99 protein-coding genes and 2 pseudogenes (2 of these 101 only partly in view) are annotated in these 115,343 nt (G+C 74.2%); 47 read left to right on the top strand and 54 right to left on the bottom strand.

Features of this window, described 5'->3' with window-relative positions:
- Window positions 1–370, bottom strand: the 5' end (the start) of a protein-coding gene (locus O7633_RS31575; protein WP_074475926.1) for a glucose 1-dehydrogenase. Its footprint begins 410 nt before the window's first position; only the first 370 of its 780 coding nucleotides appear in the window; it begins with the start codon at window positions 368–370; its stop codon lies beyond the left edge, outside the window.
- A gap of 167 nt (window positions 371–537) precedes the next feature.
- Window positions 538–2,304: pseudogene (locus tag O7633_RS31570) on the bottom strand (glycoside hydrolase family 15 protein); the annotation flags it as partial.
- A gap of 133 nt (window positions 2,305–2,437) precedes the next feature.
- On the opposite strand from O7633_RS31570, the gene O7633_RS31565 reads away from it, so the two are divergent.
- Window positions 2,438–3,025 (top strand): general stress protein, encoded by a 588-nt coding sequence (locus O7633_RS31565; RefSeq protein WP_282325012.1) that lies wholly within the window; start codon window positions 2,438–2,440, stop codon window positions 3,023–3,025.
- 342 nt (window positions 3,026–3,367) lie between these two features.
- On the opposite strand, the gene O7633_RS31560 is transcribed toward O7633_RS31565, so the two are convergent.
- Both O7633_RS31560 and O7633_RS31555 read right to left on the bottom strand, forming a co-directional pair.
- Window positions 3,368–3,577 (bottom strand): DUF397 domain-containing protein, encoded by a 210-nt coding sequence (locus O7633_RS31560; RefSeq protein ID WP_282325011.1) that lies wholly within the window; start codon window positions 3,575–3,577, stop codon window positions 3,368–3,370.
- Window positions 3,568–4,338 (bottom strand): helix-turn-helix transcriptional regulator, encoded by a 771-nt coding sequence (locus O7633_RS31555; protein ID WP_278133882.1) that lies wholly within the window; start codon window positions 4,336–4,338, stop codon window positions 3,568–3,570. The genes O7633_RS31560 and O7633_RS31555 overlap by 10 nt, the downstream gene beginning before the upstream one ends.
- A gap of 121 nt (window positions 4,339–4,459) precedes the next feature.
- Between O7633_RS31555 and O7633_RS31550 the strand changes: the two genes are divergently transcribed.
- Complete coding sequence (locus O7633_RS31550) at window positions 4,460–4,852, top strand: hypothetical protein (RefSeq protein ID WP_282325010.1); 393 nt, start codon at window positions 4,460–4,462, stop codon at window positions 4,850–4,852.
- Window positions 4,852–5,100, top strand: a complete 249-nt coding sequence (locus O7633_RS31545; RefSeq protein WP_278133878.1) for a flavin reductase — start codon at window positions 4,852–4,854, stop codon at window positions 5,098–5,100. Before O7633_RS31550 ends, O7633_RS31545 begins: the two co-directional genes overlap by 1 nt.
- Window positions 5,101–5,262: 162 nt before the next feature.
- On the opposite strand, the gene O7633_RS31540 is transcribed toward O7633_RS31545, so the two are convergent.
- Complete coding sequence (locus O7633_RS31540; protein ID WP_282325009.1) at window positions 5,263–5,790, bottom strand: GNAT family protein; 528 nt, start codon at window positions 5,788–5,790, stop codon at window positions 5,263–5,265.
- 148 nt (window positions 5,791–5,938) lie between these two features.
- Between O7633_RS31540 and O7633_RS31535 the strand changes: the two genes are divergently transcribed.
- Window positions 5,939–6,418 (top strand): MarR family transcriptional regulator, encoded by a 480-nt coding sequence (locus O7633_RS31535; protein WP_178064226.1) that lies wholly within the window; start codon window positions 5,939–5,941, stop codon window positions 6,416–6,418.
- Between the two features lie 11 nt (window positions 6,419–6,429).
- Window positions 6,430–7,416, top strand: coding sequence for a pirin family protein (locus O7633_RS31530; protein WP_178064225.1), 987 nt, complete (start codon window positions 6,430–6,432; stop codon window positions 7,414–7,416).
- A gap of 73 nt (window positions 7,417–7,489) precedes the next feature.
- Here the strand turns inward: O7633_RS31530 and O7633_RS31525 are convergent, their stop codons facing one another.
- Window positions 7,490–7,618 carry a hypothetical protein gene (locus tag O7633_RS31525; RefSeq protein WP_256095649.1) on the bottom strand — a complete coding sequence of 43 codons (129 nt, stop codon included), beginning with the start codon at window positions 7,616–7,618 and terminating at the stop codon, window positions 7,490–7,492.
- Window positions 7,619–7,785: 167 nt separating this feature from the next.
- On the opposite strand from O7633_RS31525, the gene O7633_RS31520 reads away from it, so the two are divergent.
- The gene (locus tag O7633_RS31520) at window positions 7,786–9,375 is read left to right on the top strand and encodes a phospholipase D-like domain-containing protein (RefSeq protein WP_282325008.1); all 1,590 of its coding nucleotides are present in this window, start codon (window positions 7,786–7,788) and stop codon (window positions 9,373–9,375) included.
- On the opposite strand, the gene O7633_RS31515 is transcribed toward O7633_RS31520, so the two are convergent.
- Window positions 9,324–10,034, bottom strand: coding sequence for a hypothetical protein (locus tag O7633_RS31515; protein ID WP_282325007.1), 711 nt, complete (start codon window positions 10,032–10,034; stop codon window positions 9,324–9,326). The genes O7633_RS31520 and O7633_RS31515 overlap by 52 nt on opposite strands.
- A 298-nt stretch (window positions 10,035–10,332) precedes the next feature.
- On the opposite strand from O7633_RS31515, the gene O7633_RS31510 reads away from it, so the two are divergent.
- Window positions 10,333–11,157, top strand: coding sequence for a SigB/SigF/SigG family RNA polymerase sigma factor (locus O7633_RS31510; RefSeq protein ID WP_282325006.1), 825 nt, complete (start codon window positions 10,333–10,335; stop codon window positions 11,155–11,157).
- A 94-nt stretch (window positions 11,158–11,251) separates the two neighbouring features.
- Here the strand turns inward: O7633_RS31510 and O7633_RS31505 are convergent, their stop codons facing one another.
- The 3 genes from O7633_RS31505 to O7633_RS31495 are packed head-to-tail and all read right to left on the bottom strand — an operon-like array spanning window position 11,252 to window position 14,041.
- On the bottom strand, window positions 11,252–11,848 hold the full coding sequence (locus O7633_RS31505; RefSeq protein WP_282325005.1) for a GNAT family N-acetyltransferase: 597 nt from the start codon (window positions 11,846–11,848) through the stop codon (window positions 11,252–11,254).
- Window positions 11,845–13,371, bottom strand: a complete 1,527-nt coding sequence (locus tag O7633_RS31500; RefSeq protein ID WP_282325004.1) for an APC family permease — start codon at window positions 13,369–13,371, stop codon at window positions 11,845–11,847. Before O7633_RS31500 ends, O7633_RS31505 begins: the two co-directional genes overlap by 4 nt.
- Window positions 13,372–13,414: 43 nt before the next feature.
- On the bottom strand, window positions 13,415–14,041 hold the full coding sequence (locus O7633_RS31495; protein ID WP_256095641.1) for a GPP34 family phosphoprotein: 627 nt from the start codon (window positions 14,039–14,041) through the stop codon (window positions 13,415–13,417).
- 145 nt (window positions 14,042–14,186) lie between these two features.
- Here O7633_RS31495 and O7633_RS31490 point away from each other — a divergent pair, with 145 nt between their 5' ends.
- The 3 genes from O7633_RS31490 to hrpB are packed head-to-tail and all read left to right on the top strand — an operon-like array spanning window position 14,187 to window position 17,813.
- Window positions 14,187–15,029, top strand: coding sequence for a helix-turn-helix transcriptional regulator (locus O7633_RS31490; RefSeq protein WP_282325003.1), 843 nt, complete (start codon window positions 14,187–14,189; stop codon window positions 15,027–15,029).
- Between the two features lie 39 nt (window positions 15,030–15,068).
- On the top strand, window positions 15,069–15,269 hold the full coding sequence (locus tag O7633_RS31485; protein WP_074475911.1) for a DUF397 domain-containing protein: 201 nt from the start codon (window positions 15,069–15,071) through the stop codon (window positions 15,267–15,269).
- Between the two features lie 30 nt (window positions 15,270–15,299).
- The gene (gene hrpB / locus O7633_RS31480; RefSeq protein WP_282325002.1) at window positions 15,300–17,813 is read left to right on the top strand and encodes an ATP-dependent helicase HrpB; all 2,514 of its coding nucleotides are present in this window, start codon (window positions 15,300–15,302) and stop codon (window positions 17,811–17,813) included.
- Window positions 17,814–17,842: 29 nt separating this feature from the next.
- Here the strand turns inward: hrpB and O7633_RS31475 are convergent, their stop codons facing one another.
- Window positions 17,843–18,571 (bottom strand): protein phosphatase 2C domain-containing protein, encoded by a 729-nt coding sequence (locus tag O7633_RS31475; protein ID WP_074475909.1) that lies wholly within the window; start codon window positions 18,569–18,571, stop codon window positions 17,843–17,845.
- Window positions 18,572–18,778: 207 nt separating this feature from the next.
- Between O7633_RS31475 and O7633_RS31470 the strand changes: the two genes are divergently transcribed.
- Window positions 18,779–21,400 (top strand): glycoside hydrolase family 9 protein, encoded by a 2,622-nt coding sequence (locus O7633_RS31470; protein ID WP_282325001.1) that lies wholly within the window; start codon window positions 18,779–18,781, stop codon window positions 21,398–21,400.
- Between the two features lie 137 nt (window positions 21,401–21,537).
- On the opposite strand, the pseudogene O7633_RS31465 reads toward O7633_RS31470, so the two are convergent.
- From O7633_RS31465 to O7633_RS31440, 6 genes and pseudogenes are all read right to left on the bottom strand, one after another.
- Window positions 21,538–22,068, bottom strand: a pseudogene (locus O7633_RS31465) (snapalysin family zinc-dependent metalloprotease); the annotation flags it as partial.
- A gap of 144 nt (window positions 22,069–22,212) precedes the next feature.
- The gene (locus tag O7633_RS31460) at window positions 22,213–22,470 is read right to left on the bottom strand and encodes a UBP-type zinc finger domain-containing protein (RefSeq protein ID WP_278133854.1); all 258 of its coding nucleotides are present in this window, start codon (window positions 22,468–22,470) and stop codon (window positions 22,213–22,215) included.
- Window positions 22,467–24,041: a Na+/H+ antiporter gene (locus tag O7633_RS31455; protein WP_282324999.1), complete on the bottom strand. Its 1,575-nt coding sequence runs from the start codon at window positions 24,039–24,041 to the stop codon at window positions 22,467–22,469. Before O7633_RS31455 ends, O7633_RS31460 begins: the two co-directional genes overlap by 4 nt.
- A gap of 37 nt (window positions 24,042–24,078) precedes the next feature.
- A complete protein-coding gene (locus tag O7633_RS31450; protein WP_282324998.1) occupies window positions 24,079–25,041 on the bottom strand; it encodes a TIGR03885 family FMN-dependent LLM class oxidoreductase in 963 nt (320 codons plus the stop codon).
- 114 nt (window positions 25,042–25,155) lie between these two features.
- Entirely contained in the window at window positions 25,156–26,568 is a 1,413-nt protein-coding gene (locus O7633_RS31445; protein ID WP_282324997.1) for an NADP-dependent succinic semialdehyde dehydrogenase, read from the bottom strand.
- A 12-nt stretch (window positions 26,569–26,580) separates the two neighbouring features.
- Entirely contained in the window at window positions 26,581–26,844 is a 264-nt protein-coding gene (locus O7633_RS31440; RefSeq protein WP_282324996.1) for a DUF6343 family protein, read from the bottom strand.
- A gap of 206 nt (window positions 26,845–27,050) precedes the next feature.
- Here O7633_RS31440 and O7633_RS31435 point away from each other — a divergent pair, with 206 nt between their 5' ends.
- Complete coding sequence (locus O7633_RS31435) at window positions 27,051–27,899, top strand: GDSL-type esterase/lipase family protein (RefSeq protein ID WP_178064212.1); 849 nt, start codon at window positions 27,051–27,053, stop codon at window positions 27,897–27,899.
- A 78-nt stretch (window positions 27,900–27,977) separates the two neighbouring features.
- On the opposite strand, the gene O7633_RS31430 is transcribed toward O7633_RS31435, so the two are convergent.
- The 3 genes from O7633_RS31430 to O7633_RS31420 all read right to left on the bottom strand — a co-directional run bounded on the left by O7633_RS31430 (window position 27,978) and on the right by O7633_RS31420 (window position 29,877).
- The gene (locus O7633_RS31430; RefSeq protein WP_246384548.1) at window positions 27,978–28,784 is read right to left on the bottom strand and encodes an EcsC family protein; all 807 of its coding nucleotides are present in this window, start codon (window positions 28,782–28,784) and stop codon (window positions 27,978–27,980) included.
- Window positions 28,785–28,831: 47 nt separating this feature from the next.
- Complete coding sequence (locus O7633_RS31425) at window positions 28,832–28,978, bottom strand: hypothetical protein (protein ID WP_176734927.1); 147 nt, start codon at window positions 28,976–28,978, stop codon at window positions 28,832–28,834.
- A gap of 134 nt (window positions 28,979–29,112) precedes the next feature.
- A complete protein-coding gene (locus tag O7633_RS31420; protein ID WP_282324995.1) occupies window positions 29,113–29,877 on the bottom strand; it encodes a peptidase M23 in 765 nt (254 codons plus the stop codon).
- Window positions 29,878–30,567: 690 nt separating this feature from the next.
- Between O7633_RS31420 and O7633_RS31415 the strand changes: the two genes are divergently transcribed.
- The 3 genes from O7633_RS31415 to O7633_RS31405 are packed head-to-tail and all read left to right on the top strand — an operon-like array spanning window position 30,568 to window position 32,657.
- A complete protein-coding gene (locus O7633_RS31415; RefSeq protein ID WP_282324994.1) occupies window positions 30,568–31,488 on the top strand; it encodes a PAC2 family protein in 921 nt (306 codons plus the stop codon).
- A 37-nt stretch (window positions 31,489–31,525) separates the two neighbouring features.
- The gene (locus O7633_RS31410) at window positions 31,526–32,323 is read left to right on the top strand and encodes an exodeoxyribonuclease III (RefSeq protein WP_278133842.1); all 798 of its coding nucleotides are present in this window, start codon (window positions 31,526–31,528) and stop codon (window positions 32,321–32,323) included.
- Between the two features lie 13 nt (window positions 32,324–32,336).
- A complete protein-coding gene (locus O7633_RS31405; RefSeq protein WP_178064209.1) occupies window positions 32,337–32,657 on the top strand; it encodes an antibiotic biosynthesis monooxygenase in 321 nt (106 codons plus the stop codon).
- Between the two features lie 16 nt (window positions 32,658–32,673).
- Here the strand turns inward: O7633_RS31405 and O7633_RS31400 are convergent, their stop codons facing one another.
- Complete coding sequence (locus O7633_RS31400) at window positions 32,674–33,378, bottom strand: TetR family transcriptional regulator (protein WP_282324993.1); 705 nt, start codon at window positions 33,376–33,378, stop codon at window positions 32,674–32,676.
- Window positions 33,379–33,482: 104 nt separating this feature from the next.
- On the opposite strand from O7633_RS31400, the gene O7633_RS31395 reads away from it, so the two are divergent.
- Window positions 33,483–34,223 carry a DUF4386 domain-containing protein gene (locus O7633_RS31395; RefSeq protein WP_282324992.1) on the top strand — a complete coding sequence of 247 codons (741 nt, stop codon included), beginning with the start codon at window positions 33,483–33,485 and terminating at the stop codon, window positions 34,221–34,223.
- A gap of 62 nt (window positions 34,224–34,285) precedes the next feature.
- Window positions 34,286–34,990, top strand: coding sequence for a VOC family protein (locus tag O7633_RS31390; RefSeq protein WP_282324991.1), 705 nt, complete (start codon window positions 34,286–34,288; stop codon window positions 34,988–34,990).
- 61 nt (window positions 34,991–35,051) lie between these two features.
- Here O7633_RS31390 and O7633_RS31385 read toward each other — a convergent pair whose 3' ends face one another.
- Both O7633_RS31385 and O7633_RS31380 read right to left on the bottom strand, forming a co-directional pair.
- Window positions 35,052–35,732 carry a class F sortase gene (locus O7633_RS31385; protein WP_282328694.1) on the bottom strand — a complete coding sequence of 227 codons (681 nt, stop codon included), beginning with the start codon at window positions 35,730–35,732 and terminating at the stop codon, window positions 35,052–35,054.
- Between the two features lie 182 nt (window positions 35,733–35,914).
- Window positions 35,915–36,595, bottom strand: a complete 681-nt coding sequence (locus O7633_RS31380) for a hypothetical protein (protein ID WP_282324990.1) — start codon at window positions 36,593–36,595, stop codon at window positions 35,915–35,917.
- Between the two features lie 130 nt (window positions 36,596–36,725).
- Here O7633_RS31380 and trmB point away from each other — a divergent pair, with 130 nt between their 5' ends.
- The gene (gene trmB / locus O7633_RS31375; protein ID WP_282324989.1) at window positions 36,726–37,442 is read left to right on the top strand and encodes a tRNA (guanosine(46)-N7)-methyltransferase TrmB; all 717 of its coding nucleotides are present in this window, start codon (window positions 36,726–36,728) and stop codon (window positions 37,440–37,442) included.
- Between the two features lie 147 nt (window positions 37,443–37,589).
- Window positions 37,590–40,103, top strand: a complete 2,514-nt coding sequence (locus O7633_RS31370) for a DEAD/DEAH box helicase (RefSeq protein ID WP_282324988.1) — start codon at window positions 37,590–37,592, stop codon at window positions 40,101–40,103.
- A 160-nt stretch (window positions 40,104–40,263) separates the two neighbouring features.
- On the opposite strand, the gene O7633_RS31365 is transcribed toward O7633_RS31370, so the two are convergent.
- Window positions 40,264–40,827, bottom strand: a complete 564-nt coding sequence (locus O7633_RS31365) for a hypothetical protein (RefSeq protein WP_282324987.1) — start codon at window positions 40,825–40,827, stop codon at window positions 40,264–40,266.
- Between the two features lie 224 nt (window positions 40,828–41,051).
- Between O7633_RS31365 and O7633_RS31360 the strand changes: the two genes are divergently transcribed.
- Both O7633_RS31360 and O7633_RS31355 read left to right on the top strand, forming a co-directional pair.
- Window positions 41,052–41,699: a hypothetical protein gene (locus tag O7633_RS31360; protein ID WP_278133825.1), complete on the top strand. Its 648-nt coding sequence runs from the start codon at window positions 41,052–41,054 to the stop codon at window positions 41,697–41,699.
- Window positions 41,700–42,568: 869 nt separating this feature from the next.
- The gene (locus O7633_RS31355; protein WP_282324986.1) at window positions 42,569–43,138 is read left to right on the top strand and encodes a hypothetical protein; all 570 of its coding nucleotides are present in this window, start codon (window positions 42,569–42,571) and stop codon (window positions 43,136–43,138) included.
- 165 nt (window positions 43,139–43,303) lie between these two features.
- Here the strand turns inward: O7633_RS31355 and O7633_RS31350 are convergent, their stop codons facing one another.
- The 4 genes from O7633_RS31350 to O7633_RS31335 form a co-directional block, all read right to left on the bottom strand.
- Entirely contained in the window at window positions 43,304–44,251 is a 948-nt protein-coding gene (locus O7633_RS31350) for an iron-siderophore ABC transporter substrate-binding protein (RefSeq protein WP_278133820.1), read from the bottom strand.
- Between the two features lie 22 nt (window positions 44,252–44,273).
- Window positions 44,274–45,158: an ABC transporter ATP-binding protein gene (locus O7633_RS31345; RefSeq protein ID WP_278133818.1), complete on the bottom strand. Its 885-nt coding sequence runs from the start codon at window positions 45,156–45,158 to the stop codon at window positions 44,274–44,276.
- Between the two features lie 194 nt (window positions 45,159–45,352).
- Window positions 45,353–46,429, bottom strand: a complete 1,077-nt coding sequence (locus O7633_RS31340) for an iron ABC transporter permease (protein ID WP_278133816.1) — start codon at window positions 46,427–46,429, stop codon at window positions 45,353–45,355.
- Window positions 46,426–47,472: an iron ABC transporter permease gene (locus tag O7633_RS31335; protein WP_278133814.1), complete on the bottom strand. Its 1,047-nt coding sequence runs from the start codon at window positions 47,470–47,472 to the stop codon at window positions 46,426–46,428. The genes O7633_RS31340 and O7633_RS31335 overlap by 4 nt, the downstream gene beginning before the upstream one ends.
- Before the next feature lie 233 nt (window positions 47,473–47,705).
- Between O7633_RS31335 and O7633_RS31330 the strand changes: the two genes are divergently transcribed.
- Window positions 47,706–48,593, top strand: a complete 888-nt coding sequence (locus O7633_RS31330; protein WP_282324984.1) for a fructosamine kinase family protein — start codon at window positions 47,706–47,708, stop codon at window positions 48,591–48,593.
- 71 nt (window positions 48,594–48,664) lie between these two features.
- Here O7633_RS31330 and O7633_RS31325 read toward each other — a convergent pair whose 3' ends face one another.
- Both O7633_RS31325 and O7633_RS31320 read right to left on the bottom strand, forming a co-directional pair.
- Window positions 48,665–50,608, bottom strand: coding sequence for a multicopper oxidase domain-containing protein (locus O7633_RS31325; RefSeq protein WP_282324983.1), 1,944 nt, complete (start codon window positions 50,606–50,608; stop codon window positions 48,665–48,667).
- 94 nt (window positions 50,609–50,702) lie between these two features.
- A complete protein-coding gene (locus tag O7633_RS31320) occupies window positions 50,703–51,077 on the bottom strand; it encodes a cytidine deaminase (protein WP_282324982.1) in 375 nt (124 codons plus the stop codon).
- 124 nt (window positions 51,078–51,201) lie between these two features.
- On the opposite strand from O7633_RS31320, the gene hrpA reads away from it, so the two are divergent.
- A complete protein-coding gene (gene hrpA, locus O7633_RS31315; RefSeq protein ID WP_282324981.1) occupies window positions 51,202–55,263 on the top strand; it encodes an ATP-dependent RNA helicase HrpA in 4,062 nt (1,353 codons plus the stop codon).
- Between the two features lie 6 nt (window positions 55,264–55,269).
- Here the strand turns inward: hrpA and rfbB are convergent, their stop codons facing one another.
- Entirely contained in the window at window positions 55,270–56,310 is a 1,041-nt protein-coding gene (gene rfbB / locus O7633_RS31310) for a dTDP-glucose 4,6-dehydratase (protein WP_282324980.1), read from the bottom strand.
- A 168-nt stretch (window positions 56,311–56,478) separates the two neighbouring features.
- Window positions 56,479–57,414, bottom strand: a complete 936-nt coding sequence (locus O7633_RS31305; RefSeq protein ID WP_282324979.1) for a LysR family transcriptional regulator — start codon at window positions 57,412–57,414, stop codon at window positions 56,479–56,481.
- Window positions 57,415–57,485: 71 nt separating this feature from the next.
- Between O7633_RS31305 and O7633_RS31300 the strand changes: the two genes are divergently transcribed.
- The 8 genes from O7633_RS31300 (at window position 57,486) to O7633_RS31265 (ending at window position 67,571) form a co-directional block, all read left to right on the top strand.
- A complete protein-coding gene (locus O7633_RS31300; RefSeq protein WP_255378727.1) occupies window positions 57,486–58,175 on the top strand; it encodes a succinate dehydrogenase cytochrome b subunit in 690 nt (229 codons plus the stop codon).
- A 2-nt stretch (window positions 58,176–58,177) separates the two neighbouring features.
- A complete protein-coding gene (locus O7633_RS31295) occupies window positions 58,178–60,115 on the top strand; it encodes a fumarate reductase/succinate dehydrogenase flavoprotein subunit (protein WP_282324978.1) in 1,938 nt (645 codons plus the stop codon).
- Window positions 60,112–60,873 (top strand): succinate dehydrogenase/fumarate reductase iron-sulfur subunit, encoded by a 762-nt coding sequence (locus O7633_RS31290; RefSeq protein ID WP_282324977.1) that lies wholly within the window; start codon window positions 60,112–60,114, stop codon window positions 60,871–60,873. The genes O7633_RS31295 and O7633_RS31290 overlap by 4 nt, the downstream gene beginning before the upstream one ends.
- Before the next feature lie 539 nt (window positions 60,874–61,412).
- Window positions 61,413–62,597, top strand: coding sequence for a zinc-dependent alcohol dehydrogenase (locus O7633_RS31285; RefSeq protein WP_282324976.1), 1,185 nt, complete (start codon window positions 61,413–61,415; stop codon window positions 62,595–62,597).
- Window positions 62,598–62,697: 100 nt separating this feature from the next.
- The gene (locus tag O7633_RS31280; protein WP_282324975.1) at window positions 62,698–63,705 is read left to right on the top strand and encodes a serine hydrolase; all 1,008 of its coding nucleotides are present in this window, start codon (window positions 62,698–62,700) and stop codon (window positions 63,703–63,705) included.
- Between the two features lie 110 nt (window positions 63,706–63,815).
- Window positions 63,816–64,958: an MBL fold metallo-hydrolase gene (locus O7633_RS31275; protein WP_278133792.1), complete on the top strand. Its 1,143-nt coding sequence runs from the start codon at window positions 63,816–63,818 to the stop codon at window positions 64,956–64,958.
- A 155-nt stretch (window positions 64,959–65,113) separates the two neighbouring features.
- Window positions 65,114–66,334 carry a glycosyltransferase family 4 protein gene (locus O7633_RS31270; RefSeq protein ID WP_282324974.1) on the top strand — a complete coding sequence of 407 codons (1,221 nt, stop codon included), beginning with the start codon at window positions 65,114–65,116 and terminating at the stop codon, window positions 66,332–66,334.
- Window positions 66,335–66,407: 73 nt separating this feature from the next.
- On the top strand, window positions 66,408–67,571 hold the full coding sequence (locus O7633_RS31265; protein ID WP_278133788.1) for an aminotransferase class I/II-fold pyridoxal phosphate-dependent enzyme: 1,164 nt from the start codon (window positions 66,408–66,410) through the stop codon (window positions 67,569–67,571).
- 90 nt (window positions 67,572–67,661) lie between these two features.
- On the opposite strand, the gene O7633_RS31260 is transcribed toward O7633_RS31265, so the two are convergent.
- On the bottom strand, window positions 67,662–68,675 hold the full coding sequence (locus O7633_RS31260) for a polysaccharide biosynthesis protein (RefSeq protein ID WP_278133786.1): 1,014 nt from the start codon (window positions 68,673–68,675) through the stop codon (window positions 67,662–67,664).
- A gap of 340 nt (window positions 68,676–69,015) precedes the next feature.
- On the opposite strand from O7633_RS31260, the gene O7633_RS31255 reads away from it, so the two are divergent.
- The gene (locus O7633_RS31255) at window positions 69,016–70,293 is read left to right on the top strand and encodes a glycosyltransferase family 4 protein (RefSeq protein ID WP_282324973.1); all 1,278 of its coding nucleotides are present in this window, start codon (window positions 69,016–69,018) and stop codon (window positions 70,291–70,293) included.
- Window positions 70,294–70,381: 88 nt separating this feature from the next.
- Here O7633_RS31255 and dgt read toward each other — a convergent pair whose 3' ends face one another.
- On the bottom strand, window positions 70,382–71,893 hold the full coding sequence (dgt, locus tag O7633_RS31250; protein WP_282324972.1) for a dGTP triphosphohydrolase: 1,512 nt from the start codon (window positions 71,891–71,893) through the stop codon (window positions 70,382–70,384).
- A 115-nt stretch (window positions 71,894–72,008) separates the two neighbouring features.
- On the opposite strand from dgt, the gene O7633_RS31245 reads away from it, so the two are divergent.
- On the top strand, window positions 72,009–74,468 hold the full coding sequence (locus O7633_RS31245) for a Tex family protein (RefSeq protein ID WP_282324971.1): 2,460 nt from the start codon (window positions 72,009–72,011) through the stop codon (window positions 74,466–74,468).
- A 149-nt stretch (window positions 74,469–74,617) separates the two neighbouring features.
- Window positions 74,618–75,052, top strand: a complete 435-nt coding sequence (locus O7633_RS31240) for a hypothetical protein (RefSeq protein WP_282324970.1) — start codon at window positions 74,618–74,620, stop codon at window positions 75,050–75,052.
- Here O7633_RS31240 and O7633_RS31235 read toward each other — a convergent pair.
- The gene (locus O7633_RS31235; RefSeq protein WP_282324969.1) at window positions 75,015–76,022 is read right to left on the bottom strand and encodes a DUF389 domain-containing protein; all 1,008 of its coding nucleotides are present in this window, start codon (window positions 76,020–76,022) and stop codon (window positions 75,015–75,017) included. The genes O7633_RS31240 and O7633_RS31235 overlap by 38 nt on opposite strands.
- A 177-nt stretch (window positions 76,023–76,199) precedes the next feature.
- Here O7633_RS31235 and O7633_RS31230 point away from each other — a divergent pair, with 177 nt between their 5' ends.
- The 6 genes from O7633_RS31230 to O7633_RS31205 all read left to right on the top strand — a co-directional run bounded on the left by O7633_RS31230 (window position 76,200) and on the right by O7633_RS31205 (window position 82,555).
- A complete protein-coding gene (locus O7633_RS31230) occupies window positions 76,200–77,549 on the top strand; it encodes a hypothetical protein (protein ID WP_282324968.1) in 1,350 nt (449 codons plus the stop codon).
- Window positions 77,550–77,583: 34 nt separating this feature from the next.
- Window positions 77,584–78,795 (top strand): glycosyltransferase, encoded by a 1,212-nt coding sequence (locus O7633_RS31225; protein ID WP_282324967.1) that lies wholly within the window; start codon window positions 77,584–77,586, stop codon window positions 78,793–78,795.
- A gap of 166 nt (window positions 78,796–78,961) precedes the next feature.
- Entirely contained in the window at window positions 78,962–80,095 is a 1,134-nt protein-coding gene (locus tag O7633_RS31220; protein ID WP_282324966.1) for a DegT/DnrJ/EryC1/StrS family aminotransferase, read from the top strand.
- A complete protein-coding gene (locus tag O7633_RS31215) occupies window positions 80,092–80,733 on the top strand; it encodes a sugar transferase (RefSeq protein ID WP_074475862.1) in 642 nt (213 codons plus the stop codon). The genes O7633_RS31220 and O7633_RS31215 overlap by 4 nt, the downstream gene beginning before the upstream one ends.
- Window positions 80,730–81,374 (top strand): acetyltransferase, encoded by a 645-nt coding sequence (locus O7633_RS31210; protein WP_282324965.1) that lies wholly within the window; start codon window positions 80,730–80,732, stop codon window positions 81,372–81,374. Before O7633_RS31215 ends, O7633_RS31210 begins: the two co-directional genes overlap by 4 nt.
- Window positions 81,371–82,555 (top strand): glycosyltransferase, encoded by a 1,185-nt coding sequence (locus tag O7633_RS31205; protein WP_282324964.1) that lies wholly within the window; start codon window positions 81,371–81,373, stop codon window positions 82,553–82,555. The genes O7633_RS31210 and O7633_RS31205 overlap by 4 nt, the downstream gene beginning before the upstream one ends.
- 145 nt (window positions 82,556–82,700) lie before the next feature.
- Here the strand turns inward: O7633_RS31205 and O7633_RS31200 are convergent, their stop codons facing one another.
- The 4 genes from O7633_RS31200 to O7633_RS31185 all read right to left on the bottom strand — a co-directional run bounded on the left by O7633_RS31200 (window position 82,701) and on the right by O7633_RS31185 (window position 86,678).
- Window positions 82,701–83,690, bottom strand: coding sequence for an NAD-dependent epimerase/dehydratase family protein (locus O7633_RS31200; protein WP_178064183.1), 990 nt, complete (start codon window positions 83,688–83,690; stop codon window positions 82,701–82,703).
- Window positions 83,687–85,012 (bottom strand): nucleotide sugar dehydrogenase, encoded by a 1,326-nt coding sequence (locus O7633_RS31195; protein WP_246384539.1) that lies wholly within the window; start codon window positions 85,010–85,012, stop codon window positions 83,687–83,689. The genes O7633_RS31200 and O7633_RS31195 overlap by 4 nt, the downstream gene beginning before the upstream one ends.
- 62 nt (window positions 85,013–85,074) lie before the next feature.
- A complete protein-coding gene (locus O7633_RS31190) occupies window positions 85,075–85,953 on the bottom strand; it encodes an NAD(P)-dependent oxidoreductase (RefSeq protein ID WP_282324963.1) in 879 nt (292 codons plus the stop codon).
- Window positions 85,950–86,678, bottom strand: a complete 729-nt coding sequence (locus tag O7633_RS31185; protein WP_282324962.1) for a sugar phosphate nucleotidyltransferase — start codon at window positions 86,676–86,678, stop codon at window positions 85,950–85,952. Before O7633_RS31185 ends, O7633_RS31190 begins: the two co-directional genes overlap by 4 nt.
- Window positions 86,679–86,967: 289 nt before the next feature.
- On the opposite strand from O7633_RS31185, the gene O7633_RS31180 reads away from it, so the two are divergent.
- Window positions 86,968–88,500, top strand: coding sequence for a hypothetical protein (locus O7633_RS31180; RefSeq protein ID WP_282324961.1), 1,533 nt, complete (start codon window positions 86,968–86,970; stop codon window positions 88,498–88,500).
- Window positions 88,501–88,564: 64 nt separating this feature from the next.
- A complete protein-coding gene (locus O7633_RS31175) occupies window positions 88,565–89,734 on the top strand; it encodes a glycosyltransferase (protein WP_282324960.1) in 1,170 nt (389 codons plus the stop codon).
- A gap of 34 nt (window positions 89,735–89,768) precedes the next feature.
- Here O7633_RS31175 and wecB read toward each other — a convergent pair whose 3' ends face one another.
- From wecB to glgC, 8 genes are all read right to left on the bottom strand, one after another.
- Window positions 89,769–90,902, bottom strand: coding sequence for a UDP-N-acetylglucosamine 2-epimerase (non-hydrolyzing) (gene wecB, locus O7633_RS31170; protein ID WP_282328693.1), 1,134 nt, complete (start codon window positions 90,900–90,902; stop codon window positions 89,769–89,771).
- Between the two features lie 57 nt (window positions 90,903–90,959).
- Complete coding sequence (locus tag O7633_RS31165; RefSeq protein ID WP_074475852.1) at window positions 90,960–92,060, bottom strand: NAD-dependent epimerase/dehydratase family protein; 1,101 nt, start codon at window positions 92,058–92,060, stop codon at window positions 90,960–90,962.
- The gene (locus tag O7633_RS31160) at window positions 92,057–93,094 is read right to left on the bottom strand and encodes a polysaccharide biosynthesis protein (protein WP_282324959.1); all 1,038 of its coding nucleotides are present in this window, start codon (window positions 93,092–93,094) and stop codon (window positions 92,057–92,059) included. Before O7633_RS31160 ends, O7633_RS31165 begins: the two co-directional genes overlap by 4 nt.
- A 110-nt stretch (window positions 93,095–93,204) precedes the next feature.
- Entirely contained in the window at window positions 93,205–94,404 is a 1,200-nt protein-coding gene (locus O7633_RS31155; RefSeq protein ID WP_282324958.1) for a glycosyltransferase, read from the bottom strand.
- Window positions 94,401–95,885 (bottom strand): oligosaccharide flippase family protein, encoded by a 1,485-nt coding sequence (locus tag O7633_RS31150; RefSeq protein ID WP_282324957.1) that lies wholly within the window; start codon window positions 95,883–95,885, stop codon window positions 94,401–94,403. The genes O7633_RS31155 and O7633_RS31150 overlap by 4 nt, the downstream gene beginning before the upstream one ends.
- Before the next feature lie 2 nt (window positions 95,886–95,887).
- Window positions 95,888–96,820 (bottom strand): NAD-dependent epimerase/dehydratase family protein, encoded by a 933-nt coding sequence (locus O7633_RS31145; RefSeq protein WP_282324956.1) that lies wholly within the window; start codon window positions 96,818–96,820, stop codon window positions 95,888–95,890.
- A gap of 147 nt (window positions 96,821–96,967) precedes the next feature.
- Window positions 96,968–98,611: a phosphoglucomutase (alpha-D-glucose-1,6-bisphosphate-dependent) gene (gene pgm / locus O7633_RS31140; protein WP_282324955.1), complete on the bottom strand. Its 1,644-nt coding sequence runs from the start codon at window positions 98,609–98,611 to the stop codon at window positions 96,968–96,970.
- 84 nt (window positions 98,612–98,695) lie between these two features.
- Window positions 98,696–99,928, bottom strand: a complete 1,233-nt coding sequence (glgC, locus tag O7633_RS31135) for a glucose-1-phosphate adenylyltransferase (RefSeq protein WP_074475846.1) — start codon at window positions 99,926–99,928, stop codon at window positions 98,696–98,698.
- Between the two features lie 71 nt (window positions 99,929–99,999).
- Here glgC and glgA point away from each other — a divergent pair, with 71 nt between their 5' ends.
- Window positions 100,000–101,214, top strand: a complete 1,215-nt coding sequence (gene glgA, locus O7633_RS31130) for a glycogen synthase (RefSeq protein WP_282324954.1) — start codon at window positions 100,000–100,002, stop codon at window positions 101,212–101,214.
- A 90-nt stretch (window positions 101,215–101,304) separates the two neighbouring features.
- On the opposite strand, the gene O7633_RS31125 is transcribed toward glgA, so the two are convergent.
- Complete coding sequence (locus O7633_RS31125; protein ID WP_282324953.1) at window positions 101,305–102,504, bottom strand: helix-turn-helix domain-containing protein; 1,200 nt, start codon at window positions 102,502–102,504, stop codon at window positions 101,305–101,307.
- A 16-nt stretch (window positions 102,505–102,520) separates the two neighbouring features.
- Complete coding sequence (locus O7633_RS31120) at window positions 102,521–102,718, bottom strand: hypothetical protein (RefSeq protein WP_282324952.1); 198 nt, start codon at window positions 102,716–102,718, stop codon at window positions 102,521–102,523.
- A gap of 176 nt (window positions 102,719–102,894) precedes the next feature.
- Between O7633_RS31120 and O7633_RS31115 the strand changes: the two genes are divergently transcribed.
- Window positions 102,895–103,122, top strand: a complete 228-nt coding sequence (locus O7633_RS31115) for a winged helix-turn-helix domain-containing protein (RefSeq protein WP_278133742.1) — start codon at window positions 102,895–102,897, stop codon at window positions 103,120–103,122.
- Between the two features lie 104 nt (window positions 103,123–103,226).
- Here O7633_RS31115 and O7633_RS31110 read toward each other — a convergent pair whose 3' ends face one another.
- Window positions 103,227–103,760, bottom strand: a complete 534-nt coding sequence (locus O7633_RS31110; RefSeq protein WP_278133740.1) for a hypothetical protein — start codon at window positions 103,758–103,760, stop codon at window positions 103,227–103,229.
- 466 nt (window positions 103,761–104,226) lie between these two features.
- Between O7633_RS31110 and O7633_RS31105 the strand changes: the two genes are divergently transcribed.
- From O7633_RS31105 to glgB, 3 genes are read left to right on the top strand one after another with little or no spacing between them, the layout of a single operon-like run.
- Window positions 104,227–105,387, top strand: coding sequence for a sulfotransferase (locus O7633_RS31105; protein WP_282324951.1), 1,161 nt, complete (start codon window positions 104,227–104,229; stop codon window positions 105,385–105,387).
- 59 nt (window positions 105,388–105,446) lie between these two features.
- Window positions 105,447–107,483 (top strand): alpha-1,4-glucan--maltose-1-phosphate maltosyltransferase, encoded by a 2,037-nt coding sequence (locus tag O7633_RS31100; protein WP_282324950.1) that lies wholly within the window; start codon window positions 105,447–105,449, stop codon window positions 107,481–107,483.
- On the top strand, window positions 107,471–109,573 hold the full coding sequence (gene glgB, locus O7633_RS31095) for a 1,4-alpha-glucan branching protein GlgB (protein WP_282324949.1): 2,103 nt from the start codon (window positions 107,471–107,473) through the stop codon (window positions 109,571–109,573). The genes O7633_RS31100 and glgB overlap by 13 nt, the downstream gene beginning before the upstream one ends.
- A 46-nt stretch (window positions 109,574–109,619) precedes the next feature.
- Here the strand turns inward: glgB and O7633_RS31090 are convergent, their stop codons facing one another.
- The 4 genes from O7633_RS31090 to O7633_RS31075 form a co-directional block, all read right to left on the bottom strand.
- A complete protein-coding gene (locus O7633_RS31090; RefSeq protein WP_282324948.1) occupies window positions 109,620–109,919 on the bottom strand; it encodes a helix-turn-helix transcriptional regulator in 300 nt (99 codons plus the stop codon).
- Window positions 109,920–110,010: 91 nt separating this feature from the next.
- Complete coding sequence (locus O7633_RS31085) at window positions 110,011–110,322, bottom strand: hypothetical protein (RefSeq protein ID WP_282324947.1); 312 nt, start codon at window positions 110,320–110,322, stop codon at window positions 110,011–110,013.
- Window positions 110,319–110,852, bottom strand: coding sequence for a DUF6346 domain-containing protein (locus tag O7633_RS31080; protein ID WP_282324946.1), 534 nt, complete (start codon window positions 110,850–110,852; stop codon window positions 110,319–110,321). Before O7633_RS31080 ends, O7633_RS31085 begins: the two co-directional genes overlap by 4 nt.
- 62 nt (window positions 110,853–110,914) lie before the next feature.
- On the bottom strand, window positions 110,915–115,343 hold the 3' portion of the coding sequence (locus O7633_RS31075; protein WP_282324945.1) for an RHS repeat-associated core domain-containing protein. 1,907 nt of this gene lie beyond the right edge of the window; only the last 4,429 of its 6,336 coding nucleotides appear in the window; the start codon falls outside the window, past its right edge; its stop codon occupies window positions 110,915–110,917.

The raw sequence follows: 115,343 nt of genomic DNA, 5'->3' as shown, positions 1-115,343 counted from the left end.
AGAAGAACGCCCCGTACACGTTGGTCCGGATCGCCCGGTCCCACGTCTCGGTGTCCAGGTCCGCCACGGGGATGCCGGAGGCGTCGACCCCGGCGTCGTTGATCAGCACGTCGAGGCTGCCGAACTCGGCGATGGCCGCGTCGAACATCGCCTCGACGTCCTGCTCGTCGGTGATGTCGCAGCGCATCACCACCGCCCGCCGGCCGGCCCGCTCCACCCGGTCCCGGGTGTGCTCGGCCCCCTGCCGGTCGTGCAGGTAGTGCACCACCACGTCGGCGCCCTCGCGGGCGAACTCGATGGCGCTGGCCTGCCCGATCCCCGAGTCCGAGCCGGTGATCAGGGCCGTCCTCCCGTCGAGCCGTCCGGTCATCAGCGTGCTCCCTCCGGTCGTGCCGTGCCCGTCGGCACGGTCTGGCGCGGGCGGTCCGCACCCGTTGCGCGTCGCCGCTCGTCGGCGTCGGCGTCGGCGTTGGCGTCGGCGTCGGCGTCGGCGTCGGCGTCGGCGTTGGCGTCGATGTCGGCGGGTCTCCGGCCGGCCGTCGCCTCCGTCAGCTGGCCGGCGGCGTTGATCAATCCGATGTGCGAGAACGCCTGCGGGAAGTTGCCGAGCTGCTCCCCGGTGGCCTGGTCGATCTGCTCGGCGAACAGGCCCAGGTCGTTGACCCGGCCGGCGAGGGACTCGAACAGCCGCTCGGCCCGGTCCACCTCGCCGGCCATGGCCAGGCAGCCCACCAGCCAGAACGAGCAGATGACGAAGCCCGCCGGGTCGCCGTCCCAGCGGCGCAGCAGGCCGTCGTGGGACAGCCGCGCTTCGACGACGTCGATGGTGGCGCGCATCCGGGGGTCGTCGGCGGGCAGGAACCCCACCAGCGGCATGAGCAGCACCGAGGCGTCCAGGTCCGCCGATTCGAAAGCCCCGGTGTACGCGCCGACGCGCTCGTTCCAGCCCCGCCGCAGCACCGCCGCGCGGACGGCGTCCCGGGCGTCCGCCCAGCGGGCCACGTCGGCGGCGTCGCCGAGGCGGGACCCGAAGCGCACCGCCCGGTCCAGGGCGGCCCAGCACTGCACCTTCGACGACACGTAGTGCCGCTCGGCGTCGCGGGCCTCCCACATCCCGGAGTCGGGCAGGTGCCAGTCGGCGACGGCCCGGTCGGCCAGGCCGCGCAGGAGCTGGCGCACCTCCGGGTCCATCGGGTCGAGGTAGTGGCGCATCAGCCACGCCGCGTCGATGATCTCCCCGAGCACGTCGGTCTGCCGCTGCCGCCACGCGTCGTTGCCGACGAAGACGGGCCGGCTCTCGGCGTACCCGGCGAGGTGGTCGAGCCGGTGCTCGGTGAGGTCCCGCTCCCCCTCGACGCCGTACATGATGGGCACCGGCTGGTTGCCGATGCGGCCCATCGCCCGCGCCACCCAGGCGAACTGCCGGTTGGCCTCGTCGGGGCAGGCCGCCAGCCACAGCGCCCGCAGGGTCAGGCTGAAGTCCCGCACCCAGACGAAGCGGTAGTCGTAGTTGCGGTCCCCGCCCAGCGCCTCCGGCAGCGAGGTGGTCGCCGCCGCGACGATCGCGCCGCTGGGCTGGTACGTCATGCCCTGCACCACCAGCGCGCTGCGCCGCACCAGCTCCGGCCAGCGGCCCTGGTACGGGTGCAGCCCCGCCCAGGAACGCCAGCCGGCCGCCGTCTCGGCCACCGTCGCCGCCGCGTCCGGCGTCGCCGGCTCCCCGCCGTCGTACGCCGGGGCGTACCCCAGGGTGAAGCCGTAGGATTCGCCGGCCCGGACGGTGAACGTGGCGGTGGCCTCGCTCTCGCCGCAGGTCAGCGGCACGTCGCCGCGCAGCCGCAGCCGGGCCGCCCCGGCCGTCGCGTCGAGCCCCCCGGGGTGCGCGACCAGATACGCGGCGACCCGCCCGTACTCGAAGCGGGGCCGGTAGGTCAGCCGCACCGGCACCGCACCGGAGACGCCCTCCACCAGCCGGGCGAGCACCCGGGGCGAGCGCCGGCCGATGTCGTGCCCGCGCGCGCCGGGCTCCAGCGCGAGCGCGTCCGTCACCGCCACCGACCCGTCGGCGGTGGTGAAGACGGTACGCAGCACGAGCGTGTCGTCCAGGTAGGAGCGTTCGCTGGTGAACCCGGCCTCGGGGCGGATCGACCAGTGGCCCGCGTCGTCGCCGAGCAGGCGGCCGAAGACCGACGGGGCGTCGAACCGCGCCGGGCACCACCAGTTGACCGAGCCGGCCCGGTCGACCAGGGCCGCGCTGCGGCCGTCGGCCAGGAAGCCTTGTTCGCTGATCCGTCCGCTGTCCACGCCGGTGCCTACCCGGCCGGGCCGAGCAGCATTCGCCACCGGCGGCCCCGGCCTGGCCGGCGCATTCGCCACCGGCGGCGACGTTACCGCCCGCCCGCCGGGGGAAGGCGGGTGGTCGACGAAGGAGGACACCATGACCAGACCCACGACCTCGACTGCGGCCTGGCAACCCGGAATGCCGGGCGCGAACAACCTCCCGTACGGCCCGGCGGGGCGACCCGCCGCACCCAACGGCGACGGCCACGGCCCGCAGCTGGGGGCGCCCACGGTGACGATCGGGTCGTACCCGGACTATCCGTCCGCACAGCGGGTGGTGGACTACCTGGCCGACAACCGGTTCCCGGTGGAACACACCGCGATCGTGGGGACGAACCTGACCCTCGTCGAGACGGTGCTCGGCCGGCTGACCACGGGCCGCGCGGCCCTGATCGGCGCGGGCACGGGCGCCTGGTTCGGCCTGTTCATCGGGCTGCTGTTCGGCATCTTCACCGCCGGTAGCTGGATCGCGGTGGTCCTGGTCGGGCTGGTGATCGGCGCGATCTGGGGGGCCGTCTTCGGCGCGGTGGCACACGCGATGAGCGGGGGCCAGCGGGACTTCACCTCGGCGAGCGCGCTGCGCGCCGCCCAGTATGCGGTCACCGTCGACGCCGGCGTGGCCGACCAGGCCCGGCAACTGCTGGGCCGGATGCACATGACGCCGACGGGGGCGACCGCCCGTTGACCGGCGACCCGACTGCCCACCGGCGGCCCCGGGGACTCCCGGGGCCGCCCGGCGCGCCGGAGACGGGCCGACGTGCCGGAGACGGGCCGACGTGCCGGAGACGGGCCGGCGCGCCGGGGGCCAGCGGCCCCGCCCGGCGAGCCGACGCCCGCCAGGCCGGTGTCCGGGGGCAGGGCCGGCATCCGGCAGGCCGCCCCGACCATGATCGACTCCATGTCGGCGACATGGCGGTATCCGGGCGGCCGGGATACCGCCATGTCGCCGACATGACGCGCCCGCCCGGGGCGGGCAGAGGCCGGGGCGGGCAGAGGCCGGGGCGGGCAGAGGCCGGGGCGGGCCGGGTCAGCCGGCGCACCCCGCCCGCGCGACGGAACCCGCCCGCGCGACGAAGCCGCGCCACGCGGCGGGCGCGAAGGTGAGCGTCGCGCCGGCCGGGTCCTTGCTGTCCCGCACCAGCACCACGCCGGGCAGGTTGTCGGCGACCTCGACGCAGTTTCCGCCGTTGCCGCTGCTGCGGGTGCTCGTGCGCCACCGCGCGCCGGTCAGGTCCATGCTTTCGCCATCTCCCCGAGTAGGTCGGCCGATTGCCAGTGGGAGAGCGCCTCGCCGCGCACGTTCTCCCAGACGGTCAGCAGGGCCGCGACGTCCTCCGGGTCGGTGACGAGCTGCCCGTCGAGCTGGGTGTCCACATAGCCCGCCGTCCGCAGCTCCGGCCCCACCGCGAGCACGAACGGACCGTTGAGCCCAGCGTACGCGCCGACCGTCGCCGGCACGACGTGCACGCGGACGTGCGGGGCCGCGCAGGCCGCCACCAGGGCCTCCAGTTGCCCGCGCATCGTCTCCGGGCCGCCGACCGGGCGGCGCAGCGCCCCCTCGTCGATGACCGCCGTGAGGCGGGGCGGGTCGTCGCGGCGCAGGATCTCCTGGCGGGCCAGCCGGTTGGCGAGGTGCTGCTCGACGTCGCCCGGGGCGATCAGGCCCGCGCCGCCGAGCACCGCGCGGGCGTAGGCCTCCGTCTGGAGCAGGCCCGGCACCACCATCGACTCGTACGACCGCAGCGACACCGCCTCCCGCTCCAGCTCCTGCCACGGCCGGAACCACGCCATCGGGTAGCGTCGTCTCGACGTGTCCGGCCAGATGTCCCGAATGGGCTGGCCGAGCGCCTCGGCCGCCGCCAGCCGGTGCCGCGCGTGGGGTATCCGGTCCTCGTTCAGCCACCGGGCGACGGTCTTGCGGTCGACGCCCAGCCGGGCGGCGAGCGACTCGATCGAGTGCCCGCTGTCGCGCAGGGCGAGGCGCAACGCATCGTTCATGGTCTCCCCCGTGGTCGTGTGGGATGTCTGGGCACCATAGCCAGCACGGGCTGTTCCTGTCCGCTTACACACGGCAGGTTGGGGTGTCGAAGGGCGCGGATCGACGGGACCGGGAGACGCCATGACACACCACACAGGACGCGAGCCGGGCCCGGTCGCGCCAGCCCGACTCGACGCGGAGAAACCAGCCCGGCTCGACGCGGGAGAGGTCGCGTCCGCGGCACGCCCGGCCGACGTGCCGGTCGACCTGGAGCTGCACTGCGCGGGGCGGCCCGACTGGCGGTGCGCGCACGACGGCGAGCCGTTCCCCTGCCCGACCTGGCGGGGCCTGCCCCTGGACGACAGCCTGCGCGCCGTCCTGCTGGCGGCGTTCACCCTGTTCCTGCGCCCGGCGATCCGCGACCTGCGGGGCCAGCCCGACGGCCCGACCCCACCGGAGATCGTGCGGCGGTTCCTGTGGTTCCTGCCGGTCACCGACGAGGAGGCGCGCGCCGTCGCGCTGCGGTACCGCTGATGGCGCGCCCGCGCCCCCACCTACCGGTGCGCCCCGTCTGGCTGTGCGGGCGCTGCGGCGCGCCGTGGCCCTGCGGCGCGGCCCGGCTGTCGCTGCTGTCCGAATACCGGGGCGACCGCACCTCGCTGCTGGTCTACCTCGCGGTGCTGCGGGAGGAGGCGAGGGAGCACCTGACCGCCCTGCACCCGGCCACCCCGCCCGGCGACCTGACCGACCGCTTCCTCACCTGGGCCCGCGCCCGCCGCTGACCCCTCGATCGAGGCCCCTCCCCCGGCGATGATCGACTCCATGTCGGCGACATGGCGGCATCCGGACCCCCGGGACACCCCCACCCGCCCGACATGATCAACCCACCCCCGACGGGCTGGCCCGCGCGGGCCAGCCCGGGTGGGCCGGTCAGGGTGGGCCGGTCAGGGGTCGGTGGCCAGGCGGGCGTGCAGGTGCTCGTCGTGGCGGCGGCCGTCGCCGTAGCGGTGCGACTCGCGCAGGGTGCCCTCGAAGGGGTAGCCCGCCCGCTCGGCGACCCGGCAGGAGGCGGGGTTGGCCACGGCGTGGAACAGCTCGACGCGGTGCAGGCCGAGCATGGCGAAGCCCCAGGCGGTGAGCCGCCGGACGGCGGCGGTGGCCACGCCCCGCCCCCGGGCGGCGGGGGCGGTCCAGTAGCCGATGTTGGCGTGGCCGCCCCCGATGCCGCTCAGCGACACCGAGCCGAGCAGTTCGGTGTCGCCGGGGTCGGCGACGGCGAGGGAGGCGTGGTCCCCGGCGGACCAGTCGGCGCGGCGGCGCACCCACTCGCGGGCCCGCGCCTCGTCCAGGTCGCCCTGCGGGTTCCAGGTCGCCACGGCCGGGTCGCGCAGGGCGGCCAGCACGGCGGGGGCGTCGGCCGCACGCCAGGGGCGCAGCAGCACCCCGGGGGCGACCAGGCGTACGTCGTCCATGCCCAGCAGTCTGTCAGCCGCCGCCGACGGCCCGCCCGGCGTTTCTCGTTCAAATCCAAAGCGAAGCACCACGATGGCGTAAAGTAGCGCAGCTCACAGCCAGTTCGGAGCACTTGTCAAAATTTGAAAGAGTGCTACCGTTGCGGGCATGACGGAGAGCCTGGACAGCGCGCGGATGGCCTGCTGGCGGGCCTACATCGAGTCGAGCCAGCGGCTGTTCACCCAGCTTGAGGACGACCTGCGGGCCGACAGCGAGCTGAGCTTCGCCGACTACCACGTGCTGGTGCTGCTCTCCGAGGCGCCGGGGCAGCGGCTGCGCATGGGCGAGTTGGCCGGTCGACTGGTCTTCTCGCCCAGCCGGCTGACGTACCAGATCACCACCATGCAGAAGCGCGGCCTGGTGGCCCGGCAGTCGTGCGCCGAGGACGGGCGCGGCAGCGAGGCGGTGCTCACCGCCGCCGGGCTGCTGGCGCTGCGCGAGGCCGCGCCGCACCACCTGCGCTCCGTGCGCGCCCACCTGATGGACGACCTCGACGACGCCGAGGTCGCCTGCCTGACCCGGGTCTTCGAACGCCTCGGCCGGCGGCTGCGCCGCGACCGCGACGCCTCGTCCACCCCCAGCGAGTAAAGGAGTTCGAGATGCCCGCCATCACCGTCGACGACGTTCTCGTCCTGCCCCGCCTGCCCCGGCTCGACGAGTCCACCCGCTACCGCCCGGTCCGCAAGCTCACCACCGCGCCCAGCGGCTACGAGGGCGAGGGCTTCCCGGTCCGCCGGGCCTTCGCCGGGGTGCCGATGCACGAGCTTGACCCGTTCATCCACCTCGACCAGATGGGCGAGGTCGACTACGCCCCGGGCGAGCCGAAGGGCACCCCGTGGCACCCGCACCGGGGCTTCGAGACGGTGACCTACATGATCGACGGGATCATGGACCACCAGGACACGCTGGGCGGCGGCGGCACGATCACCGACGGCGACACCCAGTGGATGACGGCCGGCAGCGGCCTGCTGCACATCGAGGCCCCGCCGGAGCACCTGGTGGTCAGCGGCGGCCTGTTCCACGGCCTCCAGCTCTGGGTCAACCTGCCGAGGGTGGCGAAGATGAAGCCGCCGCGCTACCAGGACATCCGCGGCAAGGAGTCGGCGCTGCTCACCACGCCGGACGGCGGGGCGCTGATCCGGGTCATCGCCGGTGAGGTCGCCGGGCACCGGGGGCCGGGCTCGACGCACACCCCGATCACCATCGCCCACGTGACGGTGCAGCCCGGGGCCGAGCTGAGCCTGCCCTGGCGGGCCGACTTCAACGCCCTGGTCTACGTGCTCGCCGGGCGCGGCACGGTCGGCACCGAGCGCCGGCCGTTCCACACCGGGCAGCTCGCCGTCCACGGTCCGGGCGACGCGCTGCGGGTCACCGCCGACGCGACGCAGGACTCGAACGCCCCCGCCCTGGAGCTCTACATCATGGGCGGACAGCCCATCCGGGAGCCCGTGGCACATTACGGGCCGTTCGTGATGAACACCCGGGACGAGCTGATCCAGGCGTTCGAGGACTTCCAGGCCGGACGGCTCGGGGTGGTCCCGGCCGAGCGGCTGCCGCACACCGGCGGGCAGGGCGCGCGCCCCTGACGCGGGCCGTGCCGGGCGTCACCGGGGTTCGTCCCCGGTGACGCCCCTCGGCGTACCCGAAAGTGGCTGCCGGTCAGGAGACCGCGAAGATCCCCGCCACCCCCAGCAGCACCATCACCAACACGGCGACGAGCGCCCCCCGCTCGCCCTCCACCGGCTGTTCGGGCTGCTCGGTCATGACATCGGTCGGCTCGGCGGGCATCGTGCGGCCTCCTCGGTGTGCGCTTCGCTCTCTCGGATGTGGCGCTGATCTCTCAGATGTGGCGCTCCGCGCGGATCGCCGGCCAGGTCACCGGGGGTGCCCGTCGGCGTGCGGACCCGGCGCGGGGGTCCTACGGTGAGGACGTTGTCGACCTCGGGAGCTGGAGCGTGCCGATGCGGGACTGGTTCCTCACCGCGGCCGAACGCGCCAACCCGGTCTCCCGGATACCCGTCTGGACGACCGGAAACCTCGCCGAGCCGCTGATTCACGGCTCGGCCTACTTTGACCGACTGGTCAGCGAGGTGGAGGCGCTGCGGGCCGGCGACCATCTCTTCTTCACCGACTGGCGGGGCGACCCCGACGAGCTGATGCGCACGGGCGGCCCGACCGTCGCCCAGTTGTTCAGCCAGGCCGCGCAGCGCGGGGTGGTGGTCAAGGGCCTGCTGTGGCGCTCGCACCTCGACGCCCTGTCGTTCAGCGAGGCGGAGAACCGCAGCCTCAGCGAGGCGATCTGCGCGGCCGGCGGCGAGGTGCTGCTCGACCAGCGGGTCCGCCGGGGCGGCTCGCACCACCAGAAGCTCGTCGTGCTGCGCCACCCCGGCGCGCCGGAGCGCGACGTCGCCTTCGCCGGTGGGATCGACCTGTGCCACAGCCGCCGCGACGACGCCGACCACCACGGCGACCGGCAGGCCGTGCTGATGTCGCCCCGCTACGGCGACCACCCGCCCTGGCACGACGTGCAGCTCGCGCTGCGCGGGCCGGTGGTCGGCGCGCTGGACACCACGTTCCGCGAGCGGTGGACCGACCCGATGCCGCTGGACTCGGAGAACCCGCTGGCCTACCTGCGGGACCGGCTGCGCGGGTCGGACCTGCGCCCGGACCCGCTGCCCGACCAGCCGGCCGACCCGCCGCCGTGCGGCCCGCACCGGATCCAGGTGCTGCGCACCTATCCGGCGGTACGCCCGCGCTACTCCTTCGCCCCCGACGGCGAGCGGACGGTGGCGCGCGGCTACACCAAGGCGGTACGCCGGGCCCGCCGACTGATCTACCTGGAGGACCAGTACCTCTGGTCGACGGAGGTCGCCGACCTGTTCGCCCGGGCGCTGCGGGACAACCCGGAGCTGCACCTGGTGGCCGTGGTCCCCCGGCACCCCGACGTCGACGGCCGGTTCGCGCTGCCGCCGAACCTGGTCGGGCGGGAGCAGGCGCTGGCGTTGTGCGGGAAGGCCGCGCCCGACCGGGTGCACGTCTTCGACGTGGAGAACCACGCGGGCGACCCGGTCTACGTGCACGCCAAGGTGTGCGTGGTCGACGACGTGTGGGCCAGCGTCGGCAGCGACAACTTCAACCGCCGTTCCTGGACCCACGACAGCGAGCTGTCCTGCGCCGTGCTCGACGAGACCCGGGACGAGCGCGCCCCGGTGGACCCGGCCGGGCTGGGCGACGGGGCCCGCCGCTTCGCCCGGGACCTGCGGCTGCGGCTGTGGCGCGAGCACCTGGACCGCGACCCGGGCGGCGGCGAGGACGACGACCTGCTCGACCCGGCCTCGGCGGTGCGGGCGATCACCTCGGCGGCCGACGCGGTGCAGCGCTGGCACGACTCGGGGCGGGTGGGCCCGCGCCCGCCGGGCCGGCTGCGCCCGCACCGCCCCGAGCGGCTGCCGTGGTTCACCCGGGCCTGGGCGCTGCCGGCGTACCGGCTGATCTACGACCCGGACGGCAGGCCGCTGCGGGCGCGTCGCTCCGGCACCTGGTGAGCGGGCACGAGCTGGCCCGTCCCGCCCGGGTACGCGAAGGAGGCGCGCGGGGAGTAGAAGCCCTCGGTGATGGTCAGCGGGTTGGCGGGGCGCAGCGCGTGGACGGGGTGGCCGGGGTCGAGGAAGTCGACGGACTCCACCTCGAACGGCGTGACCGGTTCGGCCACGTACGGGTGGACGCCGCCGGCCAACTCCCCGCCCCGGGCGGTGACGTAGCGGTGGTGGCCGCTGCGGACGACGTGGCCGGTGTGGCCGACGTGGACCCGGGTGCGGATCAGCGGGACGCCGTCGACCTCGGTCTGGGCCACCAGCGTGTCGCCGCGCCGTTCCAGCCAGGTGTGCCCGGCCCCGACGGGTGCGCCGCGCGCGGCGGCGTAGCCGCGCATCCGGGGGCTGGAGCACAGGTAGTGGGTCCACCAGCCGCCCGGGGCGGCCAGGCCGGCGACGCAGACGCCGAGGTAGGTCAGCGAGTAGGCGCCGAGGCCGGAGGTCTGGGTCTCGTCGTCGACCACGTACTGGTTCATGAAGACCCGGGGGTGCGCGTCGGCGCGCAGGCCGTCCGGCAGTAGGGCCACGGCCGCCTCCGGGGCCGCCGGCAGCCAGCAGAGGTAGACCATGCGGCTGTGCACGACGAGGTGCGGGTCGGCGGGGTCGAGCACGGTGCCTCCGGGCGGGGGAAGGTTCCCCGCGACGCTACGGGCCGTCCCGCGCGCGGGACAACGACGGAAAGCCGACAGTGCGGACCCGTAACCGACCGGGAACCGGTAATCACGATCACAGATTCGTACATCGCTGCCCCTTTTAGGGGTTTCATTCCCGAACACACCTTAAGTACATCGTACTTTCGGCTAGATTTCTGGGAGCCGATCAGGCTAAGGTGAGTCCCGAACGGCCCATCTGAAGCTAAACCGAAGCGTCACGTCTTTTATCCGCGGACGAGGTGCAGGGAGGACCACCATGACCGCGCCAACGACCAGCGAGCAGACGACCACAGCGCCGGAGACCACGGCCAAGCTCGACCCGCGAGCGCTCACCGACAGCGCCGCCGACCTGCTCAACGCGATGGCGGCACTGCCCGCCAACCACCCGTCGCGCGCCGCGATGCGGGACCGGGCGATCGAGGCCTGGCTGCCCCTGGCCAACCACCTCGCCCACCGCTACAGCGGGCGGGGCGAGCCGACCGACGACCTCGCGCAGACCGCCGCCGTCGGCCTGATCAAGGCCATCGACAAGTTCGACCCGGCGCGCGGCGTCGACTTCGCCGGCTACGCCATCCCGACCATCATCGGCGAGCTCAAGCGGCACTTCCGCGACCGCACCTGGGACATCCGCGTCCCGCGCCGCCTCCAGGAGCTGCGCCTGGCGATCTCCGACGCCAACAGCTCCCTGCTCCAGACGCTCGGCCGCTCCCCCACGGTCGCCGACATCGCCGCCCACCTCAAGCTCACCGAGGAAGAGGTCCTGGAGGGCCTGGAGGGCGCCCGCGCCTACAACGCCGTGTCGCTGTCCACGCCGACCGGCGACGGCGACCGGGCCACCGAGCTGGGCGACATGCTCGGCGGCGAGGACAACGAGTTCGAGCTGGCCGAGCTGCGGGTCGCCCTCGGCCCGGCGCTCGCCACGCTCGACGAGCGCGAGCAGAAGATCCTCACGCTGCGCTTCTACGGCAACCTGACCCAGTCGCAGATCGCCGAGCAGATCGGCGTCTCGCAGATGCACGTGTCCCGGCTGCTCGCCCGGGCGCTGACCAAGCTGCGGGGCCAGCTCGACGGCACCTACTAGGCCCGCCCGCACGAAAGACGAGGGGCCCGGCGCGCGCGTGCGCCGGGCCCCTCGCGTGTCGGCTCCGTCAGCCGGCCGTCGCCGGCTCCCGCCGTCAGCCGGCCGTCGTCGGCTCCCGCCACATCGGGAAGAACGGCGTGCCGTCCGGCAGCCGGAAGACCTCCCGCGGCCGGTAGCCGTGCCGGGCGTACAGGTCCCGGCCCCGCTCGCTGCTCGCCTCCAGATAGCCGGGCACCCCGTTGGCGTCCAGCCAGGCATGGTGGTGACGCAGCAGCGCCGACCCGATCCCCCGCCCCTGCCGGCCGGGCGCGACCGCGAGGAACGCCAGATGGTGGTGCCGGTCGTGCGGGTGGGTCGCGGCGAACAGGTCGTCGAGGTGGCGGAACCGGTCGACCCACTCGCCGCACGCGGCGGCCAGCCGGGCGTCGTAGTCCGCCGGCGGACCGACGTCGTCGCCGGTCTGCGGGAACCAGACCGCCACCCCCGCCCGGTCGGCCGTGGCGTGCACCTGGCCGTGCGCCATGGCGTGCGAGACCAGGATCTCGAAGTTGTCGGCCAGCACGGGCCGGCGTCGGGCGGCGTCCGGCACGAGCCAGTGGGTCGCCGGGAGCACCAGGAACGCCTCGGCGATCCGCTCGGCCACCAGCCGGGTCTCGGCCGGGCCGAGCCGCTCGACGGGTACGTCGCTCACCTGTGCGCCCCCGCGCCCGCGCGGGCCGGCTCGCCGTCGTAGCCCGGGGCGGCCACCAGGGTGGCGCTCTCCGCGCCCAGCCCGATCCGGGCGTAGACGTCGGGCCGGCTGTTGCGCAGCACCAGCGCCCAGAGCACGCCGACCAGCGCGGCCACCGGGTACGCGGCCGGGACGGCCCAGCGCAGCGCGGAGTCGGGGGCGACGCCGAGCAGGATGGCGAAGTTGTCCACCGCCACCGTGATGATGGCGACCAGCGCCACGGCGGCCAGCCCCGGGGCGATCAGCCGCCGCCACAGGTTCTCCTGGGCCCGGGTGCGGGCGAAGTAGGCCATCACCGCGATCGACGTGGTGGCGATCAGCAGCAGCACGCCGAACCCGCCGCCGGAGCCGGCGTAGTAGAAGAGCTGGAGCACCGGGTCCCAGCCGTTGACCGCGTAGAGCACGATCACCAGCAGGCCGAGGACGCTCTGCGCGAGCGAGGCCACCCGGGGCGAGCCGGTGCGCGGCGAGGTCTGCCCGAACGCCGCCGGCAGCACCCGCTCCCGGCCGAGCGCGAACGCGTACCGGGCGGTGGTGTTGTGGAAGGAGATCATCGCGGCCAGCACCGAGGTCATGAACAGCGCCTGGCCGATGGTGACGGCGGTGTCGCCGAGGTGGGCCGCCGCCAGGTTGAAGATCAGCTCGACGCTCTGCTCGCCGGCCTGCGCCGAGATCCGGTCCGGGCCGACGGCGACGGTCATCGCCCACGACGACAGGGCGTAGAGCCCGGCGATGATCGCCACCGACAGGTAGGTGGCCATCGGGACCGTGCGCTTCGGGTCCCGGCTCTCCTCGCTGAACACCACCGAGGACTCGAACCCGACGAAGCCGGTCATGGCCAGCACCAGCAGCGCGCCGGCCCCCGGGACGAGCAGGCTGTCCGGGGAGAGCGCGGCGAGGCTCACCGAGCCGCCGGCCGGGTGGCCGAGCTGCCCGAGGTCGAACACGAGGATCACCGCGATCTCGGCGACCAGCAGCACCGCCAGGACCATGCCGTTGACGTCGACCCGCAGCAGGCCGAGCACGGCGACCAGGGCCCAGGCGACCAGGGCCACCACCCACCAGGCCGGCGACGCGCCGAACAGCCGCTCCAGCACCGGCGTCGCCGCCGCGCCGACCGCGCCGTACAGGCCGACCTGGAGCGCGTTGTACGCCAGCAGGGCGACCCACGCCGCGCCGACGCCGGCCGGGCGGCCCAGCCCCCGCGAGACGTACGCGTAGAACGCGCCCGCGTTCTCGACCCGGCGGGCCATCGCCACGTACCCGACGGAGAAGAGGGCGAGCACCGCGCCGACCACCAGGAAGGCCAACGGCATCCCGGTGACGCCGGTGACGGCGTAGCCGGTGGTGACCACGCCGGCCACCACGGTCAGCGGCGCGGCCGCCGACAGCACGAAGAAGATCACCGACGGGACGCCGAGGCGGCCACGGGCCAGGGCGTCGGAGACGTTGCTCGGTCGTTCGAATGTAGTCGTGGGGGGCATCGACTGCTCCGGTTCGAGGAGGGGGGTGAGGGGCCGGCGGCCGTCAGGGCATGCCGCGCAGCACGGCCGCGCCGACGGCGGCCTCGGTGTGCGCGACCAGCTCCTTCAGGGGCGGGGGCAACGCCGGGATGAGAACACTGAGCCGGTGGTGGGCACGGGGGCCGGCGCTCCACAGCACCTCACGGGTGAGGCCGGCGGCGGAGACCAGGCCGAGCAGCAGGGCGTCCGGCACGGTCGGGGGCTCCGGCCGGTCGAGCAGGGCCCGCAGCCGGGTGGCCGGCCAGGCCACCGCGTTGAGGTCGATCGGGACGTAGCTGACGGTGGTGCGCAGCAGGCGGCGGTTCTCCTGGCGGCGCAGCACGCCGCTGCGGGCCAGCCGCTCCGCCACCGAGGTCGCCGCGCTCTGGCCGAGGAAGCTCAGCCAGGTGCGCACCGACTGGTGCTGGGACTCGCCGACCAACTGGTCCAGGACGGTGTGGGCCAGGGCGTCGGCGGGCGGGCGGCGGTCGACCACGGTCACGTTCCCGGCGGCGACGGTGAGCTGTCCGAACAGGACCAACTCGCCGAGCAGGGCCGCCGCCAGGCCGATGCCCGCCGCGCTGGGGTGCAGCTTGGGCTTGCCCCGGCTGTCGTTGTGGGCGATCAGATAGAACTCGTCGGCGGTGAGCACACGAGCCTCCCGAAACGGATTGTCCACAACTGATCGACGCCGGGTGAAAGGATGCACGTCAGCGGGTTGCAACGCAACTCCCACTTTCGACAGTTGCACTCCGTGTCCGAACGACCTGGGGATCTTGGCGTGACAGACTCGGAGGGTGACCGCCAGCCCGACCGTCCGCCGCCGTCGTATCGCCCGCGAGCTGCGCCACCTGCGTGAGCGCTCCGGGATGACCCTCGACGTCGCCGCCCGTCAACTCGACATGTCCAAGAGCAACCTCTCCCGCATCGAGAACGCCCAGATCGGCATCAAGCCCCGCGACGTCCGGGCCGCCCTGGCCCTCTACCAGGTCACCGGGGCCGACGCCGAGGCGCTGATCGAGATCGCCCGGGGCGCGCAGCAGCGCGGCTGGTGGCAGAACTACAGCGACGTGCTCCCCGAGTGGTTCGAGTTCTACGTCGGGCTGGAGGCCGAGGCGGCGTCGCTGCGCACGTACGAGGCCGAGGCCGTGCCCGGCCTGCTCCAGACCGAGGCGTACGCCCGCGCGATCTACCGGCTCACCGCCGGGGAGGAACGCATCGAGCGCAAGGTCGCCGCCCGGCTGCGCCGGCAGGACGTGCTGCACCGGGAGAACCCCGTCGAACTGTCGGTGGTGCTCAACGAGGCGGTGCTGCTGCGGCCGGTCGGCGAGCCGGCCGCGATGGCCGAGCAGCTGACCCACATCCACCACGTCGCACAACTACCGAACGTCACGGTGCAGGTACTTCCGTTCGCGGCCGGCGGGCACCCGGCGATGACCACCCCGTACGTCATCCTGGGCTTTTCCGACGACGCCGACGCATCCGTGGTTTACCTGGATAACCTCACGATGGGACTGGCTCTGGAGGAAGCCGATCATGTGTGCGGGTATAGCCTGTTGCACGAGAAGCTGTGCCGGATGGCGCTCAGTCCGGCGGATTCGTTGACCCGCCTGGAGGAGGCTTCTCGTAACTTTGCGTGACCGCATCGCGGCGCGCCAGCAGAAGACGAGGTATCGGGGATGACCGCGCTCGACCTGTCCCGGGCGGCCTGGCGGACCAGCAGCCGCAGCAGTGGCAACGGCAACTGCGTCGAGGTGGCCACAGCCGACGGTCGGGTCGCGGTCCGCGACTCCAAGGACCGGGAGGGCCCCGCGCTGGTGTTCGCCCCGGCGGCGTGGGGCGCGTTCGTCGGCGGCCTCGACGTCGTACGCCCCCGCTGACGCCCGGCGGGCCGGTGCGACAGTAGGACGGTGCTCGCCGACGTAACCCTCGACCTGCCGGTCCGACCCGCGCTGCCGGCGCTGCTCGACGCGCTGCGCGCGGCCGGCGGCGCGGTCCTGGTCGCGCCGCCCGGCACCGGGAAGACCACCCTGGCCCCGCTGGCCGTGGCCGGGGCGGTCGCCGGCCGGGTGGTGATCGCCCAGCCGCGCCGGGTGGCCGCCCGCGCGGCGGCGCACCGGATGGCCGCCCTGCTCGGCGAGCGGGTCGGCGACCGGGTCGGTTACGCGGTGCGCGGCGAGCGCCGGGTCAGCGCCGCCACCCGGGTCGAGGTGGTCACCACCGGCCTGCTGGTGCGCCGGCTGCACCGCGACCCGGAGCTGCCCGGCGTCGGCGCGGTGCTGCTCGACGAGTGCCACGAGCGGCAGCTCGACGCCGACCTGGCGCTGGCGTTCACCGCGCAGGCGCGCGAGGCGCTGCGCCCGGACCTGTGGCTGGTCGCCATGTCGGCGACCCCGGACCCGGACCGGTTCGCCGCGCTGCTCGGCGCGGCGGGCGCGCCGGCCCGGGTGGTGCGGGCGGAGGCGGCCCTGCACCCGGTGACCCGGGTCTGGGCCCCGCCGCCCCGCCCGGCCGCCGTGACCGCCTCCGGCCGGGTCGACCCGGCGCTGCTGGACCACGTGGCGGCCACCGTGCGCCGGGCGCTCGCCGAGCGCGACGGCGACGTGCTGGTCTTCCTGCCGGGGGTCGGCGAGATCGCCGCCGTGACCGGGCGGCTGGCCGCCCTGCGGGGCACCGTCGACCTGCTGCCGCTGCACGGGCGGCTGCGCGCCGCCGAACAGGACGCCGCGCTGCGCCCCGCCGGCCGGCGGCGGGTGGTGCTGGCCACCGCCGTGGCGGAGAGCAGCCTGACCGTGCCCGGGGTCCGGGTGGTGGTCGACGCCGGGCTGGCCCGGGTGCCCCGGGTGGACCTGTCCCGGGGGCTGGGGGCGCTGGTCACCGTGCCGGTGTCGCGGGCGGCGGCGACGCAGCGGGCCGGGCGGGCCGGGCGGGAGGCGCCCGGGCACGTGTACCGCTGCTGGTCGGCGGCGACCCACGACCGGCTCGCCGCCCAGCCCGAGCCGGAGATCGCCACCGCCGACCTCACCGGCTTCGCCCTGGAGCTGGCCGCCTGGGGCAACCCGGACGGCACCGGGCTGGCCCTGCCCGACCCGCCGCCGGCCGCCGCCATGACGGTCGCCCGGGACACCCTGACCACCCTCGGCGCGCTAAACGCGGCGGGCCGGATCACCGACCGGGGGCGCGTCATCGCCGCGGCCGGGGCGCACCCCCGGCTGGCCCGGGCGCTGCTGGACGGCGCGCCCGTAGTCGGCGCGGAGCGGGCCGCCGAAGTGGTGGCGCTGCTCGCCGACGACACCGTCGCCGGGCCGGGCGACGACCTGGCCGCCGCGTGGCGGCGGCTACGGGCCGGCGCGGATCCGGCGGCCACCGCCCGCTGGCGCGCCGAGACCCGCCGGCTGCGCGCCGCCCTGCCCGACGGGGCGGCCACCCCGACACCCCCGCTGCCCGACGAGCTGGCCGCCGGGCTGCTGGTCGGGCTGGCGTACCCGGAGCGGTTGGCCCGCCTCCGGCGGGCCGGCGGGTCGACGTACCTGATGGCCGGCGGGACCGCGGCGGAGCTGGCCCCGGGGTCGGCGCTGGCCGGCACGACGTGGCTGGCCGTCGCGGTGGCCGACCGGTCCCCCGGCACGCCGACCGCCTGGGTGCGGCTGGCCGCCGGCCTGGACGAGGCGACGGCGCGGGAGGCCGGCGGGCCGCTGCTGCGCTCCGGGCGGGAGGTCGCCTGGTCCGGCGGGGACGTGGTGGCCCGGGACGTGGTCCGCCTCGGCGCGATCGAGCTGGTCGCCCGGCCGCTGGCCCACCCCGCGCCGGCGCTGGTGGCCGCCGCGCTGCGCGACGGGCTGCGCCGCGACGGCCTGGCGCTGCTGACCTGGTCCCCGGCCGCGCGGGCGCTGCGCGAGCGGATGGCGTTCTGCCGGCAGGCGCTCGGGCCGGACTGGCCGGACGTGACCGACGACGCGCTGCTGGCCGGCGTCGACGACTGGCTGGACCCCGAGCTGGCGGCCGCCCGCCGCCGCGCCGACCTGGCCCGGGTGGACGTCGTCGCCGCGCTGCGCCGGCTGCTGCCCTGGTCGCTGGCGGCCCGGCTGGACGAGCTGGCCCCCGAGCGGATCGCCGTGCCCAGCGGTTCCCGGGTCCGGGTGGACTACGCCGACCCGGCCGCCCCGGTGCTCGCGGTGAAGCTCCAGGAGACGTTCGGCTGGGCCGACGCGCCCCGGGTCGCCGCCGGCCGGGTGCCGGTGCTGCTGCACCTGCTCTCCCCGGCCGGGCGGCCGGTGGCGGTCACCGCCGACCTCGCGTCGTTCTGGCGCACGGGCTATCCGCAGGTCCGCGCGGAGCTGCGCGGGCGCTACCCCCGCCACCCCTGGCCGGAGGACCCGACGACGGCCGAGCCGACCCGCCGGGCGGCCCCCCGCCGCCGCTGACCCCGGGCTGCCACCCGGGCGGCGGGCGGTCAGTCCTCGGCGACCACGTCGGCGATGACGACGGTGACGTTGTCGGGGCCGCCGGCGCGCAGCGCCAGGTCGATCAGCCGCCGGGCGCACTCGTCCCGGTCCGGGTGCCCGGCCAGCACCTCGGCGAGGGTGTCGAGACGCACCACGTTGGACAGGCCGTCGCTGCACAGCAGCCAGCGGTCGCCGGCCCGGGGCACCATGGTCGCGTACGCCGGGGAGACCTCCCCGCCCTGCAACGCCTGGGTGACCACGGCCCGGCGGGGGTGGCTGGCGGCCTGGTCGGGGGTGATCAGGCCCTGGTCGACGAGCATCTGCACGAAGGTGTCGTCGCGGGTGATCTGCTTGAGCACCCCCTCCCGGTAGAGGTAGGCGCGGGAGTCGCCGACGTGGGCCAGGGCGAGGCAGCTGCCGGTGCGGGCGAAGAGCAGGGCTGTCAGGGTGGTGCCCATGCCCTGCCGCTCGGGGTCCTCGCGCACGGCCTCGGCGATCCGCGCGGTGGCCTGCTCGATGCCGCTCTGTAGGGCGGCGACCAGGGCGTCCTCGGGTGTGGCCAGGTCCAGGGGTCCGACCGCGTCGATCGCGATGCGGCTGGCCAGGTCTCCGGCGGCCATCCCGCCCATGCCGTCGGCGACGGCGACGAGCCAGGTGCCGGAGTGCAGGGCGTCCTGGTTGCCGCTGCGGATCAGCCCGCGGTCGCTCGCCCCGACGGAACGCAGCTTCAGGGTCATGGCACGCAGCCTGCCAGTTGGAGGGCGCAGTTGTCTCTAGGAGATCGCGACGACGCCGCGTGGCGCGGCGAATCTCACGCGGCGGGACGGCCGACCAATCTTATTCAGCCACCTCAATTGACACGGTCGACACCCGCTGGAAATATCAGGCGGATAGTGGGAGCGCTCCCAGCATCTGCGCAGCCCCGTCCCCCGGAAGGATCCCCCGTGACGCCATCCCGACGACGTCGACGCCACCTCGCGGCACTCGCCGCGGCGACCGCCCTGGCTCTCACCGGCACCACCGCCGGTGTGGCCCACGCCGAGGTCCCCCCGGACGCCCCCGAGCAGCTGAAGAACGGCGACTTCAGCGAGGGCGTCTCCCCCTGGTTCTCCTACGGCACCGGCCCGCTCGGGGTGACCGACGGCCGGCTCTGCGCCACCGTCGACGGCGGACTGGCCAACCCCTGGGACGCCGGCATCGGCCAGGACGCGGTGCCGCTGACCGCCGGCTCCGAGTACGAGCTGTCCTTCGACATCACCGCCACCCCCGGGGCGAACGTCAAGGCCGTGCTCCAGCTCGGGGCGGCCCCCTACACGCAGTACGCCAGCGTGGACGCCGCCGCCACCGGCACCAGCGCCCACTTCGCCAAGACGTTCACCGCGAGCGAGGACAACCCGAGCGCGCAGATCATCTTCCAGGTCGGCGGGGCCGCCGCCGAGCAGACCATCTGCCTCGACAACGTCTCGCTGCGCGGCGGCGAGCCGCCGGTGCCCTACGAGCCGGACACCGGGCCCCGGGTGCGGGTCAACCAGGTCGGCTACCTGCCCGGCGGCCCGAAGAACGCCACCGTGGTCACCGAGGCCACCACCCCGTTCGCCTGGCAGCTGCGCTCCGCCGCCGGCGCGGTGGTCGCCAGCGGGCAGAGCAGGCCGCGCGGGGTCGACGAGGCGTCCGGGCAGAACGTGCAGACCATCGACTTCTCGTCGTACCGCACCCCGGGCACCGGCTACACGCTCGTCGCCGACGGCGAGACCAGCCACCCGTTCGACATCTCCGGCACGCTCTACGACAAGCTGCGCAGTGACGCCCTCCAGTTCTTCTACATCCAGCGCAGCGGCATCGCCATCGACGGCGACCTGGTCGGCGACGAGTACGCCCGCGCCGCCGGCCACATCGGCGTCGCCCCCAACCAGGGCGACACCAGCGTGCCCTGCCAGCCGGGGGTCTGCGACTACTCCCTCGACGTGCGCGGCGGCTGGTACGACGCGGGCGACCACGGCAAGTACGTGGTCAACGGCGGCATCGCCACCTACCAGCTGCTGAACGCCTTCGAGCGGACCAAGACGGCGGCCACCGCCGACGCCGGCGCGGGCCTGGGCGACAGCACCCTGCGCGTGCCCGAGCGCGGCAACGCCGTGCCGGACATCCTCGACGAGGCCCGCTGGGAGCTGGAGTTCCTGCTGCGCATGCAGGTGCCGGCCGGCAAGCCGCTGGCCGGGATGGCCCACCACAAGATCCACGACAAGAACTGGACGGGCCTGCCGCTCGACCCGGCCGCCGACCCGCAGCCGCGCGAGCTGCACCCGCCGTCCACGGCCGCCACGCTCAACCTGGCCGCCGTCGCCGCCCAGTGCGCCCGCCTGTTCGCCCCGTACGACGCGGCGTTCGCCACCCGCTGCGGCACCGCCGCGAAGACCGCGTACGCGGCCGCCAAGGCGCACCCGGCGATCTACGCCAGCCCCACCGACGGCACCGGCGGCGGCGCGTACGACGACACCGACGTCAGCGACGAGTTCTACTGGGCCGCCGCCGAGCTGTTCCTGACCACCGGCGAGGCCGCGTACCTGACCGACCTGACCGCCTCGAAGCACCACACCGGCGCGGTCTTCGGCGACCAGGGCTTCGGCTGGCAGGGCGTCGCCGCGCTGGGCCGCCTCGACCTGGCCACCGTCCCCAGCGGCCTGCCGGCCGCCGAGCGCACCCGGGTCCGCGCCTCGGTGACCGCCGCCGCCGACCGCTACCTGGAGATCGCCGCCGGCCAGGCGTACGGTCTGCCGATGCCCGGCGACGCCAACAGCTACTTCTGGGGCGCCAACGGCAACATCACCAACAACGCGGTCGTGCTGGGCACCGCCTTCGACCTGACCCGCGACGCGAAGTACCGCGACGGGGCCGTGCAGGCGGCCGACTACCTGCTGGGCCGCAACGCGCTCAACATCTCGTACGTGACCGGGTGGGGCGAGCACACCGCGCGCAACCAGCACAGCCGGATGTACGCCAACCAGTTCGACCCGACCTCGCCCAACCCGCCCGCCGGCTCCCTCGCCGGTGGCGCGAACGCCGGCCTCCAGGACCCGTTCTCGTCGAACCTGCTCGCCGGCTGCAAGCCGATGTTCTGCTACGTCGACGACATCAACTCGTACTCGACGAACGAGATCGCGATCAACTGGAACTCGGCGCTGAGCTGGCTGGCCTCGTTCCTCGCCGACCAGGACGACGCGGCGGCCGTGCCGACGCCCACCTGCTCGGTGTCGTACGACAACTACGGCACCTGGCACGGCGGCACCGGGTTCACCGCCCAGGTGACCATCCGCAACACCGGCACCGCCGTCGTCAACGGCTGGACCGCGAAGTTCGCCTTCACCGGTAACCAGAAGGTGCGGGAGGCGTGGATGGCGAAGGTGACCCAGTCCGGGGCCACGGTGACGGCGAAGAACGAGTCGTACAACGCCCGGATCGACCCGGGCGGCGCGACGACCTTCGGTTTCAACGCCACCACGGGCGGCGGCGCGAACCCCGCGCCGGGCCTGGTCACGGTCAACGGCGCGCCCTGCACCCTGTCCTGACCCGACCTGCCGGAAAAGGGTGGCCTCCCGTTCTGGGGGGCCACCCTTTCGGCGTCCCTACCGGCGGCGACGCCCTCGGATCAGGGGGCCTCGTGCGCCCCGGCGGTGACCCCGCCTGGGGCGGCCTCGCCGCCGACCCAGACGTACGTCTTCCCGGTCGCCGCCGCGGCGGCGAGGCCGCCGGCGAAGAGCTGGTTGACCCGGGACGCCTCGGCGGCGCTGGGGGTCGCGTTGGTGCAGGACACCGGCGCGCTGCTGCCGGACATCAGGTCGGAGCAGAGGCCGGTGCGCTTGTCGGGCAGGCCGAGGATGTGGCCGATCTCGTGGGTGGCGATGCGGGTGCGGTTGTAGCCCTCGTTCACCGCTTCCCAGCCCATCCACACCCGGCCGTTGCCCAGCGAGGTGGTCTGCGCCCGGGGCCAGCCGTTGTCGACGTAGATGGTGATGTTGCCGGGGGTGGCGGGCAGCAGCCGGACGGTGCTGACGTTGCTGTTCCAGATCTGGGCGGCCTGGTCGAAGTTGGTGCGGAACTCGCCGGCCCGGCTCGCGTCGTAGTAGACGGTGCGGACGGCGGACGCGCTGGTGCCGGTGGCGGCCAGCACCCCGGCGGCGGCCAGGACGGTCGCGGCCAGGGCACCGGCCGTACGCAGCAGGTGTCGTCGGATCACGCGCACTCCTCGGAGTTCCGGCGGCAGCGCCGCCACTCATCGATGTGCGCCGATCTTAGGTCGATCCGCCGCCGGTCGCCCGCATAGCGGTTGCGTCATACGAGCCGCGTCGACCGGGCCCCGCGCGCCCGTCAGGGTGACGGCTCAGCCGATCTCCTCGTCGACGAAGCACCAGCGCCACGCCTCCCCCGGCTGGATGGAGCGCATCACCGGGTGCCCGCTTTCCGCGAAGTGCTTCGTCGCGTGCTGGTACGGCGACGAGTCGCAGCAGCCCACGTGCCCACAGGCCAGGCACGACCGCAGGTGCACCCAGTCGTCGTTGCCGACGGCCACGCAGTCCGGGCACTCCGTCGTGACGCGCGGCTCGGCCGTGCCCGCCTCCGTCAGGTGCTCGCAGCTCATGACTCCTCCTCCCGCCGCAGCAGCGACTCCTCCAGGTCCAGGTCGCGGTACGCCCGCACCAGCATCTCCTCCGGTATCCGGCCGGAGTCGCGGGCGGCCCGGAACACCTCGCGCTCCGCGTCGATCATCTCCTGCCGCAGCCGACCGTACGCCTGCGACGGGGTTTCCCGCTCGCTGCCGCCCAGCCGTTCCCACGCCACGTTGGTGCGCTCCTGCGACACCCGGCGCAGCCGCTCCACGACCGCCGTCGGCGCCGACTCGGCCAACTCGTCGAGCCGCTCCCGGGCGGCCCGGCTGGCCTGCTGCTGGACGCCCGCCGCCGAGAGCGCGTCCTGCACCGGGTCGTCCGGCGGCAGCTTCAGCCGGCGCGCCACCGCCGGCAGCGTCGCGCCCTGCCCGACCAGCGTCGCCACGATCACCGCGAAGGCCAGCCAGATGAACAGCTGCCGGGGATAGGGGCGGTCCTGCGCGAGGGTGAGCGGCAGGGCCAGCGCGGCGGCCAGGGTGACCACGCCCCGCATCCCGGCCCAGCCGATGACCACCGGGAACTTCGCCAACGGGGCCGGGTCCCGCTGCCGCACCCGGGGCACCAGGCGGGCCAGGTAGGTGGCCGGGAAGAGCCAGGCGAACCGGGTCAGGAAGACGGTGACCAGCACCGCGCCGGTGATCGCCGCGAGGAAGCCCAGCGGCTCGTCCAGATCCTGCACCACCTCGCGCAACTGGAGGCCGACCAGCAGGAAGACCAGCCCCTCCAGCAGGAACCGGACCAGCCGCCAGAACGCGCCGATCTGCAACCGGGAGGCCGCCGACATCAGCAGCGGCATCTTGTGCCCGATCCCGAGGCCGGTCACCACCACGGCGACGACCCCGGAGGCGTGGATCTCCTCGGCGGCGAAGACCACCGCGAACGGCACGATCAGCGACACCGCGTTGTCCAGCAGCGGGTCGGTGATCCGCTTGTGCAGGAACCCGAAGACCACCACCCCGAGCAGGCCCATCACGATGCCGCCGCCGGTGGCTACGAGGACCTCCCACGCCACGTCGCCGACCCCGACCGAGGTGCCGATCGTCGCCATCGTGGCCACCCGCAGCAGCACCAGCGCGGTGGCGTCGTTGATCAGGCTCTCGCCCTCCAGGATCGTCACCACCCGGCGGGGCAGGCCGATCCGGCGGGCCACGGCGGTGGCCGCGACCGCGTCCGGCGGGGCGACCACCGCGCCGAGGGCCAGGCAGACGGCGAACGGCACCGCCGGCAGCAGCAGGTGCACCACGAGGCCCACCGCGAACGCCGTGAAGATCACCAGCCCGACGGCGAGCAGCAGGATCGGCCGCAGGTTGAGCCGGAACGCCGGCACCGACGTCTCCAGCGCCGCCACGTAGAGCAGCGGCGGCAGGATGCCCACCAGCACCAGGTCCGGGTCCAGCCGGACCTGCGGGAACCCGGGCACGAAGGACAACGCGAGGCCGACCACCACGAGCAGGATCGGCGCGAGCAGCCCGAGCTTGCGGGCCAGCGCCGCGCCGAGCGTCGCGATGGCGAGGAAGACGACGACCTCGAACAGGGGCTCCATGGGGTACGAGCCTAGGGCCCCGCCCGGCCGGAACGGATCACGCGGCCCGCAGTTTCGGCAGCACCTCCGCGCCGAACGTGTCGATGAACGCCCGCTGCTGCTGGCCGACGTGGTGCAGGGCGATCTGGTCGAAGCCCAGCCCCACGTACTCCTCGAGCCAGCCGACGTGCCGGCCGAGGTCGGCCGAGACGTTGACGGCCGCGGCGACCTTCGCCATCGGCACGTCGGCGGAGGCGACGTCGAAGTGCTCGGCGGTCTCCAGGTCCCAGCAGACCGGCGGCGCGAAGACGTTGCTGCGCCACTGGTCGTACGCGATCGCCTCGGCCTCGGCCTGCTCCGGCGCCCAGCTCACGTGCACCTGGAGGTGCAGCGGGCCGCGGCCCCCGGCGTCGCGGTAGGCGTCGATCATCTCGCGCAGGTGGGCGGTGGGGGCGTTGACGGTGATCAGCCCGTCGGCCCACTGCGCGCACCAGCGGGCGGTGGCCACGCTGACGGCCGCGCCGATCAGGGCCGGCGGTTGCTCGGGGCGGGTCCACAGCCTCGCCCGGTCGACCGTGACGAGGCCGTCGTGGCTGACCTCCTCGCCGGCCAGCAGCGCCCGGATCACGTCGACGCACTCGCGCAGCCGCGCGGCGCGCACGTCCTTGCGGGGCCACGGGTCGCCGGTGATGTGCTCGTTGCTGGCCTCGCCGGTGCCCAGCGCCGCCCAGAACCGGCCCGGGTACATCGCGCCGAGGGTGCCGATGGCCTGGGCGACGATCGCCGGGTGGTAGCGCTGGCCCGGCGCGTTGACCACGCCGAAGGGCAGGTTGGTGGCCTGGAGCGCCGCGCCCAGCCAGGACCACGCGAACCCGGACTCGCCCTGCCGGGCGCTCCACGGGGAGAAGTGGTCCGAGGACATGGCGGCGTCGAAGCCGGCCCGTTCGGCGTGGATCACCGCCTCCAGCAGCCTGGCCGGGTGGATCTGCTCGTGGGACGCGTGGAAGCCGAACACCGTCATGGGCGCACCTCCTACCCACGCCGTCATCCCCCCAACCCCGGCCTGCGGGCAAGGAAGGGCCCCCTGTTAACGCATTCGGTAGAGCAGGGGCCCCTTCTTAACAAGCGCCGGGCGCTACTCCGCGTGCGCCCCCGCGCCGGCCGTCGCCTCACCCCGGCCCACCCAGACGGTCTTGGTGTTGCAGAACTCGCGCATGCCCAGCGCGGACAGCTCGCGGCCGTAGCCGGAGTTCTTCACGCCGCCGAAGGGCAGCTCGGGGAAGGAGGTCGTCATCCCGTTGACGAAGACGTTGCCGGCGTCCAGGTCGGTGGCGAAGCGCTCCTGTTCCTGCGGGTCGGTGGTCCAGGCGTTCGCGCCGAGGCCGAAGGCGGTCCCGTTGGCCACCTCGACCGCCTCGGCGTACGACGACACCCGGAACAGCCCCGCGACCGGCCCGAACACCTCCTCGGACCAGATCCGCATCTCCGGCCGCAGGTCGGTGACCACCGTCGGCGGGTAGAACCAGCCCGGCCCGGTCGGCTTCTCCCCGCCGCAGAGCACCGTGGCGCCCCGCTCGACGGCGTCGCGGACCTGGGCGTCGATCTCGTCGCGGCCGCGTTCGCTGGCCAGCGGGCCGACGTCGGTGGCGGGGTCCATCGGGTCGCCGACCCGCAGCGCGGCCATGTTCGCCGCGAACCGCTGCGCGAACGCGTCGAAGACGTCGGTGTGCACGATGAACCGCTTGGCGGCGATGCAGGACTGCCCGTTGTTCTGGCAGCGGGCGGTGGTGGCGACCTCGGCCGCCCGGTCCAGGTCGGCCGACGGCATCACCACGAACGGGTCGCTGCCGCCCAGCTCCAGCACCGTCTTCTTCAGCTCCCGGCCGGCGGTCTGGGCGATGGACCGGCCGGCGCCCTCGCTGCCGGTGAGGGTCGCGGCGCGCACCCGGGGGTCGCTCAGGATCCGGTCGACGGCGTCCGAGCCGACGAGCAGGGTGGTGAAGCAGCCCGGCGCGAAGCCGGCGCGGTGGAACAGGTCCTCCAGGTACAGGGCGGTCTGCGGCACGTTCGAGGCGTGCTTGAGCAGGCCGGTGTTGCCGGCCATCAGGGCCGGCGCGGCGAACCGCATGACCTGCCAGAGCGGGAAGTTCCACGGCATCACCGCCAGCACCGGCCCGATCGGCTGGTAGCGCACGAAGGCGCGGGCGGCCTTGACGGCGCGGGCGTCGGCGGGCTCGTCGGCGAGCATCCGCTCGGCGTGGGCGGCGTAGAACCGGCACGCCGCGGCGCACTTGGTGACCTCGGCCTGCGCGGCGGCGTACGTCTTGCCCATCTCCGTGGTCATCAGCCGGGCGGTCTCGTCGCGCTCGGCGTCGAGCAGGTCGGCGGCGGCGGTCAGCCACCGGCCCCGCTGGGCGACGGTGGTCCGGCGCAGGTCGGCGAAGGCCCGGTCGGCCTGCGCGATGGCGGCGTCGACCTGCGCGTCCGACATCGGGTCGTACGACTTGAGCACCTGTCCGGTGGCGGGGTTGGTGGTGGCGATGGACATCTCGTACTCCTGTCACTCGAACAGCGAGTGCCGCGCGCCCGGGGACTCCCGGCGGCGCGCGGCCCGGCGGCGCTGGATGACGACCAGGTCGACCGCGGCGACGACGGCGAAGACGACGCAGACGACGCCGAGCCACCCCACGCCGGCCCACACCGCCAGCACGGCGAAGATCACCATGGTCACGAGCCCGAAGCCGGCGAGCACGAGGCGGAGGTTCAACGCGCTGTACGCGTGGCCGACGGTGCCGCGGGCGCGGCGGGGCTGCGATCTCGTCATCCCTGCGGGCTACCCCCGATCGGCCCGGTTAACCGGGCATCGGGTCACCGCCGCGCGAACTACCACACCAGGGGACGCCCGGGCGTCGAGTGCCGGAAAGCCGACAGCAGGCGACCGCCCGCGCCGGTGGCGCACGTAGGGTTGGCTGGCTGTCGCACTCCGCCGCGCGGCGGGAAAGCGGGACTGGGGAAGCGGGACTGGGGAAGATGCCTCGACGCTGGGTCGCCGCCGTCGCCTGCCTGTTGGCCCTGGTCGCGCTCGCCTGCGAGGGCGGCGGCGAGGCCGGCCCCCGTCCTTCGGGCGGGTCACCGGCCCCGGGCACGCCGGCCGTGATGGCCGCCCTCGGCGACTCGATCAGCACCGGCTTCGGCTCCTGCCTGATGCTCAGCTCGTGCGAGCGCAACTCCTGGTCCACCGGGGACGGGCTGCGGGTGGACAGCCACTACCAGCGGCTGCTCGACCGCAACTCCAAGCTGCGCGGCGCGGCGCACAACCACGCGAAGCCGGGCGCGCGGGCGGCGGCGCTGGCCGGACAGGCCGAGGCGGCCGTCCGCGACCGCGCCGACTACGTGACCGTGCTGATCGGCGCGAACGACGCGTGCCGCGACGACGTCGCCGCGATGACCCCGGCGGCGACCTTCCGCAAGCAGGTGGACGAGGGCCTGCGGGTGCTGCGCACCGGCCGCCCCAAGGCCCGGGTGCTGGTGGTCAGCGTCCCCGACCTCTACCGGCTCTGGGAGGTCGGGCACACCGACTCCCGGGCGGTGCGGGCGTGGGGACACGGGGTGTGCCCCGCGCTGCTGGCGAACGCCACCTCGACCGCGCCCGCCGACGCGGCACGCCGGGCGAAGGTGCGGGACCGCATCGACGCGTACAACGCCCAGCTCAAGTCGGCCTGCCGGGCCTACGGCTCGCGGTGCCGCTACGACGGCGGGGCGGTGCACCGCGTCCGGTTCACCCTCGACCTGGTCAACGCGCTGGACTGGTTCCACCCCAACGTCGCCGGCCAGGACCGGCTGGCCGACGCGACCTGGGGCGCCGCCGGCTTCGACTGACGGGCCGCGCCGCCGGCCCCGACCGCACAGGCCGCACCTGGCGGCCCCGGCCGCGTCGGCTCGGGCCGGCGGGGCGCGTCAGCGGGGCCGGGGGACTCCCCCGCCGGGGCCCATGCTGCGGTAGAGCTGCCGGGACCGCTCGGCCAGGTCCTTCGTCGCCGACGAGTTCGCCCAGGTGCCGAGGATGATCGCGGCCCCCGGGATCACCTTGGCGAAGATCCGCTTCGCCGCGCGGACCCCGGCCATCTGGGCCAGCCGGACGCCCAGCCGCAGCATCACCTTGCCGAGGGCGGCCTGCCCGCCCGAGCCGAAGAGGGCCCCGGCGCGTTCCCGCCCGGCGGCCACCCCCAGCGCCAGGCGGGCGGTCTCGGCGACCTTGTGCACCTTCTGCAACACCAGCAGGTCGGTGGCCCGGTCCGGGTGCGTCGGGTCGACCCCGTGCGCCGCCGCGATGTGCAGGACCATCCGCGCCTGCGTCCAGGCCAGCACCCCGACGTCGATCACCGCGCCGGGGAGCCCGGCCGCGCCGGAGACCGCCCCGGAGAGCCGGGCCCGGTTGACGAACCGGCGGACCGCCTGCTCGGCAAGTTCCTCCGTCGGTGCGCCGGGACGCTCCGCCCGCGCGCGGGCGGCCCACCGCGCCGCCTCGGGACCGAGGCGGCGCACCGCCTCCAGGGCCAGGTGTTCCGGCGCGTACTGCGGGTCCTCCCGCATGCGGTCCCAGAGCCGGGCCGGCGGCCCCTCCGGCGCGTCCTCGGCGGCGACCGCCGGGACCGGCAACCCCGGCGCCTCGGCCGGCAACGCTGACGCCGCCTCCGGTGGCACCGGCGCCGGGACCGGCATGGGGACGGTGGGTTGGCCGTCGACGGGGGCGGAATCGGTCACGGAGGCTCCCGGGGTCGGAGACGGGCGGTGCGGAGGCGTCGGCGCGGTCAGCGCCGGCTGGACAGGCGGGAGGCGAGCTGCTTCAGCTTGCGCTGCGTCTCCGGCTTGGCCAGCTCGCGGCGGCCCCGGTCGACGATCTGCCGTCCCTGCGGCGACCGGAGGAACCGGGTGAGCCGCTGCACCAGTGCTGACATGTCGTCCTCCTGTCGGTCGTCCTCCTCCATGTGTACCCTGCCCCGGCAAGCGCGAATCGTCCACAGTGGCCGGTCGGGTCCGGCGGGACGGTTCCGCCCCGCCGGCACGGGCCTCCTGCGGGAGGGCTGCGGGATCACATTCCGGCGGCCAGGAAGGCGTCCACCACCTCCGTGGCCCGCCACTCGTGCTGCGCGTAGAGGTCCGGGTACGCGGAGATCTGCACGGACTGGGCCGCGACCGTCAGCGGCAGGTCCTCCCAGCCGGGGATCTCGGCGAGGGCGGCGAGGAACTGCCGGGTGGCGAACGCGGGGTCCATGAGCTGCCCCACCTCGCCCCAGCCGCTGCTGGCGCGCTGCTGGAACAGCCCGACGGAGTCGTGGTCCCAGCCGATGCCCTCGTGCGGATACTCCTGCGACTCGGGCAGCACCCCGCTGGCGACGTTGTAGAGGTTGCTCTCCTGCATCGCGGTGGCCACCGCTATGACCAGCCCGCGCCGCGGAAAGCCCAGCTCCCGGCCGGTGCGCACGATCACCTTCGCGTTCGCCATCTGCGCCCTGGTCAGGCCGGCCACCGGCGCGGGGTCGGCGGGCCGCTTCGGCGCGGCCCGTTTCCGCGCCGCCGACGGCGAGACGCTGGCCGACGGCGAGGCAGTGGCCGACGGCGAGGGGCCGGCCGGCGACGAGGTCGTGTGCGTCGGGCTGCCGGGGGCCGCCGACGGGGCGAGCGCCGGGCCGGCCGCGCGGTCCAGCGACCGGGAGGCGGCCTCGGCGGCGGCGCGCCGGGCGAGCTCCGCGTCGGCGGCGAGGGGCGCGCCCCGCCCGGCGTCCGCCGGCTCGTCCCGGGCCTGGGCGAGGGCGGCGGCACCCAGGCAGCAGACCACTCCGGCGGCAACGGCCACCGCCGCCCGGCGGCCCCGGCGGGGCGGCCCGACGCGGTCGGGACCGCCGGCCGCCGGCCGGTCCGCCGAACCGTTCGGGTTCGGGAGGTTACGCAGCCACCCGGAGCGGGTACGGGTGAGGTCAGCGAGGGAAGTGAGGGAAGGCCGGAGGCGCCCGGGGCGCGCGTCGCCGGCACTGGTGGTGGATGGCCGTTCGGATGAGGGGGAAACGTCCGAACGGCCCACCGCCGCGTCCGGGCCACGCTGGTCGTCGAGGATGCCGTCGTCACGCATTCGACGAGGCTAGGCAGGTCATTCCGGGATAACCCAGGCCCCTGGAGTGGCCCTCGCCACACCTACGGGTCCGCGATGCGGACACCTGGGCGACCGGCGTCACGGCCCGGCGCGGACCGGACGGGCCGGACGAACCTCCGGTACGCGCCGACGGGCGCACCGGGCGGCCGACAACTCCCCGACGGGCGGGCGACCCGCCACCGGCACGCCGACTCCGCCGATCGACCGATCCCGGCTCACCCGCTCGGATCCCCGGCGAGGGCCACCCGGGGCCCGGGGCCGTTGCCTGATTGTGATCATGGATGCGGCGCGGGACCGCCCGACGCAGGAATGCACGAGGATGGCGGGTACGTTGCCCGAACCGGGAGCCGTGCGCGCCACGGTCCCGTACGCGCCAGCCCAGGGAGGTCCGCACCGGTGCTCGACCCACACGAGCTCTACGAGCTCTCCGACGATCTGCCCGAACTCGGACAGCCGGTCCTGATCCAGGCCCTCACCGGCTTCGTCGACGCCGGAAGCGCCACCCGGCTGGCCCGTGAGCAGCTGCTCTCCTCCCTCGACGCCCGCCCCGTCGCCAGCTTCGACGTCGACCAGCTCTACGACTACCGGTCCCGGCGTCCCGCGATGACCTTCGTCGAGGACCACTGGGAGGACTACGACGCCCCCAAGCTGGAGGTGCACCTGCTGCACGACGACGACGAGACGCCGTTCCTGCTGCTCAGCGGCCCCGAGCCCGACCTGCAGTGGGAGCGGTTCGTGGCCGCCGTCGGCGGGCTGGCCGCCCGGCTGGACGTCCGGCTCACCGTCGGGCTCAACTCGATCCCGATGGCGGTGCCGCACACCCGCCCGACCGGGGTGACCGCGCACGCCACCCGCCGCGAGCTGATCTCCGGATACGAGCCGTGGCTGCAACGCGTCCAGGTCCCCGGCAGCGTGGGGCACCTGCTGGAGTTCCGCCTCGGCGAGCAGGGGCGCGACGCGCTCGGCTTCGCCGCCCACGTGCCGCACTACGTCGCCCAGGCCGAGTACCCGGCCGCCGCCGAGGTGCTGCTCGCGTCGGTGTCGCGCAGCACCGGCCTGCTGCTGCCCCGCGACGGGCTGCGCTCGGCCGCCGAGGTGGTGCGGGTGGAGATCGACCGGCAGGTCGCCCAGACGGAGGACGCGGCCGCCCTCGTCGCGGCCCTGGAGGAGCAGTACGACGCGTTCGCCCGGGGGCGGGGCGAGAAGAACCTGCTCGCCGCCGAGGGCGGCCCGCTGCCGACCGCCGACGAGCTGGGCGCGGAGCTGGAGCGGTTCCTGGCGGAACAGGGCCGACCGGGCGACACCCCGGGGAGCTGACCGGACGGCCGGGGCGGGGATGCGGCAGGCTGGAGGCATGCGCCTGGCGACCTGGAACGTGAACTCGGTGAAGGCCCGCCTGCCCCGGCTGCTCGACTGGCTGGCCGCCACCGGCCCCGACGTCGTCTGCCTCCAGGAGACGAAGTGCCCCGACGGGGCGTTCCCGGTGGCCGAGGTCGGCGAGCTGGGCTACACGGTGGCCAGCCACAGCGACGGCCGGTGGAACGGCGTGGCGATCCTGTCCCGGGTCGGGCTGGCCGACGTGACGGTCGGCTTCCCCGGCGAGCCGGGCTTCCCCGAGCCGGAGGCCCGGGCCGTCTCGGCCACCTGCGACGGGCTGCGGGTCTGGTCGGTGTACGTGCCCAACGGCCGCGCCCCGGACGACCCGCACTACACGTACAAGCTGGCCTGGTTCGCCGCCCTGCGCGACGCGTTGGAACAGGAGCTGACCGGCGGGCTGCCGCTGGCCGTCTGCGGCGACTTCAACGTCGCACCGACCGACGCCGACGTGTGGGATCCGGCCCTGTTCGCCACCTCCACCCACGTCACGCCGGCCGAACGGGATGCCCTCGCCGCCCTGCGCGACCTGGGGCTGGACGACGTGGTGCCGACCCCGATGAAGGGGCCGCACCCGTACACGTACTGGGACTACCGGGCCGGGATGTTCCACCAGGACAAGGGCATGCGCATCGACCTGGTCTACGCGTCCGCGCCGTTCGCCCGCGCGGTCCGCGCCGCCTACGTCGACCGGGAGGCCCGCAAGGGCAAGGGCCCCTCCGACCACGCCCCGATCGTGGTGGACGCCGACCTGGTCCCCGCCGTGGAGGCGTTCTGAGTAGGGTGGGGCCATGGCAGTCGTGAAGATCAACGCGATCGACGTCCCCGAGGGGGCGGGCGAGGAGCTGGAGCGGCGGTTCGCGGCGCGGGCCGGCGCGGTCGAGGGCTCCCCCGGCTTCCTCGGCTTCGAGCTGCTGCGCCCGGTCGGCGGCGAGACGCGCTACTTCGTCTACACCCGCTGGGAGTCGGAGGAGGCGTACCAGAACTGGGCGGCCGGGCCGGCGCGCGCCGCGCACGCCGGTGGCGCGGGCGGCGAGCAGCGACGCCCGGTCTCCACGGGCGCGACCCTGCTGGAGTTCGAGGTGGTCCAGCAGGTGCCGGCCGCCGGCTGACCCCGGGGCCGCCCCGTCACGGCACGGCCGACCGCCAGCCCGCGCGGTGCAGCCGTTCGGCGCCGTCGAGCAGCAGGTCGAGGGCGAACTCGAACTCGAACTGCTCGTCGCAGCCCTGGCCCACGGCCGCCAGGTCGCCCCCGGTGGCCGCGGTGGCGATGGCCAGGACGTGCGGGAAGCGGTCGGCGAACTCGCGGACCACCGCCTCCTGCTCCTCGGGGGTGGGAGTCCGCGGGGCGGCCGGCTCGGGGGCGTTGAACAACTCGGGGCTGAAGCCCCAGACCCGGTTGCCCAGGGCGTGCATCACGTGGTGGGTGAGGTCGGCGGAGAAGCCGCCGGCGAGGAACGCCCCGGCCAGCGCATCGAGATGGCCGAGCACGGTCGGCGTCCGGTTGGTGCGCGACTCGATGGCCTGCCGCGCCCAGCGGTGCCGCAGCACCACCCGCCGCGCCGCGAGGATCCGCTGCCGCACCGCGCCCTTCCAGTGCAGGCCCGGGTCGGCGGGCGCGATCCCGGCGATCACGGTGTCCACCATCCCGTCGAGCAGTTCCTCCTTGTCGGCGACGTGCTTGTAGAGCGCCATCGGCACCACACCGAGGTCCTGGGCGAGCCGCCGCATGCTCACCGCCGCGATCCCGGCCTCGTCGGCGAGCGAGACGGCCGCCCGGAGCACGCGTTCCCGGTTGAGCCGCGCCCGCGGACCCGCGTCGAAGCCCGGCATGACAGGTCCTCCCCGGTCGCCCTTGACGGTGTACGTCGTACACCTTACCGTGAGTCGAAGGTGTACGACGTACACCTTTGGGGTCGAGGACGGGGAGGGCGCAGATGACCGCCGACACGGGAACCACCGCCGCGCCGCCGACGGCGGCCGGCTCGCCCCGGCGCAGGACGGCGCTGGCCGCGGGCGTGTTCTACCTGATCACCTTCCTCGCCTCGCTCCCCGCCGTGGCCCTCATCGCGCCCGTGCTCGACAACCCCGACTACATCGTGAGCGCCGGCAGCGACACCCGGGTGATCGCGGGCTGCCTGCTCGACATCGTCAACGCCGTCGCCTGCGTGGGCACGGCCGTCGCGCTGTTCCCCGTCGTCAGGCGGCAGCACGAGGCCGCCGCGCTCGGCTTCGTCACCGCCCGGGTCCTCGAAGCCGCGATCATCGTCGTCGGCGTCGCAAGCCTGCTGACGGTGGTGACGCTGCGCCAGGAGTCCGCCGCGACGACCGGCGCGGACGCCCCCACCCTCGTCGCCGTCGGCGCGTCACTCGTCGCGGTCCGCGACTGGACGTTCCTGCTCGGGCCCGGCCTCGTGCCCGCCGCCAACGCGCTGCTGCTCGGCTACCTGATGTACCGGTCCGCCCTCGTGCCGCGGATCATCCCCCTGCTCGGGCTCGTCGGGGCGCCCCTGCTCGTCGCCTCCGCCGTGGCCACCATGTTCGGGGTCAACGAGCAGGCCTCCGCGCTCTCGGCGGTCCTGACCATCCCGGTGGCCGCGTGGGAGCTGTCGCTCGGGGTCTGGCTGGTCGTCAAGGGCTTCCGGCCGGCACCGATCCTCAGCGCCCCCACCACCTGACCGGCGCTGCCGGCCGGGGTATTCGCGTTGCCGGCCCGCCGGCCCGTGTCTACTGTGCGGTGATGCCCTCGCCGATGCTCACGGTGGCCCTCGACGCGCACGACCCCGTTCGCCTGGCACGGTTCTGGGCCGGCATGCTCGGCCGGGAGGTCGCCGAGGAGGCACGCGGCCCGCTGCTCCCCGGCGACGACACCCAGCCCGGCCTCCGCTTCGTCCCGAGCCGCACGGAGAAGACGGGGCCCAACCGCCTGCACCTGCACCTGACCAGCACCGACCAGGCCGACCAGCAGCGCCTGGTGACGACGGCGCTGGCGCTCGGCGGCGGTCACCTCGACGTCGGGCAGCGCCCCGAGGAGAAGCACACCGTGCTGGCCGACCCCGAGGGCAACGAGTTCTGCGTGATCGCGCCGGGCAACCGCTTCCTCGCCGGCTGCGGCCTGCTCGGCGAGCTGGCCTGCGACGGCACCCGCGAGGTCGGCCTGTTCTGGAGCCGGGCGCTGGACTGGCCGCTGGTGTGGGACCAGGACCAGGAGACCGCGATCCAGTCACCGCACGGCGGCACGAAGGTCGCGTGGGGCGGGCCGCCCGTCGCCCCGAAGACGGCGCGGAACCGGCAGCGCTTCGACCTCGCCCCGCCCGGAGGCGACCAGCGGGCCGAAGCCGACCGACTGATCGCCCTCGGCGCCACCTGCCTGGAGACGGGCCGGGACGGCGCGATCATGCTGGCCGACCCCGACGGCAACGAGTTCACCCTCACCCCACCCTGACCCGTCCCGCCCCTCCCCCGCGCCCCGCCCGGCCCAACCCCGCCTGGGTGATCAGGCGGGGTCAGGGGTGGGGGGTGGGGGGTAGCAGGGAGGCGAAGGCGATGATGTTGTCGGCGTAGCCCGTCTGGCCGCCGACCCATGCGCCGCCGCAGGTGATCAGCCGCAGTTCCGGTGGGCCGTCGTCGCCGTACACCCGGTGGGCGGGCAGGTCGTCCTTGCCGAAGTGTTCGACGGAGTCCACGGCGAAGACCGCCACTCCGCCGTCGGCACGGGTCACCTCGATCCGGTCGCCGGCGCGCAGTTTGCCCAGGTCGTAGAAGACGGCCGGGCCGTCCCGGGTGTCCACGTGACCGACGATCACGGCCCGGCCGGGCTCGCCGGGGATCACGCTGCGGTCGTACCAGCCGGTCTCGGCGGCGGCGCTCAGCGGCGGCACGGCGATCGACCCGTCGGCGGCCTGCCCGACCGGGCCGACCGGCGCGGACACCCGGATCGCCGGCACCCGGAGGCGCACCGGTCGGCCGGCGGTCGGCGGGCGCGCCTCGTCGGCCACCGCTGCCGCCCGGTCAGCCGGGCGGGTCGCCCACTCGAAGGGCCCCGCCGTGCGGCCGAGGCCGGCGCCGGTGGCGAAGACGCCGAGCAGCACCAGGGCCACGGCCACCGGCACCGACCAGGGCCGGCGGCCGTCCGGCCGGGCGGACCGGGTGGACCGGGTGGAGACCGCGCCCGGGGCGGCACGCACGGCCGTCCCGCTGGGGGCGGAGGCACGCACGGCCGCCACCGCCCGGACGGTACGCGCCGACGCCGCGCCCCGGACCGTGCGTGCCGACGCCACACCCGGGGCGGTCCCCGCCGACGCCACCGCCCGGACGGTACGCGCCGACGCCGCGCCCGGGGTGGTGCGTGCCGACGCCACGGCCGGCCTCAGCGGCGGCTTCCGCCGCGGCGGGACCGCGGCCGACGGGCCGTGGCCACGCCGATCGTCACGCCGGCCACGGTCAACGCCACGCCGCCGGGCAGCAGCAGGCCGTCGGTGGCGCCCCGGGCGGTGCCACCGAAGCCCGTGTTCGGCCCCCGGCTCGGGTGGTGCGTGGGCGGGTACGTCGGGTGACCGGTCGGCTGGTACGTCGGCTTGTGGGTGGGCGCGGGCGAGGGCTGCTTCTTGACCACCTGGAGCATCGTGGTGGCGGTCTCGCCGCCCCGGCATTCGAGCTTGACCCGGTAGTTGCCCGGCCAGATGCGCTCGCGGACCATCGGGGTGCCGGTCAACAGGCCCCGCTGCGGGTGCACGGCGACCCGGCCGAAGGCGTCGGAGACGACGATCGCCGGCACCGAGTTGTCGTGACAGCTCGCCCGGATGCCCACGAGGTAGCCGGGCTGCACGGTGCTCGGGGTGACCTCGACAAAGACGAGCCAGCCGGGCTGTTCGCCACCGGGCGGGCCCGGCGGCGGCTCGGGTGCGGGGGCGGCCAGGGCCGGTCCGGCGGCCCACGCGCCCGCCGAGAGCGGCCCGGCGAACGCGGCGACGGCGACGGCGAGCGCGGCACCGACCCGTGCGACCGGGCCCGTGACGGGTCCGGCACACCGGCGCGTGGCTGCCCCCATGACCCCTCCCGGCGCGGTAGTGCGTCGCCGGGCAACGGCCCGCCCGGCCTGCCGTACGGGATGAATCTTCTCATCCCCGGTCGTACCTCACAGGCGATCCGGCGCGCTGGTCGCGTACGCTCGGACCGCTGTGACCTCCACCGAAGCGAACCCCGTCGTGACCGTGCCGCCGCACGCGTCGCGGATCCGCACCTTCCACCCCCGCCGGGGCCGGATGACCGGCCGCCAGGTCGACGCCCTCGACCGGCTCTGGTCGGCGTACGGCCTGACGGTCGACGACGGTCCCGCCGCCGCGCCCGTGGACCTGGCGGCGCTGTTCGGCCGCCGGGCCCCGATCGTGCTGGAGATCGGGTCGGGGATGGGGGACGCCACGGCCGCGATGGCCGCCGCCGACCCAGGCCGAGACTATCTGGCGGTCGAGGTGCACACGCCGGGAATCGCCAACCTGTTGGGGCTGGTGGAGCGCCTCGGGCTGGACAACGTGCGGGTGGCCCGGGGCGACGCGCTGGACCTGGTCCGGGCGCTGCCGGACGGGTCGCTGGACGCGGTGCACGTCTTCTTCCCCGACCCGTGGCCCAAGTCGCGGCACCACAAGCGGCGGATCATCCAGCCGGCGCACGTGGCGCTGCTGCGCTCCCGGCTGACGCCCGGCGGGACGCTGCACTGCGCCACCGACTGGGCGGAGTACGCGGAGTCGATGCGCGAGACGCTGACCGCCGACGCGGGCCTGGTGGACGTGCACGGCGGGTACGCTCCGCGACCGGCGCACCGGCCGGTGACCAAGTTCGAGCGGCGCGCCCTGACGGCGGGCCGCCCGGTGTTCGACCTGGTCCACCGCCGCGCGTGAGGCTGCCGGCCGAGGCACGGCGCACGGCGCGAGGCGCGCGTGCGGTGCAAGGAAGGGCCCCTTGTTAACGCATTCTGTTGTACAGGGGCCCCTTCCTAACAGCCCGGTTGGCGCGGAGGGGCCTGCGACAGGCACGATGGACGGGCTATGACGCTCACCGCCGCGCTGCCGACAAGCGCCGACCCCGACACCCTCTTCGACGCGTTCGCCGGTTGGGCGAAGGAGCGCGGCCTCGACCTCTACCCCCACCAGGAGGAGGCGGTCATCGAGATCGTCTCCGGCGCGAACGTGATCATGAACACGCCGACCGGCTCGGGCAAGAGCCTGGTGGCGATCGCCGCGCACTTCGCCGCCCTGGCCGACGACCGGACGACCTTCTACACCGCCCCGATCAAGGCCCTGGTGTCGGAGAAGTTCTTCGCGTTGTGCGAGGTCTTCGGGGCCGACAACGTCGGCATGCTCACCGGCGACGCCAGCGTCAACGCCGACGCCCCGATCATCTGCTGCACCGCCGAGGTGCTGGCCAACCTCGCGCTGCGCGAGGGCGCGCGGGCCGACGTCGGCCAGGTGATCATGGACGAGTTCCACTTCTACGCCGAGCCGGACCGGGGCTGGGCGTGGCAGGTGCCGATCATCGAGCTGCCGCAGGCCCAGTTCGTGCTGATGTCGGCCACCCTCGGCGACACCAGCCGCTTCGTCGACGACCTGACCCGGCGCACCGGCCGGCCGACCGCCGTCGTGCGCTCGGCCGAGCGGCCGGTCCCGCTCCTCTTCTCGTACGCGATGACGCCGCTGCACGAGACCCTCGAGGAGCTGCTGGAGACCAAGCAGGCCCCGGTGTACGTCGTGCACTTCACCCAGGCCGCCGCCCTGGAGCGGGCGCAGGCGCTGATGAGCGTGAACGTCTGCACCCGGGCCGAGAAGGACCTGATCGCCGAGGCCATCGGCCGTTTCCGGTTCACCTCCGGCTTCGGCAAGACCCTGTCGCGGCTGGTACGGCACGGCATCGGGGTGCACCACGCCGGCATGCTGCCGAAGTACCGCCGGCTCGTGGAGACCCTCGCCCAGGCCGGCCTGCTCAAGGTCATCTGCGGCACCGACACGCTCGGCGTCGGCATCAACGTGCCCATCCGCACGGTGCTGTTCACCGGCCTGAGCAAGTACGACGGGGTGCGTACCCGGCTGTTGAAGGCCCGCGAGTTCCACCAGATCGCCGGCCGGGCCGGGCGGGCCGGCTTCGACACCCTCGGCCGGGTCGTCGTGCAGGCCCCCGAGCACGTCATCGAGAACGAGAAGGCCCTCGCCAAGGCCGGCGACGACCCGAAGAAGCGGCGCAAGGTGGTGCGCAAGAAGCCGCCGGAGGGCTCGATCGGCTGGGGCCGGCCGACGTTCGACCGTCTGGTCGAGGCCGAGCCGGAGCCGCTGACGTCCAGCTTCCAGGTCAGCCACTCGATGCTGCTCAACGTCATCGGCCGCCCCGGCGACGCGTTCGCCGCGATGCGGCACCTGCTCACCGACAACCACGAGGACCGCGCCGCCCAGCGCCGGCACATCCGCCGGGCCATCGCCATCTACCGGGCGCTGCGGGCCGGCGGGGTGGTCGAGGAGCTGCCCGAGCCGGACGAGACCGGCCGCCGGGTGCGGCTCACCGTCGACCTCCAGCTCGACTTCGCGCTCAACCAGCCGCTGTCGCCCCTCGCGCTGGCCGCGATCGAGCTGCTCGACGCCGAGAGCCCGTCCTACGCCCTCGACGTGCTCAGCGTGATCGAGTCGATCCTCGACGACCCCCGCCAGGTGCTGTCCGCGCAGCAGTTCAAGGCCCGCGGCGAGGCGGTCGCCGCGATGAAGGCCGAGGGCATCGAGTACGAGGCCCGCCTCGAACTGCTCGACGAGGTGACCCACCCCAAGCCCCTGGCGGAGCTGCTCGACGCCGCGTACGAGATGTACCGGCGGGGGCACCCGTGGGTCGCCGACCACCAGCTCTCCCCCAAGTCCGTCGTGCGGGACATGTACGAGCGGGCGATGACCTTCACCGAGTACGTGCAGTTCTACTCCCTCACCCGCTCCGAGGGCCTCGTGCTGCGCTACCTCGCCGACGCGTACAAGACGCTGCGGCAGACCGTGCCCGAGGACGCCAAGACCGAGGAGCTGATCGACCTCATCGAGTGGCTGCACGAGCTGGTCCGCCAGGTCGACTCCAGCCTCATCGACGAGTGGGAGCGGCTGAAGAACCCGTCGGACGTCGCCGAGGCCGCCGAGGCGCACGCCGCCCTCGACGACCGGCCGCCGGCGGTCACCCGCAACGCGCGGGCGTTCCGGGTGCTGGTGCGCAACGCGCTGTTCCGCCGGGTCGAGCTGGCCGCCCTGCGCCGCTGGGACCTGCTGGGCGAGCTGGACGCCGCCGACGGCTGGGACGCCGACGCGTGGGCCGACGCGCTGGAGCCCTACTTCGAGGCGTACGACTCGATCGGCACCGGGCCGGACGCCCGGGGCCCGGCGCTGCTGATGATCGAGCAGGGCCGGGACCGGTGGACGGTCCGGCAGATCCTCGACGACCCCGACGGCGACCACGACTGGCGCATCAGCGCGGAGGTCGACCTGGCCGCCTCCGACGAGGTCGGCGCGGCCGTCGTCCGGATCACGGACGTCGGCCAGCTCTGACCGTGGGCATCCGGCGGGGCCGAGGGCACGGCTGGCACCGGGGCGACCGCCACGTGCACTCGGCGCGCTCGCACGGCGCGGAGCTGACGCCGGAGCAGGTGGCAATCCTGATGTCAGGCAACCGATCTGCGGCGGTGGCGTCTGTCGGGGACGGCCGGGTTCACAGGATGTGCTTGCGCCAGTCCCGGCCCGGTGCGCCGAAGAGCAGGCCGTTCTCGTCAAGCGCGTTGTAGATCGTCAGATGCCCCGCCGGGAAGGCGAAACCGAGAGCGACACTGCCGTCGGCAAGGGTTCCGCCGGTGTACTCGAGGAGCTCCACCTGGCGCAGCATCTGCCCCCGGAACTCGTCGAGTTGCTCGATCGGCTCGGCTCGCCAGGCGAGTGGGAAGTCGTCGGAGGTCGGCCAGGCGACAGACTGACCCGGGTCGATGCTGCTGAAGGTGACCGAGACGTCGTCGAACTTCTGATGGTTGACCTCGACCTGCTCATCGCCGAAGTCGAGCAGGACGGGACAGTCACAGAACCACTCGTCGGCGCGAAGGTCCCAGACCAGCCAGACGTGGCGCAGTGCGCGGCCGACGAGCCCGGAGAGACGACGACCGTGAGTGGCGACGATCGGGTTCGACCCCTGGAGCCAATCGGGCCGGTAGCCGCTGATCCCGAAGTCGAACGCGCGACCGCCCCGCCGTCCGCCGCCTTCTCGGCCACCACCCTCGTTCACCATTGCCGCCAGCATCGACGCGGAACGCCTGAGCACATTCGCGAGTCTTCCATGTGCCGCAGCATGCCGACCGGCGGCGCCCAGAGCGGGCCCGGGCGCCCGGCCCTGGCAGTCGGACGGCAGGGGGCAGCGGACGCAACAGATGCGCCCCTCATTTCCCTGGGCGATGTCAGACCCGTCGATTAGAATGTATGTACTAAACCAAGTCCTGACCTGGGAGGACTTCCGTGACCGCGCCCACCTCCAGCACCCTCCCGCCCTACGCCACCCTCCTCGGCTTCACCCGGTACGTCGACCGCACCGGGCCCACCAAGGCCAGCTTCGTCGGGGGCCTGCGCAAGCAGCGGGCCAGCAAGCACGGGTTCAACCCGCACGGTCAGTTCGTCAAGGCGCTCAAGGCCGACGTCGCGTTCCACACCGGCGGCACCCACCTGGCGCAGGTGGCCGACGCGGTCAAGCCGCGCTGGCAGCCGCTCTACCGGGCGCTCGTGCCGGGCGCGACGGCCTGGCTGCACTCCCTCGGCGAGCCGACCGGCGTCGACCTGGCGCAGACCCGCGACGCCCTGGCCATGCTCGGCGACCTCCCGGTGAAGATCAATCCGCACTTCGGCATCCGGCACGCCGCCGACGGCCGCGCCGAGGCCGTCCGCCTGCACTTCGACGAGGCCCCGCCCAGCGAGGAGGCGGCCCTGGCCACCCTGCACCTGATGGCCCGGCACATGGACGCGGTCCTGCCGCACGCCGCGCCCGTCCTGGTCGACGTGCGGCGGGGCGTGGCGCACCGGATGCCCGACGGCGTCAGGCCCGAGCAGGTCGAGCAGTGGCTGGCTGGCGAGGCGGCGGCCTTCCGCGCGATCTGGTCCACCGCCGCCTGACCCCACCCACCGCCGCCCGCCCTACCCGCGCCACCTCCCACCGCCCCACCGGGCGGTGGGAGGTGGCGCGATCGCGTACGGGGCCGAGCGGCACGTGACACGGCGACACGGCAACACGGCGACACGGCAACACGGCGACCCGGCGACCCGGCACGGCGAGGCACGGCGAGGCACGGCGGCGGGCACTGTGCGGCGGCGGCGCGAGCCGCATGATCACGCTCGATCCGGGAAACGGTGGCATCGATCGCGGCGGGAGGCCACTCGATCCCGCATCGAGCACGCTCTTGAGCGGCGTTCACCGGGGTTATCCACAGGGGACAGCGTGCCGTCCGCAGAACCGGCACGGTAAGGACATGCCCAAGAGCCCTCGACGACCTCCCCAACTGCGAGGTCGGATCTTCCGCGGTTCGGTGGCCCGAGCCCGGGGCCTGCTGACCCGCAACGATCTCCGCAGTTCCGCCTGGCGGCCGTTGTTCCGCGACGTCTATGCCGACGCCCGGATCGCGGTCACCCACCGGCACCGATGCCTTGCGGTGACCCGTTGGCTGGTCCCGCCCGGCACCGCGATCGCCGGCCGCTCCGCCGCAGCGCTGTACGGCGTGGGAAGCATCCCGCCCGACGAGCCGATCGACGTGCTGACACCCAGCGGGCCGCCCGACACCACGCCGGACCCGCCGCCGGCGGTGCCACCCAACGCGCCGCCTGGCAGGAGGCCGAATCATCAGCGACCCCCGGCACCCGACCAGCGGTTCCCGCCACCGTCGGCCCCCGTGCCGGCCCCGCCTGCAAGCGCACCGGCACCGGCGGTCCCGCTACAGGGTGGTCGGCGGCTGGGGCCCGTGGCGGGGCTGTGCGTACACCGGGGTCCGGTGCTTCCGGCAGACGTCGTCGACCGGGCGGGCATCCCGGTGACCAGTCCGGCGCGTACCTGCTGGGACGTCGCCTGCTGGCTGGACGTGGTGGAAGCGGTCGTCGTCATCGACGGCCTGCTGGCGCGACGGATCGTCGACGTCCCGACGCTACGCGAGTACGCCCTGGCGCGGGCGGGGCGCCGGGGCTGGCGGTCGTTGCTGCGCGCCGTCGACCTGGCCGACGCCGGCGCCGAGTCGCCACAGGAGTCCCGGACCCGGGTCCGGCTGGTGCTGGCCGGGCTGCCCCGGCCCCGTACCCAGTGGGTCGTCTCCGACGGTGGGCGGTTCGTGGCCCGACTCGACCTGGCCTGGCCGGAGTTCCGGGTCGCCGTGGAGTACGACGGGCTCTGGCACGACGATCCCGAGCAGTTCCACCGGGACCGTCGCCGCCTGAATCGGCTGCTCGGCGGGGACTGGCTCGTCCTGCATGTGACGGCGCGACGCCTCCGCGAGGACTTCGACGGTTTCCTCGCCGAGGTACGCGCGGCCCTCCGCTCCCGCGGCCACCGGCCCCGGCTCCAGGTCTGAGAGTCCCGGAGATCGTGCTCGATCGGTGAAACAGTGGCATCCGGGCGGGCCGAGGCCACTGTTTCACCGATCGAGCACGATCTTGGAGCCGGGCCGGGCCGGGCGGGGCGGGGCAGGCCGGGCGGGGCGGGGCGGGGGCCGAGCGGCCGGCGTGGACCGCGGGGGTCAGGCCGCCGGGACGTACTTCTCCAGGTCGTCGATGATCTTGTTGGCCGCGCCGACGCCGATGCCCGTCATCCAGGTCTCGTCGGAGACCACGTGCGCCCGGCCCGCCTTGACCGCGGACAGCCCCTTCCACAGGGTGCCGCCGGTGACGGTGGCCTGCTCCGCGGCAGCCTTCTCGCCGTACGCGGTCACGAAGACGACGTCGGCGTCGACCTCGTTGACCCGCTCGGCGCTGACCAGGTCGAACCGCTTGTCCTCCTTGTCGGCGAGCTGCTGCCGCTCGGGGCGGCCGAGGCCGGTGTCGCCGACGACGATGCCGGAGAAGGAGTCCGGCCCGTACACCCGGATCGCGCCGGGGATGAAGCGCACGATGGAGACGGTGCGGTCGGCGGCGTCGCCGAGCTTCGCGCCGAAGTCCTTCGCCCGCTTCTCGTACGCGGCCAGCAGGTCCTTGGCCTGCTGCTCCTTGCCCAGGGCCTGACCGTCGAGGAGGAAGTTCTCCTTCCAGGTGATGCCCACCTTCTCGGTGAACACGGTCGGCGCGATGGCGGCCAGCTCGTCGTAGAACTTCTCCTGGCGGAACTTGCTGCCGAGGATCAGGTCGGGCTTGAGGGCGTTGATCGCCTCCAGGTCGGGCTCGGTGAGCACCCCGACCTCCTTGATGCCGGCCAGCTTCTCCTCGCCGAAGTAGGTGGGCCAGCTCCTCGCCTCGCCGGCGGTCGCCGCGCCGACGGGTGTGACCCCCAGCGAGAGCGCTGTGTCGATCTTGTCGGTGTCGAGGACGACGACCCGCTTCGGCTCGGCGGGCACCTTGGTGGTGCCCATGGCGTGCGTGACCTCCCGGGTCTGTCCGGTGGCGGTGCCGGCGACGGGGTCGCTCTCACCGCAGGCGGTGAGTCCGACGCCGAGGGCGACGGCCGCGGTGAGCACGGCGGCGAGACGACGCATGGTGGGGTTCCTTTCGAGTGGTTCAGCCGGCCGACGGGCCGGCGGGCGAGGCGGAGACAGCGGAAGAGGAGGAGGCCGGAGCGGAGACAGCGGAAGAGGAGGAGGCCGGAGCGGGGACGGCGGCCGGGGAGGGGGTGGTGAGGGCAGGCACGACCAGGGGCGCGCCGCTCACCGGGCACGGCACCACCACGCAGTCGAGCCCGAAGACGTCGCGGACCAGCGCCGCGGTGAGGATCTCCCGGGGCGGGCCGGCGGCGACCACCGCCCCGGCGCGCATGGCGACGAGGTGGTCGGCGTAACGGGCGGCCTGGTTGAGGTCGTGCAGCACCGCGACGACGGTGCGGCCCCGTTCGGCGCGCAGCCGGTGCAGCAGGTCCAGCACCTCGACCTGGTGGGCCAGGTCGAGGAAGGTCGTCGGCTCGTCCAGCAGCAGCGCCTCGGTGTCCTGGGCGAGGGTCATCGCGATCCAGACCCGCTGCCGCTGGCCGCCGGAGAGGGTGTCCACCGGGCGGTCGGCGAGGCCGGCCACGTCGGCGAGGGCCATCGCCTCGTCGACGGCGGCGCCGTCGGCCGCCGACCACTGCCGCCACCACCGCTGGTACGGCTGCCGGCCCCGGCCGACCAGGTCGGCGACCGTCACCCCCTCGGGCACCAGCGGGCTCTGCGGCAGCACCCCGAGCCGCCGGGCGACCTCCCGGGTCGGCAGGTCCCGGATGGCGGTGCCGTCGAGCAGCACGGTGCCCCGGCGCGGGGTCAGCAGCCGCGCCATGGTGCGCAGCAGGGTGGACTTGCCGCAGGCGTTCGGCCCGACGATGACGGTGAACGCCCCGGCGGGCAGCGTCACGTCGAGGCCGTCCAGGACGGTTCGCTCGTCGTAGCCGACGACCAGGTCGCGGGTGGAGAGCATCGCGGCTCCTCGGGAGGCGTCGGCGGGGCCCGGTGCGCCGGCGGGGGCGGGCGGGCCGGCGGTCGGGGCAGCAGGCGAGCCGGCGGTCGAGGCAGCAGGCGAGCCGGCGGTCGAGGCAGCAGGCAAGCCGGCAGACGGCGCGGCGGGCGGGGTAGCAGGCGAGCCGGCAGACGGAGCGGCGGGCGCGGGGGTCGTCACGACGCCCTCCGCCGGCCGCGCAGCAGCAGGAACATCAGGTACGGTCCGCCGATCGCGGCGGTCAGCACGCCCGCCGGAAGCTGGGTGGGCGCGAACAGCCGGCGGCCGGCGAGGTCGGCGAGGACCAGCAGCAGCGCCCCGAGCAGGGCGGAGCAGAGCAGCGGGGGCCGTTCGGCGCGGACCAGCCGGCGGGCCAGTTGCGGGGCGACGAGGGCGACGAAGTCGACGGCGCCGACCTGCGCGGTGACCATCGCGGCGGCGAGCACGCCGGTGCCGGCCAGGGTGACCCGGCGGGCCACGGGGCGCACCCCGATCCCCCGGGCCGTGTCGTCGTCCAGGGCGGTGCTGCCCAGCGCCCAGCCGGCCCAGAGCAGCACCGGCAGCAGCGCCAGCAGGGTCGCGGCGATCCACGCCGCCTCGGTCCAGCCCTTGCCGGCGAGGGTGCCGAGCAGCCAGATCTGGGCGCGCAGCCCGTCGATCGGGTCGGCGGTCAGCAGGACCACCTCGATGAGCGCCCGCAGCCCGAAGGCGACCGCCACCCCGGCGAGCACGAAGCGCTGGGCGGCCAGCCCGTGCCGGGCGCCGAGGGCGAACACCGCGACGGCGGCGGCCAGGCCGCCGAGCAGCGCCGCCGGGGCGACCAGCACGGCGGCGGCCCCGCTGGTGAGGGCCACCGTCGCGGCGAGCCCCGCGCCCTGGGTGATGCCGATGACGTCGGGGCTGGCCAGCGGGTTGCGGGCCACGCTCTGGATCAGCGTGCCGGCGACCCCGAACGCCGCGCCGGCCACCGCCGCGAGCACCAGCCGGGGCAGCCGCAGGTCGAGCACCACCAGGTCGTACGGGGTGCCCGCGCCGGCGAGCGCGCGCAGCACGTCGGGCGTGGCGACGTAGGGGGTGCCGAGGGAGAGGCTGAGCAGCCCGGCGGCGACGAGCAGCCCGGCCAGCGCGGCGGCGACCAGCACGGGGCGGCGGCGCACCGGCACCCGCAGCGGGCCGAGCCGCAGCAGCGAGCGGCCGGCGGGGGCGGCGGGCCGGACGGCGGGGCCGGGCCGGGCGGGGGCCACCGCGCTCACGCGGTCACCACCCGGGCTCGGCGCACCAGGAACGCCAGCAGGGGCGCGCCGACCAGCGCGGTGACCACCCCGGCGGGCACCTCGCCGGGCGGGGCGACGAGCCGGCCCGCGACGTCGGCGGCGAGCAGCAGGGCCGGCCCGAGCAGCGCGGCGACGGCCAGGGTCCACCGGTGGTCCGCGCCGACCAGGGCGCGGGCCAGGTGCGGCACGGCGAGGCCGACGAACGCGATCGGCCCGGCCGCCGCCACGGCCGCGCCGGTGAGCAGCACCCCGGCCGCGCCGCCGCCGAGGCGGACCAGCCCGACACGGTGGCCCAGGCCCCGGGCCACGTCGTCGCCGAGGGCGAGCGCGTCGAGGCCCCGGGCGACGAGGGCGGCCAGCACGAGCCCGGCGAGGACGAACGGCAGCACCTGCCCGGCGACCCCGACGCCCCGGCCGGTCAGCCCGCCGACGACCCAGAACCGGTACTCCTCGAAGGTGCGGGCGTCGATGCTGAGCAGCGCGTACACGAGGGCACCGAGACTGGCGTCGAGCGCCGCGCCGGTCAGCGCGAGGGTGACCGGCGACGCGCCGTCGCGGGCCCGGTTGGCGACGGCGAAGACGGCCAGGCCGGCGGCGAGCGCCCCGGCGATGCCGAACCAGACGTATCCGGCGAGGGTGCCGACGCCGAAGACGGCGATGGCGAGGACCACGCCGAACGACGCGCCCGCGCTGATGCCGAGAATGCGCGGCTCGGCGAGCGGGTTGCGGGTCAGCGCCTGGAAGAGCACCCCGGCCACGGCGAGCGCGAGCCCGACGAGCAGGCCGAGGGCGGTGCGGGGCAGCCGCAGCTCGCGGACGATGGTGGTGGCGTCGCCGCCGTCGGGGGCGACCAGGGCGTGCCAGACCGCGCCGGGGGCGAGCGGGCGGCTGCCGAGGGCGAAGCTGGCCAGCACGGCGAGGGCGAGCACGGCCGCCGCGCCGAGGGTGACGGCCGCCCGGCGGCCCAGGCCCCGGGTCGTCGGTGTGCCGGCCCGGATCGGCCGCGCGGCGACGGTGGTCACGAATCTCCCTCGACTTAGGTACGCCTTACCTTAAACCGAGGGGGGTGGGTGGCCCTAACCGGCGCTCGTCGATCCGGAGTCGTCGCCACCCCGCTGAGCAGGGCGGCCGTGCCGAGCGCCGCCGCGCGGCGAGCGGTTCGTCCCGGCGGGGGTGCCCGGGGACGCGCGGATCTGGGATGGTCACCGTCGATCCGAAGACCCGGGTACGCCGCGACCGGAGGAGACCACTGCCGATGCCCCCGACACACCTTCTGGCCCAGCGGCTGTCGCGGGCGGGGATCCGCGACGTCGTCACCGTCGTCCCGGCCAGCGGTGGGCTCGCCGCCCTCGCCGGGACGGCCCACCGCGAGAACGGGCCGCCGGTCTTCGTCAAGACCTTCGCCGAAGCGCCGGACGGCGTCGGTGACGCCTTCGTCGCGGAGGCCGAGGGGCTGGCGGCCCTGCGGGAGCTCGGCGGGCAGGAGACCCCCGAGGTGATCGTGGCGAACCAGGAGGTGCTCGTGTTGTCGCTGCTGCGGCCGAGACCCCGCAGCGGGGCCTTCTGGGAGGAGTTCGCGCACGCGCTGGCCCACCTGCACACGGGCACCCTCCACCCCCGCTTCGGCTGGCACCGCGACAACTGGTTGGGGCGTCGCCCGCAGCTCAACACGTGGGCCGACGACGGCTTCGCCTTCTTCGCGGAGCGCCGGTTGCTCCGCTGGCTCACCGAGCCCCGCGTCGAGGCGACGCTCGGACCCGCCGACCGGGCCGCGCTGGAACGGCTGTGTGACCGGCTCCCCGAGCTGCTGCCGGACCGGCCGGCCTGCCTGACGCACGGCGACCTGTGGGCCCAGAACGTCCTGGCCACCGCGGACGGGCGGGCGGCGCTGATCGACCCGGCGGTGTCGTACCTGTGGGCGGAGGTGGACCTGGCCCACCTCTGGAGCACGGCGCCGCCGCCGGAGGCGCGCCGGTTCTTCGCCGTCTACGCCGAGCTGGCCGGTCTCGACGACGGCTGGCCGGCCCGCATGCCGATCATCCAGCTACGACAGCACCTGGCGGTGCTGGCCCAGTTCGACGACGACTGGGGCGCCGCCGAGACGATCCGCGCCACGCTGGCACCGTTCCGGGCGCGGGGCTGACCCGCCCCACCACGCCCCGGCCTGCCACGCCACGCCGGTCCAGCCCGGCCCGGCCCGCAGGCGGCGACCGGTCAGCCCGCGGCCCCCACGCGCCGGGAGGAGCCGTCCCCGCCCTCGGCGGCCCCGGACGGCAGCACCTCGATCGGGCGCATCATCTCGTTGTCCTCGTGCTCCAGCAGGTGGCAGTGCCACACGAAGCGTCCCGGCAGGTCGAAGCGGACCTTGATCCGGGTCAACTGCCCCGGGTACGCGACCACGGTGTCGTGGAAGCCGGCCTCCGCGGGGCCGGGCGGGGTGTGGCCGTCGTGCCCCCGCCCGAGCACCTGGAACTGCACCTGGTGCACGTGGATCGGGTGGGCGTCCTCGGTGCAGTTGCGCAACTCCCACTCCTCGGTGACGCCGAGGGCGGGCGTCTCGGTCACCGGCGCGTCCCAGCTCAGCGGCACCGGCCGGCCGCTCGCGGCGACGACGCCCAGCAGGGCCCGCACCGGGCCGGCCGAGGACTCCTGCTCGTTGAGCGAGAGCCGCCGGACGCCCCGGGCGGCCGGCAGCGGGGCGCACGCCGGCAGCGACAACTGCCCGGGCGGGACGCTCCGGTCGACGCCGGCCCGGTCGCCCACCACGAACTTGAGCACCTGCCCGGTCGTCCGCGGGTCGGCCGGGGGGAAGTCCGTCCCCGGCGCGCCGCCGCAGAACGGCTCGTCGGGGCCCTCGTTGACCAGGTACAGCTCGGTGCCGGCCGGCACGTCGGTGAAGTCGACCACGAGGTCGGCCCGCTGGCCGTTGGCGAGCAGGATCCGGGGCGCGGCCACGGGCTCGGGCAGGAAACCGCCGTCGCTGCCGACCTGCCACAGCGGCAGCGCCGGCCGGGCCGGGCGGCGGGTCGGGTGGTCGGTGACCGACAGCATCAGGAACCGGGCGTTGCAGCCGTTGAGCAACCGGAACCGGTAGCGCCGCCGCTGCACCCGCAGCACCGGCCAGGTCGCGCCGTTGACCACCATGGCGGCGCCGAAGAACTCGGGGTTCCAGATCGGCGACACGTCGGTCCCCGGCAGGTACGGGCCGGGGTAGTCGTCGAAGTCGGCCCGGCTGTCGGGATACCAGAGCGAGCCGTCGGGGCGGAAGGTGCGGTCCTGGATCAGCAGCGGCAGGTCGCACCCCGCCTCCCCCGGCAGCGAGCCGGGCAACACCCCGGGCGGCAGGTCGTCGGGGCCGCCGCTGAGCCGGTAGAAGCCGGCCAGGCCGGCGTAGAGGTTCACCCGGGTCATGCCCAGGGTGTGGTCGTGGTACCAGAGCGTCGTCGGGCGCTGATCGTTGGCGTACTCCGTGCCGGCCGTGCCGGGGGCGCAGCGGACGCCGGTCCGCTCGGCTGCCAGCTCCCGGAACTCGCCGTAGGCCGAGCCGCCGTCGGCGCACCCGGCGGGCAGGTCCCGGGCCGCGGGGAGGTACCACGCCTGGGGGTGGCCGTCGCTCTCCTGCCGGTTGTGCCCGCCGTGCACGTGCATGACGGTCGGGACGGGCCCCCGGTACGGGTCGGGGGTGCTGGTGAAGTGCGGCCGGTGGTCGCGGCCCTCGACGCCGCCGGTCGGGTTGGCCCAGTGCAGCGTCGGGTCGACCGGCAGCAGGTGCGGCAGGTAGCGGCCCCGCTCGTCGACGAGCTGGTTGCACCAGGTCACCCGGACCGGGCGGCCGACGGTGGCGGCGATGGTGGGGCCAGGATAGGTGAAGCTGCGCGGGTGGGCGGGCGAGCCGAAGCCCCAGACGGTCGTCGCCGGCAGCCCGGCCGGGAGGACCTGCTGGCGGAACTGGCGGACGGCGACCACGTACTCGTCGACGCCGCCGCTGGTGCGGGAGGTGGGCATGGTCGACGGCACGGGCAGCGGGGTGACGTACTTGGGCACGGCACGGGGGTCGATCAGGGCGGTCGTCGGGGCGGCGGTGGTGCGGCCGGCGGGCAGCAGCAGGGCGGCGCCGCCGGCGGCACCGGCGGCGATGAGTCGTCTACGGGTCACCATGCCGCGAGGCTAGAACGAGCATTGCTCACCAAAGTGCCGAAACGTCGTCCTTACTCCTTGAGGGGACGAAACGGTTTCTAACGGTCAGGCGGGACTACGCCTCGGGCAGCAGCTCGGCGACCGGCACGGCGCGCAGCGCGTCCGTCGGGCCGACGATGACGCGGATCGACGGGAAGTAGTCCCGCAGCACCTGCTGGCACGGGCCGCAGGGGGTCAGGACGTCCCGACCCCGGTCGCCCACCGCCACGATGGTCTCCAGCTCCGTCTCCCCCTGGGTGGCGGCGGCCCCGACCACCACCACCTCGGCGCACGGCCCGCCGGTGACGTGGTGGACGTTCACGCCGCTGAAGACCCGACCGGCGGCGGTACGCGCGGCCGCGGCGACGGTGTGCCGGTCGCTGCGGCAGCGCAGCTTCGCCACGGCCGTGGCCGCCTGCACCAGCGCCCGGTCGGTGTCTCGCATGCTCATCCCAGGCCCCCGTGGTCGGCGTCGGTCGGCGGTCAACTCTAGACGGCTGCCGCCCGGGCGGCAGCCCTGGCGACCGGTAACCCGGGGGCGGTCCCGCCCGCGGCTGCCTATCCTTGGCGACGACATGCAGAATCCAGCCGCTCCCGCCGCAGCCGCCGGCCCCACCGCAGCCGCCGCTCCCGCCGCAGCCCCCGAGCCCACCGCCGGGCCCGCCGCGGCCCACGGCCTCCGCGAGCTGCACCGCCGCCTGCCCGCCCTGATGTTCCGCGACCAGCGCCGACTCCAGCGACGCCTCGACGGGGTGCGCCGGCTGCGCGACCCGCAGCGGCGCGAGGCCGCGCTCGCCGAGATCACCGCCGACGTCGCCCGCGCCGAGCAGCGGCTCGCCGACCGCCGGGCGGCGGTGCCCCCGATCAGGTACCCGGCGGGGCTGCCGGTCAGCGAGCGCTCCGACGACCTGGCCGCCGCGATCCGGGACCACCAGGTCGTGATCGTGGCCGGCGAGACCGGCTCCGGCAAGACCACCCAGCTCCCCAAGATCTGCCTGGAGCTGGGGCGCGGCATCCACGGGCTGATCGGGCACACCCAGCCCCGGCGGCTGGCCGCCCGCACCGTCGCCGACCGCATCGCCGAGGAGCTGGGCACCGAGCTGGGCGACGTGGTCGGCTACAAGGTCCGGTTCACCGACCAGGTGGGCGACCGCAGCCTGGTCAAGCTGATGACCGACGGCATCCTGCTCGCCGAGTTGCAGACCGACCGGATGCTGCGCCAGTACGACACGCTGATCATCGACGAGGCGCACGAGCGCAGCCTCAACATCGACTTCATCCTCGGCTACCTGCGCCAGCTCCTCCCCCGCCGCCCCGACCTCAAGGTGGTCATCACCTCGGCGACCATCGAGACCGACCGGTTCGCCAGGCACTTCGCCGACGCCGAGGGCCGCCCCGCCCCGGTCGTCGAGGTGTCCGGGCGCACCTACCCGGTCGAGGTGCGCTACCGGCCGCTGGTCGAGGTCAGCGAGAGCGAGGACGACTCCGGCGACGACGAGGAGAACGTCCGCGACCAGATCCAGGCCATCGGCGACGCCGTCGAGGAGCTGGCCGCCGAGGGGCCGGGCGACATCCTGGTCTTCCTCTCCGGCGAACGCGAGATCCGGGACACCGCCGACGCGCTGGGCAAGCTCGTGCAGTCCAGACGGTCGCTGCTGGGCACCGAGATCCTGCCCCTGTACGCCCGGCTGTCGGCCGCCGAGCAGCATCGGGTGTTCGCCCCGCACACCGCGCGGCGGGTGGTGCTCGCCACCAACGTCGCGGAGACCTCGCTGACCGTGCCCGGCATCAAGTACGTGGTGGACCCGGGCACCGCCCGGATCTCCCGCTACTCCAGCCGGCTCAAGGTGCAGCGGCTGCCCATCGAGCCGGTGTCGCAGGCGTCGGCCAACCAGCGCAAGGGCCGCTGCGGGCGCACCTCGGACGGCATCTGCATCCGCCTCTACGACGAGTCCGACTTCGACTCCCGCCCCGAGTTCACCGACCCGGAGATCCTGCGCACCAACCTGGCCTCGGTCATCCTCCAGATGACCTCGATCGGGCTGGGCGACGTGGCGGCGTTCCCGTTCATCGACCCACCGGACAAGCGCAACATCGCCGACGGCGTCAACCTGCTGCACGAGCTGGGCGCGCTCGACCCGACCGAGACCGACCCGGCGAAGCGGCTCACCCCGCTGGGCGGGCGGCTGGCGCAGCTCCCGGTCGACCCCCGGCTCGCCCGGATGGTGATCGAGGGCGAGCGCAACGGCTGCGCCACCGAGGTCGTCGTCATCGCCGCCGCGCTGTCCATCCAGGACCCGCGCGAGCGGCCGGCGGAGAAACAGGCCCAGGCCGACCAGGCGCACGCGAGGTTCGCCGACAGGGAGTCGGACTTCGTCGCGTACCTGAACCTGTGGCGGCACCTGCGCGAGCAGCAGCGGGAGCTGTCCTCCAGCGCGTTCCGCCGGATGTGCCGGGCCGAATACCTCAACTACCTGCGGGTACGCGAGTGGCAGGACATCGTCAGCCAGGTGCGCCAGGTGCTGCGTACGGCGGAGAAGGGCGACGGCCGGCGCGGGGCCGGCGCGGACCTGCCGGAGGAGATCGACACCCCGAAGGTGCACCAGTCGCTGCTGCCGGGCCTGCTGTCGCACATCGGGCTGAAGGACCCGCAGAAGCACGAGTACCTCGGGGCGCGCGGGGCGAAGTTCGCCCTGTTCCCCGGCTCGGCGCTGTTCAAGAAGCCGCCGCGCTGGGTGATGGCCGCCGAGCTGGTGGAGACCTCCCGGCTGTGGGGGCGGGTCGCCGGCCGCATCGAGCCGGAGTGGGTCGAGCCCCTCGCGCAGCACCTGGTCAAGCGCAGCTACAGCGAGCCGCACTGGGAGAAGAAACAGGCGGCGGTGCTGGCCTACGAGAAGGTCACCCTCTACGGCGTCCCGCTGGTCACCGCCCGGAAGGTCAACTTCGGGCGGATCGACCCGGCGCTGTCGCGCGAGCTGTTCGTCCGGCACGCTTTGGTGGAGGGCGACTGGACCACCCACCACCAGTTCTGGCGGGACAACCAGAAGCTGCTCGCCGAGATCGAGGAGCTGGAGAACCGGGCCCGGCGGCGGGACATCCTGGTCGACGACGAGACGATCTTCGCCTTCTACGACGCGCGGATCCCGGCCGACGTGGTCTCCGGCCGGCACTTCGACGCCTGGTGGAAGAAGGAGCGGCGGCAGCGGCCCGACCTGCTCACCTTCACCCGGGAGCTGCTGGTCAACGCCGGCCGGGGCGGGCTCGACGAGGCCGACTACCCCGACGAGTGGCGCGCCGACGGGGTCACCCTGCCGCTGACGTACACGTTCGACCCGGGCACCCCCACCGACGGCGTGACGGTGGACATTCCGCTGCCGCTGCTCAACCAGGTGCCGGCGGAGAGCTTCGGCTGGCAGGTCCCCGGGCTGCGCGAGGAGCTGGTGATCGCGCTGATCCGGTCGCTGCCCAAGGCGATCCGGCGCAACTTCGTCCCCGTCCCCGACTACGCGCGGGCCGCGCTCGCGGCGATCACCCCCGGGCAGGAGCCGCTGCTGGACGCGCTGACCCGGCAGTTGCGCCGGATGACCGGGGTCACCGTACCCCGCGACGCCTGGGAGCCGGGGAAGCTCCCCGCCCACCTGCGGGTCAGCTTCCGGGTGCTCGACGAGGAGAACAGGCCGGTCGCCGAGGGCAAGGACCTGCCGGCGCTGCAACGCCAGCTCCGCCAGGAGGTACGCCAGGTGGTGGCCGCCGCCGCACCGGACGTCGCCCGCACGGGCCTGACGCAGTGGGACGTCGGCGACCTGCCGCGCACCATCGAGCAGGTGCGCGCCGGGTACGCGGTGACCGCGTACCCGGCGCTGGTCGACGAGGGGCCCACCGTCGGAGTGAAGGTCTTCGACTCCGAGGCCGAGCAGGCCGCCGCGCACTGGGCGGGCACCCGGCGGCTGCTGCGGCTGACCGTGCCGTCGCCGGCGAAGTTCCTCCAGGGGCGGCTGTCCAACGAGGCGAAGCTGGCGCTGAGCCGCAACCCGCACGGCGGGGTGCAGGAGCTGATCGCCGACGCGTCCGGGGCGGCGATCGACAAGCTGATCACCGACGCGGGTGGCCCGGCCTGGGACGCCGCCGGCTTCGCCGCACTGCGGGACCGGGTCCGCGCCGACCTGGTGGACACCGTCGTGGACGTGATGGGCCGGGTACGGCAGGTGCTCGCCGCCGCGTACGCCGTCGAGCAGCGCCTCGGCAAGACCCAGAATCTCGCCGTGGTGGCCGCCCTGGCCGACATCCGGGCCCAGCTCTCGGGGCTGGTGCACAAGGGGTTCGTCACCGAGACCGGCTACTCCCGCCTGCCCGACCTGCTGCGCTACCTCACCGCGATCGAGCGGCGGCTCGACCGGCTGCCGGGCAACCCGCAGCGGGACCGCCAGCAGCAGGACCGGGTGGCGGCGGTGCAGAAGGAGTACGCCGACCTGCTCGCCGCGCTGCCGCCGGGCCGGCGCGGGTCGGCGGCGGTACGGCAGATCCGCTGGATGATCGAGGAGCTGCGGGTGAACGTGTTCGCCCAGGCCCTCGGCACCCCGTACCCGGTGTCGGAGCAGCGGATCTACCGGGCCATGGACGATGCCGAGGGCCGCTGAGCCGGGTCAGTGCACGGGGGCGGGCACGGCCCGGCCGGTCGGCAGCCCCCGCACCGAGTTGCTCAGCGCGCCGGGGCGGGCCTCCGGGTAGGCGTGCGCCCACCAGGCCCGGTTCGCCCGGTACCAGTGGAAGACCTCGGCCAGCCCGTCGGCGAACCGGATCTGCGGCGTGAAGCCCAGCTCCTCGGAGATCTTCGTGTAGTCCAGGGAGTACCGCTGGTCCTGCACCTTGCGGTCGGCGACGTGCCGCACCCGGTCCCAACCGGCCCCGGCCAGCAGCAGGATCTGCTCGGCCAGGGCCCGGTTGGTCAGCTCGACGTCGCCGCCGATGTTGTAGACCTCGCCGGCGCGGCCCTTGGCCAGCACCAGCGCGATCGCGCGGCAGTGGTCGTCGACGTGCAGCCACTCGCGTACCGCGCCGCCGTCGCCGTGCAGGGTGATGTCCCCGCCGGTGAGCAGGCTGGTCACGAAGCGCGGGATGACCTTCTCCACGTGCTGGTACGGGCCGTAGTTGTTGGCGCAGCGGGTGATCGACACGTCGACGTCGTAGGTGCGCCAGTAGGAGCGCACGACGCAGTCGCTGGCCGCCTTGGACGCCGCGTACGGGGAGTTGGGCTCCAGCAGGCAGCGCTCGGTCCACGAGCCCTCGGTGATCGACCCGTACACCTCGTCGGTGGAGACGTGCACGACCCGCCCGACGGCGGCGCGGGCGCAGGCGGCCAGCAGGTGGTGCGAGCCCATGACGTTGGTCTCGAAGAACGGCGCGGGGTCGTCGATCGAGCGGTCGACGTGCGACTCGGCGGCGAAGTGCACCACCGCGTCGTGCCCGGGGACCAGGTCGGCCAGGAGCGGACGGTCGCAGATGTCGCCGCGCACGAACGTGAGGCGCGGGTGGTGGGCGGGCAGGTTGCTGCGGTCACTGGCATAGGTCAGCTTGTCGAGCACCGTGACGTGGCAGTCCTCGAACCCCACGTACCGCCCGCCCAGCAGGCTCCGGGCGAAGTGCGACCCGATGAAGCCGGCGCCGCCGGTAACCAGGATCCTCATGTGGTGGCCTCCCTGCCACGCGAGCCCGCGCTTGGACCTTTCTTCGGCAGGCCGACGGGCGTCATGCCTGCGCAGGGATTCACCATAGGCGACGAAGCAGGCACAAATGCCCTGATATGAGGCCTCCGGGTCATATTCACTCCGAATCCGGGGCAAGGTACCCGGCGGTCAGCGGAGCTCCACCCCGGGCGGCAGGTCGTCCCGACCGGCCGCCTCCCGCACGTACTCCACCAGGATGCGGCACAGCTCGCGGCCGGCGTGCGTGGGCACCACGTCGCGGCGTCGGGCCACGGCGATGGTCCGCCGGACGCCGGGCGGGGCCAGCCGGGTGACCCGCACGCCGGGCCGGCGGGCCACCACCATGCCGGGCACCAGCGCCACCCCGAGCCCCGCCTCGACGAAGCTGAGCACGGCGTCCATCTCGCCGCCGTCGACCGACAGGGTGGGCTCGAAGCCGGCCTCCCGGCACGCCTGGAGGGTGGCGTCGCGCAGGTCGTAGCCCTCCCGGAACATGACCAGGGGCTGACCGCGCAGGTCGGTGACGCGCAGCTCGCCGGCGGCCGAGGCGCCGGGCACCTCGGCCAGCGAGGCCACCACCAGGCTCTCCCGCAGGATCTCCTCGGCGTGCAGCCCCGGATCCGCGCCCTGCGCCGGCATGATGATCAGCGCGAGGTCGAGGCCGCCGCGCAGCAGGTCGCGGACGAGGTCCTGCGAGCCGCCCTCCTCCACGCGCAGGTCGACGGCGGGGTGGGCGTCGCGGAACCGGCGCAGCACGGGCGGGGCGAGCGAGGTGGCGAGGCTCGGGGTGGCGCCGAGGCGGACCCGGCCGCGCCGCAGCCCGACCAGCTCCTGCACCTCCCGGGTGGCGGTGTCGACGTCGGCGAGGATGCGCCGGGCCAGTGGGAGCAGCACCTCGCCGGCGGCGGTGAGGGCGATCCGGCCCCGCACCCGCTCGAACAGCGGGGCCCCGAGGGCGGCCTCCAGGGCGTGAATTTGCTTACTCAACGAGGGCTGGGTGATGCCGACGAGGTCGGCGGCTTGCGTGAAATGTCGTAGTTCCGCGACGGCGACGAAGTAGCGGAGCTGGTGCAGCTGCATCGGCATAGCCTATGGCTATCGAGACTGCGAGTTCGATGCATTGGACGACTGATTCCAGGTCTCCTAGCGTCGGTCAGGTGGTACTCACGAAATCCCGGTCGCCCATCCGGTCCAACGTCGGCCTGAAGGCCGTCATGGCGGTGACGGGCATCCTGCTGGTGCTGTTCCTCGTCGCGCACATGCTCGGCAACCTGAAGATCTTCACGGGCGAGACCGCGTTCGACCACTACGCGCACTGGTTGCGGGAGATCGGCACCCCGCTGCTGCCGTCGACCTGGTTCCTGTGGATCCAGCGCACCGCGCTGCTGGCGGCCGTGCTGGCCCACATCGGGGCCGCCACGGTGCTCGCGGTGCGCGCCCGCGCCGCCCGCCCGGTCCGGTACGCGCACCGCAAGAAGGTCAACGGCAGCTACGCGGCCCGCACGATGCGCTGGGGCGGCGTGATCATCCTGCTCTTCGTGATCTACCACATCCTGGACCTGACCACCGGCCACCTCAACCCCGAGGGCGTCCCGGGCCGCCCGTACGGCAACGTGGTCGCCGACTTCGCGCCGGAGCGGTGGTACGTCACCCTCTTCTACACCCTGGCGGTCGTGGCACTCGGCTTCCACCTGCGCCACGGCGCGTTCAGCGCGTTCCGCAGCCTCGGCCAGCAGACCCCCGCCGGGGAGCGCCGGGCGCGCGCCGCCGCGCTGGGCTTCGCCGTCGTGCTCTGCGCCGGCTACCTCGTGGTCCCCTTCGCCGTACTCACCGGATTGGTGGCCTGACCATGGACCTGTTCGCCGAGGGCGACCCGATCGCCGACGCCCGGGCCCCGCAGGGCCCGATCGAGACCCGCTGGGAACGCCGCCGTTTCGAGGCCAAGCTGGTCAACCCGGCCAACCGCCGCAAGCTGACCGTGATCGTGGTCGGCACCGGCCTGGCCGGCGGCTCGGCCGCGGCCACGCTCGCCGAGCAGGGCTACCGGGTCCGGTCGTACTGCTACCAGGACAGCCCGCGCCGGGCCCACTCGATCGCCGCCCAGGGCGGCATCAACGCCGCCAAGAACTACCGCAACGACGGCGACTCGGTGCACCGGCTGTTCTACGACACCGTCAAGGGCGGCGACTTCCGCTCCCGCGAGTCCAACGTGCACCGGCTGGCCGAGGTCTCGGTCAACATCATCGACCAGTGCGTCGCCCAGGGCGTGCCGTTCGCCCGCGAGTACGGCGGCCTGCTCGACACCCGCTCCTTCGGCGGCGCGCAGGTGCAGCGCACCTTCTACGCCCGGGGGCAGACGGGCCAGCAGCTCCTGCTCGGGGCCTATCAGGCCCTGGAGCGGCAGATCGGGCTGGGCAACGTGGAGATGAACGCCCGGCACGAGATGCTGGAGCTGATCGTCGTCGACGGCCGGGCCCGGGGCATCGTCGTGCGGGACCTGGTCACCGGCGAGATCACCAGCGAGTTCGCCGACGCGGTGGTGCTGGCCTCCGGCGGCTACGGCAACGTCTTCTACCTCTCCACCAACGCCAAGGGCTGCAACGTCACCGCCACCTGGCGGGCGCACCGCCGGGGCGCGTACTTCGCCAACCCCTGCTACACGCAGATCCACCCGACCTGCATCCCCGTCTCCGGCGACCACCAGTCGAAGCTGACGCTGATGAGCGAGTCGCTGCGCAACGACGGCCGGGTGTGGGTGCCCAAGGCCAAGGGCGACGACCGCGCCCCCAAGGACATCCCTGAGGAAGAGCGGGACTACTACCTCGAACGGATCTACCCGTCCTTCGGCAACCTGGTGCCCCGCGACATCGCCTCCCGGGCGGCGAAGAACGTCTGCGACGCCGGGCGCGGCGTGGGTCCCGGCGGGCTCGGCGTCTACCTCGACTTCGCCGACGCCATCGACCGCCTCGGCCGCAAGGCCATCGAGGCCAAGTACGGCAACCTCTTCGAGATGTACGAGCGGATCACCGGCGAGGACCCGTACGAGGTGCCGATGCGGATCTACCCCGCCGTGCACTACACGATGGGCGGCCTCTGGGTCGACTACGACCTCCAGTCGACCATCCCCGGCCTGTTCGTGATCGGCGAGGCGAACTTCTCCGACCACGGCGCGAACCGGCTCGGCGCGTCCGCGCTGATGCAGGGCCTCGCCGACGGCTACTTCGTGCTGCCCAACACGATCGCCAACTACCTGGCGGCCGGGCCGTTCGAGCGGGTCGACGCCAGCCACCCGGAGGCGGTGGCGGCGCGGCGCGACGTCGAGGACCGGATCCGGCGGCTGCTCGCCGTCGACGGCGACCGGACGGTCGACTCGTTCCACCGCGAGCTGGGCCAGATCATGTGGGAGCACTGCGGCATGGAGCGCAGCGAGGCCGGGCTGCGCAAGGCCATCGACGAGATCCGGGCGCTGCGCGGGGAGTTCTGGAAGCGGGTCCGCGTCCCCGGCGACGGTGACGGGCTCAACCAGTCGCTGGAGAAGGCCGGCCGGGTGGCCGACTTCTTCGAGCTGGCCGAGCTGATGTGCGTCGACGCCCTGCACCGCGAGGAGTCCTGCGGCGGCCACTTCCGGGCCGAGCACCAGACCCCCGACGGCGAGGCGCAGCGCGACGACGACCGGTTCGCCTACGTGGCGGCCTGGGAGTACACCGGCGGCGACGAGCCGGCCGTGCTGCACAAGGAAGACCTCAAGTTCGAGTACGTGCACCCGACGCAGCGGAGCTACAAGTGAACCTGACCCTGCGCATCTGGCGCCAGTCCGGCCCCGCCGACAAGGGCCGGATGGTGACCTACCAGGTCGACGACGTCTCCCCCGACATGTCGTTCCTGGAGATGCTCGACGTGCTCAACGAGCGGCTGATCCTCTCCGGCGAGGAGCCGGTGGCGTTCGACCACGACTGCCGCGAGGGCATCTGCGGCATGTGCGGCCTGATGATCAACGGTGACGCGCACGGTCCGCAGCGCGGCACCACCGCCTGCCAGCTGCACATGCGGCAGTTCTCCGACGGCGACACGATCGACATCGAGCCGTGGCGGGCGCGGGCCTTCCCGGTGATCAAGGACCTGGTGGTCAACCGGAGCGCCTTCGACAAGATCATCGCCGCCGGCGGGTACATCACCGCGCCGACCGGCAGCGCCCCCGAGGCCCACTCCGTGCCGGTCGCCAAGGCCGACGCCGACGCCGCGTTCTCCTCGGCCGCCTGCATCGGCTGCGGCGCCTGCGTGGCGGCCTGCCCGAACGGTTCCGGCATGCTGTTCACCGCCGCCAAGGTCACCCAGCTCTCGCTGCTGCCGCAGGGTCAGCCGGAGCGGTACACCCGGGTCCTCGGCATGGTCGACGCGCACGACGAGGCGGGCTTCGGCGGCTGCACCAACACCGGCGAGTGCACCGCGGTCTGCCCGAAGGGCATCCCGCTGAACACCATCGGCCGGCTCAACCGCGACTACCTGGCGGCCACCGCCAAGCGCGGCGGCACGCCCGGCTCCTGACCCCGGCCTCCGACCCGAGCCCCTGACCCGAGCCCCTGGCCCGAGCCCCGACTCCAGCCCGGGGTCCCGCCCCGGGTCCCGCCATCCGACGCGCCGGCCGCCGTGCCCCTCCGGGCCGGCGGCCGGCTCCGTTCCCGGCGGCCGCAGCCGCTGGGGAGGACCACCCGTCGGGGGCACTAGGGAGCTGAGTCAGATACGACATCGCACCCACAGCCCACAACCCTTTCGGCACCGCACGCGGATGCGCGGGGTGCCGGGTGGTGGTGCGCGGGCTGCCGGATGGTGGCGCGCTGGCGCGCCGCGAGTCGGCCACGGCAGCCGTGAGTCAGCTACGACATCAGCTCCCTAGGCGCGGGCGGCGGCTCCTGCCCCTCGGCGTCCCCCGGCCAGCCCGTTCCCCGGTCGCCCCGCCCCTCGACGCGCCCGGATTCCGCGCGGGCACACGCCCGCGGCCGGGCCGCCGCCCGCCCGCGCGGTTCAAGCACCGGCAGCCGGGTAGCAGTCCGGGGGACGGCACGCCGACGAGGGGACACGCGGGCATGAAGGCACTGACCTGGCAGGGCAGGCGGGACGTTCGGGTCGAGGACGTCCCCGACCCGCGCATCGAGGAGCCGACGGACGCGATCGTCCGGATCACCTCCACCGCCATCTGCGGATCGGACCTGCACCTGTACGAGGTGCTCGGGCCGTACCTGAAGCCCGGTGACGTCCTCGGCCACGAACCGATGGGCATCGTCGAGGAGGTCGGGCCCGGGGTGACCCGGCTCAGGCCGGGCGACCGGGTCGTGGTCCCGTTCAACATCGCCTGCGGATCGTGCTGGATGTGCGACCGGCAGCTCTACGCCCAGTGTGAGACCACCCAGGTCACGGCCGAGGGCAAGGGCGCGGCGCTGTTCGGCTACACCTCGCTGTACGGGTCGGTGCCCGGCGGGCAGGCCGAGTACCTGCGGGTGCCGCACGCCCAGTTCGGCCCGATCAAGGTCCCGCAGACCGGCCCGGACGAGCGGTGGTTGTACCTGTCCGACATCCTGCCGACCGCCTGGCAGGCGGTGCGGTACGCCGACACCCCACCCGGCGGCACGCTCGCCGTGTTCGGGCTCGGCCCGGTCGGACAGTTCTGCGCCCGGATCGGCCGGTACCTCGGCGCGGGCCGGGTGATCGGCCTGGACCTGGTGCCGGAGCGGCTGGAGATGGCCCGCCGGCACGGCGTCGAGACGCTCGACGTCAGTCAGCTCGACGACGTGCCGGGCGCGCTGATCGACCTGGTCGACGGGCGCGGCCCCGACGCCGTGATCGACGCGGTCGGCATGGAGGCGCACGGCTCCACGTCGGGGAAGCTCGCCCAGACCGCCGCCGGTCTGCTGCCGGACCGGCTGGCCGACGCGATGATCGACCGGGCCGGCGTGGACCGGCTGACCGTGCTCAAGGCCGCCCTCAAGGCGGTCCGCCGGGGCGGCACCGTCTCGATCTCCGGCGTGTACGGCGGCGAGGTCGACCCGCTGCCGCTGATGGAGATGTTCGACCGGGGCGTCCAGCTGCGGATGGGGCAGTGCCACGTGCGCCGGTGGACCGACGAGATCGTCCCGCTGCTCGCCGGGGACGACGACCCGCTGGGCGTGGCGGACCTGCGGACCCACCGGATGCCGCTGACGCGCGCGCCGCAGGCGTACGAGATGTTCCAGAAGAAGGAGGACGGCTGCGTCAAGGTCGTGCTCGCGCCGTGAGTCGTCGGTCACGATGAGCGACCACGGGGCATACGGAAAGCGACGACTTCGCCTAGGGTGGCGGGACGGACCATCCGTTACCACCCACGGGGAGACACGAGTGACGATCAGAGTGAACCGCAGGGCCGCGTTGGGCATCGGCACGGTGGCCACCGCCGGCACGGTGCTCGGCGCCGCCGCGCCCGCCTCCGCCGCCGGCCGGCCCTGGGCGGCGGCCACCCCGGCCGAGGCCGCCGCCCAGGTCGCCGCGGGCTACGCGCAGGAGACCGCGCGGGCCGGGGGCAACTGGCAGGCGTACGTGAGCGTCGCAAACGGCTCTGCCGCGCCGCTGGTGGCTGTCGCCGACGAGGCGGACCGGCGGATCGAGGCGTACAGCGTCAACAAGATCGCCGTGGCCGTGGCGGTGCTGGACAAGGTCGACCGGGGGCTGCTCACGCTCGCCCAGCGGGTCGACGTGACCGCGTCCATCGTGATCCCCGGCGGCGACGGCATCTTCAGCCTCGACGGCGCGTACCCGAGCAGCATCACCCTGGGGCACGCCCTGGCGGCCCTGCTGACGGTCTCCGACGACACCGCCGTGCGGCTCTGCGGGCTGGTCTGCCCGGCCGCCGAGCTGAACCAGATCCTCGTCGCGAAGGGCTTCCCGAACACGCAGGTGCAGCCGGTGGCCAACCCGAACCGGTTCTACCTCGGCACGAGCACCCCACGGGAGACGCACGACCTGCTGCGGAAGCTGGTGGGCGGCACGCTGCTGTCGGCGTCCTCGACGGCGTTCCTGCTCGGCCTGCTGCGCTCCCCCATCGCGTTCACCGACGGGGTGCGGCGCGAGATGTCCTCCACCGAGCGGGCGCGGGTCGCCACCAAGGCGGGCTGGTTCGAATCGGCCCGGCACGAGGCCGGGATCGTCTTCGACGCCGCCGGCGCGCCGGTGCTGACGTACGCGCTGTTCGCCGACGGGCAGGCCGGCGCGGGCGACTTCGGCGCAACCCACCCGGCGGTGCAGGCCCGGGCCCGGCTGGGCCGCGTCTTCCTGACCGCCGTCGCGGGGCTGGCCGGCGTCGGCCCGGCCCACCGGGCCGTCGTCCAGCGGCCGAGCAACGGCGGCTGATCCACGCCACGCGGCGAGCGGGCCGCACCCGCGCGCCCGGCTGCGCGGCGCGCGGGTGCGGTGGCGGACTACGGTGTACTGCGGGACACCGGCGGAGGGGGCGGGGCACCATGGAGGCACCAGCGGAACAGGCCGCCCAGCGGGCGTTGGCGCGCCGGCTGCGCGGCGCGGCCGGGCTCGCCGCACTGGCGGGCCTGGCCTGGGTGGCCCGCGACGTGCCGGCCGCCCTGGGCGGGCGGCTCAGCGGGGCCCGCGCCGAGCGGGCCGCCCGCTCCCCGCAGTTCCGCGACGGCGCCTTCCGCAACCGGGCGAGCACCCGCACCATGGCCGGCTCGCCCGACCGCAACCTGGTCCGCGAGCTGATCTTCGGCAAGCAGAAGCGCCGGCCGACCGCCGCCGTGCCGCTGGTGCGCCCGGCCGACCCACCGGCCGCCGCCACCGACCGCGAGCTGGGCGTCGTCTGGTATGGCCACGCCTCCGCGCTGATCGAGATCGAGGGTCACCGGGTGCTGGTCGACCCGGTGTGGAGCGACCGGTGCTCGCCGTCGGCGCTGCTCGGGCCGCGCCGGCTGCACGAGCCCCCGGTGGGCCTGCACGAACTGCCCACCGTGGACGCGGTCGTGATCTCCCACGACCACTACGACCACCTCGACATGGCCACCGTGCGGGCGCTGACCGCCGGCCAGTCCGCGCCGTTCGTGGTGCCCCTGGGCGTCGGGGCGCACCTGGAGCGGTGGGGCGTGCCGGAGGACCGGATCGTCGAGCTGGACTGGGCGGAGAGCCACCGGGTCGGCGGGCTGACCATCACCGCGACCGCCGCCCAGCACTTCTCCGGCCGGGGGTTGCGCCGCGACGGCACGCTGTGGAGTTCGTGGGTGGTGGCCGGGGCCCACCGCCGGGTCTTCTACACCGGCGACTCCGGCTACTTCGACGGCTACGCCGAGATCGGCGCCGAGCACGGCCCGTTCGACGTGACGCTGATCCAGATCGGCGCGTACGACCGGGCGTGGCCGAGCATCCACATGTTCCCCGAGGAGGCCGTCGCCGCCCACCTCGACCTGCGCGGCGGGCTGCTCCTGCCGGTGCACTGGGCGACGTTCAACCTGGCCCTGCACGACTGGTCGGAGCCGGTGGACCGGCTGTGGGCGGAGGCGAAGGCCCGCGACGTGCGGTTGGCGGTGCCCCGGCCCGGCGAGCGGGTGGTCGTCGACGACCCGCCGGCGGTCGACGGCTGGTGGCAGTCGATCGCCTGAGGCGACCGCCGCCCGCCCGGCCCGCCGCCCGGCTCGTAACCCGGGCCGTCTCCCCTCGTTGGACCAGACCTAGTCGCCGTTATCGGCACCCGTCGCGAACGGGCGTCGCCCGACCGGGCACCGCCGTCCGCCGAGGAGACGACAAGGACACGGTCGTGGGCAACCTTCGCATCGCCATCCTGCTGCGCACGGCCGAGGGCTGCCTCTGGACGCTTCCGCAGATCGACGAGCTGCGGCGGCGCGGCCACAAGGTGATCGTGATCCTCCCCGCAGGTCCGGGCGCGCTGCGGGAGCGGCTGCGGGAGCGCGGCGTCGAGACGATCGACTCCCCGTTCGACTTCCGGTTCCGCCCCACGCCGGGGGCGGTGCGGGGGCTGTGGCGACTGCGCCGGCTCCTGCGCGTGCTCCGGCCCGACGTCCTGAACTACCACCTGTACGCGGCGGCCCTGGCCGCCCGGGCAGCGGCGTTCCGGCTCCCGCTGCGCCGGGTGCACATGGTCGCCGGGCCGCTCTACCTGGAGTCGCCGGTGGTCCGGCCCGTGGAGCGCCTGCTGTGGCGGCTGGACGACCTCATCATCTGCTGCACGCAGCACATCTCGACGCACTACCGGGCCCTCGGCTGCCCGGCCGAGCGGCGGCCGGTGGCCCAGTACGGGGTCGACCTGGGCCACTTCGACCCCGCCCGGGTGGGGCCGACCGGCACCGCCGACCCGACCCGCGCCACGGCCCGTGCCTCGGTCCGGGCGGAGCTCGGCCTCGACGACGACGTCTTCGTCGCACTCATGGTGGCCAACACGTACACGCCGAAACGGATCGCGTTCCGCGGCCAGAACATCAAGGGCCACGACGTCCTGCTGGCGGCGTGGCGCGACTTCCACGCCGCACACCCACGGTCCCGGCTGCTGATGGCGGGGGTGGGCTTCACCGAGGCCGGCGAGGCGCACCGCCGGCGGCTGATGGACAGGTTCGCCGACGACCGGAGCGTCGTGTGGTTGGGCCGCCTGCCCGACCTGCGCCCCTACTTCCTGGCCGCCGACGTCAACGTGACGCCGTCGCTGTCGGAGGGCAGCAACGGCGTGGTGCGCGAGGCGTCCGCCATGGGCCGTCCCAGCATCGTCAGCGACGCCGGTGGGCTGCCCGAGGCGGTGGACGGCAGCTTCGCCTGGATCGTGCCGCGCGGCGACGCGGCGGCCCTGGGTGAGGCGCTTGCGACCGCTCACCGCGCCTTCGTCGCCGGGGAACTCGCCGGCATGGGTCGCCGCGCGCGGGAGCACGCGTTGCGGGCCTTCGACCGCACGGCGGCGGCGGAGGCGGTGGCCGACATGGTGACGGGGCGTTATGCCGCGGACCGGGCCGCCGACGTGCCGGTTCCGTAACGTCCACGCGCGATCTCGGTTAACTGGGTGTAAGCGCCACGGATCACCACGTACCTGTCGCCCGGAGGCCCTGATGGTGGACCAGTACTGCGGAGGCCGACCTGCCACCCGGCGGATCCACCTCTCCCCGCCCGACGTCGGTCCCGCCGAGGAGGCCCTCGTGGTCGCGGCGATGCGGTCGGGTTGGGTGGCGCCGGCCGGTCCCGACCTGGACGCCTTCGAGCGCGAGCTGGCCGAGCGGGTGGGCTGCGGGCACGCGGTGGGGGTCAGCAGCGGGACGGCCGCGCTGCATCTCGCCCTGCTCGCGGTCGGCGCGGGGCCCGGCACCGCCGTGGTGGTGCCGACGCTGACGTTCGTGGCGACGGCCAACGCGGTGACGTACACCGGGGCGGAGCCGGTCTTCGTCGACTGCGACCCGGCGACCGGGAACCTGGACGTCGACCTGCTGCCCGACCTGCTCGACGACCTGCGCCGCCGGGGCCGGCGGATCGCCGCCGTGGTGGCGGTGGACATCAACGGCTCCTGCGCGGACTACGCCCGCCTGCTGCCGGTCTGCGCGGCGGCGGGCGTGCCGGTGGTCGAGGACTCGGCCCAGGCCCTCGGCTCCACGTACCAGGGGCGGCAGGCCGGGAGCTTCGGGCGGGTGGGCATCTTCTCGTTCAACGGCAACAAGATCATGACGACGTCGAGCGGCGGGATGCTGGTCTCCGAGGACGCCGGGCTGATCGCCCGCGCCCGGCGGCTCTCGACGCAGGCCCGGGAGCCGGTCGCGCACTACGAGCACTGCGACGTCGGCTACAACTACCGGCTGAGCAACGTGCTCGCGGCGCTCGGCCGGGCCCAGTTGCGCCGCCTCGACGGGATGATCGAACGGCGGCGCGCGATGCGGGAGCACTACGCGAAGGTCTTCGCCCCGGTCCCGGGCACGCGCATCCTCGGCGACGGGGACACCGGCTCGAACTGCTGGCTGACCTCGGTCGTGGTGGATCCGGCGACGGCCGGCTGGCGGGCCCGCGACCTCGGCGAGCACCTGGCGGCACACGACATCGAGACCCGGCCCATGTTCAAGCCGATGCACCGGCAGCCGGCCCACCTCGACCGGTGCGCGGTGGTGACCGGGGCGGCGGACCGGCTCTTCGCCGACGGCATCTCGTTGCCGAGCGGGTCCACGCTTCCCGGCGTCGACGCCGACCGCGTGCTCGGGCTGGTCGAGGAGTTCCTCGGTCGGCACCGGTGACCGCGCCCGGCCGCCCGGGCGGGCGGCAGCCTGGGGCAGGTGGGCGACGCCCCACCCCGGGGCCGGCCGGACCCGGTCAGGGCGTGCCGGTCACCGCGCCAGCGCCGGGTCGCACAGGGCCAGTTCGGCCCGGACCTGCGGGAGGGTGAGCAGCAGCTCCATGATCTCCGGCACGTCCAGCCGCCGGGCGGTGGCGGAGCTGAGCTCGGGCAGCGCCGGCAGCCCGATCCGGCCCTCGGTGACGTAGGACGCGTAGCTGAGCCGCCTGGCGTCGACCGGCAGCCGGTAGAAGTCGCCGAAGTCCTCGGCGCGGGCCAGCTCCTCGCGGCTGGCCATCGTCTCGAACTGCTTCTCGCCGTGGCGGACGCCGATCACGTCGTACTTCGGGGGCACGTCGAAGAGCTGGCACAGGGCCACGACGAGGTCCCCCACCGTGCAGGCGCCGGCCTTGCGGACGAAGATGTCGCCGGCCCGGGCGTGCTGGAACGCGTGCTCGACCAGCTCCACGGAGTCGGCCAGCGACATCATGAACCGCGTCATGTCGGGATCGGTGACGGTGGGCACGACCCCGGCCTTGATCTGCTCGATGAAGATCGGGATCACGGAGCCCCGCGAGTACATGACGTTGCCGTAACGGACGCAGGAGACGACCGTCGCGCCGCCCGAGCCGCCCCGGGCGTGGGCCTGCGCCAGCTTCTCCATCATTCCCTTGCTCATGCCCATCGCGCTGACCGGGTGGACCGCCTTGTCGGTGCTCAGCATCACCACGGAGCCGACCCCGTGCCGGTCCGCCGCCTCGATCACGTTCGCGCTGCCCACGACGTTGGTCCGGAACGCCTCCAGCGGGAAGAACTCGCAGGAGGGGACCTGCTTGAGCGCCGCGGCGTGGAAGACGAAGTCGACGCCCCGGGTGGCGCGCAGGACGCTGTCGAGGTCCCGGATGTCGCCGAGGTGGTAGGAGACCCGGTCGTCGGCGAGGGTCCGCCGCATGACGTCCTGCTTGGCCTCGTCCCGGCTGAGGACGCGCACCTCCGCGACGTCGCGGTCCAGCAGCCGCCGCACCATCGTCTGACCGAACGAGCCGGTCCCTCCGGTGATCAGCACACGGCGACCAACAGTCGAGCAAGTCATCCAAGTTCTCCTATTTCTTGGAGCGGCGCCGGCCTTCCTGGCTCCGCGCAGCAGCCACTGCGGACGGTCACGGGCCGCCGAGCTGCACGGCATCCGGTTCAACGAAGGGTCAGAGTACAGGGAAACGCCAGAAAGATGCATATTGTCCGCTTCTCCGACGCCGGCCGACCGCGCGACGGTCCGGCCACCCGCCCCGGCGACCGGCCGTGGCCAACGGGGTGGTCCGGTCGTTCAACCGGGGTGGAGCCCGTTCGCCGACCGCAGGGACGCCTCCGCCGCCGTCCAGCCCGCCCGCCGCCCGGAGAGAACCGCCATGAGCCCACCCGGCACGTCGCACCGGCTACGCGTGGCGGTGCTGCTCAAGACGAACACCGGTGGTAGGTGGATCCTGCCGCAGGTGGACGAGCTGCGCGGGCGCGGACACGACGTCGTGGTGATCCTGCCCGCCGGGGACGGGCGGCTCACCGGGGAGCTGCGGCGACGGGGCGTACGCGTCGCCGAGTCGCCGTTCGACTTCCGGGTCGGGCCCGGCCTCCCCGCCGGCCTGCTCGGCCTGCGTCGGTTGATCCGCCGGCTGGCCCCGGACGTGCTCCACTACCACCTGCTCGCCTCCGCCTTCGCCGCCCGGGCCGCCACCGTGGGCCTGCCCCTGCGCCGCGTGCACATGGTGGCCGGCCCGGCCTACCTGGAGTCCCGCGTCATCCGCCTCGTCGAGCGGCTGCTGTGGCGGCTCGACGACGCCATCGTCTGCGGCTGCCGGCACGCGTCGAACCGGTACGGGGCGCTGGGCTGCCCGCCCCACCGCCGCCCGGTGGCCACCTACGGGGTGAACACCGAGCGGTTCCGGCCGGACTGGGCGGCCGCCCCGCGCCCCGGTGACGCGCCGCCCGGCGGACCCGACGGCCACCCGGCCCTCGCGGACCGGGGCGGCCCGGGTGGCCCGGCGCACGCCGAGGCGCGGGCCAAGGCGCGGGCCGAGCTCGGCGTCGCCGACGACGTCTTCCTGGCCGTCATGGTCGCCTACGTCTATCCGCCGAAGCGGCTGGTCAACCGGGGACGGGGGATCAAGGGGCACGACGTGCTCCTGCCCGCGTGGCGACGGTTCCGCGCGGCCCACCCGAAGGCGCACCTGTTGATCATCGGCGACGGTTGGGGCGACGCGGGCGAGACCTACCGCCGCCGGCTGCTCGACCGGTTCGGCGTCGCCGGGGACCCCGGGATCACCTGGCTCACCGGCGTCGACGACGTACGCCCCTGGTACGCGGCGGCCGACGTGAGCGTCAGCCCCTCCCTCGGCGAGAGCCACGGCGCGGCGGTGGAGGCCGGGGCGATGGCCGTGCCGAGCATCGTCAGCGATGCCGGTGGCCTGCCCGAGACGGTCGACGAGCACAGCGGGTGGATCGTCCCGGCCGACGACGTGCCGGCCCTGGCCGACGCGCTCCGCCTCGCGTACCGGGACTTCGCGGCCGGGCGGCTGCCCGCACGCGGCCGGGCGGCCCGCAGCCTGATGGTGCGGCGGTTCGACAACCGGCGCTCGGCCGCCGACGTCGCCGACGTCCTCGAATCCGTCGCGGCCACCGGCGGACGCTAGCCGCTCCGGCGCGCGGCCGCCGGCCTGCGGGCCGCCGGGCCGGGCGGGGCGGCCGCCGGCCGGCCCTGGTCAGCGCACGACCGCGGCGTCAGAGCACGAAGGCGTCGGTCCAGAGCGCGCCGGAGCGGCCCGACAGCGCGTCGAGCATCGCGACCGCCTGGCCGTCGCTGAGCTGCGCGACGAAGTCGACGATGGCCCGCCCCCGGGCCCGGCCGATCCGGTCCGGCGTACGCGGGTGCAGCTCCGCCTCGGCCAGCTCGACCAGGTCGTGCAGCCGGCGCGGCAGCCGCGACTCCTCCTCCGGGTCGAGCAGCCACTCCCACAGCGCCTCGACGAGGGTGCCGAGCAGCCGCGCCTGTCCCCGCTGGTGCAGGGCCAGGTCGGGGCGGGCCAGCACGAACCGGTGGTGGACGAACTTGAGCACCTGCACCTCGTGCCACTGGGCCGGGGCGAGCAGCACGTGCCCGGAGCGCACCGACGGGGTCCCGGTCACGGTGATGGCGTCGACGAACCGGGTGGTCCACCGGGCGGAGAACCGGGCGACGTACTGCTCCGCCTCGATCGAGCCGTCGAACGGCAGCGCGAGCAGCCCCTCGACCAGCTCCTGCCGGACGTGCTCGACGGCCGCGGCGAACGCCTCGTCGTCGGCGATCCAGCCGTCCTTGCGGTGCAGCTGCCGGCGCAGCCGCTCGATGGCCGCACCGGGCCGGCGGCCCACGCCGTCCAGCGCGGGGTCGGTGACCGCCCGCAGGTGGTCGCCCTCCCGCTGCCAGGCCATCAGCTCGGCGGCCACGGCGCCCTGCTGGAGCACACCGACCCGGTAGAAGTCCTCGACGTCGTGGATGGCGTACGCGATGTCGTCGGCGGTGTCCATGACCGACGCCTCCACCGTCTGCTGCCAGTCGGCGATCCGCCCGACGAACGGCTCCCGGGCCTGGCGCAGGTCGGCCAGCTCCGTGCGGTACGCGCCGAACTTCGCCGACCCGCTGTCCGGGTCGTCGGCGGGCACGGCGGCGCCCCGGGGCGGCGGGTCGAGGTGCCGGGGGTGCGGGTCCGGGTGGTCCAGCCGGGTCCACGGGTATTTCAGCAGGGCCGCCCGGACCGCCGCCGTCAGGTCGAGGCCGGTGGTCGCCGCGCCGCGGATCTCGGTGCTGGTGACGATCCGGTACGACTGCGCGTTGCCCTCGAAGCCGTCGGCGAGGCCCAGCCGCTGCCGGGCCAGCCGGTCGAGCACCCGCTCCCCGAGGTGCCCGAACGGCGGGTGCCCGAGGTCGTGGGCGAGGGCGGCGGCCTCGACCACGTCGGGGTCGCAGCCGCCGAGGGAGGCCAGCAGGTCGCGCCAGCGCTGGTCGGCGGTGAGCCGCTCGGCGATGGCGCGGGCGACCTGGGCCACCTTGAGGCTGTGGGTGAGCCGGTTGTGCACCAGCAGGCCGGAGCCGCCCGGGCTGATCACCTGGGTGACCCCGCCGAGGCGGGCGAAGAAGGGCGAGGCCACGATCCGGTCCCGGTCGGCCCGGAACGGGCTGGCGGCGAGATCGCCGAGGGCCCGGGCGCTGCCGCCGAAGAGCCGCCGCGCCCGCGGGTCAGCGGGATGTTCCATGATCGCCACGCTAGCGCAGCCGGTGCCGCCGCACGCCGGCTCGGCCCCCGGCGGGGGTGCCGCGCGGCGTCGGGGGCGGGCGGCACAATGCAGGGCGGAACCCACACGAAGGCGGATGAAGATCGTGACCCAGTCTGTGCACCAGCGGATCGCCGACGAGCTCGGCGTCGCCGAACGTCAGGTCCGGGCGGCCGTGGAGCTGCTCGACGGCGGCGCCACCGTGCCGTTCATCGCCCGCTACCGCAAGGAGGCCACCGGCCTGCTCGACGACGCCCAGCTGCGCACCCTGGAGGAGCGGCTGCGCTACCTGCGCGAGCTGGACGAGCGCCGCGCCGCGGTGCTGGAGTCCATCCGTGGCCAGGGCAAGCTCGACGAGGCCCTCGAAGCGCAGATCATGGCGGCCGACTCGAAGTCCCGGCTGGAGGACATCTACCTGCCGTTCAAGCCGAAGCGGCGCACCCGGGCGCAGATCGCCCGCGAGGCCGGGCTGGAGCCCCTCGCCGACGCGCTGCTGGCCGACCCGGGCCAGGATCCGCGGGAGCGGGCCGCCGGCTTCGTCGACGCCGACAAGGGAGTGGCCGACGCCGCCGCCGCGCTGGACGGCGCGCGGGCCATCCTGGTGGAGCGTTTCGCCGAGGACGCCGACCTGATCGGCACGCTACGCGAGCAGATGTGGTCGCGGGGCCGGCTGGTCTCGCGGGTACGCGACGGCCAGGAGGCCGCCGGCGCGAAGTTCTCCGACTATTTCGACTTCGCCGAGCCGTACGCGAAGCTGCCCTCGCACCGGATCCTGGCGATGTTCCGGGGCGAGAAGGAGGGCGTGCTCGACCTGACGATGGACCCGGAGGCCGAGGGCGACTCCGACGCGCCGGTCACCGGCCCGACGCGCTACGAGGCGGCGATCGCCGGCCGGTTCGGGGTCAGCGACTCCGGTCGGCCCGGCGACAGGTGGCTGACCGACACGGTGCGCTGGGCCTGGCGCACCCGCATCCTCATCCACCTCGGTGCGGACCTGCGGATGCGGCTGTGGCAGGCGGCCGAGGAGGAGGCCGTGCGGGTCTTCGCCACCAACCTGCGCGACCTGCTGCTCGCCGCGCCGGCCGGCACCCGGCCGACGATGGGCCTCGACCCGGGCCTGCGCACCGGGGTCAAGGTGGCGGTGGTCGACGCCACCGGCAAGGTGGTCGCCACCGACACGATCTACCCGCACGAGCCGCGCCGGCAGTGGGACGCCTCGATCGACACCCTGGCGCGGCTGGCCGGGGCGCACGGCGTGGAGCTGGTCGCCATCGGCAACGGCACCGCCAGCCGGGAGACCGACAAGCTCGCCGGCGAGCTGATCAAGCGGCACCCGGGGCTGAAGCTGACCAAGGTGGTCGTCTCCGAGGCCGGCGCTTCGGTCTACTCGGCGTCGGCGTACGCCTCGCAGGAGCTGCCGGGGCTGGACGTGTCGCTGCGCGGCGCGGTCTCCATCGCCCGCCGGTTGCAGGACCCGCTCGCCGAGCTGGTCAAGATCGACCCCCGCTCGATCGGCGTGGGGCAATACCAGCACGACCTGTCCGAGGTGAAGCTCTCCCGCTCCCTCGACGCCGTGGTGGAGGACTGCGTGAACGCCGTCGGCGTCGACGTCAACACCGCCTCCGCGCCGCTGCTCACCCGGGTCTCCGGCATCGGGGCGGGGCTGGCGGAGAACATCGTGCTGCACCGCGACGCCAACGGCCCGTTCCGGTCCCGGGCCGAGCTGAAGAAGGTGTCCCGGCTCGGCCCGAAGGCGTTCGAGCAGTGCGCCGGCTTCCTGCGCATCCCCGGCGGCGCCGACCCGCTCGACTCCTCCAGCGTGCACCCGGAGTCCTACCCGGTGGTGCGGCGGATCCTGGCCCGCACGGGGCAGGACCTGCGCTCCCTGATCGGGCAGAGCGCCATCCTGCGCGGGCTGCGGGCCGCCGACTTCGTCGACGACACGTTCGGCCTGCCCACCGTCACCGACATCCTGGCGGAGCTGGAGAAGCCCGGCCGGGACCCGCGGCCGGAGTTCCGCACCGCCACGTTCGTCGAGGGCGTGGAGAAGATCTCCGACCTGACCCCCGGCATGATCCTGGAGGGCGTGGTCACCAACGTGGCGGCGTTCGGCGCGTTCGTCGACGTCGGCGTGCACCAGGACGGCCTGGTGCACGTCTCGGCGATGTCCCGGACGTTCGTGAAGGACCCGCGCGACGTGGTGAAGTCCGGCGACGTGGTCCGGGTGAAGGTGCTCGACGTCGACGTGCCGCGCAAGCGGATCTCGCTGACGCTGCGGCTCGACGACGAGATGCCCGCCGCCGGCCAGGGCGGCGGTGGCCAGGGCGGGCAACGCGGCGGCCAGGGCGGCGGGCAACGCGGGGCCCAGGGTGGACAACGCGGCGGTGGCCAGGGCGGCGAGCGGGGCGGCTCGCGCGGGGGCCAGGGCGGTTCGCGCGGCGACCGGGGCGGCTCGCGCGGCGGGCAGCCGCAGCGGCAGGGGCGCGGGGGCGGGGCGGCCCCGGCGCCGGCCAACGACGCCATGGCGGACGCGCTGCGCCGCGCCGGCCTGGCCTGAGGCCCCGGCGTCGCCGCCGCCCCGAAACCGGCGAACGGTTCGGCGCGGCGGCGACGCCCGGGTGACGCCCGACTCCCGAGGCCCGGCGGCGACGCCCGGGACCCGGGCCGACGACGCGGGCGCGCGGCGGCGCGCGTACCGTCGGCGGCGTGGGTGAGGACGACGGCCTTCCGTGGCGGGAGCGGCAGCGCCACGCGGTGCGGGCGCACGCGGCGGCCGAGGCCCGGCAGCGCGCCGCGGAGCAGGCGGAGGCCGCGGAGCTGGTGGCCGGTTTCGCCGCCGAGGCGCTGCGGCGCGGGCTGCGCAGCGAGCCGCTGCGGGCGGTCGGCTACGACGGGCGCGGCCACTACCGCACCCGGCTCACCGGCTGGTACGTGGACCGGGCCCGCACCCGCGCCGTGGACACCGAGGGCCGCTTCTATCTGCTCTCCGTGCCCCCCGGCCTGCGGTCGCGGCTGTTCGGGGCGCAGCCGGAGCCCACCCCGCCGCCGCTGGTGGTCGGGCGCGGCGGCCGCGACGGCGAGTCGGTGCCCCTGGCGACCCTGCTCAGCCTGCGTCTGGAGGCGGGCGACGACTGGCGGTGAGCCGCGCCGCCCGGCCGGACCGCTGCCGGGGCACGCTGCCTGCGGACCGCCGCTGCACCCAGCGCCACCAGCAGAGCTGCACGACCAGGGTGAGCAGGCCGGCCAGCACGATGGCGGTCAGGTTGATCACGAGCTGGAGGGCGGAGCCGGCCGCCTCCCGCCACACCCCGTAGGCGGCGGCGACGGCGACGTTCGCGGTGGCCGGCACGGTGGTGACCGAGATCAGCACGCCGACGAGCGAGCCGGACTTCTTCGAGGTCAGTGAGAGCATCCCGGCCACGCCGGCCAGCAGGCCGACCACCCAGGACAGCGCGTCGGGCCGCCAGATGAAGTCGGTCAGCGGCCGGTCGGCCAGCAGCATGCCCCGGTCCACCAGGCCGGCGGCGGTCAGCGTCCAGGTGCTCAGCACGGTGGCCAGCACGGCGGCCAGGAAGCCCACCACGAGGGCCTGCACCGAACGGCCGACGACGGCGGGCCGGCGGCGCAGCAGCGCCACGCAGAGGGCGGCGAGCGGACCGAACTCGGGGCCGACCACCATCGCGCCGACGATCAGGATCGGCTGGTCGAGCAGCACACCGATGCCGGCGATCATGGTGGCCACCACGATCAGCACCAGGAACGTGGCGGAGAGCTCGGTCTGCTCGCCGGTCTTGGCGGCGATCTCGTCCCAGACGACCGCGTCCGTGCCGCTGCCCGGCGCCTCCTCGGCGGCCCGGTCCGCGGCGGCGGACAGCGTCAGCTCCACGTCGTCGGCGGCGATGCCCCCGCGCGCCTCGACGCCGAGCCGGCGCAGGTCGTGCAGGACGACGTCGGCCCGTTCGCGGACCACGTCGCAGAGGACGAGATCGCCCGCAGGCCGGCGGGCCGCGCCGGGCAGGACGACCAGGTGGGTCACGCCCGGGTCCGCGCCGAGCAGGTCCACCACGGCCGACGACTGGTCCGGCGGCGCGATCACCCGCAGATGCAGCACAGCTCGCTCCCCAGGAGATGGGCCGGGCCCCACGCCCGCGCAGACCATACCCGGCCCGGGGGCCGCGCGCCGCCGGCCGGGGCCGTAACGCGGCACGCGGCCCCGGGGTTAGTGGGACGAGGACCACGAGCGGGCGGGGGATCCGCGTCGGTCCGACCGGAGACGAAGGGGTCGACGTTGGCCAACCCAGCGCCGGGCGGCCGGTGGTCCGGCCTGTCGAGGGTGAGCTGGTTCCTCGCCGGCCTGGCCATGACCTCGCTCGCGCAGTGGACCATCGTCACGGTGCTCGCCCGGGCCGGCAGCCCTGGCCTGGTCGGCCAGTACGCCCTCGGTCTCGCGGTCGGCGCGCCGGTGGTCCTGGTCTGCGGGCTCGGGCTCCAGCCGGTCCTGGTCACCGACGTGGCCGGTCGGTTCACCTTCCACGAGTACCTGCGGCTGCGGCTGGCCGGGATGGCGGTGGCGCTGTTCGCGATCGGCGTCGTCGCGTACGCGATGGGTTCGGGGGGTGGGCCCGTCGTCCTGCTCGTCGGCGTGGCGAAGGCGCTCGACGCGGTGGGCGAGATCTACTTCGGCATCCTGCAACGCCGCCGCGCGATGCGTACCGTCGGGTTGTCGATGGCCCTCAACGCCGCGCTCTCGGTCGTCGTCACCACGGTCCTGCTCCTGGCGACGGGCAGCGTCGCCGTCGCGGCCCTCGGCTCGGTCGCCGGCTCGGCGCTCGGCTCCGTCGGCTACCCCCGGTGGGTGGTCCGCCCGGACCTGCGGGGGGCCGCCGGGGCGGGCGGGTGGGCGGCGCTGCGCCGGCAGCGCCGGCTGGTCGTCACCGCCCTGCCCGTCGGCTTCGCCTACAGCCTCACCTCGTTCACCGGCAACGTGCCGATGTACGTCGTGCAGCACGAGCTGGGCGCGCAGGCGCTGGGGGTGTTCGCCGCGCTGAGCTACGCGACGATGGGGGCGAACCTCCTCTACGCCGCGATGTACCAGGTGCTCCTGCACCGGATGGCCGAGCTGGCCGACGCGGGGCGGCTGCGGGCGTTGCGCGGCCTGGTCGTCCGGCTCGTGCTGGGCTCGCTGCTGTTCGGGCTGGTGGGCGCGCTGGTCGCCAGGCTGGCCGGCGAGGTGGTGCTGGGGCTGCTCTACGGGCGCGACTACTCCCGGCACTGGCCGGTGCTGGTGGTCCTCGCGCTGGGCATCGGCGCGAGCGGCGCGCTGTACTTCGTCAACGCCGCGTTGCTGGCGCTGCACCGCTTCCAGCACCACCTGACGGCGACCCTGCCCACGCTCGGGCTCGTCGCGGCGGCGAGCCTGCTGCTGGTCCCCCGGCACGGGCTGATCGGCGCGGCGTCGGCCGCCGTCCTGGCGCTGGTGGTGGAGGCCGTCACGAAGACGCTGCTGCTGCGGCACGCGCTGGCCCGGGCGGTTGGTGGGCCCGGTACGCCGCCGCCGGGCGACGGGGAGCCGCGGGACCGGCCGTCCGCGGGACCGGTGCCGCCGGAACGAAGTACCGTACCGAAAGTCACCATATAACCGCGTACCTGACATCTTGGACAGTGAGCTATCGATGACCTGCCTCGCCATCGTCACGGAGTACCGATTCGTCCGCACTCCCGACGGACGGCTGTGGGTCGGGGTCGGCCCGGAGTACGACATCTGGACCCGCTACCTCGCGGCCTTCGACCGGGTCCGGGTCGTCGCCCGGGTGCAGGACGTCCAGGAACGGCCGCCGGGGGTCGCCCGGGTCGACGGGCCGGGCGTCGAGGTCTGGCCGCTGCCGTACTACGTGGGGGCGGGCGGGTTCCTCGCCCACGCGACGCGGATCCGGCGGTCGGCGCTGGCGGGCACCGAGGACGCCGACGTCGTCATGCTCCGGGTGCCCTCCCCCATCGCCAACACCATCAGCGGCCACTTCGACCGCCGCCGGCGGCCCTACTGCCTGGAGGTCGTCGGCGACCCCGACGCCGTGCTGTCGCGCGGGGTCGTCGACCACCCGCTGCGTCCCCTCCTGCGCCGCTGGGCCACCGCCGCGATGCGGCGGCAGTGCCGGCTGGCCGCGGCGGCCGTGTACGAGACCGGGCGCACCCTCCAGGCGCGGTACCCGGCGCGGGACGGGTCCCCCAGCGAGGGCATCTCCTCCGTCGAACTGCCACCCGCCGCCTTCGCGGCCGGTCCCCGGACGCACGACGCCCCGCCGGGGCGGGCGGTCCTGGTCTCGGTCGGCACGCTCGACCAGTTGTACAAGGGCGTCGACATCCTCATCGAGGCGCTGGCCCTCCTCGGCGACGGGGCGGCGCACCGGCTCGTGCACGTCGGCCGGGGGCGCTACCTGCCCAGGCTGCGCCGGCTCGCCGAGGAGCGGGGCGTCGCCGACCGGGTCGAGTTCGCCGGTTGGCTGCCCACCCCCGACGACCTCCGGCGGCGGCTCGACCAGGCCGACCTGTTCGTCATGCCGTCGCGCACCGAGGGGCTGCCCCGGGCCCTGATCGAGGCCATGGCCCGGGGCCTGCCCGCGATCGGCTCGGCCGTCGGCGGGATCCCCGAGCTGCTGCCGCCCGACTGCCTGGTGCCGCCGGGCGACCCCGCCGCGCTGGCGGCGGCCCTGCGCGGGATGCTGTCCGACCCACGGCGGCTGACCGAGGCGTCGGCGCGCAACCTCGCCGCCGCCCGCGCGTTCGGGGCGGACGTGCTGGCCGCCCGGCGCACCGCCTTCTACCGCTCCCTGCGCCACCTCGGGGCCGCCCCCGCCGCGCGGGTGGGCGTGTCCGCCGAGGGCTGAGGGACGCAGGGGGCGCGGCCGGGGGCGACCACTTTGGCCATTGGTCACTTTTATTGTGATCAAAACTGATAAAAGTGGAATGTCGCATGCAATCTCCACGGGAGTCCACCATGAACGCTCGCCGACCCGCAGTCCGGCCTCGTGCCACGTCCCCGAGTGAGCCGACGTGACGGCCCGGATCGCGCTGTTCCAGCCCGACGTGGGCCCCCTCGAGGAGTCGTTCCTGCTGCGCGCCTTCCGCTCCGGCTGGCCGGGCCCGGCCGGCCCCGAGACGGAGGCGTTCGAGGCCGAGATCGCCGGGCGGGCGGGGGTCCGGCACGCCGTCGGGGTGAGCTCGGGGACGGCCGCGCTGCACCTGGCGCTGCTCGCCTGCGGCGCGGGCCCCGGCACCGTCGTCGTGGTGCCGACGCTCACCTTCGCCGCGACGGCCAACGCGGCCGTCTACACCGGGGCCCGGCCCGTCTTCGTCGACAGCGACCCCGCCACCGGCAACGTCGACCCGGATCTGCTGGCCGACCTGCTCGACCGCCTGGCCGCCGCCGACGAGCGGGTCGCCGCCGTGATGGCGGTCGACCTCAACGGCACCTGCGCGGACTACTCGCGGCTGCGCCCGGTCTGCCGGGCGGCCGGGGTGCCCCTGGTGGAGGACGCCGCCCAGGCCCTCGGGTCGACCCACGAGGGACAGCCGGCGGGGTCCTTCGGCTCGCTCGGCACCTTCTCCTTCAGCTGGAACAAGGTCATCACCACCTCGGCGGGCGGGATGGTGGTGACGGACGACGCGGCGCTCGCGGCCCGCTGCCGGCACCTGTCGACCCAGGCCCGGGAGCCGGTGACGCACTACGAGCACCGGGACGTCGGCTACAACTACCGGCTGAGCAACCTGCTCGCCGCCGTCGGCCGGGCGCAGCTGCGCCGGCTGGACGAGATGGTCGAGCGCCGCCGCCGGCTACGCGAGCGGTACGCGAAGCTGTTCGCCGCCGTCCCCGGCACCCGGATCGTCGGCGACGGCGACCCCGGCGCGAACTGCTGGCTGACGTCGGTGGCGGTGGACCCCGAGGTGGCCGGCTGGGGGGCGGGACAGCTGGGCCGCCACCTGGCCCGGCGGGGCGTCGAGACGCGGCCGATGTGGAAGCCGATGCACCGCCAACCCGTCTTCGCCGGCCACGACGCCGTGGTCACCGGCGTCGCCGACCGGCTCTTCGCGCGCAGCGTCTCGCTGCCCAGCGGATCGAGCCTGACCGACGCCGACGCCGAGCGCCTCTTCGCGGCGCTCGACGAGTTCCTGGAGGAACGGGGATGAGCCGGGATCGCTACGAACGGATCAAACGCGTCCTCGACGTGACCGTGGCGGCGCTGGTGCTCGTCCTGGCCGCCCCGGTGATGGCGGCGACCGCCCTGGCCATCGCCCTGACCATGGGTCGGCCGGTGCTGTTCCGCCAGTCCCGCCCCGGGCTGCACGGCGAGCTGTTCGAGCTGGTCAAGTTCCGGTCCATGCGGGCCGAGGGCGACCCGCTGTCGCCCCTGCACGACGCCAGGCGGATGACCCCGCTGGGCCGTTGGCTGCGGGCCACCAGCCTGGACGAGCTGCCCTCGCTGTGGAACGTGCTGCGGGGCGACATGAGCCTCGTCGGGCCGCGTCCCCTGCTGCCGCAGTACGTGCCGCGCTACACCGCCGAGCAGTTCCGCCGCCACGAGGTCCGCCCGGGCGTCACCGGCCTGCAACAGGTACGCGGCCGCAACGCCCTCGCCTGGGAGGAGCGCTTCGTGCTCGACGTCTGGTACGTCGAGCACCGCAGCCTCCTGCTGGACCTGCGCATCCTCGCCTGGACGGTGGTCACCGTGCTGCGCCGCGACGGCATCACGGCGCCCGGCAGCGCGACCGCCCACGAGTACCGGGGCGTCCCGGTGCCCGACCGCGAGCGGGAGCCGGTCCGATGAGCCCGGAACTGGTGATCGTCGGGTGCGGCGGCCACGGCCGGGAGCTCCTCGGCATCGTCCGGGCGGTCAACGACGCGGCGGCCGGCGGCCCGGTCTGGCAGGTGCGGGGGTTCGTCGACGACGACCCGACGGAGGAGAACCGCAAGCGGGTGCAGCGGCTCGGCGTGCCGTGGCTGGGCCCGGTGTCGTCCCTGGCCGACGCCGGGGACGCGCACGTGGTGCTCGGCGTCGGCGACCCCCGGGCGCGCGGGCGGGTCGCCCGCCGGGTCGACGCGTACGGGCTGCCGGCGGCGGTGCTGGTCCACCCGGACGCCACCCTCGGCGCGGACGCCCGCGTCGGCGAGGGGACGGTGCTGTTCGCCGGCGCCCGGGTGACCACCAACGTGACGCTGGGCCGGCACGTGCACCTCAACCAGAACGCGGCGGTCGGGCACGACTGCGTGTTCGGCGACCACGTGTCGGTCAACCCGCTCGCCGCCGTCTCCGGCGGCTGCCGGCTCGACCCGGAGGTGCTGATCGGGGCGGGCGCGGTGGTCCTCCAGGGGCTCCGGGTGGGCGCGGGCGCGACCGTCGGCGCGGCGGCCTGCGTGGTGCGCGACGTGCCGCCCGGCGTGGTGGTGAAGGGGGTGCCGGCGCGGTGAGGGTCGTCGTCACCACCGAGTACCGCTACGCCGTCACGCCCGACGGCCGGGTCTGGACGTCGCACACGCACGGCTACGACATCTGGCGGCGCTACCTCTCGGCCTTCGACGAGGTGCGCGTGGTGGCCCGGGTCGCCCCGCAGCCCCGGGTGCCGGAGACGGCGCTGCGGGTCGACGGCCCCGGGGTCACGGTGCACCCGGTGCCGCACTACGTCGGGCCGCAGCAGTACCTGCGCCAGCGGGTGCCGATCGGCCGCGCCATGGCGACCGCCGCCGGGCGCGACGACGCGGTGATCCTGCGGGTGCCCTCCGCACTGGGCTCCCTGCTGGCCGGCGTCCGCCGCCGGCACGGCCTGCCGTACGCCCTGGAGGTCGTGGGCGACCCCTACGACGTGCTCGCGCCGGGGGTGGTCCGGCATCCGCTGCGTCCCCTGCTGCGCCAGCGCTTCGCGACCCGGCTGCGCCGCGAGTGCGGCTCGGCGGTCGCCGTCTCCTACGTGACGGCGGACTACCTCCAGGCCCGCTACCCGGCGGCCCCCCACGCGCCGACGGTCAACGTGTCGAGCATCGACCTGCCGCCCGAGGCGTTCGCCGCCGCCCCGCGGGCCGTCCGGGCCGACGCCGGCGGCGTACGCACGCTCATCTCGATCGGGACGCTCGACCAGCTCTACAAGGGCGTCGACACGCTCGTCGAGGCGGTGGCCCGGCTGGCGGCGCGCGGGGTCGACGTCCGGCTCGTCCACGCCGGCGCCGGCCGGTTCGCCGGGCACCTGGCGGCCCTGGCCGAGGCGCGGGGCGTCGCCGACCGGGTGACGTTCGCCGGCTGGGTGGCCCCCGGCGCGCCGCTGCACGCCCTCCTCGACGCGGCCGACCTGGCGGTCATGCCGTCGCGGACCGAGGGGCTGCCGCGCGCGCTGATCGAGGCCATGGCCCGCGCGCTGCCGGCGATCGGCACCGCCGTCGGCGGCATCCCGGAGCTGCTCGCGCCCGAGGACCTGGTGGGCCCCGACGACCCCGGGGCGCTGGCGGAGGCGATCGCCCGGATGCTGGCCGACCCGGACCGGATGGCGCTCGCCTCGGCCCGCAACCTCGCCCACGCCCGGCGCTACTCCCGCGACTGCCTGGAGCCCCGGCGGCACGCCTTCTACCGGTCGGTGCGCGAGGCCACGGCCCGGCGCTGAGCGGCGCCTACGCCGGGGAGCGTCCGCTCGGGGCGCGGCCCCGGCGCGCCGACGTCACCGTCCCCCGCCATTGCCACGGCCGCCACCCGTGGCAATGGCGGGAGCCGACCCGCGCTCCCGCCACCGCCGTGCGTTGTGCCCCCCGTCACCGGCCTCGGGCGTCCACCGTCCCGGCGCGCCAGGCGCGGTACCAGTCGAAGGTCCGCCGCACCCCGTCCTCCAGCGGCACCACCGGCTCGAAGCCGGTCAACCGGCGCAGCGTCGCCAGGTCGGGGCAGCGGCGGTGCACCGAGCCGGGCGGCGCGGGCATCGGTTGCAGGACCGGGGCCGCGTCGGCGACGCGCAGCACCAGCTTGGCCAGGTCGCCGATGTTGGTCTGCTCGGCGTCGTTGCCGACGTGCACGATCTCGCCGGCCGCGGCCGGGCAGCGCATCAGCCGCAGCACCGCCTCGACCGCGTCGTCGACGTGGCAGAACGCGCGGTACTGGTCGGCGCCCCACACCCGGAACGGGTCCTCCCCGTCGAGGGCGCGCAGCGACATCTCCGGGATGACGTGGTCCGTGCCCATCCTCGGCCCGTAGACGTTGTGGAAGCGCCCGACCGTGGCGGCGCAGCGTCGGGCGCGGGCGGCGTGCACGAAGGCGGCCTCGCCGAGCAGCTTGCTGATCGCGTACGAGAACCGGGGCGACGTGACGTCGGTGATCATGACGGGGACGTCCTCGGCCGTCGGCACCGGCACGACGCGGGCGTCGACGCCGCCGGCGTACACCTCGCTGGTGGAGCTGAAGAAGACCCGGTCGCCGGGCTCGACCCAGTCCAGCAGGTGCAGCGCCGTCAGGGTGTTGACCCGGATCACCCGCGTCGGATCGGCCTCGACGTTGCGCACCCCGACCACGGCGGCGAGCAGGTAGATCTCGTCGCAGCCGCGCGGCAGCGCCGCCCAGGCCTGCGGCCGGGTCAGGTCCGCCGAGACGACCTCGACGGCCGGGTCGTCACGCAGCGCGCCGAGGCGCTCGTCGTCGCGGCCCCGGGAGAAGTCGTCGACGACGACCACGCGGTGACCGTCGGCGAGCAGCCGCTCGGTCAGGTGCAGGCCGATGAAGCCCGCGCCGCCGAGGACGAGTGCCCGCCTCACGCCGGCACCCGGCCGGTGGGGGCGGCGGCGCGCGGGGCGGGCAGGTAGCCGATGCCGGCGTACCGCGCCCCGGCGGCGGTCACGGCCGCCTCGTCGAGGATCCGCCACGAGTCGTAGACGACGCCCGCCCCGCCGGCCGCGAGCAGCCCGCCGACCTCCAGCGCCCGGTAGTCGGGGTGGTCGTTGACCACGAGCACCGCGTCGCTGTCGCAGAACGCCTTGTCCAGGCTGGTCGGCTCGCCGCCGTAGGCCCGGATGACCTGGTCGGGCACCATCGGGTCGTGCCCGGCCACGACCAGCCCGGCCGCCCGGAAGACCGGCATCATCGCGGCGATCGGCGTGCCGCGCATGTCGTCGGTGGGGGGCCACCCCTTGTACGCCCAGCCCAGCACGGCCAGTCGGGCGCCGGCGGTGTCGCCGCGCCGCTGCCGGATCAGCTCCACGACGGTCTCGGCGACGTGCACCGGCAGGCGCTCGTTGAGCCGCCGGGCCGCCCCGACCAGGAACGCGCCGTCGTCGCCGGCGCTGGCCACCATCAGGTACGGGTCCTTCGACAGGCAACCGCCGCCGACGTACCCGGGCCGGCTCAGGTCCGGCCGGGGGTAGTCGAGGTTGGCGGCCCGGATCACCTCCAGCGGGTCGAGGCCGTGCCGCTCGGCGATCAGCGCCACCTCGTTGCCGAACGAGTAGATCAGGTCGGTGTGGCAGTTGTTGGAGAGCTTGACCAACTCGGCGGCCTCCAGGCTGGACACCGGAACGGTCTGCCGGGCGAGCCCGCCGAACAGCTCCAGCCCGGCGTGCAGGCTCTCGTCGTCCACGCCGCCGACGACCTGGGGCAGCTCGACCAGTTCCCGCAGCGCCTGCCCCTGGATGGTCCGCTCCGGGGCCATCACCAGCAGCGCCCGCCCCCACGCCGCGGTCAGCGCCGGCAGCACCACCCGGCGGCTCGTCCCGACGGGGACGGTGCTGCGGACGATCACCAGGGTCTGCGGGCCGCACCAGCGGGCCACCTGTTCGGCCGCCGCCGCGAGGTTGGACAGGTCGGGCCGCCGGGACCCCTCGTCCACCGGCGTGGAGACGCTGAGCACCACCGCGTCGAGGTCCGCCGGCAGCTCGTCGTCGACGAACACCGAACGGCCCGCGTGCGTGGCGAACACGTCGGCGATGCCCGGCTCGAAGATGTGCGGGCGGCCGCCGCGCAGCGCCGCCCGCACCGCCGGGTTCGCGTCCACCCCGTGCACCTCGAACCCCTTGCGCGCCAGCGCGGCGGCCAGCGTCAGCCCGACGTAGCCGAGGCCGACGATCCCAATCCTGCGATACACGTTGTCCTCTTCCCCTCGTTTGTCGTGCTCGGTGCACCGGCGCGCCCGCGCGGGCGGGCCGGTCAGGCGCCCATCGCGGCCCAGCTCGCCTTGACCGACTCGGCGAGCTCGTAGGAGGGCGCCCAGCCCAGGTCGCGCGCGGCCCGGGAGATGTCGCCGCACATCCAGTCGACCGCCGCCGAGCGGCCCGGCGGCGGCTGGTCCTCGCGTACCGTGCCGGTGAAGCCGGCCGCCTCCGCCATCAGCCGGACCGCCTCCCGCACCGGCACGGCCCGGCCGCTGGCGACGTTGTAGACCCGCTGCGGCAGCCAGGGGGCCCGGACGGCGGCGGCCACGGCGGCGGCCACGTCCCGGACGTCGACGAAGTCCCGGTGGGCCGAGAGGGGACCGACGGTGACCGGGTCGCCCGGCGTCGCGCGGCGCAGCAGCGTCGCGACCCGGCCGAGCACGGTGTCGGCGGACAGGCCGGGGCCGATCGGGTTGAACACCCGCAGCGTGACGCCGTCGACCCGGCCCGCGGCGGCGGCCAGCTCGACCAGCCGGGTGGCGGTCAGGTGGGTCAGGCCGTACTCGCTCACCGGGCGCGCGTCGTCGCTCTCGGCGGCGGCGTGCCCGTGCGGCACCGGCCCGTACTCCCCGGCGGAGCCGATGCGCACCAGCCGCGCGCCGGGTGCCCCGGCCGCGACGGCCTCGACGAGTTTCGCGGTCACCGACACGTTCGCCGCGACGAGCTCGTCGGCCCGCCCGTCGAGCCGGCCGGTGCAGGCCACCACCGCGTCGGGCCGGGCGGCGCGCAGCAGCGCGCCCAGCTCGTCGACGTCGCAGGCGACGAGGTCGACGTCGCGCCGGCCGGGGCAGACCAGCGCGGCGTGCGGGCGCAGGGCGGCGCGGACGTGCCCGCCGATGAAGCCGGAGCCGCCGAGGACCAGGACCGTGGTCACACCGGCTCCGGGGTACGCGGGGACAGCAGGATCGGCCGGAGCCGTTCGAACGCCCGGTTGGCCTCGTCGTAGTCCTCGGGCCGGCCGATGTCGAGCCAGTAGCCGTCGAACGGGTAGCTCGCCGGCGGTTCGCCGCGTTCGAGCAGGTCCAGCACGAGTTGGTCGAAGCCGAACGCGAGCCCGGCCGGGTACGCGGCGATGGTCCGCGTGGAGAGGCCGTAGACGCCCATGCTGACGTGGTAGTCGAGGACGGGCTTCTCGCTGAACTCGACCACCCGGCCGTCCTCGACCGACAGCACGCCAAAGTCGATCTTCACGGTGCGGTGGAAGGTCGCCACGGTCAGCGGGGCGCCGGAGGCGGCGTGGGTGCGCAGCAGGTCGCCGTAGTCCAGGTCGGTGAGCACGTCCCCGTTCATCACCAGGAAGTGCTCGGGCAACCGGTCGCGGATGCCGAACAGCGGCCCGATCGTCGACAGGGGGACGCTCTCCTCCACGTACCGCACGCGCAGCCCGAACCGGGAGCCGTCGCCGACGAACGCGCGGATCAGCGAGCCGAGGTGGTTGATCGCCAGGGTGACGTCGGTGAAGCCGCAGCTCGCGAGCTGGTGCAGGACGATCTCCAGGATGGCGTGGCTGTCCCCGATCGGCACCAGCGGTTTCGGCAGGGAGGTCGTGTACGGCTTGAGCCGCGTCCCCTTGCCACCGGCCATGATCACTACATGCATCTCGTCATCCGATCCGTCCGTCGCTGCCGGCGTCCCGGCCGCCGTCAGGCGCGGGTCGGGTGTCGCCGGGCGGTACGCCCCCGTAACACCCAGGGCAACGACCGACCCGCGCCCGAGAAACGCCCATAACAGAGCATTAGCCGCCTTTATCTCGGTACCACTCCCGGCCACCCGGACGGATCCATTCGGGTGGTCATCCCATAGCACTGAGTAACGTTCCCGGCCCGGGCCTGGTTAGGAGGGTGTCGACGCCACCGGCGCACCCATGCCGCCGCACGAGGAGGATCCGATGACGACCCTGGCTGGTCCCGCCGCACGACCCGTCGGCGCGCTCCGCGCGACCGGGCCGGTGACCACGGGGAAGCCGGTGGACGACAACGTCCTGGCCGCGATCCTCGTGACGTCGCTGAGCATCGCGCTGATGGTGTGCCTACCGGACCTGCGCCACTGGTTCATGGCGCCCACGACCCTCACCGGCGTCCTCATCGGCGCCGAGGCGCTGCGGTGGTTCCGCCGGGACGTCGACGTGTTCGACCCACGGGCCTGCGCGGGCCTGATCGGGCTCCAGTTCCTCTACCTCGCGCCGATCCTGAACGTGGCCCTCGACGAGTGGGTGACGGGGGTCTACGACCAGCCCGTCTGGCGCGAGGCGCTCGGGATGCTCGGCATCCTCAACGCGGTCGGCACGGCCCTCTACCGGGTGGTGCTCGCCCTGCCCCGCCGGCCCCGCCGCCGGCACCGCCGGCCGCCCGCGATGCACCTGCCCACCTTCTACGCGGCGGGCCTGACGCTCGCCGTGGTCAGCATCGCCGCGATGGCCTACGAGATCGCCATCTTCGGCGGCATCGACGGCTTCGTCGCCACGATGGCCGACCAGGCCAACCGGGTCAACGACATGAGGGGGCTCGGCCCGCTCATCGTGCTCTCCGAGGCGTTCCCGTACGTCGTCTTCACCCTCGCGCTCGTGCGGTGGCGCAAGACGCTCGCCCGGAACACCGTCCTGCTCGTCCTGCTCGTGCTCGCGCTGACCGTGACCCAGTTCTTCATCGGCGGGCTCAAGGGCAGCCGCAGCAGCACGCTCTGGCCGCTGCTGCTCGCCCTCGTCCTGGTCAACGTCACCGTCCGGCGGGTGCCCCGCAAGGTCGTCGTCGGGGTGGCGGTGCTCGCCTTCGCCTTCATCTACCTGTACGCCTTCTACAAGCTGGGCGGCACGAAGGCCATCGACGAGATCCGGCGGGCCGGGTCGGTCCAGGGCGCCGTGTCGGACACGGGGCGGGACATGCCCATGCTGCTCACCGCCGACCTGGGCCGGGCCGACATCCAGAGCGTCATCCTGCACCGCTACCTCGACGGCCAGTTCGAGCCGGTGCTCGGGGCGACGTACGCCAACGCCTGGTTCATGTTCCTGCCCGACGCCCTCTTCCCCGACGTGCCGACCAGCAAGGTCGACGTGGGCGCGCAGATCCTCTACAACCCGCTCTACCCGAAGGGCGAGGGCAGCTCGAGCAAGATCTACGGCACGGCCGGCGAGGGCATCATCAACTTCGGCCTGGTCGGCGGCGTGCTCTCCTTCGTGGCCTTCGGCCTCGCCGTCCGCGCCGTCCAGGGGTACTACACGGCGGCCGTGGCCGCGCCGGGCCTGACGCCGAAGCTCGTCGCGCCCGTGGTGTGGGTCCTCGTCACCACCCAGAGCTCCGACCTGGACAACATCCTGTTCTGCCTCGTCAAGTACTCCGTGCCGACGCTCCTGCTGGTCTGGCTGGCCTGCCGGCTCGGCCGCCGGCACCGCACCCGCGTACGCCCGCTGTCCGCGGTGCCCTGACCCGCGCCGGTCCCCTGCGGCGCGGGACCGCCCCGACCCACCCATCGCCGACCAAGGAGTGCCCATGGCCCTCGCGGACCCGACCGCGCCCCACCCGGCCCAGCGCCGTCCGGCGGAGTCGACGCCGGCCGTGCGGGTCCTGCACGTGGTCGGGTGCCTCGACCGGGGCGGCATCGAGACGGCGTCGCTGGACGTCTGCCGCGTCGTGCCGCCCGGTCAGGCACAGCAGACCTTCGTCACCGTCAACGGCGTCACGGGATCGCTGGCGCCGGCCTACCGGGACGCCGGCGCCACCGTCGTGCAGTGTCCGATCCGGCCCGGCCACCTGTTCCCCCTGCGGCTGTGGCGCTGCCTGCGCGCCGCCCGTCCCGACGTGGTCGTCTCCCACATCAGCCTGTTCAGCGCGGCGGTCCTCGCCGCCGCCCGGGTCGCCCGGGTGCCGGTGCGGATCGCCCGGATGTGGAGCGAGGGCGACGGCAAGCCGGCCACGCTGCGGCGGCGGCTCCTGCGCGGGCTGTGCCGGGTCGTGCTGGCCCACACGGCGACCGACGTGCTGGGGGTGACGGCCGCGGCCGTCGACTTCGCCGGTCCCCGGCCGCACGACCGCCGGTACCGGGTGCTGCCCAACGGCGTGGACACCACCAGGACCGACGGCTGGGACCGCGCCACCGCCCGGCGGCGCTGGGAGCTGCCCGGCGACGTGCCGGTGTTCGGCTTCCTCGGCCGGGCCCACCCGGTGAAGAACCGCCCCTTCCTCGTCGAGGTGCACCGCGCCGCACGGGAGCACCGCCCCGACGCCCGGCTGCTGGTCGCCGGCCCGCTGGGCGTCGACGACCTGACCGCCGCGCACCCGGGCGTCGACCGCGACCCGCACGTCGTGCTCGCCGGCGAGGTCGACGAGGTCGGCCCGGTGCTGCGCGCCGCCGACGTGCTGCTGCTGCCCTCCCTGCGGGAGGGCCTGCCCGGCGTGGTGCTCGAAGCGCTCGCCGTCGGCGTCCCGGTCGTGGCGGCCGACCTGCCGTCCCTGCGGGAGCTGTCCGGCCTCGTCGCGGGGCTGACCCTGGTGCCGCTGAGCGCCGGGCCGCAGGTCTGGGCGCGGGTCGCGCTGGAACAGGCCGGCGCGGACGACGCCCGGCGCGCCGAGATCGCCCGCGTGCTGCGCGGGTCACCGCTCACCCTGGACCACGTCGCGCGGCAGTGGCGTCGGCTGTGGGGCGTCGACCCGGCCCCGTGACTCGGCCGCGCCCGCCCCTGCCGGCGGGCGGGCGTCACGACGCGGGCTGGCACCGGGGCCGGATGCCGGCCCAGTCGTGGTGGCGGCGCACGGTCGACAGGATGAAGTCGACCACCCGCCGGGACGTGTCCGGCACCCGGTAGTCCGCCGGGCACGGCACGCCGTGCGCGGCCACCTGGTCGACGGTGAGGGCGACCGCCTCGACGACGCCCACCGGGTCGAGCCCGGTCATGATGATGCCCCCGGCGTCCAGCGCCTCCGGGCGTTCGATCGACTCGCGCAGCGTCACGGCGGGGAAGCCGAGGATGGCGGACTCCTCGCTGATCGTGCCGCTGTCGGACAGGGTGCACCGCGCCCGGGTCTGCAGGCGCACGTAGTCGAGGAACCCGAACGGCTCGTGGAAGTCGACGCCGTCGAGCGCCACGTCGGCGGCGGGGACCGCCTCCAGCCGCTTGCGGGTGCGCGGGTGGGTGGAGACGAGCACCGGCAGCCGCCAGGTGTCCCGCACGGCCGCCAGGCAGTCCAGCAGCCGCCGCAGCCGCGCCGGGTCGTCGACGTTCTCCTCGCGGTGGGCGCTGACCACGAAGTACCCCCCGGGTTCGAGGCCCAGCCGGTCGAGCACCGTGGACGCCTCGACGGCGGCGCGGTGGTGCTCCAGCACCTCCCGCATGGGCGACCCGGTGTGCAGGATCCGGCGCGGGTGCAGCCCCTCGGCGAGCAGGTTGCGCCGGGCGTGCTCGGTGTAGACCAGGTTGAAGTCGGCGACGTGGTCGACCATCCGCCGGTTGGTCTCCTCGGGCACGTTGAGGTCGAAGCAGCGGTTGCCGGCCTCCATGTGGTAGACGGGCACCCGCATCCGCCGGGCCATCAGCGCCGCGATGCAGCTGTTCGTGTCGCCCAGCACCAGCAGGGCGTCCGGGCGGTGCTCCTCGATCGCCGCCTCCACGCCCGCCAGCACCCCGCCGAGCACCCGGCCGAGGGACGCCGTGTCCACCCGCAGGAACCGGTCGGGGCGGCGCAGCCGCAGGTCGCTGAAGAACACGTCGGACAGCGCCGGGTCCCAGTTCTGCCCGGTGTGCACGAGGACGTGGTCCACCGTCCGGTCCAGCAGGTCGATCACCCGGGACAGCCGGATGATCTCCGGTCGGGTGCCGACCACCGTCATCACCCTGGTCAAAGGTTCCACCTCCGTCGTTCGCGCCCCGGGACCCGCCGTCGACCGCGGCTACGCGGCGGCCACGGGCTCCGGGTAGGTGTCCGGCCGGGCCGGGTCGAACAGGTCGTTCGTCCAGAAGAGGGTGAGCAGGTCCCCGTCGCCGGTGTTGGTGATGTCGTGCGCCCACATCGTCGGCATGTCCACCACGACCGGCTCCGCCCCGTCGACCGGGAACCGGACCAGCCCCCGACCGCCGACCCGACGGAGCCGGATCTCGGCGCGTCCGCGCAGCACGACGAAGCGCTCCACCTTGGCCAGGTGGAAGTGCTCCCCCCGGGTCACGCCGGGGCGGGTCGCCGAGCAGAACGCCTGCCCCGCGCCGTGGCTGCGGACGGCCTCCACCAGTTCGCCCCGGTGGTCGGCGCGGCGGACGAGCGGGATCGGGTAGCCCGCCGGGAACAGGTGCGAGCGGTAGGTGTTGAACAACCGCACGTCGTGCCGGTCGGTCAGCGGTGGGAGGTCCCCGCCGCGGTAGGTCGCCGCGAACCCGGCCAGCCGGTCGGCGAGGGCGTGCACGCCGATGCGCAGCGCCGGCATCGCGGCGTCCCAGGGCCCGGCCGGCGGGGCGTCGAGCAGCGCGGCGGCGGCGTCGGTGACGTGCACGAGGCGCAGCTCGCGGTCGTCGCGCAGCTCGGGCTCCCCGCCGTCGGCCAGGACCCGGCAGAACGTCGCCGTCACCGAGTTGTAGAACGGCCGCCCGTGCTCGCCGTACAGGTGCGGCAGGCGGTGGTCGACGAGGTGGCAGCCGGCGGCGGCCCCGGCCAGGATCGCCGCCGCCGCCGCCTTCGAGTCGCCGTAGGCGGTGCCGTTGCCGGCCTGGACCGTGTTCGCGTACACCAGGGTCTTCGGCGGCTGCGCGCAGCGGCGCAGGCCGCGCGCGAGGGCCTCGGCGACGGCGACGTTGCCGGCCGCCACCTCGGCCGGCTCGCCGCGGTTGACCCCGGCCAGGTGCAGCACCCGGTCGACGCCGCGCAGCCGGTCGGCCAGCACGGCCGCGTCGGCCAGGTCGGCCCGGCCGATCAGGACGGGATCGGGCCAGCCGAGCGCGCGCAGCAGCACCCGGGTGTGCCAGCCGAGGAAGCCCTCCGCGCCGGTGAGGGCGACCTTCACGGGGTCAGCACCGGCTCGCGCAGGGCCAGCTCCGCGCGGATCTCGGGCAGCGTGCGCAGCAGCGCCACGATCTCCGGTACGGTGAGCCGCCGCGCGTTGGCGGAGGTGAAGTCCTCGGCCGGACGGCCGCCGAGGGTCCCCTCGGTCACGTACGCCGCGTAGTTGAGGTCGCGGGCGTCGACCGGCACCCGGTAGAAGTCGCCGAAGTCCTCGGCCCGCGCCAGCTCCTCCCGGCTGGCCAGCGTCTCGTGCTGCTTCTCGCCGTGCCGCACCCCGATCACGTCGTACTTGGCCGGCACGTCGAAGAGCTGGCACAGGGCGACGACCAGGTCGCCGATGGCGCAGGCGGCGGCCTTGCGGACGAAGACGTCGCCGGGACGCGCGCGCGCGAAGGCGTGCTCGACCAGCTCGACCGAGTCGGCCAGCGACATCAGGAAGCGGGTCATCGCGGGGTTGGTCACCGTGGGCATCGCGCCGGAGCGGATCTGCTCGACGAACAGCGGGATCACCGAGCCCCGGGAGCACATGACGTTGCCGTACCGGACGCAGGACACGACGGTGCCGCCCGAGCCGCGCCGGGCGTGCGCCTGGGCGACCTTCTCCATCAACGCCTTGGTCAGGCCCATGGCGTTGATCGGTTGGACGGCCTTGTCGGTGCTGAGCACCACCACCGAGCGGACCCCGTTGCGGGTGGCCGCCTCGATGAGGTTCGCGCTGCCCAGCACGTTGGTGCGGACGGCCTCCAGCGGGAAGAACTCGCACGACGGCACCTGCTTGAGGGCGGCGGCGTGGAAGACGAAGTCCACCCCCCGGCTGGCGCGCTGCACGCTGTCGTAGTCGCGCACGTCGCCGATGTGGTAGCTCACCCGGGCGTCGCCGAGGGCGCGGCGCATCTCGTCCTGCTTGGCCTCGTCCCGGCTGAGCACCCGGACCTCGCCCACACCGCGGTCGAGCAGCCGCCGGGTCATCGTCCGGCCGAACGAGCCGGTCCCCCCGGTGATCAGCACCCGACGCCCCGCTGTCGTTGGGTTCATCAGCGTTTCCTCGTCCTCACCCCTGGTTCGGCCTGTCGGTCGTCGCCGGGACCAACGACCCGGGGGCACCACCAGTCACGCATTAACCGCAAAAGGTGCATATCACCCCGTCAGGGTCGGACCGAGTCCAGGAAGTCGGCCAGCGCCCGCGCGTGGACCCGGAAGTCGAACGACTCCAGGGCCCGCCGGCGGGCGGCCTTGCGCATGAGGCACCGGTCCTCCGCGCTCAGCCGCAGCGCCCGGCGCAGGGTCGCCGCGAGGGCGTCGGCCGAATGGTCGGGGCAGACCAGCCCCTCCACCCCGTCGGTCAGGTGCTCCCCCAGGTCGCTGGTCAGGTTGGCGACGACCGGCGTGCCGTTGGCCAGGCTCTCGCCGAACTTCGTGGGGAACCCGGCCCGGTTGAAGCGCGTCGGCGGGCGCAGCAGCACGCTGAAGTCCGCCCGCCGGACCTCCGCCCACACCTCCTGCTGCGGCAGCCGGCCCAGCACCCGCACCCCGGCCGGCACCGGCCCGCCTCCGAGCAGCTCGCGGACCCGCTCCACGGTGGGGCCGACGACGCGCAGCTCGACCCGGTCCCCGGTCCCGTCCACCCGTTCCACCGCCCGCACGATGGTGGCGACGAGGTCCTTGCGGCCCGGATCCCCCGCGTAGACGAGCCGGAGGGGGCCGTCCCCGTCGGGCCGCTGGTCGGCGAGGAGACCCAGGGCGCGGGCGTCCAGCGTCGGCGGCACCCGCAGCACCGGCAGGCCGTGCCCCCGGAAGTGGTCGGCGAGGTAGGAGCTGACCGCGATCACGCCGGCGCAGCGCGGGTAGTGGTAACGGAACGCCAGCAGCGCGCTGAGGTACGGCGGGGCGAACCGGCCGCCCCGGAGCTGCTCGGGGCTGTAGCGGTCCACCACGTCGGCGATCACCGGCACCCCGTTGCGCCGGCACCAGGCCCGCAGGCGCGCCGCATAGGGGGCGTCGCCGTTGTAGAGCACCACGTGGCTCGGGCGCGTCGGCCGGCTGTCCAGCCAGCGCACCGTCCGCGCCCCCCAGCTCCACCACGCCCGCGCCGCCTTGTCGAGCCTGCCCGCCCCGGCCGGCGGGATCTCGCCCAACCCGAGGTAGGACACCGAGCCCGGCCCCACCGCGTCGGGCAGCGGGGTCAGCCCGGGGCCGTGCTCGCCGCAGGCGACGACGACGTGCCGCCCCGCCGCCGCCAGCGAGCACGCGATGCCGTGCACCCGCCGGGAGCTCGCCTGCCCCCAGGGGAACCGGAAGGGGCCGACGATCGCCACCCAGCCCGCCCCGCCGTCCGTCCGCGTCATGGTCCCGGCCTCCGTTCCCGGCGGGCCCCGACGGCGTCGCCGTCCTGCTCAACTGCGGGCCCGGCGGACGGACTCGCCGGGCCGGGCCCGGCGTAGCGGGCGAGCGTGCGCCGGTAGCCGTACAGCCCCGCGGGCAGCACGGTCAGCGCGTAGACGGCGGTGCCGACGAACGGGACGGCCGCCAGCCCGTACGCCTCGACGGCGTGCCACTTGGCCACCGCGGCGACGCCGACGTAGACGACCAGCCCGACCACCTGCGGACGGACCATCCCGGCGGCGTTCTGCACCATCATCAGGGCCGAGAACGAGCCGATCAGCAGGAACCACAGCGCGAGGCCGCCGAGCAGCCACCGGTTCCCGTCGAGCGGCACCGGCAGCCAGGCGGCGAACAGCCGGTCGCCCGCCAGCACCAGCCCCACCGCCGGCGGCACGGTGGCGAGCACGGAGAGCACCACCATCCGCCGGACCGTCCGGCGGACCCAGGCCAGGTCGCCACGGGCCAGGGCGTCGCCGTTGGCCGACCACAGCGGCAGGTTGAGCACCGTCACGAGCGCGCCGAGCAGCAGCGCCAGCCGGGCCGGCACCGCGTACGCGGTGACGCTCTCCGGGCCGAGGGTGTGCGTGATGATCAGGTTGTCCATGTTGGTCGACAGCCCGGTCAGGACGGTCACCAGGAAGAACATCCCGCCGAGGCGGAGCAGCGCGGCCCCGAGCCTGCGGTCGACCGCGCCGATGCCCGGCCGCAGCGCGGGCATCCGCCGGCCGTAGACCCACGCGCTGTTGGCCAGGTTGGCCAGCAGCGGCCCCGCCGACGCGGCGGCGACGACCGCGACGGCCGGCAGCCCCAGCCGCGCCACGAGCAGCACCAGCGGGACCGTCGCCAGCGCGCCCGCCCCCTGCCACAGGTTGCTCTCGCCCACCTGCTGGTAGGCGTACTGCACGCGGACCACCAGGGCCAGCGGGATGTTCACCAGGAACGAGGTGAGGCAGATCAGGACCACGGCGCGGGTCTCCCCCGGGTCCACCACCCCCGCCACGTTGAACAGCGACGTCCACGGCACCAGCCAGGCCAGCGACCACAGCAGGACGCCCAGCGTCACCGCCACGGCGGCGAGCACGGCGTAGGCGGTGGAGACGTACCCGCGCGCCCTGGCCGTGTCGCCGCTGGCGTAGCAGGGCGCGAGCTTGGTCATCAGCCCGGCCCCGAGGCCCAGGTCGGCGAAGGCCGCCATGCCGGTCAGCGCCAGGACCGCCATCCACAGCCCGTAGCGCTCCGCGCCCAGCCGCGACAGGCAGACCGGGATCAGGAGCACCGGCGCGAGCAGGCCGACGCCCCGGGCGACGCCGGCGGTCAGGACGCCGGTGGCCAGCCGGCGGCTGCGCCCGGCACCGGCGGGCGGTGCGGCGGCCGACGCCCGCGCGACGGCCTCCGGCGGCCCGTGCGGGGCGGCGGTCCCCAGCGCCGAGCGGGGCTGCGGCACGGTCAGCGGCCGGCGGGCACGCGACCGGCCATCCAGCCGACGGTGGCCGCCAGCCCCGCCCGCAACGGGTGGGGGCGCACGGCGGGGAACAGCTCGCGCAGCCGCCCGCAGTCCGCCTGGGAGTCGCGCACGTCGCCCGTGCGTGGCGGCCCGTGCACGGTCTCCAGCCGCCGGCCGAGCACCGTTTCCAGCTCGGCGACGAGGTCGAGCAGGGAGATCCGGGCGCCGAACGCGAGGTTCACCGTGTCCGGGACGTGCACCCGGCGCAGGATCGCGTCCACCAGCACGTCGGTGACGCTGCCGACGTAGGTGAAGTCGCGGGTCTGGAGGCCGTCGCCGAAGATCTCCAGCGGCCGGCCGTCCAGCGCGGCCGAGACGAACCGCGGCACCACCGCCGCGTACGCGTGGTCGGCGGCCTGCCGCGGCCCGAAGACGTTGAAGAAGCGGAACGGCAGCACCGGCAGCCCGTAGCAGGAGGCGTACGCGTTGGCGTACGCCTCCGTCGCGAGCTTCGACACCGCGTACGGGCTCATCGGCATCGGGCGCAGGGTCTCCCGCCTCGGCAGCACCGGGTTCGCCCCGTACACCGACGACGAGGACGCCAGGATGGTCTGCCCGACGCCGTGCCGCCGCGCCGCCTCCAGCACCGTCAGCGTGCCGGTGGCGTTGGCGTGGTGGCTGCGCAGCGGATCCGCGATGGACCGGGGGACCGACCCGAGGGCGCCCAGGTGCACCACGCTCGCCGCGCCGGCGACGGCCTCGTCGAGCAGGTCAGGGTCCATGACGGAGCCCACCAGCAGGCGCACCGGAAGGTCCGCCAGGTTGTCCAGCGAGCCCGTGGAGAGGTCGTCGACCACCACGATCTCGCCGACCCCGTCGACGCGGATCAGCTCCCGCACCAGGTTGGCGCCGATGAAGCCCGCTCCCCCGGTCACCACCACCCTCACGACCGGGCCCCCGTCACGACCATCGCGCGCATGGCGCTCCTTCCCCGCGACCCGGGCCCTCGACGGCCCGGGTTCCGCTAGGGGTAACGGAGCACGCCCGCCCGGGTTATCCGGGCGGGCCGGTCGCGCTCCGGCTCACGCCTGCCCGAGCACCGCCGAGACCAGCTCCTTTGCCTCCTCCTGGATCCGGGCCAGGTGCTCCGGCCCCTGGAAGGACTCCGCGTAGATCTTGTAGACGTCCTCCGTGCCCGAGGGGCGGGCGGCGAACCAGCCCGACTCCGTCGTCACCTTCAGCCCGCCGAGCGCCGCGCCGTTGCCCGGCGCGGCGGTCAGCGTCGCCGTGATCGGCTCGCCGGCCAGCTCCGTCGCCGTCACCTGCTCCGGGGAGAGCTTCGCCAGCACCGCCTTCTGCCGCCGGTCGGCCGGCGCGTCGATGCGGGCGTACGCGGGGGCGCCGAAGCGACCGGCCAGCTCCGCCCAGTGCTCGCTGGGCGTCCTGCCCGTCGTCGCGATGATCTCGGCGGCGAGCAGGCAGAGCAGGATGCCGTCCTTGTCGGTGGTCCAGGTGCTGCCGTCGCGGCGCAGGAACGACGCCCCGGCGCTCTCCTCGCCGCCGAAGCCGACCGACCCGTCGAGCAGGCCCGGGACGAACCACTTGAACCCCACCGGCACCTCCAGCAGCGGCCGGCCCAGGTCGGCGGCGACCCGGTCGATCATCGAGGACGACACGAGGGTCTTGCCGACCGCCGCGTCGGGGCCCCAGTCCGGCCGGGTGCGGAACAGGTGCCCGATGGCCACGGCGAGGTAGTGGTTGGGGTTGAGCAGGCCCCCGTCGGGCGTGACGATGCCGTGCCGGTCGGCGTCGGCGTCGTTGCCGGTGGAGACCTGGTAGTCGGTGCGGGCGGCGATCAGCGACGCCATCGCGTTCGGCGAGGAGCAGTCCATCCGGATCTTGCCGTCGCCGTCGAGGGTCATGAACCGCCACGTCGGGTCGACCGTCGGGTTGATCACCGTGAGGTCGATCCGGTGCCGCTGCGCGATCTCCCCCCAGTACGCGACGCTGGCCCCGCCGAGCGGGTCCGCGCCGATGCGCACCCCGGCGGCCCGTACGGCGTCGAGGTCGAGCGCGGCGGGCAGGTCGTCGACGTAGTGGGCGAGGAAGTCGTACGTGCCGGTGGTTTCGGCGGCACGGGCCCGCGCGTGCGGGATGCGGGCGACCTCCTTGAGCCCGGCGGCGAGGATCGCGTTCGCGCGGTCCTGGATCCACCGGGTCACGTCGGAGTCGGCGGGGCCGCCGTGGGTCGGGTTGTACTTGAACCCGCCGTCGTCGGGCGGGTTGTGCGACGGGGTGATCACGATGCCGTCGGCGAGCCCCGAGGTGCGGCCCCGGTTGTGGGTGAGGATCGCGTGCGACACCGCCGGGGTGGGGGTGTAGCCGTCGCGGCTGTCGAGCAGCACGGTGACCCCGTTGGCGGCGAGCACCTCCAGCGCGTCGACGGCCGCCGGGGCCGACAGGGCGTGGGTGTCCCGGCCCAGGAAGAGGGGCCCGTCGATGCCCTGCTGGCGGCGGTAGTCGCACAGCGCCTGGGTGACGGCGAGGATGTGGTCGGAGTTGAACGCGTTGCGCAGGCTCGACCCCCGGTGGCCGGAGGTGCCGAAGGAGACCTGCTGCGCCGGGTCGTCCGGGTCGGGATGCTCGGCGTAGTAGGCGGTGACCAGGCGGGGCACGTCGACCAGGTCGGTGGGCTCGGCGGGCTGACCGGCGCGGGGGTGGGCCACTGCTGCAACCTCCAGGGACGCTACGGACGATGGGTCTTCCCGGCACGGGCCGGGCTCACACGCGACAGGACAAGTGTGGGTGGTTCAGGGCTCGACCCGCTGCCCCTTGCCGATCACCACGATGCCGTTGTCGGAGACCGTGTAGCGCTGCCGGTCCTTCTCCAGGTCGACGCCGATCTCGGCGCCCTCGGGGACGATCACGTTCTTGTCGAGGATGGCCCGGCGGACCACGGCGTGCCGGCCGATGTCGACGCCCTCCATCAGCACCGAGCCGTCGACGTGCGCCCAGGAGTGCACCTTGACCTTCGGCGAGACGATCGAGTTCTCCACCAGGCTGCCGGAGACCACCGCGCCGGGCGACACCATCGAGCCGACGGCCCGGCCGACCCGCTCGCCCCACTGGTGGACGAACTTCGCCGGCGGATAGGGCGGCTGCTCGGTGTAGATGGGCCACTCGAAGTTGTAGAGGTTGAACACCGGGTGCACGTTGATCAGGTCCATGTGGGCGTCGTAGAACGAGTCGAGCGTCCCCACGTCCCGCCAGTAGCCGCGGTCGCGGTCGGTGCTGCCCGGCACCTCGTTGTCGCGGAAGTCGTAGACGTTGGCCTCGCCGCGCTCGACCAGCATCGGGATAATGCTGCCGCCCATGTCGTGCTTGCTGGTCTTGTCCTCCGCGTCCTGCTCGACGGCCTCCAGGAGCGCCTTCGTGGTGAAGACGTAGTTGCCCATCGAGGCGTAGATCTGGTCGGGGGCGTCGGGCAGGCCGACGGCGTCGGTGGGCTTCTCGCGGAACGACCGGATCCGCCGGCCGTCGGGGCCGACCTCGATCACGCCGAACTGGTCGGCCATCGACAACGGCTGCCGGATGCCGGCGACGGTCACCCCCGCCCCGGAGGCGATGTGGTCGTTGACCATCTGCCGGGGGTCCATCCGGTAGATGTGGTCGGCACCGAAGACGATCACGTAGTCGGGCTGCTCGTCGTGGATCAGGTTGAAGCTCTGGTAGATCGCGTCGGCGGAGCCGGCGAACCACCAGGGGCCGCGGCGCTGCTGCGCCGGCACCGGCGTGACGTAGTTGCCGAGCAGCGTCGACATCCGCCAGGTCATCGTGATGTGCCGGTCCAGTGAGTGGGACTTGTACTGGGTCAGCACGACGATCTTGATGAAGCCGGCGTTGGCGAGGTTGGACAGGACGAAGTCGACCATGCGGTACATCCCGCCGAACGGGACGGCGGGCTTCGCCCGGTCCGCGGTGAGCGGCATCAGGCGCTTGCCCTCTCCACCGGCCAGGACGATCGCGAGCACCTTGTCAGCCATGCCCAGACGCTAACCATCCGCGTGCGACTTCACCACTCGTACGGACGGACTTCTGCACTAGGGTGCGGGGCATGACCGCCGCCACCCCCGCCACCGGAGCGCTCCGCGTCGATCTGCTCACCCGCGAGTACCCGCCGGAGGTGTACGGCGGGGCCGGCGTGCACGTCGAATACCTGGCCCGCGAGCTGCGCCGGCTGGCCGACGTGCGGGTGCACTGCTTCGGCGCGCCGCGCGCCGAGCCGGGCGTCACCGCGTACGCCGAGCCGGCCGCCCTCGCCGGCGCGAACGCCGCGCTGCGCACGATGGGCGTCGACCTGGAGATGGCCGCCGCGTGCGCCGGCGCCGACGTGGTGCACAGCCACACCTGGTACGCCAACCTGGCCGGGCACACGGCGAAGCTGCTGCACGGGGTGCCGCACGTGGTCACCGCGCACAGCCTGGAGCCGCTGCGGCCGTGGAAGGCCGAGCAGCTCGGCGGCGGCTACGCGCTCTCCTCCTGGTGCGAGCGCACCGCGTACGAGGCGGCCGACGCGATCATCGCGGTGAGCGCGGGCATGCGCGCCGACGTGCTGGCGGCGTACCCGGCGGTGGACCCCGACCGGGTGAAGGTGGTCTACAACGGCATCGACACCGCCCAGTACGCCCCGGACCCCGGCACCGACGTGGTGGACCGGCTCGGCATCGACCCGGCCCGCCCCAGCGTCGTCTACGTCGGGCGGATCACCAAGCAGAAGGGGCTGCCATACCTGCTGCGGGCCGCCCGGGAGCTGCCGGAGGACACGCAGCTCGTGCTGCTCGCCGGGGCGCCCGACACGGCGGAGATCGCCGCCGAGGTGGAGGGCCTCGTGGCCGAGCTGCGGGCGAAGCGCTCCGGGGTGGTCTGGGTGGCGGAGATGCTGCCCAAGCACGAGGTCATCCAGGTGCTCACCCACGCCACGGTCTTCGTCTGCCCGTCGGTCTACGAGCCGATGGGCATCGTCAACCTGGAGGCGATGGCCTGCGAGACGGCGGTGGTGGCCACCGCCACCGGCGGCATCCCCGAGGTCGTCGCCGACGGCGAGACGGGGCTGCTGGTCCCCATCGAGCAGGCCGCCGACGGCTCGGGCACCCCGCTGGACCCGCAGCGCTTCGTGGCCGACCTGGCGGCGGCGATCAACCGGGTGCTGGCCGACCCGGCGAAGGCCGCCACGCTGGGCAGGGCCGGGCGGGTCCGGGCGGTCGAGCACTTCTCCTGGGACGCGATCGCCGCCCGCACCGTCGAGGTCTACCGCGCGGTCGGCGCGTAAGGAAGGGCCCCCTGTTAACGCCTGCGGTATAGAAGGGTTCCCTTCTCACCAGCCACAGCGGGGGCGTGGCACGCTGGCGTGGCGGGCGGGTCAGGTGACGCCGAGGGCGGCGGCGAGGCGGGTCAGGGCGGCCGGGGCCGCCGCCGACCGCGCCACGACGCCCACGAGCTCCCGGGCCGCCGGGCGGTCGTGCACCTCGCCCCGGGCGGTGCGCTCCGCGTCCAGCACCGCCCGACCGGCGCGCAGCCCGTCGCCGGCCGCCGCGTGCAGGCGGGCCACGTCCAGCAGGTACGCGGCCCGGTGCTCGGGCGGCAGCCACCGCCACCCGTCGTCGGCGATCAGCCTCTCGTGGCGTACCGCCGCCGCCGTGACCTGGCCGAGCGCGGACCCGGCCACCACCCGGGCGGCCTCGACCGCCGCCCGTCCGAAGCCCCCGCCGCCGAACTCGGCGGGGTCGCCGGGCTCGGCGGACCGGGCGACCTCCCCGGCCCGGGCGAGCAGCTCGTCGGCGGCCCGCTCGTCGCCCCGGCCGGCGGCGGCCAGGGCGGCCTGGATCAGCAGCGTCCCGCGCACGGCCGGGCCGGCGGCGGGCGCGGCACCGGACCGGCCGGGCCCGACGCGGTGGGCGGCCACGACCGCCGCCTCCACCGCCGGCCGCAGCCGGCCGCCCGCCCGCAGGGCCTGACACAGCGGTACGGTCGCGGCGGCGGCGAGCCACGGGTCGGCGGAGGCCGTGGCGACGGCCAGCCCCCGGTCGGCGGCCAGCCACGCCAGCTCCCCCTGGCCGACCTTCACGAGCGCCAGCGCGACCAGCCCGTACCCGGACACCAGCAGACCGTCGGCGGCCCGGCCCGCATCGGCGGCGCGCGCCTCGCGGGCGGCGTCGAGCAGGCCGGGCAGCAGGGCGAGCAACTCCGGGTACCGGGCGTGCCGGTAGCTCTGCTCCGCGTGGCCGAGCCGGGCCCGCACCTGCGCCACGTCGGGCGGCCGGGCCGGGGCCGCCACGTGGTACCGGGCGAGGGCGGCCCGGATCCCCTCCACGCCCCGCGCCACGCCCGCCGCAGCCCGGTGAGCCGGAGCGGCCCGATCCGCCAGCAGCATCTCCAGGTCGATCCGGAGCGCCTCGGCGACCTCCCGCAGGCTGGACACCCTTTCCAGCCGGCGCACCCCGCGCTCGACCTTGTCCACCCAGCTCTTCGACTTGCCGAGGCGGTCGGCGAACTGCTGCTGCGTCATGTTGCGCCGCACCCGCCAGTGGGCGACCCGGCGGCCGACCGGCAGCTCGTTCACCGCCGGGCCGTCCCGCTCACCCGAGGACCCCGAGAACCAACAGCACGAGTACGACCACCGCGATCGTCGCGCCGTAGGCGTACTGCCGCCGGCTGACCGGCGCACGGGCAGGGCGGGACGGACCGGGCACCCGGTCCCCGTCGGGTTGCGGAGGCCGGCCGCCGGGCACTGGGCGCGCCGCCGGCAGCGGCCCGTCGTGCGGGCGCTCACGCATCTGCGCCTCCTTCGGGGGTTGCGGTTGGGGTTCGTGCGAGTGAGGGCACTCCGTTTGCTGACGAGAGAACCCCCTGCCACCGCCAACTTAGGACCCTAAGAAGCAACAGTCAACACAGGGTTCAGAGTGTGTCGCGCTTAGTGAGAGGCTGAACAGGCTGACGAGAGGTGGTTCACATGCCCCGCAAGCCTGTCTATGAGCAGGTCATCGATGACGTCACCGCGTCGATCCGAGGCGGCACGCTCAAGCCCGGCGACAAGCTACCAACAATCGCGGAGCTGGCTCGGCAGTACAACTCGTCTGACAACCCGATCAAACGGGCCCTCTGGATCCTCGACGAGCGGGGCTGGATCGAGGTTCACCAGGGCAAGGGGTCGTTTGTGGCGCAGAGTCCCCCGGCCTAGGGCAACATGCGGGAGCGGGTGAATCTTGGAAGATTTCGGCCCCCCGAGGGGCCTGCTTCTTCCAAGATCGCCTGGTGGTGGCGGCGCAGAGTCCGCCGGCCCAGCTAGGGGACTATCGCGTACAGGCGGTCGGTGGGGTCGACCACGGCGTTGAGCCGCGCGCCGACCTTGAGGCTGGGATGCTCCTTGCACTGCGAGGCGGTCGCGAACGGCTCGAACCCGGGCCCGCTGATCAGCAGGCTCACCTCAATGCCGCTCTCCTCGCCGAGCGAGGCGGGCCGCACGGCGGTGATCTCGGCGGTCGCGGCGACGCCGACCGTCTCCAGGCGGCGCTGGTCCCGTCGGGCGCGGTCGTGCTGCCGGGCTTCGCGCCGGGCCAGTCCGAGGCACGACAGGGTGACCCCGACTCCGGCCGCTCCCATGACCCATCGGTTGACGGTGGGCTCGTCGGTGGCGAGGAAGGCGGCGGCGTACACCAGGACCGGGCCGATCGCCAGCAGCCCGAGCCCCAGGACGCCCAGGAGCAGCCGCCAGAATCCGCTGGCGGGCGGATTCGCCTGGCGCGGACCGGGGGCATCGTCGCCGATCAGGGTGAGAGCGCTCCGGCCCGGCACGAATCCCCCTGGCACCACTGGCATGCCGTCACCCTAACGGGGTCACCGCACGCCGGGCTGACGCACCGACGACACCTGCCCGCACCGCAACGGCGGCACGGCGGGTGCCGTGCCGCCAGGCCGTGACCATGCGTGACGCCCGCTCGGCCCGACCACCCGCCGGTGAACCCCTTTGCTCTGCACCCACATACGCATCAGCTCACGCACCGCAACCGGCCACCGCGCGGCCCGCCGTCCACGGCCCCACAGTTCCCCTGGTAGGCCGGGTGTTGCGCCCGTGGGTGCAGAGCAAAGGGGACGCGGCATTCACTGCGAGGCCAAGCGGCCGTGACGGTGAGTGGCACCAGTCGGCCCTCCCCGCCCTCGTGCCGCACGCATCACGCAACGCAACCAGCACCAGCACCAGGTCGAGCCAGCAGGCACGAACCCGGCCTCAGCACTCCGCAAGGTCTTGATCGCGCACCGTGATTCCGCGTAGCGTCTGGCATCGATGGATACGAACGGGTCCGCGCAGGTGCTGGACATCCTCGACAAGGTCGCGCCGGCCGAGTTCGTCCCGGCCAGCCCGCACAACTTCGTCGTACGACCGGGCGGTTCGGTGCCGGCGGAGAGTCTGCTCGGCGACCCCGACGTCAGCCTGCACTGCCTCGACGACGAGCACCGCCTCGCGTACTTCGTGCAGACCCCGCCGGGGGTCGACCTGGCGGGCGGTCCGTTCCTCTACCTCGACCAGTACCGGGCCGCGCGGCGGCTGGTCACGGTGCCCTACGAGACCCTGCACCGGCTCGCCGACGGCCTGCCCGACCCGGCCCGGCTGGTCCTGGTCTACTCCGTCGGGCGGTGCGGGTCGACGCTGCTCAGCAGGGCGTTGGGCGAGGTGGCCGGGGTGCGCAGCTACTCCGAGCCCGACGTCTTCACCGAGATCGCGCTGCTGCGGCACGAGGACCCGGGCCGCGACGCGGAGTACGCGCGGCTGATCCGCAGTTGCGTCCGCGTCCTCGCCGACACCGGACGCGACGCCCGGAGCGACACCGGCGGCCTGGGCGGGGGCACCGGGACGTTGGCGGTCAAGTTCCGGGCCGGCGGCATCCAGCTCGGCGACCTGTTCCACGAGGTGTTCCCCGACGCCCGGGGCGTGTTCCTGCACCGCGACGCGCGCCCGTGGCTGGAGTCGATGCACCAGGGCTTCACCCCGCACCTGCCCGACCCGGCGGCGCAACTGGCGTTCCTGAAGCACGTGCTGGCCCAGGCACCGCTGATCATGGCCTTCGTCGCCCGGCACGGGCGGCAGCCGACGCCGACGGAGGCGTACGTGTTGACCTGGCTGTCGGTGCTGGACCGCTACCGCGCGCTGCGCCGCGCCGGGGTGCCGCTGCTGCCGGTGGCCTACGAGACCCTCGACGCCGACCCGAAGTCGACCCTCGCCGCCGTGCTCGACCACTGCGGCCTGCCCGCCGACGGCGTCGACGCGGCGTACGCGGCGTTCTCGGCCGACTCCCAGGAGGGCACCGTGCTGTCCCGGGCGAGCCGCCGCAGCAACCCGGCGGCCGCGCTGGGCGCGGAGGACTACGCGCAGGCGCGGGCGGTCCTCGCGGAGCATCCGGTCGTCGACGCCGACGACCCGCTCGTGCGCGGGTTGATCGAGCCGTAGCGGGATCCGGGGGGAGCTTGCCCGCGCGCGAGACGATCTCGCACAGGTAGGTTGACAGGGTGACTGGACGGTTCCCGATCGAAGACGTCTCCCCCGCCGTCTCCTGCGGTCGCTACCCGGCCAAGGCGGTGGTCGGCGAGGCGGTGCCGGTGTCGGCGCGCGCCTACCGGGAGGGGCACGACGCGCTGGGCTGCAACGTGGTCTGGCTCGGCCCCGACGGGCGGGCCCGGCCGTTCACCCGGATGCGCCCCGGCGAGCCCGGCCACGACCGGTGGCACGCCACCATCCGCCCCGACGCCGTCGGCGCGTGGACCTTCGCCGTCGAGGCGTTCCAGGACCCGTACCTGACCTGGCAGAACGCGGTGACCAAGAAGATCGCCGCCGGGCAGGGCGCGGCGGAGCTGGCCAACGACCTGGCCGAGGGCGTACGCGTGCTGACCGCCGCCCTGCCCGTGGTGCCGGCGGGCGACGTCGCGCGGGTCAAGGCGGCGGTGGCCGCGCTGGACGACGACGACCGGGCGCTGCCCGCCCGGGTCGCCCCGGCCCTCGACCTGGCCGACCTGCTCTGGGCCCACCCGGTGCGCGAGCTGGTCACCACCGGCGACGAGCACCGGCTGTGGGTGGACCGCCCCCGGGCGCTCTTCTCCGCCTGGTACGAATTCTTCCCCCGCTCCGAGGGCGCGATCCCGGCGACCGTCGACGCCCCGGCCCGCTCCGGCACCTTCGCCACCGCGATGGACCGGCTGCCCGGGGTCGCGGCGATGGGCTTCGACGTGCTCTACCTTCCGCCGATCCACCCGATCGGCCGGGTCAACCGCAAGGGCCGCAACAACGCGCTCACCGCCGGGCCCGACGATGTGGGCTCACCGTGGGCGATCGGCGCGGCCGAGGGCGGCCACGACGCCATCCACCCCGACCTGGGCACGCCGGAGGACTTCCGCGACTTCGTCGCCGCCGCCGCCGAACAAGGGCTGGAGGTGGCGCTGGACCTGGCGTTGCAGTGCGCGCCGGACCACCCGTGGGTGACCGAGCACCCCGAGTGGTTCACCACCCGGGCCGACGGCAGCATCGCCTACGCGGAGAACCCGCCGAAGAAGTACCAGGACATCTACCCGCTGAACTTCGACAACGACCCCGAGGGCATCCGGGCGGAGATCCTGCGGGTGGTGCTGCACTGGGTCGGCGAGGGCATCCGCATCTTCCGGGTGGACAACCCGCACACGAAGCCGTTCGACTTCTGGCACTGGCTGATCGCCGAGGTGAAGAAGGTCGACCCCGACGTGCTGTTCCTCGCCGAGGCGTTCACCCGGCCGGCGATCATGCACGGGCTCGGCAAGATCGGCTTCACGCAGTCGTACACCTATTTCACCTGGCGCACGACGGCGGCCCAGATGCGGGAGTACTGCGAGGAGCTGGTCGCCTCCGCCGACCACATGCGGCCCAACTTCTGGCCCAACACCCCCGACATCCTGCACGAGTCGTTGCAGCACGGCGGCCCGCCGATGTTCAAGATCCGGGCGGTGCTGGCCGCGCTGCTGAGCCCCTCCTGGGGCATGTACGCCGGCTTCGAGCTGTTCGAGCACGTGGCCCGCCCCGGCGCGGAGGAATACCTCGACAACGAGAAGTACGAGCTGCGCCCCCGCGACTGGGCCGGCGCGCAGGCGCAGGGGCGGTCACTGGCCCCGTTCATCGCCACCCTCAACCGGGTCCGGCGCGACAACCCGGCCCTGCACCGGCTGCGCAACCTCGTCTTCCACGACATCGACAACCCGGCGCTGCTGTGCTGGTCCAAGCGCGACCCCGACACCGGCAACCTGGTGCTCGTGGTCTGCTCGTTCGACTCGCAGACCGTGCAGTGGGGCAACACCACCCTGGACATGCCGGCGCTGGGCCTCGACTGGGGCGACCGGTTCACCGTGCACGACGAGCTGACCGGCGCGGTCTACGACTGGGGGCAGCGCAACGCCGTGCGGCTCGACCCCTACCTCCAGCCCGCGCACGTGTTCACCGTGCGCCGGCCCGCCACCGCAGACACCGCCCCCACCACCGACGCCGTTGCTGCTGCTGACAAGGACGAGGCCCGATGGACGAGCTGATCGCCGGCACCGCGCACGACCCGCACGCCGTGCTCGGCGCGCACCCCGCCGACGGGCGCACCACGATCCGCACCCTGCGCCGGGGCGCCCGGCGGGTGAGCGCCGTCGTCGGCGGGCAGCGGTACCCGATGACCCGCGTCCACGACGCGGGCGTGTTCGAGGTCGTGCTGCCGGGCACCGTGCTGGACTACCGGCTCGACGTCGACGGCGCGCTGCGCGACGACCCGTACCGGCACCTGCCCAGCCTCGGCGAGCTGGACCTGCACCTGATCGGCGAGGGCCGGCACGAGCGGCTGTGGGAGGCCCTCGGCGCGCGGGTGCTCGACGCGGGCGTCGCGTTCGCCGTGTGGGCGCCCAACGCGCGCGGCGTGCGGGTCGTCGGCGACTTCACCGGCTGGGACCCCGACGACGGCTGGCCGATGCGGTCGCTGGGCTCCAGCGGCGTGTGGGAGATCCTCGTGCCCGACGTGCCGGCCGGGGCGAAGTACAAGTACCGGGTGCTGGGCGCCGACGGGCGGTGGCGGGACAAGGCCGACCCCCTCGCCGCGTACGCGGAGGTGCCGCCGGCCACCGCGTCGGTGGTGCACCGCTCGGCGTACGAGTGGACCGACGCCGACTGGCTCGCCCGGCGGGCGCGGCGGCAGCCCCACCAGGAGCCGATGAGCGTGTACGAGGTGCACCTCGGCTCGTGGCGGCCCGGCCTCGGCTACCGGGAGCTGGCCGAGCAGCTCACCGCGTACGTGACGGAGCTGGGCTTCACCCACGTGGAGTTCCTGCCCGTGATGGAGCACCCGTTCGGCGGCTCCTGGGGCTACCAGGTCACCGGCTACTACGCGCCGACGTCCCGGTTCGGCGACCCCGACGACTTCCGGCACCTCGTGGACACCCTGCACAACGCCGGCGTCGGGGTGATCCTGGACTGGGTGCCCGCGCACTTCCCCAAGGACGAGTGGGCCCTCGCCCGCTTCGACGGCACCCCGCTCTACGAGCACCCCGACCCGCGCCGCGGCGAGCACCCCGACTGGGGCACGTACGTCTTCGACTTCGGCCGCCGCGAGGTGCGCAACTTCCTGGTCGCCAACGCGCTGTACTGGTGCGACGAGTTCCACGTCGACGGGCTGCGGGTCGACGCGGTGGCGTCGATGCTCTATCTCGACTACTCCCGGCCGGAGGGGCAGTGGGCCCCCAACGTGCACGGCGGCCGGGAGAACCTGGAGGCGATCGCCTTCATGCAGGAGGTCAACGCCACCGTCTACAAACACCACGCCGGGGTGGTGATGATCGCCGAGGAGTCGACGGCGTGGCCCGGGGTGACCCGGTCCACCGCCGACGGCGGGCTGGGCTTCGGGTTCAAGTGGAACATGGGCTGGATGCACGACACTCTGCTCTACACGTCGAAGGACCCGGTCTACCGCCAGCACCACCACCACCAGCTCACCTTCTCCCTGGCGTACGCGTGGAGCGAGAACTACGTGCTGCCGATCAGCCACGACGAGGTGGTGCACGGCAAGGGCTCCCTGGTGGCGAAGATGCCCGGGGACACCTGGCAGCGGCTGGCCAACACGCGGGCGCTGCTGGCGTACATGTGGGCCCACCCGGGCAAGCAACTGCTGTTCATGGGCTGCGAGCTGGGCGACGACCGGGAGTGGAGCGAGGAGCGCGGCCTCGACTGGTACCTGCTGCACGACCCGGCGCGGGCCGGCGTGCAGCGCCTCGTCGGCGACCTCAACCGCGTCTACCGGGACACCCCGGCGCTGTGGGCGCAGGACACCACGCCGGCCGGGTTCCGCTGGATCGCCGGCGACGACGTCGCCCACAACACGGTGTCGTTCGTGCGGATCGCCCCCGACGGCGCGACGCTGGTGTGCGTGGCGAACTTCTCGGCCCTGCCGCTGGAGGACTACCGGGTCGGGCTGCCCGCCGCCGGGACGTGGACGGAGGTGCTCAACACCGACGCCCACCACTACGGCGGCTCCGGGGTGGGCAACCTCGGCGAGGTGCACGCGCAGGGCGTGCCGTGGCACGGGCTGCCGGCGTCGGTGGCCCTGCGGGTGCCGCCGCTGGGCGTGCTCTGGCTGCGCCGGGACTGACCCCGCGCTCAGCCAGAGCGGCGGGCGGGCCGCGACCCGGCGGGGATCAGGCCGCGTCCGCCCGGGGCGCGAACGTGACGTCCAGTCTCATGTTCAGCGCCCTCGCCAGCCGTTCGAGCACCGTCAGGGTCGGCACCGTGCCCCCGGCCTCGAAACGGGCAACGGCGGACTGCGTCATGCCTGCGGCACGGGCGAGCTCGGTCTGGCTCCAGCCGTTTCGTTCACGCAGTTCCCGAGCCGTCTGCCCGAGCTCGAAGGCGATCCGTGCCGCCTCGTAGGCGTCTGCCGCCCCGGGCTCGGCCAGGCGTCGCTCACGCAGTTCGTTCCAGTCGTTCCGATCGTTCATCGCTCCGCCCCCTGGTGCACAGTGTGTCGCGCCTGATCCTGCGCTGCCCGAGCCACCTGCCGTACGGCCATGCTTGCCGCCCGGCCAGCCGCTACCCGGTGCGCCCCGTCACGCGGATCCTGCCCGAGAGGCCGAGCACCGTCGGGGCCACGTACTCCAGGTCGACGGTCTCGCCCGCGCCGACCGTGACCTCGTGCTCCGCCACCGCGAAGTCGTCTGCGCCGCCGAAGGGCACGACGACCCGCACGCTGCTCGGGCCGGCGGGCACCGCGAAACCGTGGCTGCCCCAGCCGGGCACGGGCACCTCGACACCGTCGAGCAGCAGCCGCGGCCCGGTCGACCGGTACACCTCCGCAAAGGGACCACCTGGATAAGCAAACGTGATTCGCAGGGACTGGCTCATCGCCCCTCCTTTCCACGGTCGTCCACCGCGTCCGCTTCGACTCCCACGAGTCGACCGTACAGCCGTCGGCCCAGCAGACCTCGCAGCAGGAAGACCCCTGCCAGGAGACCGATCACCGCCATAACGGCTACGCGGAGGACATGCAGCAGTCGAATCAGGACAGCCACCAGTCCTCCACCCGGGCGCGTGTACACGCACTCGTGTCGATCGCTGCTCGAACACCTCTCCACCAGGTCAACAGTCTTACCCTGGTCATCTGGAGTCAGCATCGATGCCCCCAGCGCAACTACGATGACCCGCCCGTCCGCCATCGTCACCTCGGCCCCACATGTCCACCAGTAGCCAAATCCGTCGAGACTCACAGGGCCGTGCTGTTGGCATGCCAGCGTCCTCGCTCGGCCGTGCATCGGAGACGACCAGGTGGGGGTGCTCTCGCCGTGATAGTGGCTCAACGCGGTGGTCAGCCCGAGGGTGACCACCGCGTTGGCAAGGAGAAGCGCCGCCGCCCAGGCCGCGCAGGAGAACAGCACCCGCAGATGACTCCCAGGGTTGTCTCCTGCGCCGCCCACCACAGACCTTGACACCTCGTACCTCAGTATCCTGTCAATCCACCCTGAATTGCATTCATCGGATTGAACTTGCCAAGGTTCTGGAGATCACTGGGCCCCCCGGGCACGAAGCCGTTGACGACGAAGCCCCCCATCATGTTAGGTATTCCTTCCTTGAGGACCTTGCCGTAGACCGGCCGACCAATCTTGCTCCCCAGCAGAACCCGGTGGGTCTTGGCGAGGCCCTTCATACCTCCGCGGGTAAGAACTTCTCGGGCTTCCGGCCCGACAAGACTGCGAAAGGTCTTCCCGCCTTCCTGCAAGCCCTTGCCGAGGGCGTTTCGGCCCGCCCCCGTTACCAGAGCCTTGCCCGTCTGACCGACGATAGCGCCACCGACGTTTCCGGCCACCCCACCGACGAGCCCGAATGCTGCACCAACACCAGCACCCAGCAGCACTTGGTCCCAGTCTTCGCCCTTCAGCGCCGCGCCGAGACCACCGGCCACCGCCCCGCCGAGCGCACCACACGCTAAAGCTCCGGCACCGAGAGTCAAGGCCGTGCAGGTCACGCCAACGACCAACCCGGCAACCGCCGACGTCAGGTCGGGATGCTCCTGCATCCAGTTTCCCGCGCGTGAGACCTGCTTGCACACCCAGGAGAGGGCTCCGCACGCATCCTTCTTCTTCGGCTTGGGCTTGTGACGCGGCGGTGGCACGTACTTTCCGCCCGGCTTGGCCTTACTACTACCCTTGCCCTTCGCCTTCCCCCAGTTGACGTTGTCGGTCGAGCCGCATCCACCTGGGCAGCCGTTCTTCGGGTCGTAGCCGTAGCAGTCGAAATACTTGCAGTCGTCGGGAATCAGTCCCGTCGGATCGCTGGAGGTGACCGGGGTGTTATTGGCATACGAGAAGCCATTCCACTGCTGTGGCTGTCCCGTATCCTGCACCGGGTCCACGGAGATGAACCGTCCGAGCAGTGCATCGTACGCACGTGCGCCCACCACGATGAGACCCGTGGGGCTAGTCGGTTTGTTGAGGAAGCCGCGGTTGTCGGGAACGGCGACCGCCGCACCTCGGGCCGCCCCGTACGGGGTGTACTGCCGCCAGGTGGGGTTCTGTGCGGTGTTGTCGAGGTACAGGGCCGGGGTGCCCTGGTGATCGGCGATGGCGAAGGTGTAGGCCGTGCCGCTGCCGGAGCGGATGCAACTGCCGCCACCCGGCAGGTCGAGGTAGCGGTTGCCGTCGACGGCGTTGGTCGCGGTGTTGAGGGTGAGCTGCTGCCCCGGCAGGTAGAGGGTGGTCTTGCCCGGCTCCTTCTGCAGAAGGAGTTCCCCGTCGGCATCGTAGATGAAAGTGTTGTTGCCGCTGGTGCCGCCAGTGACGGAGACGAGGTCACCGGCGTCGTCCCAGGCGAGGGTCTGGTTGCCCTGGGCGGCGTTGCGGCCGGTCATGTTGCCGGCGGCGTCGTACGTGTAGGACGTGCTCCCGGTCGCCCCTCCGCTGGTGGCGGTGGAGGTCAGGGTGTGGGGCTTGTTCTGCCCGTTGCCGTCGTACGTGTAGGTGGTGGTCGTGTCGACGCCGCCGGTCAGGTTGTGCTCGACCTGCTGGGTGCGGTTGCCGATCGGATCGATGGTCCAGGTGGTCCAGTAGGCGCTGCCGGCGCCGATGGTGTTGCCGACCATGCTCTTGTTGGCGTTGGTCGGTGTGGTGGCGCAGGCGTCGGTGGCGGTCCACGCGTCGGTGAGGCGGGCGAGGCCGTCGTAGCCGTAGCACTGGGTCTCCGCCGGGGTGGTGACCCCGAGGCGCTTGCTGGTCTTGCGGGTGATGTTGCCGACCAGGTCGTACCTGTATTCCTGCTCGTCGACCGTGGCCGGAGTGGCCGTGGAGCGGGTGACGAGCTGGTTGGTCAGCCGGCTGGTGTGGGTGTCGTAGGTGTTGGTGACGTAGGCGGCGCTGGTGGCGGTGCCGATACTCTGCTGGTTGACCCGGCCCCAGGCGTCGTAGGTGACGCCGGTGGTGTAGGCGGCGAGGCCCGCGAGGGTGGTGGGCAGGTCCAGCAGGCCGGAGTAGCCGTGCAGGACGGTCTCGGCAGGCAGGCTGCCCTTGGCCGGGTACGTGTCGGTCAGGGGCAGGCCCAGCACCGAGGTGTACGAGTGCCCGAAGACGTACGAGCCGGCGAGGGCACCCTCGGTGGCGGGGATGGTGACCGTCTGCCCAAGGCTGCTGCCAAAGACGTTGAAGTCCTTCTGCTGGGTGGTGAAGGGTTGGCCGTCGCGGTAGGCGATGGTGGTGGTGAGCTTGCCGACGGCGTTGGTGACCCCGGCGACGGCGTTGCTGTTGTCGTACACCCAGGCGGCGCGCTGATTCGCCGACGACTGGCTGGCCACCGTGGCAGCGTACTCCCCGGTCTTGCGGTCGAGGGCGTCATAGGTGAACGACAGGGTCTTGGCGCGGCCGTCGGTGGACTGGACGAGGTTGCCGTTGGTGTCGTAGACCATGCTGCTGGTGCCGGCGTCGGGGTCGGACTTCGCCACGACCTGGCCGAGCAGGTTGTAGGTCGAGGTCCACACGTTGTTGTCGGCGTCGGTGAGCGTCGCCTGGTTGCCGCGGCTGTCGTAGCCGTACGTGCTGGTCGTGGCGGTGCCGCCGGTGACGGTGAAGTCGCCGGTGAAGGTGTCCGCCGGGGTGGTCACCGTCGGGCGGGCCTGGTATTCGTGCAGCTCCTTCTTCCGGCCCAGCGGGTCGGTGACGGTGGTCGTGACCACGCCACCCGTGGGCGGCACGACCGTGGTGCGGTCTCCGGCGTGGACCGTCGTGGTGGTGGAGACGGTGACGCCGTTCTTCGCCGCCGTGGTGACGATGGCGCGGCCGAGGCCGTCGTAGGTGGTGAAGGTCTGGTTGGGCACCTGCTTGCCGAGGGTCGCCGCCGACACCGGCGTGGTGACCGTAGGCGTGGTCGCGTCGTCCCACCACCCGTTGTACGACGCTCTGGTCCAGCCCCGGGTGTCGTAGAACGTGTCGGTGATCATCCGGCCGCCCTGCGGGGTGACCGTCTGCGTCTGCCGGCTCCGCAGCAGGGCGTCGTAGAGCGTGATCGAGGTCTGGTAGCCGTTGGAGTTGTTGAGCTTCTGACTGGTCACCGCCGTGACGCCGGTCTTGGACACCGTGTAGGTGAACTTCTGGTTGGCGTCGCTGCTGGTCGCCCGGTTGTACAACCAGACGGCGGTGGCGCGGCCCAGGGCGTCGTAGTGCTGCCGGGTCACCACGTTGTTGGCGTCGGTGCTGGTGAGCATGCCGCCGCGCTTCGGGTTGATCGTGGCCGACGACGTCTGGAGCAGCGCGTTGGTCGTCGACGTCCCGGTGACCAGGTTGGCGGCGTTCATGGAGTAGCCGGTGGTCGTCTTGTTGTTCTTGGCGTCGTACTCGTCGACGACGCGGCCGTACGTGTCGTAGGTGGTCTTCTCGCTGGTCTGCCAGACGTAGGCGCCGGCGGTGTGGTCCCTGGCGACCTGGGTGAGGGTGACGTCGCCCTTGGTCGGGGCGGCGGCCTGCGGGAACGTGGTGGCGAACGTCGGGTCGTCGTAGAAGTTCCGCTCGACCTTGACCACCTGCGCCGGCCGGCTCACCGTCGCCGGGGCGGTCAACGTGTTGACGCTGCCCGGTTCGGAGACGGGGCTGCCCTGGGTGAACCCGCCGCACGCCACCGACACCGTCTCGGTCTGGCTGACCAGCCCGGCCAGGTTCGCGCCGGCGTTGACCGGGGCGTACGTGTAGCTGGTGCACTGGTCGTACGCGGTGTTGACCGGCACCGTGTAGGTGTAGCTGTGCTTCAGCTCACCGAAGGTGGCGCTGGCGGTGTTGGCGTCGTAGCTGTTGTCGCTGCCGGTGTAGCGCCAGGTCAGGGACGCGCCGCTGGTCACCGCCTGCCGTGCGTAGGTCTTGATCGGCGCGACCCACTGGGCGGTCAGCGCCGACAGGCCGGTGCGCGAGCGGGTGGCGGTGGCCCCGGACACCCAGTAGGAGGTGATGGTGGAGGAATCGACCCGGCCGCCCTCGCCCAGGTACTTGGTGGTCTCCAACTCCTTGCCGGCGAGTTCGTCGACGTCCTCGTGGACGCCGCCGGCGGAGTCGGTCAGGTTGACCACGGTGGTGGAGTTGTTCTTGCTCATGCCGCGGTGGTAGGCGACCTCGGACTGGGTACGGCGGTCGTTGACGCCGTCTCCGCTGAAGGTGCGCACCTTGGCGTAGCCGCGGAACTGCCCGTAGGTGCGGTACTTGGCCTTGACGACCTCGTTCTCGTCGTAGCGCCAACCCGCGCCGCCGAGGTAGCTGTAGCTGGTCGACAGCGCCGGCGCCCCGCCGGTCGGGTCGGTGGACGTGACGCGGGTGACCGCGTACTTGTGGAACCAGTCCAGCTTCGGGTTGACGAACCCGTCGGGGGTCCAGTAGACCGGGTAGCACGACTTGGTGTTG

The sequence above is a fragment of the Micromonospora sp. WMMD712 genome (genome assembly GCF_029581295.1).
Lineage (GTDB): Bacteria > Actinomycetota > Actinomycetes > Mycobacteriales > Micromonosporaceae > Micromonospora > Micromonospora carbonacea.
The sequence above is the reverse complement of the archived record's forward strand: the minus strand, read 5'-3'. Positions and strand labels throughout refer to the sequence as shown.

Coding starts and splice junctions, on each gene's coding strand:
- O7633_RS31425 (WP_176734927.1), bottom strand. CDS start 28,978: ATGTCAGCACTGGTGCAGCGGCTCACCCGGTTCCTCCGGTCGCCGCAG.
- O7633_RS31550 (WP_282325010.1), top strand. CDS start 4,460: ATGACACACCACACAGGACGCGAGCCGGGCCCGGTCGCGCCAGCCCGA.
- O7633_RS31215 (WP_074475862.1), top strand. CDS start 80,092: ATGAGCCGGGATCGCTACGAACGGATCAAACGCGTCCTCGACGTGACC.
- O7633_RS31210 (WP_282324965.1), top strand. CDS start 80,730: ATGAGCCCGGAACTGGTGATCGTCGGGTGCGGCGGCCACGGCCGGGAG.
- O7633_RS31275 (WP_278133792.1), top strand. CDS start 63,816: ATGGAGGCACCAGCGGAACAGGCCGCCCAGCGGGCGTTGGCGCGCCGG.
- O7633_RS31535 (WP_178064226.1), top strand. CDS start 5,939: ATGACGGAGAGCCTGGACAGCGCGCGGATGGCCTGCTGGCGGGCCTAC.
- O7633_RS31090 (WP_282324948.1), bottom strand. CDS start 109,919: ATGAACGATCGGAACGACTGGAACGAACTGCGTGAGCGACGCCTGGCC.
- O7633_RS31110 (WP_278133740.1), bottom strand. CDS start 103,760: ATGCCAGTGGTGCCAGGGGGATTCGTGCCGGGCCGGAGCGCTCTCACC.
- O7633_RS31160 (WP_282324959.1), bottom strand. CDS start 93,094: ATGAACCCAACGACAGCGGGGCGTCGGGTGCTGATCACCGGGGGGACC.
- O7633_RS31265 (WP_278133788.1), top strand. CDS start 66,408: ATGGTGGACCAGTACTGCGGAGGCCGACCTGCCACCCGGCGGATCCAC.
- O7633_RS31105 (WP_282324951.1), top strand. CDS start 104,227: ATGGATACGAACGGGTCCGCGCAGGTGCTGGACATCCTCGACAAGGTC.
- O7633_RS31350 (WP_278133820.1), bottom strand. CDS start 44,251: ATGCGTCGTCTCGCCGCCGTGCTCACCGCGGCCGTCGCCCTCGGCGTC.
- O7633_RS31085 (WP_282324947.1), bottom strand. CDS start 110,322: ATGAGCCAGTCCCTGCGAATCACGTTTGCTTATCCAGGTGGTCCCTTT.
- O7633_RS31435 (WP_178064212.1), top strand. CDS start 27,051: ATGCCTCGACGCTGGGTCGCCGCCGTCGCCTGCCTGTTGGCCCTGGTC.
- O7633_RS31510 (WP_282325006.1), top strand. CDS start 10,333: ATGACCGCGCCAACGACCAGCGAGCAGACGACCACAGCGCCGGAGACC.
- O7633_RS31410 (WP_278133842.1), top strand. CDS start 31,526: ATGCGCCTGGCGACCTGGAACGTGAACTCGGTGAAGGCCCGCCTGCCC.
- O7633_RS31460 (WP_278133854.1), bottom strand. CDS start 22,470: ATGAGCTGCGAGCACCTGACGGAGGCGGGCACGGCCGAGCCGCGCGTC.
- O7633_RS31245 (WP_282324971.1), top strand. CDS start 72,009: ATGAAGATCGTGACCCAGTCTGTGCACCAGCGGATCGCCGACGAGCTC.
- O7633_RS31115 (WP_278133742.1), top strand. CDS start 102,895: ATGCCCCGCAAGCCTGTCTATGAGCAGGTCATCGATGACGTCACCGCG.
- O7633_RS31395 (WP_282324992.1), top strand. CDS start 33,483: ATGACCGCCGACACGGGAACCACCGCCGCGCCGCCGACGGCGGCCGGC.
- glgB (WP_282324949.1), top strand. CDS start 107,471: ATGGACGAGCTGATCGCCGGCACCGCGCACGACCCGCACGCCGTGCTC.
- O7633_RS31285 (WP_282324976.1), top strand. CDS start 61,413: ATGAAGGCACTGACCTGGCAGGGCAGGCGGGACGTTCGGGTCGAGGAC.
- O7633_RS31485 (WP_074475911.1), top strand. CDS start 15,069: ATGACCGCGCTCGACCTGTCCCGGGCGGCCTGGCGGACCAGCAGCCGC.
- O7633_RS31565 (WP_282325012.1), top strand. CDS start 2,438: ATGACCAGACCCACGACCTCGACTGCGGCCTGGCAACCCGGAATGCCG.
- O7633_RS31445 (WP_282324997.1), bottom strand. CDS start 26,568: ATGTCCATCGCCACCACCAACCCCGCCACCGGACAGGTGCTCAAGTCG.
- dgt (WP_282324972.1), bottom strand. CDS start 71,893: ATGGAACATCCCGCTGACCCGCGGGCGCGGCGGCTCTTCGGCGGCAGC.
- O7633_RS31120 (WP_282324952.1), bottom strand. CDS start 102,718: ATGCGTGAGCGCCCGCACGACGGGCCGCTGCCGGCGGCGCGCCCAGTG.
- O7633_RS31455 (WP_282324999.1), bottom strand. CDS start 24,041: ATGGAGCCCCTGTTCGAGGTCGTCGTCTTCCTCGCCATCGCGACGCTC.
- O7633_RS31365 (WP_282324987.1), bottom strand. CDS start 40,827: ATGGTGAACGAGGGTGGTGGCCGAGAAGGCGGCGGACGGCGGGGCGGT.
- O7633_RS31320 (WP_282324982.1), bottom strand. CDS start 51,077: ATGAGCATGCGAGACACCGACCGGGCGCTGGTGCAGGCGGCCACGGCC.
- O7633_RS31525 (WP_256095649.1), bottom strand. CDS start 7,618: ATGCCCGCCGAGCCGACCGATGTCATGACCGAGCAGCCCGAACAGCCG.
- O7633_RS31555 (WP_278133882.1), bottom strand. CDS start 4,338: ATGAACGATGCGTTGCGCCTCGCCCTGCGCGACAGCGGGCACTCGATC.
- O7633_RS31440 (WP_282324996.1), bottom strand. CDS start 26,844: ATGACGAGATCGCAGCCCCGCCGCGCCCGCGGCACCGTCGGCCACGCG.
- O7633_RS31370 (WP_282324988.1), top strand. CDS start 37,590: ATGACGCTCACCGCCGCGCTGCCGACAAGCGCCGACCCCGACACCCTC.
- O7633_RS31180 (WP_282324961.1), top strand. CDS start 86,968: ATGACGACCCTGGCTGGTCCCGCCGCACGACCCGTCGGCGCGCTCCGC.
- O7633_RS31405 (WP_178064209.1), top strand. CDS start 32,337: ATGGCAGTCGTGAAGATCAACGCGATCGACGTCCCCGAGGGGGCGGGC.
- hrpA (WP_282324981.1), top strand. CDS start 51,202: ATGCAGAATCCAGCCGCTCCCGCCGCAGCCGCCGGCCCCACCGCAGCC.
- O7633_RS31475 (WP_074475909.1), bottom strand. CDS start 18,571: ATGACCCTGAAGCTGCGTTCCGTCGGGGCGAGCGACCGCGGGCTGATC.
- rfbB (WP_282324980.1), bottom strand. CDS start 56,310: ATGAGGATCCTGGTTACCGGCGGCGCCGGCTTCATCGGGTCGCACTTC.
- glgA (WP_282324954.1), top strand. CDS start 100,000: ATGACCGCCGCCACCCCCGCCACCGGAGCGCTCCGCGTCGATCTGCTC.
- O7633_RS31255 (WP_282324973.1), top strand. CDS start 69,016: ATGAGCCCACCCGGCACGTCGCACCGGCTACGCGTGGCGGTGCTGCTC.
- O7633_RS31225 (WP_282324967.1), top strand. CDS start 77,584: ATGACCTGCCTCGCCATCGTCACGGAGTACCGATTCGTCCGCACTCCC.
- O7633_RS31380 (WP_282324990.1), bottom strand. CDS start 36,595: ATGGGGGCAGCCACGCGCCGGTGTGCCGGACCCGTCACGGGCCCGGTC.
- O7633_RS31345 (WP_278133818.1), bottom strand. CDS start 45,158: ATGCTCTCCACCCGCGACCTGGTCGTCGGCTACGACGAGCGAACCGTC.
- O7633_RS31305 (WP_282324979.1), bottom strand. CDS start 57,414: ATGCCGATGCAGCTGCACCAGCTCCGCTACTTCGTCGCCGTCGCGGAA.
- O7633_RS31400 (WP_282324993.1), bottom strand. CDS start 33,378: ATGCCGGGCTTCGACGCGGGTCCGCGGGCGCGGCTCAACCGGGAACGC.
- O7633_RS31295 (WP_282324978.1), top strand. CDS start 58,178: ATGGACCTGTTCGCCGAGGGCGACCCGATCGCCGACGCCCGGGCCCCG.
- O7633_RS31185 (WP_282324962.1), bottom strand. CDS start 86,678: ATGCATGTAGTGATCATGGCCGGTGGCAAGGGGACGCGGCTCAAGCCG.
- O7633_RS31540 (WP_282325009.1), bottom strand. CDS start 5,790: ATGGACGACGTACGCCTGGTCGCCCCCGGGGTGCTGCTGCGCCCCTGG.
- glgC (WP_074475846.1), bottom strand. CDS start 99,928: ATGGCTGACAAGGTGCTCGCGATCGTCCTGGCCGGTGGAGAGGGCAAG.
- O7633_RS31390 (WP_282324991.1), top strand. CDS start 34,286: ATGCCCTCGCCGATGCTCACGGTGGCCCTCGACGCGCACGACCCCGTT.
- O7633_RS31545 (WP_278133878.1), top strand. CDS start 4,852: ATGGCGCGCCCGCGCCCCCACCTACCGGTGCGCCCCGTCTGGCTGTGC.
- O7633_RS31175 (WP_282324960.1), top strand. CDS start 88,565: ATGGCCCTCGCGGACCCGACCGCGCCCCACCCGGCCCAGCGCCGTCCG.
- O7633_RS31530 (WP_178064225.1), top strand. CDS start 6,430: ATGCCCGCCATCACCGTCGACGACGTTCTCGTCCTGCCCCGCCTGCCC.
- O7633_RS31330 (WP_282324984.1), top strand. CDS start 47,706: ATGCCCCCGACACACCTTCTGGCCCAGCGGCTGTCGCGGGCGGGGATC.
- O7633_RS31560 (WP_282325011.1), bottom strand. CDS start 3,577: ATGGACCTGACCGGCGCGCGGTGGCGCACGAGCACCCGCAGCAGCGGC.
- O7633_RS31500 (WP_282325004.1), bottom strand. CDS start 13,371: ATGCCCCCCACGACTACATTCGAACGACCGAGCAACGTCTCCGACGCC.
- O7633_RS31325 (WP_282324983.1), bottom strand. CDS start 50,608: ATGGTGACCCGTAGACGACTCATCGCCGCCGGTGCCGCCGGCGGCGCC.
- O7633_RS31450 (WP_282324998.1), bottom strand. CDS start 25,041: ATGACGGTGTTCGGCTTCCACGCGTCCCACGAGCAGATCCACCCGGCC.
- O7633_RS31155 (WP_282324958.1), bottom strand. CDS start 94,404: ATGACGCGGACGGACGGCGGGGCGGGCTGGGTGGCGATCGTCGGCCCC.